Origin of the sequence: Delftia acidovorans NBRC 14950, assembly GCF_001598795.1 — a bacterium.
GTDB lineage: Bacteria > Pseudomonadota > Gammaproteobacteria > Burkholderiales > Burkholderiaceae_C > Comamonas > Comamonas acidovorans.
This window is the reverse complement of the sequence record NZ_BCZP01000002.1, coordinates 282,479-397,117: the sequence shown is the minus strand read 5'-3', so window position 1 is coordinate 397,117 and position 114,639 is coordinate 282,479. Positions and strand designations below refer to the sequence as shown.

Genomic DNA, 114,639 nt, shown 5'->3' with positions numbered 1-114,639 from the left:
TCATTACGTATGCTGAATGTGATTCAGTTTACTGAATGAAAATCTGCGCCAGATACCGGGATTTCCCCGATCAGGCGGGGCCGCGCAGACTCGGACGCGGAGGCGGCCGGGCCGCCGTCAGTCGGATGAGGAAGCGTCGAGGGTGTCGCGTGCGTCGTGCAGCTGCACGAACTTGCGCAGCAGGCGCTTGAACTCGGCCTGCTCTTGGGGTTCGAGCGCGGCCAGCATGCGCTCGTGCAGTTCGTGGACATTGGGCACGAAGCCGGCCAGCATGGTCTCGCCCTCGGCCGTGAGCGTCAGGCGCCGCTGGCGCCGGGGCAGGATCTCGCGCAGCACCCAGCCCTTGGCCTCCAGGCGCGCCGCGATGTCGGCCGTGGTGGAGTTGTCCAGCGCCACCAGCCGCGCCAGCGTCACCTGGTCGATGCCCGGCTTTTCCTGCAGCATGCGCAGGATGGCGTACTGCACGGGCGTCACGTCCGGCCCCAGCACGTCGCGGAACAGCTGCGCCGCGATCTGCTGCGCGCGCCGGATCAGATGGCCCGGCTGGTCGTAGAGGTCGATGGAAAGCGGATCGGAGGCGGAGTGGACCATCGGTGGCGGCAGGCCTTGCGGCCCTGGGGTTGAAGCCCGCCGAGGTTACCCCATCCCCGGCGCCGCCCGCGCCTGCTGGCCTGGCCATGCCGGCAGCCTCAGGCCACGGCGGCGGCAGGCTGGGCCGCTGCTGCGGCCACCGCCGCCGCCTGTTGCTCCTGCGCAATCCATTTGTCGATGACCTTGCGCGACTGCACGCCGCCCGCATCGATGTTGAGCTTGAGCAGCTTGCGGTCGGGGTGGGCACTGAGGTTGCGCTGCTGCAGCTCCAGCATCTGCAGGTCTTCGCTGAAGATCTTGTGCTGGCCCTCGCGGATGCGGTCGGTGACTTCGGCATCGCCCGGATTGAAGCGGCGCGCCATGCCCCAGAAGTACCACATGGACTCCTCGGTCTCGGGCGTGATGAAGTCCACCACCATGCTGTAGACCTTGTGTTCGTCGGGCGCGTCGTAGCCGCCGTGGCCTGCATGGGCCACGCCGACCTCGATCAGCACGTGGCTGGGCGGGGTGAAGCGGCAGACCTGCCAGCGGTCCACAGGCACCTCGTCGGCCAGGCCGTTGCTGCGCAGCGCCATCTTCCAGAACGGGGGGGCGGGGATGTCGTTCATGAAGCGGCTGGTGACGACCTCGACATCGGCGCCCTCGCCGCGCGTCTCGGTCTTGCAGGGCGTCTCGTCGATCTCGGCCTGGCCGATGGAGCTGGCGTGCACATAGGTCTCGTGCGTCAGGTCCATGAGGTTGTCGATCATCAGCCGGTAGTCGGCCTGGATGTGGAACATGCCGCCGCCGTAGGCCCATTCGGGGTTGTCGTGCCAGGGCAGCTTCGGAATCAGGGCGGCATCGGCCAGCGCCTTGTCGCCGGGCCAGACCCAGATGAAGCCGTGGCGTTCCTCGACGGGATAGCTGCGGATCTCCGGGAAGCCGCGCACGCGCTGGCCCGGCATGGCAATGGTCTTGCCGTCGCAGCCCATCTCCAGCCCGTGGTAGCCGCAGACCAGCTTGCCCTCGCAGACAAAGCCCAGCGACAGGGGCGCGCCGCGGTGCGGGCAGAAATCCTCCACGGCGGCAACGCCGTGCTGCGCGCGGTAGAACGCGATGCGCTCGCCGCAGATGCGACGGCCCAGCGGCTTGTCCTGGATCTCGTCGGACGTGGCGGCCACGTACCAGGTGTTCTTGGGGAATGTGCTCATGGGGGTCTCCTTTATGGGTGGGGTCCGCAGTCCTTGGCGCTGCGGTGGCTGGGGCACGGGCGGCCTAGGCCGCCGGCACACATCAAGCGCAGATCAAGCGCGGATCAGACTCGAATCAGGCTCGGATCAACTGCACGCCAGGAACCGCGTGGCTGCCGGGCTCGCTCACGGCCTCGCGCAGGTTGCGGCGCGCAATGCGCGAGTGCTCTTTCATCAGCGCCTCGGCCCGGGCTCCCTCGCGCGCGGCAATGGCGTCCAGCACCTGGCGGTGCTGGTCCTGGGCCACCATCAGGCTGTGGCGCGCGCGCGGCGATTCGGCCCGCGCCAGCACAAAGCCCGAGGGCGAGGCGAAGGGCATGCGCACCACGCGCTCCAGCTCGCGCTGCATGACGCTGCTGCCGGCCATGGAGTGCAGCAGGTCGTGGAATTCGGAGTTCAGCGCCACATAGCGCGAGAAGGCCTCATCGCCCCAGTCGGCCGTCTCCAGCACACGGTCGATGGCATCCAGGCAGCGGCCGGCCTGCGCCAGCAGCGGCTCGGCCACGCCGCGCTCGGCCGCCCAGCGCGCGGCCAGGCCTTCCAGCGTGCCGCGCAGCTCGATGGCATCGGCCACATCGGCCTCGGAGAACAGCCGCACGCGGTAGCCGCGCCCGCCGGCCATGGCTTCGAGCAGGCCTTCCTGCTCCAGCCGCATCAGCGCGGCGCGCACCGGCGTGCGCGAGATGCCCAGGCGCTGCACCACGGTCAGCTCGGCGATGCGCTCGCCTGCGGGCAGTTCGCCCGCAAGAATCATCTCGCGCAGTTGCAGCTGGGCCTTGATGACCTGGGAGTGGCTTTCCGCTTCGGAGGCGGCGGGGGCAAGCTGGGGGCTCATGGGGCTTTGTCTGGATGGAATGGCGTGAATGTATACATCCAAGGCGATTCATGGTGCATTTTTCCGCAAAAACACGGGAAAACACCAATTAAATGTATACAACCAATCCCGGCAAAGACAGTGACCCGCCTGTTTGTATACAGCGCCATGGCATCATGGCCGGCTCCCTTTTTCCCCTGCCGCTGCAACCCAGGAGGTCACCCTTGCCGACGTTTTCACGACACCCCGCCATGGCCGCCCACATCCTCAACCTGGCACGGGATGCCAGCGCCGATGCGCAGGCTCCGCAGGCCTATCCGATCAAGGACTTCTTCCGCAATCCGGAGCGCGGCTTCTTTCGTCTGGCCGATGACGGAAGCATGCTGGGCTTCATGCAGCCCGTCAGCGTGGAGGGCCATCCGGCACGCATGAACATCCATGTGCAGGCACTGGAGGGCAGCACCCCTGTGGGCGAGCCGCGCCGCATCACGGCCGAGACCGAGCGCGACATCAGCAACTTCTTCTGGAAGGGCTCGGATGTGGTGCTCTACCAGAAGGACTTCGGCGGCGACGAGAACTTCCACGTGCTGGCGGTCAACGCGCGCAGCGGCCAGGCCACCGACCTGACGCCCTGGGACGGCGTGCGCGCCAGCATCGAGGACGACCTGGAAGACGACCCCGACCATGTGCTGATCAGCCACAACCAGCGCGATGCCGAGGTCTTCGACGTGTACCGCGTGAACGTGCATACGGGCGCGGCGCAACTGGTGGCGCAGAACCCCGGCAACATCGTCGGCTGGCAGACCGACCATGCGGGCCGCGTGCGGGCCGCCGTGGCCAGCGACGGCCTGAACAGCGCCCTGCTCTACCGCGACGACGAGGCCGGCGAGTTCCAGCCCCTGATCACCACCGACTACCGCACCAGCGTCAGCCCGGCCTTCTTCACCTTCGACGACCAAAAGCTCTACGCCCTGTCCAACCGGGGCCGCGACAAGCTGGCCCTGGTGGTCATCGACCCGGCCCGGCCCGACGAGGAAGAAGAAATCTTCGTGCCCGAGGAAGTCGATCTGGGCGCAGCCGCCTATTCGCGCAAGCGCCGCGTGCTGACCCTGGCCGCCTACCAGACCGACAAGCCGCAGTACCACTTCTTCGATGCCGAGACCGAAGCCCTGTACGGCCGGCTGGCTGCGCAGTTGCCGGGCTACGACTTCGCCATCCAGGGCGCCAACCGCGCCGAGGACAAGTTCATCGTCGCCGCCTTCAACGACCGCACGCCGGGCGCGCGCTACATTTACGACGCGGCCGCCGATGCGCTGACCAAGCTGGCCGACATCAACCCTGCCATCCCCGAGTCCGCCATGTCGCGCGTGCAGCCCGTCAGCTACACCAGCCGCGACGGCCTGACCATCCACGGCTACCTGACCCTGCCGGCCGGCCGCGAGCCCAGGAACCTGGCCTGCATCATCAACCCACACGGCGGCCCCTGGGCCCGCGACGGCTGGGGCTACAACCCCGAGGTGCAGTTCCTGGCCAACCGGGGGTTCTGCGTGCTGCAGGTGAACTTCCGGGGCTCCACAGGCTATGGCCGCGCGTTCTGGGAAGCGGGATTCGGCCAATGGGGCCTGAAGATGCAGGACGACATCACCGATGGCGTGCACTGGCTGATCGACCAGGGCATTGCCGACCCTGCGCGCATCGGCATCTACGGCGGCAGCTATGGCGGCTATGCCACGCTGGCCGGCGTGGCCTTCACGCCCGACCTGTATGCGGCGGCCGTGGACTATGTGGGCGTGTCCAACCTGTTCACCTTCATGAAGACCATTCCACCCTACTGGAAGCCGCTGCTGGACCAGATGCACGCCATGGTGGGCGATCCCGAGCGCGACAGGGAGCGCCTGGCCGCCACCTCGCCGGCCCTGCATGTGGACCGCATCAAGGCGCCGCTGTTCATCGCCCAGGGCGCGCGCGATCCGCGCGTGAACAAGGACGAGAGCGACCAGGTGGTGAAGGCGCTGCGCGAGCGCGGCGTCGAGGTGCAGTACATGGTCAAGGACAACGAGGGCCACGGCTTTCACAACGACGAGAACAAGTTCGAGTTCTACGAGGCCATGGAGCAATTCCTGGTCACGCACCTCAAGCCCTGAAGCCGTCCAGGCGCCCGGCCACCCGGCCACCCGGTCGCCCGGCCGCCCCGCGCTACAGCACGGCGGGCTCCCCGCTTTGCTGCAGCGCCCACATATCCGCATAGCGCCCGCCCGCCGCGACCAGCTGGGCGTGGGTGCCGCGCTCGACGATGCGGCCCGCGTCCATGACCAGGATCTCGTGCGCATCGACCACGGTGGACAGGCGGTGGGCAATCACCAGCGCCGTCTTGTTGCGCGCGGCGCTTTGCAGCTCGGCCTGGATGGCGCGCTCGTTGGCCGAGTCCAGCGCCGAGGTCGCTTCGTCAAAGATCAGGATGGGGGGGTCCTTGAGCAGAGTGCGCGCAATCGCCACCCGCTGCTTTTCGCCGCCCGACAGCTTGAGGCCGCGCTCGCCCACGCGCGTGGCATAGCCCTGGGGCGTGGCCTCGATGAAGTCGTGGATGCGCGCGGCGCGCGCGGCGGCCACCACCTGGTCGCGGCTGGCGCCGGGGCGGCCGTAGGCGATGTTGTATTCCACCGTGTCGTTGAAGAGCACCGTGTCCTGCGGCACGATGCCCACGGCGCCGCGCACGCTGTCCTGGGTCAGCTCGCGCAGGTCGTGCCCGGCGATGCGCACATGGCCGGACTGCACGTCGTAGAAGCGGAAGATCAGCCGCGCCAGCGTGCTCTTGCCCGAGCCCGAAGGGCCGACCACGGCCACGGTCTTGCCGGCCGGAATGGTGAAGCTCACGTCCTTGAGGATGGGCCGCTCGGGGTCATAGGCAAAGTCCACATGCTCGAAGCGCAGCTCGGGCGGCACGCCGTCGGCAGGCAGGGGCCGGGCGCCGGGCGCATCGGCCACCTCGCGCTCCTTGTCCATGAGGGTGAACATGCGCTCCAGGTCGGTCAGGCTCTGCTTGATCTCGCGGTAGATCACGCCCAGAAAGCCCAGCGGGATGTAGAGCTGGATCATGAAGGCATTAACCATGACCAGGTCGCCCAGCGACAGCCGCCCGTCCACCACACCCTGCGTGGCGCGCCAGAGGATGGCGACCAGGGCCGTGGCGATGATCAGCTGCTGCCCGCAGTTGAGCATGCTCAGCGTGGTCTGGCTCTTGAGGCGCACGCGGCGCAGCGCCTCCAGGTTCTCGTCATAGCGCCGCGCCTCGAAGCCCTCGTTGCCGAAGTACTTGACGGTCTCGTAGTTCAGCAGCGAGTCGATGGCCTTGGTGTGCGCCGCCGACTCCTGGGCATTGGCCTCGCGCCGAAAGCGCGTGCGCCACTCGGTCACCGTGACGGTGAACGTGATGTAGAACACCAGCGCCGCCAGCGTGATGACCGCGAACCAGATGTCGAAGCGCAGCGCCAGGATCCCCAGCACCAGCGCCATCTCGATGAAGGTGGGCAGGATGCTGTAGAGCGAATACGAGATCAGCGACTCGGTGCTGCGCACGCCGCGCTCGATGTCGCGCGTCATGCCGCCGGTCTGGCGCTCCAGGTGAAAGCGCAGGCTCAGCGCATGCAGGTGCTCGAAGGTGGACAGCGCAATCGCCCGCGAGGCGCCCTGCGTGGCCTTGGCAAAGACCAGGTCGCGCAGCTCGGTGAACAGCGAACTGGAAAAGCGCAGCAGCCCGTAGGCCAGCAGCAGGGCCACGGGCACGACGAGCACCGCGCGGGCGTCGCCGGCCTTCAGATCCAGCGCATCGACCAGGTGCTTGAGCAGCACCGGCACGCCCACATTGGCGAGCTTGGCCCCGATCATGAAGCCCAGCGCCGCCAGCACGCGCCACTTGTATTGCCACAGGTAGGGCAGCAGGCGCCGCAGCGCGTTCCAGTCCCGCGACGGTGCCGGGGTTGGGACTAAGGGTAAATCCGGATGGGGAGCGCTCTCGCGTCGCATGAAAGACAATTCTCGGTTGTTATATTGACCCGATTGTGCCCATGCCACCCCGCCCAGACCTCCCGCCCCATCCCTTGCCCGCAGACAAGGAGCTGGTTCTCAAGGTCATTCCCATGCCCGCCGATGTCAACGCCAATGGCGACATCTTCGGCGGCTGGGTCATGGCGCAGGTCGACCTGGCAGGTTCCGTGCTGCCCTCGCGCCTGGGCCAGAGCCGCATGGTCACCGTGGCCGTGAACGAGTTCATCTTCAAGCAGCCCGTGCGCGTGGGCGACATCCTGTCGTTCTACTCCAGCGTGCAACGCGTGGGCCGCACCTCGGTCACGGTCGATGTCGAGGTCTATGCCGAGCGCTTTGCGGACCAGGGCCGCTTCGTCAAGGTAACCGAAGCCCTGCTGACCTACGTGGCCATCGACGGCCAGGGCAAGCCCCAGTCACTGCCGGACAACGACCAGGTGCGTTCCTGGCGCGCAGCGGCCGAGCGCAATGCAGAACGCAAGCAGCAGCAGGCCGGCTGAACCCGCCCCGCCTCTGCAGCCATGAAAAAAGCGACCTTCGCAGGTCGCTTTTTCATTTCCGGTGCAGGAAGGGCTCAGGCCAGAGAGGGAGTGACGCGCGGCTGCAGCGAGGCCGCTGCGGTGGCCGCAGCCAGGGCAGCGGAACTGCTGGCGGCACTGTCGCTGGAGGCGGCCGACGAGGAAGAGGACAGGCTGGAGGCGCTGGATGCCACGGCCGAACCCGAGGATGAACGCGGCGAGGAACCGGCCTCGATCTGGCCCGTGAGCTCGCCGCCCTCTTCGATCACCACCTTGCCGTAGCGGATCTTGCCGCTGACCTTGCCCGTGCCGTAGATGACCAGCTTTTCGCGCACGGTCAGCGTGCCGTCGAACACGCCATGGATCTCGGCGATGTCGATCTCGGCCGTGCCATGGAAGGCACCCTGCTCGGCGATCTGGATCACGCGCGAGTCCATGGTGGCCTCCACCGTGCCTTCGACGACCAGCGTGTCGCAGTCGGTGATCTCCACGCCCTTGAGCTTGATGTTGGGGCCCACGGTGAGCTTGCTGCCCGGAGAGTCCTGCGACACAGGCGAGGCCTGGCGCTGGGTGGATGCCGGGCTGCTCACGCTGGAGCTGGGCATGACGGCTCCCGAAGGGCTGCCGCCCGTGCTGGCGGCGCCTGTGCCGCTGCCCAGGGTGTTGCGGGAGGTGAAAGCATCGTTGTCGCGCTTGCCAAAGAACGGGTTCTGAACAGCCATGGGTGGGTCTCCTTCGGAAAAATCCGATGCTACGCACACGAACTGGCAACAAATGCCGGCATCTCGCAAGAACGGTAACGAGATGGTTCTCCCGTTTCATGTGCTTGCAAGCCTTTCTCGATCACACACCGCGCATGCGCAGGTCGCGCAGCGGACATGCGCAAATCAATAGGTGCATCTACACTCATTTCCATTCCAGGCCACCTGCCCCACGCCCCATGACCTCCTCCACCTCAAGCGCCAGTCCGGTCTGCACCTGCTTCATGGTGCGCAGCCTGTCGCGCAAGATCTCGCAGCTCTATGACGACACGCTGGCGCCCAGCGGCCTGCGCGGCACGCAGTTCAGCCTGCTGGTGCAGGCACGCAATGCGCCCGACGGCCCGCCCACGGTCTCGGCCCTGGCCGAGCAGTTGCACACCGACCGCACGACGATGACGCGCAATCTGCGCACGCTGCAGCAGGCCGGCTTCATCGACCTGGTTCCCGGCGCGGATGCGCGCAGCCGCTGCGTGGTGGTCACGCCCGAAGGCCGCGCCCGCATCCGCGAGGCTGCCGCCCTGTGGCGCCAGGCCCAGCAGCGCGTGCGCGAGCTGTGCGGCAGCGAGCAGATCGGCGCGCTCGAAAGCCTGGTGCTGGGCATGCTGCCCGTGCTGGAAACCGCCACGCAGGAGAGCGCGGAATGAGCGCCGCCCTGTCCTCCGCAGCCCCGGGCGCTGCGGCCAGCGGGTCCGCGCATCCGTTGGTCAGCGGCCCCATCGCCTCCACCCTGATGCGCCTGGCCGTGCCCAACATGGTGGCGCTGAGCATGTCGGTGCTGGTCGCCGTGGCCGAGACCTACTACGTAGGGCAGCTGGGAACCGTATCGCTGGCGGCCATGGCCCTGGTATTTCCGCTGGCCATGCTCACGCAGATGATGAGCAACGGCGCCATGGGCAGCGGCGTGTCCTCGGCCATCAGCCGCGCGCTGGGCGCGGGCGACGGCGCGCGTGCCTCGGCACTGGCCCTGCACGCCATCGTGATCGGCGCCATCGCAGGCCTGCTGTACTCGCTCATCTTCGTGCTCTGCGGCGCCACCTTCTACAGCTGGCTGGGCGGGCGCGGCGAGGTGCTGGCAGCGGCCACGGGCTTTGGCGCCGTGCTGTTCAGCGGCGCCATCCTGGTGTGGCTGTGCAATACGCTGGCATCGGTGGTGCGGGGCACGGGCAATATGCGCATGCCGTCGGCCGTGATCTTTGCGGCCTCGCTGGTGCAGATCGTGGTGGGCGGCACGCTGGGGCTGGGCCTGGGCCCCATGCCGCGCTGGGGCATGCCGGGCGTGGCCGTGGGCAACATCGTGGCCATGGTGCTGGCCGTGGCGGCCTTCCTGGCCTACCTGCAGTGGGGCCAGCAGCGCCTGCAGCTGGACTGGCGCACGCCGCGCCTGGCCTGGCCCATGTTCCGCGACATCCTGCGCGTGGGTGCCCTGGCCTGCCTGTCCCCCGTGCAAACGGCGCTGGCCGCGCTGCTGCTGACAGGCATGGTCGCCCGCCTGGGCCCGCTGGCCCTGGCCGGCTACGGCATAGGCCAGCGGCTGGAGTTCCTGCTGATCCCCATGGCCTTCGGCGTGGGCATGGCCGCCGTGCCCATGGTGGGCATGGCCATGGGCGCAGGCCAGGTGGCACGCGCGCGCCGCGTGGCCTGGTCGGGCGGCGCCATGGCCGCGGCCCTGCTGGGCGTGCTGGGGCTGGTGGTCATGGTCTGGCCGCAGCTGTGGTCAGGCATCTTCACCGGCGACCCGGCCGTGCGCGCCTACGCCGACCTCTACCTGCGCACCGTGGGCCCGGCCTTCGGGCTGTTCGGCCTGGGACTGGTGCTGTACTTCGCCTCCCTGGGCGCAGGCCGCGTCTGGGCACCCGTGCTGGCCGGCACGGTGCGCCTGCTGATCGTGGTGGTGGGCGGCGGCTGGCTCATGTCCAGCGGCCTGGGCAGTGCCCAGTCGCTGTTCATCCTGGTCGCCGTGGCCATGGCCGCCTATGGCGCAGGCACGGCCTGGGCCGTGTGGCGCGCGCGCTGGGGGTGAAGAAACGCAAAAAGAAGGCCCGCAGTCAGCGGGCCATGCTTCAAGAAACGATGTACGCCGCCGTCCCCGTGGACAGCAAGCTGCCATCGGCCCCCAGGAATTCCATGCGCGTATTGGCCACGCGCGAGCCCAGCCGCAGCACCTCGGCGCGCAGGATGAATTCGCTGCCTATGCCGGGGCGCAGGTAGTCCACGCGCAGGTCGATGGTGCCCAGGCGCGAGAAGCGGTGCAGGCGCTGCAGGGGCGCATCGTCCATGTGCTTGGCACCGATGGCCGCCATGACGGCCAGGCCGCCCATGGAGTCCAGACCGGCGCTGATCACGCCGCCGTGGATGCGCTGGTAGGCGGCGTGGCCGATGAGCTCGGGCCGCATGGTGATGCGGCCTTCAACCCGCTCGGGCAGCACTTCGGTGATGCGCAGGCCCAGCACCTGGTTGAAGGCGATCTGGCGCTCGAACACTTCGCGCAGCCCGGCGATGAACTCGGGCTCGAACTGCACGGACGCCTCGGAGGCCTCGGAGACCTTCGTGGATTTCAGCACTGGCTGAAGTCCGGCTTGCGCTTCTCCATGAACGCGGTGAACGCCTCCTTGGCAGCAGGCCCGCCCATCAGCTTGCCGAAGCTCGCTCCCTCCTCGGCCATGCGCTCGCGCACCAGGCCGGACTGGCCGGCCTTCATGAGGCGCTTGGTCTCGATCAGGGCCGAAAGCGGCTTGGCCGCCAGCTTCCTGGCCTGGGCCTGGGCCAGCGCATTGCATTCGCTGGGCGGCACGACGCGGTTGACCAGGCCCACTTCCAGGGCGGCTTCGGCCAGGAAGGGCTCGCCCAGCAGCAGGGCCTCGGCCGCGCGGTGGTAGCCGAGCATCTGGGGCAGCAGCAGGCTGGAGGCCGCTTCGGGGCACAGGCCCAGGTTCACGAAGGGCAGCGAGAAGGCCGCGTTGTCGCCTGCATAGACCAGGTCGCAGTGCAGCAGCAAGGTGGTGCCGATGCCCACGGCCGGGCCGCAGACGGCGGCGATCACGGGCTTGGGAAAGGCGGCGATGTTGTGCAGGAAGCGCCAGACGGGGCGCTGCTCGCCTTCCGGCCTGGCGGCGCCGCCGGCCGACTGCTTGAGGAAGTCGGCAATGTCGTTGCCCGCGCTGAAGATGGCCATGTCGCCCTGGAAGACCACGCAGCGCACGGCGGCGTCTTCGCCGGCCTGGGCCAGCGCATCGGCCATGCTGGCGTACATGGCCTCGGTGATGGAGTTCTTCTTGTCTGCGCGGTTGAAGGTGATGGTGCAGACACCGGCTTCGGTGTGCACGCGGATGTCCTGGGTGGTTTCGCTCATGATGGTCTTGCCTTGCTTATTCCTTGAAATACACGATCTGGTGGCTGCTCGCCAGCATCACGCCGGCCTCGCTCCACAGCTGGGCGCTCTGGTCGAAGAAGCCGTTGCGAAATTCCTGGCCGCGCGCCTGGGCCAGCAGGTGGCCCGTGCCTGCGGCGGCCAGTTCCTCGCGCCCCGCATGGAAGTAGACGGTGATGGACACCGTGCCCGCCGGGGTGCGCTGTGCGCGGCGCAGCCACACGCGCGGGAAGAATACGTCAGCCAGGCCGGCCAGCGCGCAAAAATCCAGTGCGCGCGGCGGCTCGTCGCGCACCCACAGGCGCGTGAGGCTGTCGATCTCGCGGCCATCCCAGGTCTGGGGAATGATGCCGTCGAGAAAGCGCATGTCGTAGCGGTTGAGCCACTCCACGCCCCCCAGAGGCGGCACGCGCGGCACGGTGGCGGGCGCAGGCACCTCGGGCATGGCCAGGTCGGTGCCGCCCCAGGTGCTGCGCCGCACGGCCGTGACGGCCGTGGCCGTGGTGACGACCTGGGCATCGCCGTCCTGGTCGGGCTGGGTGATGGTCAGCAGCCAGTGCTGTGTGGAGCGGTTGGTGCGCACGGGGCGGGCTTCGATATCGAAGCGCCCCGCGCCCAGCGCAGCTGCGTAGTTGACGGTGATGGACAGCGGATCGCCCAGGCACAGCGGATGCTGCTGGATGGCCTGCACCAGCGCGGCGGCGGTGATGCCGCCGTACGGGCCCACCATGTTCCAGTAGTCCTGCGTGGTCTGGCCCTGGTAGTGGCCCACGGCGCCGGTGGGCGTGAGCGCCACGGCCTGGTCGAGAGGATGGATGTCTGTGCTCATGGCAAACGAGTGTGATGGCAAGCGGGGCCCGCGTCCGTCAAGCCGGCGACTCTGCGGGTGAGGGAAAGCGCGGGTGGGCCGCGGCGGCCGGCGCCTTGGTCCAGCCCGAGAACACGTCCACGGCCCGGCCCCAGAGCGCGTCGCGCATATCGGCGCGGAAGAAGCCGAAATGTCCTATGCGCCGCAACTGCAGCGCCTTGGGCTCGATGCGCTCGATGCGGCTGGGGGCATTGGCATAGAGCGCGAACAGGTGCTCGGTGCCGCGCCAGGTCATGAGTTCGTCGTCGCTCATGGACAGCGCCATCACCGGAAAGCGCACGGCGGCGTAGCTGCGCGCGGCGGCCTCGCCCTCGGCACCCACGCTGTAGCGCGGATTCAGGCACCAGCGGCGCCACTGCAGCATGACGCCGGCCGGCAGGTCGCCCACCTTGCGCAGGCGCCGGCCCGGAAAGTAGCCGCACAGGCGCGTGGCCACGGGCACCAGCACATGCCAGAAATAGGGAACCATGCGCTTGAGGCGAGGCGCATTGTCACGCCAGTAGCCGCTGCCGGCCGCAATGCTCAAAAGGCCGTCCACCAGCTGCGGGGAGCGCAGCAGGCCCGGCAGCTGGGCGCCCAGGCTGTGGCCGATCAGGAACAGCGGCTGGTCCGGCAGCTGCGCCTTGGCATGGGCGATCACGGTCTCGTAGTCGCGCGCCCAGTCGCACAGGTCGGCACGCACCTCGCGCAAAGACCCTTGCAGGGAATCGCCATGGCCCCGGTAGTCAAAGCTGGTCACCCGATAGCCCTGGCCCGCAAGCCAGGTGGCAAAGGCCTCGTAGAAGGCCTGGCGCACCCCCATGGCCCCGCCGATGACCACGCTGGCACGCGGCGGGCCAGCGGGCGTGTAGACGCGCAGCGCCAGCGTGGCGCCATCGCTGCTGAGTTGGTGTTGTTCCATGGCTGTCTCCTGGTCGGTGCCGTTTCTGTGCCGGCTCGCATGGATGGGAAAGGATGGGATGAGCGAAAAAGACAAAGCCCCGCGAACGGGGCTTTGAGCAACGGTCAAACCCGCTCGAAGATGCCGGCGGCGCCCTGGCCCATTCCGACGCACATCGTCACCATGCCGTAGCGCAATTGCTTGCGGCGCAGCGCATGCACCACGGTGGCCGAGCGGATGGCGCCCGTGGCACCCAGCGGGTGGCCCAGGGCAATCGCGCCGCCCATGGGATTGACCTTGGCGGGGTCCAGACCCAGCGTGTTGACCACGGCCAGCGACTGGGCGGCAAAGGCTTCGTTGAGCTCGAACCAGTCGATGTCGTCCTGCTTGAGGCCCGCATAGCGCAGTGCCGCCGGGATAGCCTCGATGGGGCCGATGCCCATGATGGCCGGCGGCACGCCCTTGCTGGCATAGCTCACGAAGCGCGCCAGCGGCGTGAGGCCGAAGCGCTGCACGGCGGCGCCGCTGGCCAGGATCAGCGCGCCTGCGCCATCGCTGGTCTGCGAGCTGTTGCCAGCCGTCACCGAGCCGCGCGCCGCGAACACGGTGCGCAGCTTGCCCAGGCCTTCCAGGCTGGTGTCGGGGCGTGCGCCCTCGTCCAGCTCCACGGTGCGCGTGCGCACCACGGGCTCGCCCTTGGCCAGGTCCAGGCCCCGGTCGGTGACCTCGATGGGCGTGATCTCGTCCTTGAACTCACCGGCCTGCTGCGCGGCCAGGGCACGGCGGTGCGACTCCAGCGCAAAGGCGTCCTGCGCATCGCGCGAGACCTTCCACTGCTGGGCCACCTTCTCGGCCGTCAGGCCCATGCCGTAGGCAATGCCCACGTCGCCATCACGCTCGAAGATGGACGGCGACAGCGAGGGCGCGTTGCCCATCATGGGCACCATGCTCATGCTCTCGACACCGGCCGCGATCATCACGTCGGCCTCGCCCACGCGGATGCGGTCCGCCGCCATGGCCACGGCCGACAGGCCCGAGGCGCAGAAGCGGTTCACGGTGATGCCGCCCACGCTGGTGGGCAGGCCCGCCAGCACGGCGCTGATGCGCGCCACGTTCAGGCCCTGCTGGGCCTCGGGGATGGCGCAGCCGCAGATGATGTCCTCGATAGCAGCCGGGTCCAGCCCCGGCACCTGGGCCAGCGCGGCCTTCAGCGTGGTCGCCAGCAGGTCGTCGGGACGGTAGTTGCGGAAAAAGCCCTTGTGCGACTTGCCGATGGGCGTGCGCGTGGCGGCGACGATGTAGGCGTCTTGGATTTGTTTCATGTCTTGTCTCTCCTCGATCTGCCTCAATTGCGGACGGGTTTGCCGGTGTTCAGCATTCCGAGAATGCGTTCATGGGTCTTCGGATGGCCGATCAGGTGGCAGAACGCCTTGCGTTCGAGCTTCATCAGATAGGCCTCGTCCACCAGGGTGCCCGCATCCACGTCGCCGCCGCAGACCACGTTGGCGATCAGGCTGGCCACATGCTGGTCGAACTCGCTGATGAAGCCGCCGTCACGCATGTTGACCAGCGAGCCCTTGATGGTGGCCACGCCGCTGCGTCCCGCCACGGGGAAGCTGCGCGGCAGCGGCGCGCGCCAGCCGCCTGCGGCCATGGACTTGGCCTCGTTGATGGCGACGAAGAGCAGCTCGTCCTTGTGCGGCACGATGAGGTCGCTGTCCAGCAGGTAGCCCAGCTTGCGCGACTCGATGGCACTGGTGCCCACCTTGGCCATGGCCGCGGCCGTGAAGCCTTCGGTCAGGAAGGGCAGCAGGTCCTTGCCCGTGCTGGTGGCGGCGTTCTCTGCCGCGCGGCGCGCGATATAGGTCAGGCCGCCCGCGCCGGGCACCAGGCCCACGCCGACTTCCACCAGGCCGATGTAGCTTTCCATATGCGCCACGCGGCGCGCGCTGTAGACGGCCAGCTCGCAGCCGCCGCCCAGCGCCATGCCATGGATGGCCGCAACCACGGGCACCTGGGCGTAGCGGATGCGCAGCATCAGGTTTTGCAGCTCCTGCTCCACGCTTTCGATGGCGTCTGCGCCGCCGATCACGAAGGCCGGCATGGTGGCTTCCAGGTCGGCGCCCACGCTGAACGGCGCATCGCCCGACCAGATGACCATGCCCTGGAAGTCGGTCTCGGCCACGTCCACGGCTTCCATCAGCGCTTCCATGACCTCGGGGCTGATGGCGTGCATCTTGTTCTTGATGCTGGCGATCAGGATCTGGCCGTCCAGCGTCCAGGTGCGCAGCGCCTTGGATTCGGCGATCGTGGTGCCAGCCGTCTTCCAGTCGGGCAGGCTGTCTTCGCCCAGCAGCTTCTCGGGGAATATCTGGCGTTCGTAGACGGGCAGCACGCGGCGGGGCACGAATTGGCCCTTGGCAGGGCTCCACGAGCCCTGCGCCGTGTGCACGCCGCCAGCCTCGGCCACCGGGCCTTCGAAGACCCACTTGGGCAGAGGCGCCTTGCTCAATGCCTTGCCGGCATCGATGTCCTCCTGGACCATCTTCGCCACTTCCAGCCAGCCGGCTTCCTGCCACAGCTCGAACGGGCCCTGCTTCATGCCGAAGCCCCAGCGCATGGCCTGGTCCACGTCGCGTGCGGACTCGGCAATGCTCTCCAGGTGGATGGCCGCGTAGTGGAAGCTGTTGCGCAGGATGGCCCACAGGAAGCGGCCCTGCGCGCCCTCGGCATTGCGCAGCAGCTTCAGGCGCTCGGCAGCGGGCTTCTTGAGCATGCGGCCATAGACCTCGTCGGCCTTGCCGCCGGCGGGCACGTAGTCCTCGCTGTCCAGCTCGAACTGCAGGATGTCGCGGCCGACCTTCTTGTAGAAGCCCTTCTTCGCCTTCTGGCCCAGGTTGCCAAGCTCGATCAGCTTGGCCAGCACGGGCGGCGTGCCGAAGCTGCCGTAGAAGGGATCGGTCTCGGCGCTGAGGTTGTCCTGCAACGTCTTGATCACATGGGCCATGGTGTCCAGGCCCACCACGTCGGCCGTGCGGAAGGTGCCGCTGGATGCGCGGCCCAGCTTCTTGCCGGTGAGGTCATCGACCACGTCGAAAGTCAGGCCGAAGTTCTCGACCTCTTTCATCGTGGCCAGCATGCCGGCGATGCCGATGCGGTTGGCGATGAAGTTGGGCGTGTCCTTGGCGCGCACCACGCCCTTGCCCAGGCCGCTGGTGACGAAGGCTTCGAGCTGGTCCAGCACCACGGGCTGCGTGGTCGGCGTGGCGATCAGCTCCACCAGCGGCATGTAGCGCGGCGGGTTGAAGAAGTGGATGCCGCAAAAGCGCGGCTTGATCGCGTCGGGCAGCGCCTCGGACAGCTTGGTGATGGACAGGCCCGAGGTGTTGGACGCCACGATGGCGTGCTTGGCCACATGGGGCGCGATCTTGGTGTACAGGTCGAGCTTCCAGTCCATTCGCTCGGCAATGGCCTCGATGATCAGGTCGCAGCCCTTGAGCAGCTTGAGGTGCTCCTCGTAGTTGGCGGGCTGGATCAGGTCCGCGTCCTCGGCCACGCCGATGGGCGAAGGCTTGAGCTTCTTGAGGTTGGCGATGGCGCGCTCGGCAATACCGCTTTTCGGGCCTTCCTTGGCGGGCAGGTCGAACAGCACCACGGGCACCTTGACATTGACCAGATGGGCCGCGATCTGCGCTCCCATCACGCCAGCGCCGAGCACGGCGACTTTCTTCACATTGAATCGGGACATGGATGTTCCACAAGTGGGAGGAAGGCGGCCGCTGCGGCCGCCCTCCGGAATGGTTTACTGCACGCGCACCCAGGTCTGGGTGCGGCCGAAGGGGCCGATGGAGCCGCGCACCTCGAGCTTGGCGCCGCCTTCGATGGGCGTCAGGCGCAGCGTGTAGGTCTTGCCGTTTTCGGGGTCGAGGATCTTGCCGCCTTCCCAGACGTCCTTGCCCTCGGCCTTCTTGGCGCCGCGGATGATCTCCAGCCCCTTGAGCGGCTGGCCCTTGCGGTCGTCCGAGCATTCGGTGCAGGTGGCGGCCGGATCGGCGCCCTTTCGCAGGATCTGCTCGATGCGGCCCGTGACCACGCCGTCGTTCTCGGCCACGCGGATCTCGGACTTGGCCTCGCCGCTCTTGTCGTCGACGCTCTTCCACAGGCCCACGGGCGTCATCTGCGCCTGCGCTGCGGCAGCCGTGAGGCCCAGGACCATTGCTGCCAGTGCTTGATATGCCTTCATTTCAAACCCCTTTCGCCTAGAAAGGCGCGCAGGCCACGCTGATGCGCACAGCCCGCGCTCCCATGTTGGAGTGAAGCCGTTCAGGCCAGCGCTGCGTCCGTGTCCATCAGCGACTTGCTGCCTGCGCGGGCCGTGCGCATGAGCGTGGCGGTCTCGGGCAGCAGCTTGGCGAAGTAGAAGCGCGCGGTCTGCAGCTTGGCCTGGTAGAACGGGTCGGTATTGCCCTTGGCGATTTCGCGCAATGCCACCTGGGCCATGCGGGCGAAGAAGTAGCCGAACACCAGGTGGCCCGCCACACGCAGGTAGTCCACGGACGCGGCACCCACCTCGTCGGGGTTTTGCATGCCCTTGAAGCCGATCTCGGTGGTGAACTTGGTCATCTGGTCGCCCAGGTAGGCGATGGGGTTGATGAACTCGGCCATCTTCTCGTTGACGCCCTCTTCCTCCACCAGTTGCGCCACCAGCTTGCCGAACTTCTTGAGCGATGCGCCCTGGTTGCCCAGCACCTTGCGGCCCAGCAGGTCCAGCGCCTGAATGCCGTTCGTGCCTTCATAGATCATGTTGATGCGCGCATCGCGCACGAACTGCTCCATGCCCCATTCGGTGATGAAGCCATGGCCGCCATAGACCTGCTGGCTCATGGTGGTGGCCGTCCAGCCGTTGTCGGTGATGAAGGCCTTGACGATGGGCGTCAGCAGCGCCACCAGCTCGGCACTGTCCTTGCGCACCTTCTCGTCGGGGTGGTTGAACTCCTTGTCGATCAGGAAGGCGCAGTAGGTGACCAGCGCACGGCCGCCTTCGGCATAGGCCTTGGCCGTCAGCAGCATGCGGCGCACGTCGGGGTGGACGATGATGGGATCGGCCGGCTTGTCCTTGGCCTTGGTGCCCGACAGGCTGCGCATCTGCAGGCGGTCCTTGGCATAGGCCAGGGCGTTCTGGTAGGCCACCTCGGTCAGGCCCAGCGACTGGTTGCCCACGCCCAGGCGGGCGGCATTCATCATCACGAACATGGCCTGCAGACCCTTGTTCGGCTGGCCCACCAGGGTGCCGATGGCGCCGTCGATATTGATCTGTGCCGTGGCATTGCCATGGATGCCCATCTTGTGCTCCAGCGCACCGCAGAAGATGGGGTTGCGCTCGCCCAGCGAACCATCTGCCTTGACCACGAACTTGGGCACCACGAACAGGCTGATGCCCTTGGAGCCTACCGGCGCATCGGGCAGTCTGGCCAGCACCAGGTGGACGATGTTGTCGGTGAAATCGTGCTCGCCCGCGCTGATGAAGATCTTGTTGCCGGTGATCTTGTAGGTGCCCTCGGGCGCGCCGGCCACGGGCTCGGCCTTGGTGCGCAGCAGGCCCAGGTCGGTGCCGCAATGGGGCTCGGTCAGGCACATGGTGCCGGTCCACTCGCCGCTGGTCAGCTTGGGCAAGTACAGCTTCTTTTGCTCTTCCGTGCCGTGCACATGCAGGGCTTCATAGGCGCCGTGCGACAGGCCCGGGTACATGGTCCAGGCCTGGTTGGCGCTGTTGAGCATCTCGTACACCGCCGAGTTCACCGCAAAGGGCAGGCCCTGGCCGCCGTAGGCCGTATCGCAGGACAGCGAAGGCCAGCCGCCTTCCACATACTTCTGGTAGGCCTCCTTGAAGCCCTTGGGCGTGGTGACCTCGTGGGTTTCCTTGTTCAGCACGCAGCCCTCTGCATCGCCGCTGATGTTCAGCGGAAACGTCACGTTGGCCGCGAACTTGCCCGCCTCTTCGAGCACGGCATTGATGGTGTCGGCATCGACCTCGGCATGCGCCGTCATCTGCTGGTAGTCGTCCGTGACCTTGAACACCTCGTGCATGAGGAATTGCATGTCGCGCAGGGGCGGGTTGTAGCTGGGCATTTGTCTTCTCCTGTGTTGGCGGGGTTTGCAGTGGATGCGGTGGAAACGGTGAAACTGAAAAATCAGGTCGGGCTGGCGTAGCGCGCCAGAATGCTCTCGAAGCCGTCGATGGCGCGCTGCATCGAGCCTTCATTGCGCAGGAAGCGCGCCTCGTAATGCAGGGCCAGGATCAGGCCGTGGATCTCGAACAGCAGCTGGTTCTCGTCCAGGTCGGCACGCAGGTCGCCGCTTTCGCGGCACTGCACGATGGTGCGGCGCATGGCTGCGTGCCAAGTCTGGACCGAGGCCGTCAGCGCATCGCGCACCGGCCCCGTGCGGTCGTCAAACTCCACGGCGCCGCTGATATAGATGCAGCCCGAGTCCAGCTCGATCGACGTGCGCTTCATCCAGTTGTCGAACAGCGCCCGCAGACGCGCCACGCCGCGCGGCGCCTGAAGCGCGGGAAAGAACACTTCCTGCTCGAAACGGTCGTGGTACTCATGCACCACGGAAATCTGCAGCTCCTCGCGCGAGCCAAAATGCGCGAACACGCCCGACTTGCTCATGCCCGTCAGCTCGGCCAGAGCGCCGATGGACAGGCCCTCAAGCCCGATGTGCGTGGCCAGGTTGAGGGCAGCCTCCACAATGGTGGCCTTGGTCTGCTGCCCCTTGTGCAGCGCGCGGCGCGGCGCGGGCGCAGCGGCTTCGTGCACGGAAGAGCCCGCCTTGGGATCGGCCGTGGCGTCAGCGGTCAAACGGGTGGTGCGGCGTGGGGCGGAAACGCTGGACATGCGAAATTCTTGTTAAAACGAACGTTCGTGCTATTTTGCATGGAAAGCTTGTCGCGGCGAAGACATGCGGGGGAAAACACCTAGCCAGCGGGCAGGCGCAAAAAAGCCGGCAGGAGCCGGCTTGGTTGTATGTCACGCCTCAGGACAAGTCCCACGGCAAATATCTTGAAGCCCTTGAAGCGCAGGAATTGACCATGGTTTCGGTCACTTCCCAGACCCGACTGTCCTCGAAGTGGACAGAGACCTCGGCAATGGAGGCCAGCACCACGCGCTCGCAGCCATCGCACAACCGGAGGGGCAGTCGGAAGCCGCCCTCCTTCGCCAAGACCTGCGCGCCTGCCGGCAGTTCGGCAGTTCGGCAGTTCGGCAGTTCGGCAGTTCGGCAGTTCGGCAGTTCGGCAGTTCGGCAGATAGGACCAGCGTGGCACCCACAGGCACCGTCGAATCGGTGAAGTGGGTGTATTCACAAAGCCTCACGATCTACTGTGAAGCTGGTGATGATGATCTCGGGTTCTTCGGTGCAGTCTCAAAGACCCCGAACCCGATAACATCCAAACGCTATACCGTTCAATCTCATGATATGCCTGACGAATGATTATATGCGGCAGTTCAATGTTTTCAAAGGCCTGCCGCATCAGATATCCAATGCCATTTATTCCAATATGCACGCTTTAATTCATTAGCATACCTTGTTAACCAAACTCGATAACCTCCCACGAGATAGCGGGACCAAACATGCCACCTGGACTCGACCGTATAGCGTATATCTCCAAGGTTGTCGCATTTAGAAGCCGTGCCGAAATTGTTGTTTCCCATCCCTCTGCACCACTGCTGTACTGAGTCAATATATTTACTAATGTCTTTGCTGGATTAACAGCAGAAATAGGCACCTTTATTGTGTAATTTGCATAAGCACCAGACTGCGATTCTGTAACCCCTCGCTGAACACCTTTGACCACACTCCCACCCCCAAAAAGCTGAGAAAAATTCGGCATTTCTTACACCCATCCTTTCGCTGAGCCGGAATACACAAGCGAGCCGGCTGCCCGCAGAACATCGAGAGTCATCACGCCGCTCGCTCCGCGAATGAGGGCGCCGTTGGGATGGATGGCCACGGCCATCGAATCGGACAGATCCGTGATCTGGACCACATCGCTCAGTGCCGGCGCTGCCGGCAAAGTGAGCGTGAGTGCCGCTTCGATCACGTAATGCATGCGTGTCTGCGCCAGCGTATCGGAGCTGATGCGTTGGATGGGGGCCGACATGGGCGCCCCCATCACCCACCAGTTGGCGGCGTCGGAGCTGGGGTCATTGCCACCGCTGCCGGCAAGCTTGCGGCGGTAGTTGAGGCCATTGGCCGGACTCCAGACCACGGCGCCCTCCGCATAGGCTGTACCCGCAGTCCATTTCACGGCACCAGCGGCTGCCGCAGCAGCTATGGCGCTTTGCGCGGCGGCGGCCTCGGACTGCGAGGCACCGCGCGCAGCGCCCTCGGCTGATCCGGCTCGCTCCTCCACATGCAAGGCGTTGGTGTAGGTCGCATCGTTCGTGGCGTTGATTTGCTGGCGATGCGATTCGAGCTGCCCCAGCAGGGCATCGGCATGCGCGTCGAAATCGGGATCTCCGACATAGGGAGCGACGGGAAGTTGTGCAATCAGAGGTGGTTTGACAATAGGCATTACATGGACTCCAAATCAATCTGGCTGTACGAGTCTTTCGCGTTGTTGAGGTCGATGGGAAAACGCCGGTAAGGGCCGAAGATCGACGCGGCTTCGGCATATCCATCGGTGGTGTCGTCATCCAGTGCAGCCCACAGTGCCGGGGCCGCATCCAGTTCCCTGCGCAGGCGCAGTGCGGTATCGACGTTGTCCTTGGGGATGCGGACCTTGACCGAGAGCGTGGGAACGCTACGCACAGGCTGCAACTTGATGCCGCCGTACTTGTCGCGATCGACCACCGAGAAATTCAGCGCGTCATTGCGCGGCGCCCATTCCGCATCGCCAATCCAGCTCTTCATGCCTAGTGCCGCATGCTCCACACGTACCGGGCGGCCACCTGCACGCACCAGCGTGACCACGATTTCCGCTCCGGTGAATGGAGGCAGGTCCGATATCAGAACCGTGGGAATCAGCGGAAATTCGCCAAAGAAATAGCCTGACCAAGTGCGCGTGGCGCGCGCGTTCAGCTTGCGCTCGCGTTGGGCGACGACGACGCCCGCGGACTTGACCTGCATCACCACCTTGTCGGCCTGTACCCCCCGCATGAACAGGGTGTCGAAGCGCTTGCCTGGGCGCAGGGTGAAGCTCAACGTCGCAGGGGCTTCGGTGGCATCGTTCGTGAGATGGCGGAACATGGCCCAGCGATTGCTGGGACGCAGGGGCATCCAGCGCCTGGAGTCCTGCTCGGGAGGCGTCGCATCGACTCCCGCAATGCTGTTCTCATAGCGCATCTGCGTCTCCAGCCGCAGAACCTGCGCGCCACGTTCATAGTGGGTTGTTGGCGACCACACTTTCTCGCCTGCAGAGGCATCCACCTCCGGAACACTGCAGTCGATCAGGCCAGTCGCCGTGATGGGCATGGGGGGGACAACTATCATGGTTTCCTCAAACGATGTTCCACCAGATGTTGGTGCCGTCCTTCCAGACGCACACCAGCCGAAAGCCACCCACGGCCACGTCGCAGACGAGATGGCTGTCGTGGCCATGGATGTAGGTGCCCGACTCCTGCCGGGCAACAGTGAACTGCGCGGACGCAGGCCAGGTGAGGTGAAGATTCGTGAACTCGACGAAATCGCCGAGCGCAACTTCGCTCTTCTTGGGCAGATGCATGGTGATCGCGCCGCCACCCGTCCAGATGGCATAGCGCCCCCCGAGCTGAAGCACGCCACCATTGGCCTCGCGCAGATAGCCGGCTCTTGCCAATTCGCGACCCCACGCCAGGGTTGGAATGGCCACCGGGCCCTGGGGTCCGGGAACGCCGGCATCTCCCTTGGCACCTGCCGTGCCCGGTAGACCTTGGGGTCCTGTTGCTCCCTGCGGCCCCTGCAGTCCCTGAGCACCCACATCCCCCTTGGGCCCGGCAGGTCCCTGAAGTCCTTGCTGCCCCTGCAGGCCTTGCACGCCGGCCTCGCCTTGAGGACCTGTCGCCCCACGCGGACCTGTTGCTCCCGCAGCGCCCGGATCACCCTTCGGTCCCTGCGGGCCGGCGATGGCCGCCGCAGCGATGGCATACGTGCGGCCCGTCCGGCGCAGCAGTGTCAGGTCGCCCGGCATCAACGATGCCGCCTGCTCGAGTTGATCGATCGTTGGCATCAGAGCTCCAATACGGCGCTGCCGCCAGCCGATTGCATGGCCACGCCGCCACGCGTTACACGCAACAGCACCTCGGCCGTATCGCGCACATGCTGTTTGATGTCCTGCAAGGCAGGATCCTGCTGTTCGATAGCGCGAATCAGGCGCTCGATGGCCAAAAGCAAGGGAGTGCCAGCAGCATCCGCACCACCGATCAGCGCCTGTCCCAGTTGGCTCTGGTTCCAAAGGCGCGCGGGTCCGGTGGCTTCGATCTCCCAACCACTTTCACCCACCATGCGCAAGCCACCACCGTGCAGGCCACCTTTCGCGAAGGCCGGAATGCCAGCGCCTTCGAACCACCTGCGCCAATCGGATTCATAAAGACCGGAAAGCTCCGCCAGATCTGCGGCGGTCAGCTTGTTGTCCTTGATCCATTGGTTCAGTCCGCTGGCGTCCCCGGTTCCGTCGAAGGCGTGATAGCCATCGTTGTACTTGTCCAGATGCGCTACACGATCCTTGTCAGTGACTGGCTCATACCAGGTGCCACCCGAACCATCCGTGCGTGCACGGCGGTAACGCGCATCCTGGCCCGCTCCAGGCGAAGGCGCCCCCCCAGGCCCCAGTACGGCCACATCGCCTCCCCCAGGGCCGGACTTTCCGCCGCTCTTCTCCGCCAGCAGCTTTGCCTGGAAATCACGCACCGCTTCATCGACGCTGCGCACGCTGATGTCTATGCCACGAGCAGCGTCCAGTTGCTGCTTGGAGGAAAGGATCAGTTCATCCAACCGCGCCAAGGAAGTCTCTTCGGCCGCCAATTGCTGTTCGGCCACTGACAACTGCTCCTGCCCCTTCTCACCGAGTTGTTCCAGATCTGCGGCCAGCGCTCGCCTTGCCCGCTCCTCATCGATACGACTGGCGTAGGCCGTGCGCGAAAGGCCATCGCGCGCCGCAGTGATGGCTTCGTCAAGTGCTTTTTGCTCTGGCAGGTAGCCGGTATTGCGGACAGCCGAGACTGCATCCTGGATGAACCGTCCGGCCAACGATGCATCCATTGCGGCAACCGTATCGACCTCACCCCAGAGATCACGTGCGGCACCGCGCGCCAGGTCCACCACGCCACGTGCAAGCTCGACCTGCTCGCGGGCGGCATCCAGACGCGCCTGAGCCAGGGTGCGCTCCGCATCGACGGAACGCTGCAGCAGGCTCCACGCCGCATCCGTATCGGCCTCGTTCTTCTTCTTCGCCTCTTGCGCCTGCTCCTCCTGCTTGCGCTTGGCTTCCTCGGCCTGTTTGGCCGAAGCCGCCGCAGCATCCTCGGATGTCTTGGTAACGGCCTTGAACGTGTCGTTGAGCTTGAGCAGCTCGGCAGCGGTCTCGGCCGAAGACTTGCCGGTGCCGCCGATATTGCCGATCAGCTTGTCCATACCGGCAGTGAAGTCGGCCAGCGACGTGCTGGTGTTCGCCAGGTTCTCGAGATCGGCCGCGAGTTTTCCGATATCGCCCGAACCTTCTCCCAGGGTGGTGCTGGCCCAGTCCTTGAAAGCGCCAGTCTTGGCCATGTCCTTGAGGCCTTGCGTGCCCTGGACCTTGGAGATGGCGTCCTTCAATACCTTGGCATTTGCCTCCTCGGAGTTGGCTGCCTTGAGCTTGTCCTCCACCAGCTTGCGGAACCGGGCCTGGGCGTCGTCGGCATCCAGGTCGATGTCCACGCCCAGGTCCTTGAGCTTGCTGCCCACCTCGCGCTTGGCGATGGTCTTACGCTCATCCTCGCTGTAGAAGTTCTGGTAGAAGCTGCCCGCGTTGGCATTCAGCGCCTCGATGCCGCCCGAAGCCTTGATCAGGGACTCGAAGGCCAGGTCGGTCAGGTCGGCAAAGCCCGTGATCTTCTTGCCCAGTTCCTCGAAGGAGCGGCCGATCAGGTCGATGGTCTGGAAGGCGGCCTGCAACGCCTCGACATTGGGTGCTTCGCCCAGCGAGTCCAGCGTGGTGCGCATCCAGCTGGGCAGGTCCGCCTTCTTGAGTTCGGACACCAGCAGGGAACCGGTCTGGCCCAGGAAGGCCTTGTAGGCCTCTTCCGGGTTGTTGCCCAGCGAGCGGTTTTCGAAGCCGGCCAGGATCATGCCGGTCGTCTTGTCGATGATCTTGGCGTAGCCGTAGGCGTCCTCGTCGCTGTACCGGCCGTTGACGGCAAAGCCGCCGACCAGGTCGATGCCGCGCGCGCTACCCGTCGCGTATTTGCTGAGGGACCCATAGACCGAGGCCAGGCCGTCCAGGCTGGTCTTGAGCTGCTTTTCGACGGCATCGCTGTGGCGCTGCGTCAGATCGTCATACCAGTCTCCGGCCGCACGGCCGAACAGCTGTTCGGCGGCCTTGTCGTTGCCGACGCCAGCGGTGCTGTAGGCGGCGCCGCCGTGGTTGGGGCCGCGGGAGCCGAAGGCCTTGTCCAGAGCTCCACCCAGAAAGCTGCCGACCATCGTTCCGATTCCGGGAAGAATCCACGTCCCCACGGCTTGGCCGACAGCTGCGCCATATTGCCCCTGAGACAGGCTATAGAGACTTCCCAAATAGCCTGCGGCAGACCCCAGCCCACCTTTAAATCCAGGGATGTCTTTCAACCAAGAGTCAAACCTACCCACGGTCCGGCTCAGGTCAAGCATCGCTCCACCGGCCTTGTCCCAGCCGTTCACGACGAGTTTGAATGCGGAGTCACTGAGGAACTCTTGAGCTGAGCTACCCCAGGTTGACCAGTCCGTCAGTCCCCCCCCCAAGCCCGCATCTGTCGAGCCACTAGGTCCAGAAGTTCCCGGAGCCCCTGTTTTACCGAAGAGGTTGCCGATGAATCCTTGCAACTGAGCAATCACAGGAACAAGGAATGGCCGTGCGAACGCCTTGTACATCTCGTCGGCGACCGTGGCCTTGAACGTCGCGCTCAGGTTCTTGGTGAACGTGCGCCAGCCTTCCGTACCGTTGGCCAGCATGTCCGTGAAGCCCTTGCGGAACATCTCGTCCATCTGGTCAACGGACTTCTGGGTTTCCTGCATGCGGGTGCGCTCGGCGACATTGGCCTTGGCCTGGTTCGCAGCGGCCGTGGCATCTTCCTTGAGCTTCTGGGCGGCAGCGGCATCCGAGGGATTCTTGGCCGCGATGTCCTGCAGCTTTTTCTGGAGATCTATCTCGATCCTGTACTGCGCCAGGGCAATCTCCCGATCGCGCTGCGACATAGCGGCCAGGGACTGCTCGAACTGGGTCGCCTCGTTGGCCTCCTTCACGCTTTGCGCGTACTCGGCCACCATGCGTGCCGAGTCGTTATAGCCTTTGACCCTGGCGAGTTCGCGCGTGGCATCGGCCTCTTTGCCCACGGCCTCGGCGACGTCCTTCGAGCATCGGACGCTCTCTTGCTTGGCTGCGTTGTCTTGCAGTTCCGCGATGGTCTTTTCGACCTGCTCCTGCCGCAGCTGTCCCAACGCATCGCCAGTCAGACCGATCGCGAGGGTCTCCTGCCGGGCGAGGTCCAGGTTCTTTTCTGCCAGTTCGGCCTTGGTCTGGTGTTCCTTGACGAGCTGCGCCACCTCCTGCTGCCTTTTCTGCAGTTCCTGATCGCGCTTGAGCTCCTCATTGTCCTGCTGCGTTCTGGCTGGCACGGCCGGTGGCGCGTAGCTGACGGTGCGGGGTACCGCAGGCGGCTCTTTCTTCTGCGCAGGCGCGTCGGTTTTCTTGCTTTGCTCCTGCGGCTGTGGCTGTCCCACCAGCGGCGGGTTGATGAACCCGCGGCCGCCGCCTGCATTGCGCTGACCCTGTGCCGCCATCAATTCGCGCTGCACCTGCTGCAATTTTTCGACCAGGCGCTGGGCATCGTCATGGGCCGTGCGCACCCACACATTGCGCGATGTCGCTGCCCCCTTGGCCTGCAGCATCTCCAATTCAGCCCTGGCGCGCGGAAGCTCCTTGGCCAGATAGGCTGCCTTTTCCGCATTCGACTGGAAGGCCGTGCTGACATATTGCAAGCCCACCGCGCGCCCGGCGATGTTTCCCAGCCCGCTGCTGATCTGGCCCAGGAAGCCCGACCCGTTGTCACGCGCGCGCGACATGGACTCCGAAAAGGCGTTCATGTCGTTGGCCGCTGTGTTCATGCCAAAGGAGATCATCTGGCTAATGCCGGAATCTCCCACGGCGGACTTGAGCTTGTCCCAGGCGTTGGCCATGCGTTGGGTGCCGGCATCCAGCCTGTCCGCCGCCTTGTCCGTCCCCTCTCCCAGGGAGCTTTGCAGCGCCTGCGAGAAACGGGGTAGAAAGTCCTGCGTCACGACCTCGCCGGTCTGCAGCATCTGGGAGAACCGCTCCTGTGTCACACCCAGTGCCTGAGCGCCGACCAGCGCCGCATCCGGGATATGTCCCAGTTTGTCGCTGAAGTCCGACGCGCCTATCGTCCCCTTGCCCATCAGGTCGAGTACGGCTGCCAACGAGGCATTGCCCTGCTCCACGGAAAGGCCCATGGCCGCGTTGGCCGAGGCAATCCCCGTGAAGATGGTCTGCACCTGCGCACCTTCCAGCGCCGTACCACGCGCCTTGGTGGCGAAGTCGGCGTAGGCCTGGCCGGTGGCATTGAGCTGCAGGCCCAGCCGATCGGCCAGGGCCGTGACATAGGCCAGTTCCTGCGCGCCCTTGCCGCCGGTGGCAAGGTCCAGCCGCGTACGCAGATTCTCTGTCTGGGCACTGGCCGTGTAGAGGGCCTCTCCCACCTTGGCCGCCGAACCCGCCACCTCCAGCAGGGCATTGGCGCGGCCGGCAATCTTGCCCATGGAAGTAGACAGGCTCTCGATATCGACGCTGGCACGCGCCGACACAAGTGCCGTGTCCGTTGAGGCACCTGCGAACTGCGACATGCCGGCATACGCCTGCTGCAGCTTGCCGTGGAGTTTGTCGAGCTCCTGGGAGAACTGGGCATTCTGCGCACGCAGCTCGCTCAGGCTGGGCGTCTCGGCGATGCCTATGCTTTTGACCGCTGTACTCATGCTGATCTCTGTTCGGTATGCTTGACCGCTTGTGTTTGTCTTGAAAGGCCGGAGCCGAGGCCCCTATGCCTCAGCCCCGGTTGAGCTGGCGCAGCGCCTGCGCCTCCAGTACCTGCAACTGCGCGAAGACCTCGCCGCGCTGCGCGGCGGGCACCGCGTAGCGGCGCATCACGATCTCGGCCCCGGCGTAGTCCAGCCCGTCCCAGTGCCAATGGCCCCAGGGCGTGGCCGTCCTGCGCCACTGGGTGGAGCAGCCGAGGTACACGCTCCAGGCCATCGCATGCTCCGGCCACAGTTCGTAGTCCTCGGGGTGCTGGCGTTGCAGATCGCCGGGCACCATCCGGTCGGGGTCGATCCCCATCTGCGCGCACTGGGCGCGCAGCTCGTCGTCTACGAGATAGCGGTCTGCGCCGTCGAGGCCGAGGTGATGCCGGACAGCGCCACGGAGTTTTTTGTGGCGGCATCCCGCTGGTGCACGTTGAGTCCGTCGAACCAGGCCACGGCCATGGCCTGCTCCAGTCCCGGGTAGGACTCCTCGGCCGCCAGGCGCTCGTCGCGGCTGTAGGGCACAGGTGTTCCTTCGTCGCCCAGCATCCCCTCCCAGCCCACAACCACTTCGTCGAGCAGTTCAGGGATGGTCATGCGCCGTACCTCCTGCGAGCCATCGGGCTGCGTGGCGGGCTTGCCGACGACGATGAGTTCATTGATCTCGTCACGCCGCGCCTTGCCCAGGCGCTTGAACACGACGGCAAAGTGATGGGCTCCGAACCTGCCCTCATCGACGGGCAGGTACAGCGTTGCGGGAACGGAGATGGTGGGCTTGAGCCCGGAAATCTTGACGGCCATGGTGATCCTTGGATGTGTAGTTGTCAGGCAGGGAGGTGAGGCGTCAGATCTCGATGGACCACTCGTCGTTGCCCGCGTCGGAGGGAATGAACGACAGGGGGATGGTGATCATCTGCACGCCATCGCTGTCGCTGTAGGTCGGCTTGCCGATCTGGGCGCGCGCGCTCTTGAAACTGACGGTGTTGGTGGCGCCCGGGCCGTGCTTGAGCGTGACGGGCACGATGGCGCTGGCACGCGCCAGGCCGATCCAGTCCTTGGTGGCCACGCTGGTGTTCTCGAAGGTGACGCTGCCCGTGGACTTGCGGTCCGTGATTTCCACGGTGTCCACGTTCATCAGATCGCGCTTGACCACCTGGTTGCCGCACTTGAAGCTGAAGGCGCTGCAGGCCACCGCCAGGCCGTCGAGGGTCAGTTGGGTGTTGGTCTTGTTGACGCCCAGGGGAGCGACGAAGTCGCTGTAGTCCACAGCCGGCAGGGCCTCATCCACTGCGGGGACAAAGGAGCCCGTGAACTCGAACTTCCACTTGGGAATGGCCTTGGCATCGGTGCTGAACTCCACCTCGCCGCGTGCGCCATGCATCTTGTAGAGGGTGCCGTCCACGTTGCCGTAGATGGTCACGCTCTGGATGCCGTCGGTCACGGGAGCGAAGACCGTCTTCACGCCAGTCTCGGTGCTGGCGCTGGCGGCACACGCACGCAACAGGTCGGTCACGCCGGGACGCTCGCCTGCCGCGGCCACACCCGCGAATTCCACGGAGAACGCCACCTTCTGGTATTCGGTGACCAGGGTGCTGCCGCTGGAGCCGAAGAAGGGACGGATGTTGTTGCGCTCGACCACGTCGCCCTCGATGGGGGTGAGGGTCACGTCGCTGACCAGCATGGCATTGGCCGCCAGCGGTACGACGGCCGTGCCGACAACGGTTTCAACCAGGGCCAGGAGGGCCATCTTGCGCATGATCTTTGCTGCCATTTGGAAAATCCTTTGAAGAGATGAGGAGAGGTTTCGCGGCCTTGGGCGCCGTTCTCCAGCGCCGCGGGCCACAGTGGTTGCGGGAAAGGTGCGAGGTGTCCGGTCTAGGCCCGGTTTGGTGGTGTGCAGGTCACAGGTAGCTCCAGGTTCTGAGTTGCAGGACAACGGAGTGGCAACGCACTCCCGCGAAATCCACAGGCTCGGCTCGCACGACCTGCACGCCATCGGTGCTGTCGTCGCTGCCTGCCAGGGGACCGGGCTGGCACGCGCCGCCCAGGGTCGGATCGGCTCGCACCAGGGCGCGGAACTGCTCGACCAGGTCGTCCAGCAGCAGTTCGCCGGCCTGGGTGTCGGCGATGGCCAGGTAGCCATGCAGCGTCCACTGGTGCACGCTCACCGTGCGGGCCGTGCTGCTGCCGTGCTCGGCCGTGCTGCTTCTGCGCAGCCACCAACCGCGGACATGGGCCGTGCCTGCTGCAGGCGGCGTGTACGTGAACAGGGCGGCCAGCTCTGCATCGCTGGCGGCATGGCGTTCGCGGTCCTGCACAACGCCGATCTGCGGCACCGAGGCCAGGACGGACACGATGGCGTTGCGATGCTGGGCCAGTGCATTCATGAGCGCAGCACCGGAAAGGCCGCCGCCACGCTCGCCGCAGCCTCGGCCACGATGGGCCGCAGATGAGCGGCAAAGAGCAGGAACAGTTGTGCGATGGCGTACATGGGTCACTCCGTGGGGGACGCAGAAAAAGATGCGTCGTTGCGATGGAGTGACTGTGCCGAGGCAGGCAAAAATGAATAAGGCCTGCATATGCAGGCCCGATTTCAGCGTCCACAGGAGCGCGCCTTCTCAGGCGCAGCGGATCTGGATGCCAGGCACATGTGCCTTGGCCCGACACACCCCAACGGCCAGGCAAGCGCAAACGTCCTGCCGCTCGGGCAGGCACGGACGCACGAAAGAGGAGGACGAGAAAGGCTGGGAGAAGACGGAAGCGCGCAAGCTGGCCTCAGGCCTGCGGCAAAGTCTTTGGAGCGATGCTGGGCGGCGCGGCCCGGGGGCTAGAGTTCTCCGCCGTGCCAGAGGACCCGGCCGCAGATGCGCAGCCGGTTGGCCGCTTCGCCTTCCAGAACCTGGGGCGGATAGGCGGGGTTGTAGCTGACGATACGCACACCGCCCGTGCTGAAGTCGCGCTCCAGCAGCTTGACGTAGTTCTCACCCTCCAGCTCGATCACATAGACACCATCCTGGGTCAGCGTATCGACCGAGGTGTTGACCAGCAGGATGTCGCCATCGTTGATGCGGTCCGCCATGGATCTTCCACGGGCACGCACGATCTTGGCGTTGTGCCTGCCCAGTCCTTTGGACTGCAGCCAGGACGAACGGAAGGCGAAGCGACCTATCACCTCGTCGGGGCCGTTGACGGCCCCATGCCCTGCGCTGACGTGCGCATCGAGCATCTCGATCTGCGTGAACTCGTCCTCGGCCGCCCCACCATGCCGGGCCCCAGGCTTCGCTGCACCCGTGCCGTTGAAATACTCCAGCGGCCGGCCCGCTCGCTGCGAGGCCCGCAGCAGTTGCCGTGCTGGCACTTCCCCGCGCTTGCGCCAGGTCCGCACCGTTTCAGGCTGAACCTCCATGCCCGCCATCCAGTCGGGTCCCAAGGCTTCAGCCATGCGCGCCAGTACCTCATCAACGTTGGATGTAAGCGCATCAGTCACAGGTTTTGCAGGCATGGCGAATCTTGACATTGGTTCGTTATGGACCAAGAATATGGTTCAAATTGAACCGTTTCCTTTTGAACCAAGAGCGTACAGCCAAAATGCATTCCGAACACCATCCGGCACCTGTCTTCCAGGGCTTTCGGCCTGCTGCCCTGCCCCCCACCATCGGCATGCACACGCCCGTGGCAGCTGCCTCGGACCCGCATCATGGCACTTGCAGCGATCTGCTTCCGCCCCTGCTGCAGGACTTCGAGCGCCTGATCGGGCTGCAGTCCACGATGGCCCTGGTGCAACGCTGGGGTGGACTGCGCATCTACATTCCCACACCGGACAAGGTCACAGCCGAGCATCCCTATGCGGCCACCATCGGCGTGCCAGCCTTGCTCCAGCTCGCCCGTGAGTATGGCGGCCTGCCCCACTTCCAGCTGCCCAGGGCAGCGCGTGCACTGCAGGCACTGCGCAACCAGCGCATCGCTGCAGACTACGCCACGGACAAAACGGCCCGGCAACTGGCTGCCGAGCATGGGATTACGGAAGGCCAGGTGGGGCGCATCGTTGCGGCGCTGGGCGTGACAGCACCGGCCAGGCGACGGCGCAATCTCGTGGGCTGAGCACAGCCACCGCGACGAAGCAAGGCCCTGGTCGCAAAAAAAGCCACCGGCGCAAGCGGGTGGCTTTGCTGCAAAGCGGACCCTGGGGTCCGCTGGGCCATGTTCAGACCATCAAGGCCAGGCTGGCTTCCAGATGCTCGGTCGGCAGGCGGCGGAAACCCGAGCGCGCGTAGCGCTGCAGGCGGCCCAGCGCGAACGATGTCAGCACGCTGGCGGCCACCTGTGCATCGACCGTCGGGGCGGAAGAGCCCAGCGCACCGGCGGCGGGGCGCAGGCACTGGCGCAGCGTGGATTCGATGCGGTCGAAGAACTGGTTCATACGGGCCTGCAGGCGCTCGTGCTCGAAGACGATAGCATCGCCCACCATGACGCGCACCATGCCGGGGTTGCGCTCGCCGAACTGCAACACCAGGGAGATCACGCGGCTGGCCTGGCGCATTCCATCCACTGCGGGCCGCTCTTCCTCCGGCACGTCCCGCCCGACGATCTGCTGCACGAGCGTGAAGACGGATTGCTCGATGAACTCGATCAGTCCTTCGAACATCTGGGCCTTGCTGGCGAAGTGGCGGTACAGGGCTGCCTCGCTGACGCCCAGATGGGCTGCCAGCGCTGCCGTGGTGATGCGTTCTGCGCCCGGCTTCTCCAGCATGGCCGCAAGCGCCTGCAGGATCTGCTCGCGCCGCTCCCCGGGTTTGGGGCGTTTGCGCGCAGGCGTAGGGGCGGAAGCGGAGGCGGCTTCGTCGGAAACGACATCAGCGCCAGGAGCGGATAAAGGCGACAGGACTTCAGACTCGGACATAAGCAGATCAACTATTTGTAAGTAATTCTCTCACAGCCCTCGGCGGCAACTCCGCACAAAGCTGTCCCCATGAGCGCAACCGTCAGGATCGCTTGCCTGTTGCTTGCGCTGCTATTGTTTCCGAGAGCATGGCCGGCATTTGCAATGGAAGCTCCAAGCGTACCAGCAGGCCCTTGCCTTGCGCTGCGGCGCCAAAGGCCAGAGTGCCCTGGTGCAGCAGGGCGATTTCTTCGGCAATGGCCAATCCCAGCCCGGTGCCGTCACCGGCCGCGCCCTGCGCGCGGTAAAAGCGCTGCGTGATCTGCGAGCGCTCGGCCTCGGGCACGCCGGGGCCGTCGTCCTCGATCTCCAGGAAGGCCCAGCCTTGCGGCTCATCCGCAGACTGTGCCGCGCCATGGTACATGCCGCAGCGCAGCGTGACGCTGCCGCCGGGCGGCGTGTACTTGATGGCGTTGTCCACGAGGTTGGAAACCAGTTCGCGCAGCAGCCAGCTGTGGCCCCAGACACTGGCGGCCGCCACGTCAAGGCCGAAGTCCAGCCCCTTGGCGCTGGCCTGGTCGAAAAACATTTCCAGCATGCTTTCGCACAGGTCCTTGAGGTCCACCTTCTGCAGCGGCTGGACTTCGGCATTGCGGGCGTCGGCACGTGACAGCGCCAGCAACTGGCGGGCCAGCTGCGAGGTGCGCCGCGTGGCGTCGCGCAACTGCTCGATCTGCGTCACGCTGAGCACCACCTGGGCCTCGGTGCCCTTGCGCCTCGCCTCGGCCTGGGCAGCCTGCGCGCTCAGTGCCCAGGCCTCGACCTGGGCCTGCAAGGCCGCCAGCGGCGTGCGCAGTTGATGGGCCGCATCGGCCACAAAGCGCCGCTGGCCTTCGGCCTGGGCGTTGACCAGTGCAAACAATCGGTTGAGCGAGCGCACCAGCGGACGGACTTCGGCCGGCGAGCTGTGCTCCGAGATGGGACTGAGGTCGCGCGGCGAGCGCCGTTCCACCGCCTGGGTCAGGGTCAGAAGCGGCCGGAAAGCCCGGCTGACCGACCAGTAGATGGCGATGCCGGCACCCGCAATCAGCAGCACGCTGGGCAGCAGCACATGCAGCAGCAACTGGCGCACCCATTGCTGGCGCACATCGCCACCGTCGGCCAGCACTAGCACCATTTCACCGGCACCATAGGTCTCGGCGCGCATGACGGCCACGCGGTAGGTCAGGCCGTCATGCTCCTGGCTGTGGAACTCGGCCAGCGGCGTGGAAGGCACGTCGAAGCGGATCCAGGTATCGCCGGCAACGACATGGCCCTGCAGGTCACCTATGGCATATCCGACGTCGTCGCCGCGCTGGCGCAAGACGTCCTCGATGGCGGGCGTCAGCGCCACCAGGGGCGGCGTTCCCTCGGCGATCGACGGCGCCAGCACCGAATCGGCCAGCGCAGGCAGCAGGCGCAGAAGGCGCTGGTCATGCTGGGTGGAGGCCTCGTCTGCCGAGCGATAGCCGAACCAGCCGCCCATCAGTGCCAGCAGCGTCAGCGGCACCACCAGCAGCACCAGCAGGCGAAGGCGCAGATTGGCTGTCATGGGCGGTCAGCGCCTGGGGCCATGCGCCATGTCCGCATCAGGCTGCGGTATGCGAGAGTTCCAGCCGATAGCCGAAGCCTCGGATGGAACGAAGCGCCACGCCATGCGGCTCCAGCTTGCTGCGCAGGCGAGAGACATAGACCTCGACCGCATTGGGCGTGATCTCGCGGTCCCAGCCCGTGAGCGCCTGCAGCAGCTTGTCCTTGCTGGCGGGCTTGGGCGCGTGGATCAGCAGGTATTCCAGCACGGTCCATTCGCGCGGACCCAGGTCGATGGGCAGCAGTTTTCCCTCGCTCTCATCGTCTTGCGCAGGCTGGCGTGCGCCGGCGCGGCGGCCTGCCGTGTCCAGCTCGATGGGGCCAAAGCTCAGGACGGCCGATGTGGCTGCCTGCGAGCGGCGCAGCAGCGCACGCAGCCGGGCGAGCAGCTCAGGAAGCTCGAAGGGCTTGACCATGTAGTCGTCGGCGCCCTGATCCAGGCCCTGCACGCGGTCCTGCAGCGCATCGCGCGCCGTCAGGATCAGCACGGGCATGGCCGAGCTCTCCACCGCGCTGCTGCGCAGGCGGCGCGTGAGCTCCAGCCCATCGATACCGGGCAGGCCGATGTCGATCACGGCCAGGTCGAAGGCTTCCTGGGCCAGCACCTCCAGGGCGCGCTCGGCACTGCCGACCCAGTCCACGGCATAGCCCGCATCGGACAGCCCCAGCTTGATGCCGCTGGCCACCATCACATCGTCTTCCACAAGAAGCAAACGCATATCAAACCTAAAAAACAAAAGCCGCCCAAAGGCGGCTTGCAGCAAACCGGCCCAGGCCGTCAGACCACGCCCGGGCCATGCGCGATGGTAACGCGAACCGCAAAGTCCGCGCCATCGGGCCTCAATGGCTGCGGATCATGGTGCCGTAGGCCTGGTCGGTCAGGATTTCCAGCAGCATGGCATGCGGCACGCGGCCGTCGATGATGTGCACGGCGTTGACTCCCGCCTTGGCGGCATCCAGGGCGCCGCTGATCTTGGGCAGCATGCCGCCCGAGATGGTGCCGTCGGCGAACAGGGCGTCGATCTCGCGTGCCGTGAGGTCGGTCAGCAGGCTGCCGGCCTTGTCCAGCACGCCGGGAGTGTTGGTCAGCAGCACCAGCTTTTCGGCCTGCAGCACGGTGGCCAGCTTGCTGGCGACCACGTCGGCGTTGATGTTGTAGCTCTCGTTTTCCTCGCCAAAGCCGATGGGGCTGATCACGGGGATGAAGGCGTCATCCTGCAGCGCGCGTACCACGCTGGGGTCGATGGAGACGATGTCGCCCACCTGGCCCACGTCGTACTCGATGTTCGGATCCTTGTTGTCGACCATCTTGAGCTTGCGTGCGCGGATCAGGCCACCATCGCGCCCTGTCAGGCCCACGGCCTTGCCACCGGCCTGGTGGATCAGGCCCACGATGTCCTGCTGCACCTCGCCGGCCAGCACCCATTCCACGACTTCCATGGTTTCCGCGTCGGTCACGCGCATGCCCTGGATGAACTCGCCCTTCTTGCCCAGGCGGTTGAGAGCCGTCTCGATTTGCGGCCCGCCGCCATGCACCACCACCGGATTCATGCCCACCAACTTCAGCAGCACCACGTCTTCCGCGAAGTCGGCCTGCAGGGCCGGATCGGTCATGGCGTTGCCGCCATACTTGATGACCATGGTCTTGCCATGGAACTTGCGGATATAGGGCAGGGCCTGGGCGAGGATTTCGGCCTTGTCGCGGGGGGCAATCGAGAGGATATCGTTCATGGTGCTAGCCCTGGGGCGTGGAAGTAGTCAACAACAAGGCGGGCATTGTGCCGCAACTGCGCGGCAGTGTTGCATGCCCGGATGACGGAACGCCCACTGGCGCCCGGCCATCATCCATTGTTCTGCATCCAGCCCGGCAGCTTGAAGCGCACGATGGCCAGATAGGCGATCACATAGCTGACCACGAACAGAAGGCAAAAACCCACCAGAACGGGCGTGTTGCTCCAAAACAGCAATGCCGGCACCACGGTCAGCAGCGTGAAGGCCCACAGGTAGGGTGAAGTCCGGTTATTGCGGCGCAGCATGCGCCGTGCCAGATCGTCGTCGAACACACCGCGCACGATGCGCCGGTAGATCAACTGGTGGAAATGCAGGGCATCCGCCATGCCCGGCGACATGCCGCGCATCAGCTTGCGGTAGATGGAGAACACCGTCTCCCAGACCGGATAGATCAGCAGCAGCATGGGAAACCATGGCGAGACTGCGGAATTGCGCTGCACCAAGGCAATGCTGGCCAGGGCAATCGCCAGCCCCCAGACATAGGCCCCGCCGTCGCCTGCAAACATCATGCCGCGCGGGTAGTTCCAGACCAGGAAGCCGCAGGTGGCGGCGGCCAGCGTCACCAGCATGGCGGCCAGGGTCCGGTCCCCCACCTGCAGTGCCACGTGGGCCAGCGCCAGGCAGATGATGGTGGCCACCATGCCGGCCAGCCCGTTGTAGCCGTCGATGATGTTGAAGGCATGGGGCAGGCCCGTCAGGGCCAGGACGGCCAGGCCCATGCCCAGCCAGGGCATGGCCGGACCCAGTGCCTGCTCCAGCCAGGGCCAGCCGAGCCGGGGCACAGTGAGGCCGCACAGCAAAACCGCCAGCACGGCGCTCAGCAGGGTGAGCACCAGCCGGTAACGCACGCTCAGGCGCTGCGATACATCCTCGATGATCCCCCCGACCACGGCCGGCAGCATGGCGGCCAAGCACACGACAACCCACAACTGCATGCGCAGCGAGGAGGGATCTCCGCGCATGCTCAGCCAGGTGCCCACCCCCCAGGAGACAGCCAGTCCGAGGTACATCGGCACGCCCCCAAGCCGGGGCACCTCGCCGATGTGAAAGCGCTGCGGCTTGTCGTATCCGTAAGAGGACGTCGAGGACCGCCCGGCCCAGCGCACCAGCAGTGCACAGCCGGTGCAAGACACCATGAAGGCCAATACCGCCATCCAGATCACGATGGCTCCCCATGCAGGCTGCGCAGCGAGGGCGCTGCCTGCGGCAAGGCTCGGGCCTTGCGGTAGGCCGGACGGCTCCACAGCCGCAGCAGGCTGGCCACGTGCCATGCGCCATGGCGCAGGCTGCGCCGGCTCGCCCTCTGGCCCGCATGGACGACAGGCAACTCACCGCGCCGAAGCTCTCCGCCCAGCACCCGCAGGCGAAGGCACAGATCCACATCCTCACAATACATATAGAAACCTTCGTCAAACCCACGCAGGCGCATCCAGCTATCCCGGCCCAGCACCAGGCAAGCCGCATTGACCCATTCCACACGCTGCTCCACACGCCCGTGCAGCTTGCGTCGCAGCAAATTCCAGAAAGATGGCAGCTCCCGCTCGGAATCCTGCAGCGTGCCGTCTTCGCCGATCTGCGGGGGATAGGCCAGCGCCAACCCCGGCCGGGCCGCCAGCGCCAGAAGCTCTTGCAGCGGCTCTTCCTGCGCTCCCCAGTACACGTCAGGATTGATCACGCAGACAAACGCCTCCCGGGCATTCGCCAGCGCCCGGTTGTGGTTGCAGCCAAAACCCAGGGGTTGCGCATTGCGCCGTATCTCCAGGACAAAAGGCCAGCCGGTCGCTGGAGCCCGGGGCTCCGGTTCGGGAATATTGAGCGTCAGCACCACGCGGGACATCGGCGCAAGGCGCGCCGAACCCAGGCATTCAAGCAGCCTCTGTATATGAGCGCCATGTCCGTGGCTCACCACCGACACGACCAACGATGAACCCATCAATGCCGCCCTTCAGATCTTCAAATTCCAACCCGCATACCTGCGCCGAAAAAACGGCGGCTCCGAGTATTCAGCGGAAGGCGCCCGGAAGGCGTCAGCGGGTATGCCGTGATGCAAGGAAATGCAACAGCCGCACAAAATGTCATTAACCCGCCATGCCAAGCAATCACTGCGGTGGCCGGGATTATGATGCGCGACAATCTGCCGCCCGGACTTCCGGGATTTTTTGCGCCTGGCGTGGGCGTGCCCTGCTGCTCTCTGCGGACCGGCCACGGTCGACTGGCGCAGATGAATATGACGGGCGATCGATCCCTGCCCGGACCGCGCCTGGCACCTCATTTCCTATGACCACACCCATTCCCGATCCCCACGTCTACCTGCGCACCGTCGATCTGAACGAGCGCACGTCGCTGTCCGTGCTGGCCGGCCATGTCCGCGCCCAGGCGCACATACTGGATCTGGGCTGCGGCAGCGGCGCGCTGGGCGCCTTCCTCGCCGAGCACAAGCAATGCGTCTGCGACGGCGTCACCCTGAGCCAGGAAGAGGCCCGCCATGCCGCGCCCTTCTACCGCCATGTCCATGTGGCCGACCTGGAGGACTGCGACCTGGACCAGCTCTTCGGCGACGCGCGCTATGACTACATCGTCTGCGCCGACGTGCTCGAGCACCTGCGCCAGCCCGAGCGCATTCTGGCCGCCTGCCGCAAGCGGCTGACACCCGAAGGCCGTCTGCTGATCTCCGTGCCCAATGCAGGCTACAGCGGCCTGGTGGCAGAACTGCTGCACGGCGAATTCCGCTACCGCGAAGAAGGCCTGCTGGACCGCACCCACCTGCGCTTTTTCACGCGGCGCTCGCTGTCGCGCTTTCTGGCCGAGCAAGGCTGGCAGGTGGACGACATCGACACTATCGAGCGCGCTCTTCCCGAATCCGAATTCCGCGTCGCCTACGACAGCCTGCCCCCTGCCGTTGCCCGCCACCTTCTGGCCACGCCCGATGCACTGGCCTACCAGTTCATCGCCAGTGCGGCGCCCGCCGCCCAGGCGCTGCCCATCGAGCCGCCACTGAACTACCCCCAAGGGCATGCACTGTTCACGGCCCAGCTCTACATGGCGCGCGCTGGCCGCTATGAGGAAGAGAGCAAGCTCTCCACCACCGGCATCATTGGCCAGGCACGTCAGACATTGCGCTTTGCACTGCCCGACCACAACACTTCGCTGAGCCATCTGCGCCTGGACTTGGCCGACCGGCCGGGCTTCGTACATCTGCACCGGCTGGCCTTGTTCGATGCGCAAGGCGCCGTCGTCTGGCAATGGCTGCCCGAGGATTCGGACGCCGCCTTGCTGGGGCAACGCCCGCATCATCAGCTCGTGTGGAATGGACTTCATCCGGCAGGCGCCTTCTCGCTGATGCTGCTGCTGACCGGCGATGACCCTTGGTTCGAACTGCCCATTCCTGCAGAAACCCTAGCTGCGCTGCGTGGCGCCTCGCTGGAGATCGAGATGGGATGGCCCATGTCGGCCGACTATCTGGCGCTGGCTGGCGCCGTGCAGCCGCTTGAACGACAGATCGCGCAGGAGCGCAGCCGGGCCAATGATCTGCAGGATCAGTGGAACACACAGCGCATGCTGCTTGAGCAGCAGCATGCGCAGGATGTCCAGCAACTGGAAGAGCACAGCGCTGCGATCCATAGGCTGCAGCACCGCAATGCCCTCCTGGAAGACAGCCACCAGTCACAGAGCAAGGAGCGCGCCATCTGGCAACAGGAAGCCACCCGCGTACAGCGGGACTTCGCACGGCTGGAACAACACCTGCGCGACATAGAGAACTCCACCGTCTTCCGGGCCACGCGCCCCCTCGTCCACGCCAAGATGCGCATTGACCGCCTGCTGGGCCGCACGCCCGTGCCTGCCCCTGTCCTCCATACCCCCGTACCGCAGCCGATGCCCCAGCAGCCCGTCGATGTGATCGTGCCCGTGTACCGGGGGCTGGACGACACACGCAACTGCATCGAATCCGTGCTGGCCAGCCCCTGCCGCACGCACTGGCAACTGGTGGTCATCAACGATGCCAGCCCGGAGCCCGAAGTCACGGCCTGGCTGCGCGAGAAGGCGGCACAGGAGCCCCGCATCACCCTGCTGGAGAACGAGGAGAACCTCGGCTTCGTCGGTACCGTCAACCGGGGCATGGCGCTGAACACCGCCCATGACGTGCTGCTGCTCAACAGCGACACCGTGGTCGCCAATGACTGGCTGGACCGCATCCGCCAGGCTGCCTACGGCGATGCACGCATCGCCTCCGTCACTCCGTTCTCCAACAACGCCACCATCTGCAGCTACCCGCGCTTTTGCGAGGGCAACGATCTGCCGCCCGGCATGGACACCGCCGCCATCGACGCACTGTGCGCGCGCACCAACCCCGGCCAGGTGGTGGACGTGCCCACCGGCGTGGGCTTTTGCATGTACATCCGCCGCGACAGCCTGAACGCCGTCGGCCTGTTCGATACCGAGCACTTCGGCAAGGGCTATGGCGAAGAAAACGACTTCTGCCAGCGTGCCGCAGCCGCTGGCTGGCGCAACCTGCATTTGCTGGACACCTTCGTGCTGCACACTGGCGGCGTGAGCTTCGGAGAAAGCAAGAGCCCGCGCGAACGTGCCGCCATGGAAACCCTGCGCCGCCTGCATCCGCGCTACGAAGCCGATGTCATGGCCTTCGTCCAGGCCGACCCTGCGCGCACCGCACGCCTTGCGCTGGACGTGGCACGCCTGCAGGCAGAGGCCGCACACCAGCCTGTGGTGCTGGCCGTGCTCCACGACCGGGCGGGCGGCACGGTGCGCCATGTGCGCGAACTGGCGCAGTTCCTGCAAGGCAAGGCGTTGTTCCTCATGCTGTCCCCGGCCGCCGGTGGCGTCGTGGTCCTGCGCCGTGCCGAGGAGAAGGAAGCATTCGAGCTCGCCTTCCGCATCAACGACCAGATGGAGGAGCTGGTACAGGCCCTGCGCCAGCTGGGCGTGGTGCATGTGCACTACCAGCATCTCCTGGGCCATAGCGAAGCCATCCTGGACCTTCCCGCCCGTCTGGGTGCGGCCCATGACTTCACGGCCCATGATTTCTATACCTACTGCAAGAACATCTCGCTGACCGGCATCGACAACCGCTACGTCGTGCCGCCCCGCGCGGGCGAGTGCGGCTGCTGCGAACCCACGGACACAGCCCCCTATGCCGGCACCGTGGCCCAGTGGCGCCACCGCAATGCGCTGCTGCTGAACAACGCGCGCCATGTGCTGGCCCCCAGCCAGGACACGGCCAGCCGGATCTCCGGTTTCGTGCCCGGTGCCCGCGTCCAGGCGGTTGCCCACACCGACCTGCCGGCACAGTTGCCGGCCCCGGTGGCACACCCGCTGGCCGCCACGGCCCCGCTCAAGATCGTCGTACTGGGAGCCATGAGCGCCATCAAGGGCGCCGACGTACTGGAAGCCGTGGCGATCGAAGCCGCCAAGCGGGGAGCTCCTGTGGAATTCCATCTGCTCGGCTATGGCTACCGCAGCCTGCAGACCCAGCCACGCGCACGCCTGACCGTGCACGGCGGCTACAAGGAAGAAGAACTGCCTGCTCTGCTGCAGTGGTTGCAGCCCGACCTGGCCTGGTTCCCTGCCCAATGGCCGGAGACTTACAGCTACACCCTGAGCGCCTGCCTGGCCGCCGGGCTGCCGATCGTCGCGCCCGACATAGGGGCCTTTCCCGAAAGGCTGGCGGGCCGCGACTGGTCCTGGGTCATGCCCTGGGACGCCAGCGCCGCCCAATGGCTGGACTTCTTCGCGCAAATACGCGAACGCCACTTCATTGAAGGGCAGCCACCGCAGCAACCCACCGCGACAGGGAGTGCGGCCGCCCAGCCGGGAACCACTTTCTATGGCGACGGTTATCTCCAGGGGCTGCAGCCGCGCGATCAGGCCCTGCTTCAGCCGCTGGATGCGGCCTTTCTGGCCACACATCGCCTGCAACGCCAGGACCATGCGGCAAGATCTGGGGCCTTGATCCTGCTGGCCCATCTACGCTCGCTACCCATCCTGCGCGGCGTGGCCAGGCGCATTCCCGCGCACTGGCAACGCCGGGTCAAGAATTGGCTGCAGGCCTAGGCGCCGCCCAGGCAACGCCAGCCATCGCTGCGCCATCCGGATGCAGGGCCGTTCCACGCCATACCATGACATCAAGGCCAGGCCCAATGTCAAGGCAAGCGACAGCAGCATGCAGATGCCCAATGACCAGCCCTCACGCAGGCAAATGGCCGTCATGGCCTGCTGGACGGGGAAGGCGTAGATGTAGACGCCATAAGAAAGATCGGTGCGCCAACGGTGGCTTGCGGCCACATGGCCTGCATGGGCAAGATAAAAACTTGCGCAGGCCACCAATCCCCATACTGCCACCTGGCGCATCCAGGTGCTGGCGGTGAGCAATGCGCATACAGCCAGCACCAGCGCGACTGCAGCCATCCATGTGCGATGGCGTATGCCATAGGCAGCCATCGTGCTTCCCAGAAAGAAGGGAACACCAAATCCACAGAAGTCCCGCCAGCGGAACATATCGACCAGCGGGGTGTGGATGGCATCCAGGCCCTGGTCCCACCCCTTGACTCTGGCCATCTGCCACAAGATCGCCAGTACGCCAGCCATGAGGGGATGGATCCAGCGCTTGCCTCTTGCAAGCCATGCCAAGGTGGCCAGCACAAGGTACATCGCCAGCTCATACCGCAACGTCCACAGGGACCCGTTGACCGTATAGGCAAAGGGATTGGATTCGAATACGCCCGGCAGTATCTGAACCGTGGCCTGCCCTGTCATGTTGTTGATCAGATGACTCCAGGTTTGCGGTGACTGCCAGTACTGCAGCGAATCAAGCGAGGTCATCGCCCAGCCAATGACGAAAACCGAGAAAACCACGGCCATGATCAGGCCCGGAAAAATCCGCATCAGCCGCCTCAGCCAGAAGGCATGCCAGACCGGCTCGCGCATCCAGCTCTGGCATACCAGATACCCGCTCATGAAGAAGAATACATAGACCGCAAGCGACCCCAGGCTGTGGCCGGCAAAGGGTTCGGCAAGACGCAGGCGGTAAAGAAACTCTCCGTGCGCAACAAACACTGCAAGCGCCGCCGTCAAGCGCAGCATGTCAAAGCGGTTCCCCCTCTCTTCAACGCTGCGCATGGCACTCCCTTCTAGGTGCGGTACACCAAGTGTTTGAGCCGCAGCATCGGCGACTCGACCAAGTGCCAGGAGGCATAGCCAGCAGCCAGCGCAAGCAGCCATGCAAGCGCCAGACTGGAGTGGAATGGCAGCTGAGGCCACAGCGCCTGAACTGCCTGCTGGATGGGACAGCCCAGCACGTAGACACCATAAGAAGGATCTCCGAGTCGATGCAACCCGGAAAACACCCTAGAACGCATGGAACCCAAATAGATGAGCAGCGGCGGCAGCAGCAGCAGGCCGGCAGAGTGCTCCAGCTTCAAGCCAAAGAAAAGCACCCCAGCCACAGGCGCCAGGATCAACAGCAAGTTTCGACCATGGGCAGCAAAGGCAGGCTGCAATAGCGCGATCAGCGAGCCATAGGCGAAATAGGCCGGATACTCGAACCAATGAAACATGGTTCCAGCCAAATCGGCATTGCGCTGTGTCAGGAAAAAGACCAGATATCCAGCTGCAGCCAGGCTGGCAAGAAGCCTGGACCGCAGCACTCCCAATATGCCCAGTGCAGCAAGCACCACGTAGCACATCAGCTCGATGGGGATGGTCCACAAAGGGCCATTCATCAACCCTGGCAGCGGATTGGAAGAAAACACGCCCGGCATGAAGGCGTAGTCCTTGATCAGCAGCAGATTGCGCCAGTGATCCAGGGTCTGCGGATGAAGCCAGAACTCCTTCAGTGGCAATGAAGTAAATACCGGGCCGAACAGCAGCACGCCAGCCACAACAGCCACCAGCATGCCCGGCCACAACCGCAACAGACGCTTGGCCATGAAGGCCGCCGCCCGAGGGTCACACAGCCAACTCAGCGTGACAAGAAAGCCGCTGATCGTGAAGAAAGTCATCACTGCCACGCCGCCCACCATGTCCGCATGCAGCCACGATGGCGGTCTGGTGCCCGTGATATGGAAATGATGGCTGTAAATGACTGCAGATGCAGCGGCTATGCGCAGTGCATCAAAGCCATTGGAATATGCAGGCCGCACGGGTGAAGAGATCGTGGGGGCCAGCTCCTGCATGGCTTCGTCAGCTCTTGCCCAGCAACAGCAAAATCTCGTTGTTGCGCAGCCACTCCTCGGGGTAGCGCCCCGCCAGCGCCTCGGGAATGGCCATGTCCACCTGGCGCCGCTCCTCGCGCAACACCTCAAAGCCGGCCTGACGAGCGATATCGACCAGCTCGTCTGCCGTCAACCGGTTCAGCGCCTGGTACTCCTTGAAGACAAAGCGCTTGTAGCCATCGACACCGAAATCAGCAAAGCCGAAGTCCACCTCGGCGGCGTCCAGCGGACCTTCATGCTTTTCGATGATGCTCCACAACTCCTCCTCCGACGCCAGCAAGTGGTGCCAGGGCACATCGTCGTAGCGGCGCAGGTGCGAGCCCCAGGGAGAATGAAACAAGGGCTCGATTTGCAGGAAGAACACGCCTCCCGAGCGCAGGCAGGCATGCAGGTCGGACAGGATCGGCAGCACCTTGTCGCGCTGCACATGCTCGAAGGTGGACCAGCTGAGCAATCCGTCATAGTTCGCATGCCGGCCGGCCAATGGCGAATTCGGCACGATGGTCTCGAAGCTCAGCGCAGCGGGAATGCGCGACATGCCCAACTGCTCGCGTGCAATGCGGGGCAGCTTGGCGTACTCCTGACGGATATCGATGCCATGGATGGAGGTTGCGCCATGGCGCAGTACCAAAGCCAGATCGGTGATGCCATCGCCACATCCGAAATTCAGCAACCTGGCCTTGGACAGGTCCAACGACCGTCCGAGCCAGTCATGGGCCAGATCCGCTGCATAGTTGAAATGCGCACGAAACCACTCATCGGTGATCTTACCGGCGTCCCATGGCGCCAGGCCCAACAGCCGTTCCTGCAAACGCAGCATCCAACTCATGCAATCGTCCTCTCTGTTCTCTCTACAACCCTGTCAACACGCTCACAGCCGCTGAAGCACATAGGCATCCTGGTGGTTCCAGAAATGCACAAGTGATCGATGGCGCAGCGCATCGGTGCCCCAGGTTTCGGCAATGCGGTCCAGGACGAATTGCTCGGAAGTGAACGCCGTTCCATACTCATTGGCATCGATGGCATTCGACTCGCTGGACGGGGCAAAGAAAAATCCCTCGTCATCCAGCTTCACGCTGTCGAAATTTGCGGCCTTCATGCCGTGCGTGCTGAAAACCAGCAACCCGCCAGGAGCCACCGCATCGCGCAGCACCTGCAGCCAGCGCGTCCAGGTCGAGCGCGGCAGATGGCTGAACAGCGAGAGCACGAACACCAGCTCGTACTGCTGCGGCCAGCGTACCTGCTCCGGCACGCTGGCCGAAGCAAAGCCCTTCACGCCGAAGGTCTGCTGCGAAAAATCCACAGCATCGACCACGATGTCCGAGACGGTGACCCGTTCCGCCCCCAGCGCCTTGACCAGGTGCCGCGTAAAGCGGCCGTGACCGCTGGCGAACTCCAGGACGCTGGCCGTGCGCAGCAAAGGCTTGTCCACAGCCTCAAGCAGCAGCATCAGTTCCGACAGCGTGCGCCAACCGTCGGCGAAGTAGTCGCGCAGGGGATTGACGCTGGAAGGGTGACCACGGAAGAAGCCGAAGATATCGTCCTGCGCAGAAATCCGGCAATCGAGTCCCGTCATGTTGGAAAACGAACCCACCAGACCATTGGCCTCGATCAGGGAATGCGCCTCCAACAGGCTGTCGTCCATTTCGCGGGCACGGGCTAGGACCTGTGCTGCACCAGCCCGGTCGCCGCTTGCCAGCAATTGCAGGGCTTCATTCAGCAAACGCTGCCCATCGCTGATGGGAGTAGAAGAATTGTCAGATGTCATGGGGTATGGAATAGGGAGACAGCCGAGCCGCTTGCGCGGGTGTGGCAGAGCCGCTCAGCTCCAGTGGTGGGGCAGGCGCACCAGTCCAGGCAGGGGCTTGGGGAAAATAAAGCGCAGGTGCAGGAACTGGAACCATTCGTCATAGACGGCCAGCCCGGTTTCATCGAACAGGAAGGCGCTGATCACATAGTCTCCGCTGTGCAGAGGCAACTCGGGAAAGGTCAGCACGGTCTGCCAGCTTCCGTCTGGCAATTGCCGCGGGGCTGCACCATCCTCATGCGTTGCCAGCGAAGTAATGCCCACGCCCTTGGACTGCTCGATCATGAAGCCGATGTGCGGCCGCTCGTTGCCACGTCCTCTCGCGGTAATGGTCACAACCAGATCCTGGCTCTGAAGCAACCCTGGCTGATCCCCCACAGGTTCAGCCAGATCCTTCACATCCACGGACAGGATGCAGGCTGTGCCGCTGTCCACGGCAGCGACCGGCGCGGGAGGCACTTCATCCGCAGCAGGCGCTGGCACAGCGGGCTCCACTTCAGCAGGCAGCATCTCGCCGCACAAAGCCCTCTGCTCGCGCTCCTGGCGCTCGCGGGTATGTGCATCGTAGGCGGCCAGCACTGGCTCGGTCGCACCAAACTGCGCCACATGCCCGCCGCGCAGCCACAGGGCTGCATCGCAAAGATGGCGGATGTGATAAGGGCTATGGGAACAAAACAGGATGGTGCAGCCGCTGTTGCGGAAGGCCATGATGCGCTCAATGCACTTCTTCTGGAAATGCTGGTCGCCTACAGCGAGCGCCTCGTCAATGATCAGCACATCGGGCTGCACGGCCGTCACCAGTGCAAACGCCAGGCGCACCGCCATCCCCGAAGAGTAGGTCTTGACCGGCCGCTCCAGTGCTTCGCCCAACTCCGCAAAGGCTGCGATTTCGGGCTCCAGCTCACGCATGCGCTCAGGGGAGATACCAATCAGGCTGCCACCGAAATACAGATTGTCGCGTCCGCTGAAATCAGGGTGAAATCCCGCGCCCAACTCCAGAATGGCCGTGACCCGACCCACACGCTCTATTTGCCCGCAACTGGGCTGCAAGGTGCCAGCAAGCAGCTTGAGCAGCGAGCTCTTGCCTGCACCGTTGTCGCCAATCACACCAATGCACTGGCCTCGGCGCAATTCGAATGACACATCCCGCAATGCCCAATGGCTTCGGTGCGTGGCAACACCGGTCAGCAAGGCCTTGAAGCGCGCTCGCGGCGAGGGATAAAGTTTGTATTCCTTGCCCAGATTGCGCACACGCAGTACCAGGTCATCAGGCAATTCGACATGCTTGGCGTTCATAGCCAGTCCACCAGTTGATCACGGCTGCGTCGCACCAAGCCATTGAGCAGCACAGCCAAAACCAGAATCCAGATGCCCAAAGCCGCCCAGACCGCCATTTGAGGCCACAGCCCCTGCAGCAGCACATTCTGGTAGCCAAGAACCAACGCCGTCATGGGATTGGCCCATAGCACCCAGCGCCAGCGCTCGGGAAACAAGGCCAGCGGAAAAAGAATGGGCGAGAGATAGATACCGACGGACAGAAAGAAGGTCACAAGCTGCCCCACATCGCGCAGTGCCGCCGTCAGAATAGCCAGCGCATAAGCCAGCAGGGCGCACAGCAGCAGCTGGCCCAGCAACAGGGGGATGAGTGCCACGAGCGACCAGGTCAAGCCGTGCTGGGGCAGATAAGCCAAGGCCACCAGCAACAACAAGGGTCCGAAGATCACACTGCTGGCCAGTACCGCACGCATGGGAAACAGCACTGGCGGCAACGGGTTCTTTTGCAGAATGCCACCCGCCTCGACCAGACTGTTCATGCCACGTGCCGTAGCGTCGCAAAACGCCATCCACGGCAAGGCGCCCACAACAAGAAACGCGCCCACGGCATGCGTGGGTGCGTTGTCGCCAAGGCGCATCGAGAACACCACGTCGAACACGAGGTAGTAGGCCGCCACGGTGAGCAGCGGCTGCAGATAGGGCCAGAGCACGCCCGCGGCCGTGCCTGCGTGGCGGGCAGCCACTTCGCGCCGGGTCATCACCCACAGCAGGCTGCGAGCCTGCCACAGCGCGCGGCATTCGCCGAGTAAAGAGTACATGCGTTGTTATGCGACAAGTGCCGCGCGCCAGAGACGGCGGCGGCACTTCAGTTCATGCCAAACCTGGCATTTTCGCGCATCACAGCGTCACGTGCCTACGATGAAGACAAAGCATTTCAAATGCTTGCAACAACAAGGCAACACATGGCTCGATAGCACACGCGCGGCTCAATGCTCAGGGCTTGGGTTCGTTCTTTGAAGCGAAGGCTTCAACCGCAGCATTGTCAACCTTGACATCCGCACGGAGTTGCTCGGCCGTTGCAGAGCGCACGTCCTTGGCAGCGATGGAGCGGATTTCTTTGACCATACCTTCGCGCACTTCCTCGAAAGGCTTGATGCCGGCGGGACGACGTGCTTCCAGTTGGATGATGTGCTGACCAAACTGGGTCTCCACGACAGTGGAGAGATCACCGGGCTTTTGCAGCGCGAAAGCGGCCTTCTCGAACTCCGGAGCCATGCGATCCCTGCCGAAAAAGCCCAGGTCACCACCACGCGCTGCACTGCCCTTGTCAGCCGACACTTCCCTGGCCAACGTTGCAAAGTCTGCACCTGACTTGAGCTGCGCCAACACTTGTTCTGCCTTGGCACGCGCCTCGGCATCCTTGCCTGAAATCAGAATGTGGCGCGCACGCACTTCTTCACCAACCTTGAAGCGATCTGGCTGTGCTTGGTAAATGCTGCGCGCCTGCTTTTCTGCGGCCTCCAGGCTGGGCATGTTCTTTTCATCCAGCGCATCCATCCAGGCGTTGGCAAGCACCCGGTCACGCGCAACCTGCAGGGCAGCAGCCACCCGGGGATCGCGCTCCATTCCCAGCTGCTGCGCCATCTTGGCCATGTTGCGGAAGACATAGAGATCAGACGCCATCTGCCCCACATTCTGTGAGCGCGCCAGAATCAAGGGGCGCACATCTGGGGGGATGCGTTGCGCATCCGCCTGCACGTCCAGATCCGTGATCACTATATTCTGGCCTTGTGCCAGCGTCTGAACAGCAGCGGGCTTGCGGGCATCCGCAGCGTCGGGCAACTTGGCTTCAGCCCAGGCCCACTGGCCTGCCATCATGGCAGTCAACATCAGCGAGGCCATCGTCAGTCGTTGGATGGAAGCAGTCATAAGTCCTTTCCGAAAAAACAAAAAAGGCGGGAGTTTCCTCCCGCCTTCTCTAGATCACGCTTGCGCGTGAAAGTGCCCGATTACTGAGCGGCAGAGCCGTAAGCGTGGGGCCAGGTGATGCCGTACGTACCCACGGTGCCAGGAACGGCTTGGGGGTTGGTCAGCTTCAGGAACGCAGCGCCCAGGACGGGAGCGCGGTCCGTACCGAAGCCGATGGTGCCCCAACCGTTAGTGTAGGGAGCAGCCACGGTCTGACGTGCCACAGCAGCGCCCAGAGCCGAAGCATCGGACGTGAAGGACAGCACGCTGACTTCACCGCACAGCTTGGCCGTCTTGGTCGTGCCGGGCGAGAAGATCGCGCCGCTGGACTGCACGTTTTCTTCACGGTCGTAGAACTCTTGCTTGGAAGCCGTCACGCACAGCTGACCTTGGTCATTGGCGGAAACCTTGGCACCTGTCGAGAAGATGTTGCCGGTCACAGCGCTGTTGATGTACGTGTAAGCGTTCAGTTCAGCAGTCGTAGGCGTGCCAGTGGCAGACACATTCAGCTGACCAGCATAGTTCGTGGCCGTCGATGCATAGTTAGCAGCCACAGTGTAGCGGCGGGTAGGCATCGAGAACACCCAGTCGGTCTTAGCAGAGATGCTGAGATCCGTTGCGTACTGGTTCATGATGGTGTTACGACCCAGAGCATTCGTCAGGTTCGTAGCATTGGTGTCGGCGTCGGTCTGGCTCGTCAGCGATTGGCTGGCGAAGTAAGGCGTCGACAGGTCAGGCACGTCATAGTGCTGAGCCTTGATAGTGCCAGCAACCATCAGCGGGTCAGACGTCTTGAACGTGGTTTCGCCTTCAACTTGGGGCGAGAACACGACGCGTGTAGGAGCATTGCCCACCAGAGCGGGAGCGGCGCCAGAGAACGTCGTGGACTGAGCCACGTTGATCACATACCACGAACCGGTCAGCGTCGCGGTGGGCGCGGACAGTTCGTTCTGCGAAGTCATGGCGGGGTAGCCCAGCAGCGTGTCTTGCAGGACCGAGGAGGTGCAAGGAGCAACGCCGTTCGCGTGCTTCGTGGCCTTGTACAAGGACGAAGCAGCAGGGTTCAGATTCGAGATGTCGGCCATGTTGAGGATTTCAACGTAGCCTTCACGAGTCTGAGCAGCCTTGTCCGCGTCAGTCCAGCCTTGACGAGCCAGACGATCGGTCACGAACGGAACAGGCGTGTTCTTGGCGATAGCGGGCAGCGTGCAGGTGTTGTCTGCAGTCACCAGCTGGGCCTTGCCAGCGGCGTCAGCCGTCACAGCAGCGGTCCACACGTCACCAGGCGACATGAAGACTTGGAAGTCAAGCACGTCGTCGGAGTTCGAAGCACCGCGGAAACGCACCTTCACAGCCTTACCACGGATGGTGTCGGTGTTGGTCAGGTGGAACACGGACATGTTGCCGTTCTGGGCGGTGTAGTAGGGCACCACCAGGATGTGGCCTGTGCCGCTTTCGTTCACTTGGAACGATTGTGCGGACGCAGCGCCAGCGAAGCCCAGGCCACCAACCATGGCAGCAATGCTCAGGGCCAGAACATTTTTCTTCATAAGAACTATCTCCAGTAAAAAGATAAGGTAGTTGCAACCACCACGATTGATCGCCAGGGAATCGTAGCACAGCCGGTCATGCCCCCATACCGCTTTTCGGAGGCGCCCAAGCCTTGTTTTGAAAAAAAACAACACTTCCCTAGCGAGCACCAGATCAGGGACGGCGCATTATGGCAAACATTGCTTCCAGCGCCTACCCTGCCCGACTTTTGGCTTCGTCCATACCGAGCATGAGGCATGCCCGGAGAACGCTACCAACCTTTGGCCTGACGCCAGCCCGCACGGCGCGCCAGATCCATAGCCGCCTTATTCCAGGAACAGCCACCACTGGCCGTCTTCCTGCGTCCACACCTCGCTGATAGAGATAGGAATCTGTGTATTGCCCATGACCGGGCTGCTGGTGGTGAAGTTCTTGCGAACCTCGCAGCGCTTGTCCTCGCACTTGACCCAGGCGATCGAGCCACCACTGAGGGACGGGACGGCGCCGTGGTTCAGCCGGTACTTCTCCAGGCTGTTGACCGCACGATAGCCTGGAGTGGTGAAAGCATAGGCCTGACCGACATCCCCCGCCATGCGAACCTTCCAGAACTCGTTCGATCGCTGCGTTACGGCCTCCTCGGGTTTCTGAGCCTTGCTCTGCTCGCCCCCTGTTGTGGTGGCACAGCCGGCCAGCACCAAGGCGCCAGCCACACCCGCACCCCACAAAATCCGGCGCATGCCTGCCAATGCAGGGATCTTTGTCAACGTGTTCATATGTGTATCTTGGTCCAAAAAGGTATTTGGAACATCTTTGAAGAAGAATGTTCCGGGAACTTGAGCTGCTAGCGCTGCTCAGGCGTCAGGGGCCCCACCTCCACCAGCGGCTTGCCCCTTGCACCGTCGTCAGCAGCAGGAACTGTATTGGGTGACTTCAGCAAGGGCGTCAAAGAACGCATTTGCTCACGCAAATCGTCGCTGACCACCCGCACATCAATGTCCGTGCGAACGACTCTTGGCGTGATGACGACAAGCAGCTCTGTTCGATCCCCCACGTTCGATGTCTGCCCGAAGAGATTTCCAACCACCGGAAGATCATGCAGTATGGGGATGCCACTGCGCGTGTTGGTAGAGCGCTCCTGGATCAGTCCGCCCATGACAATTGACTCTCCAGAGCGCACTGCCACCCTGCTGGAGATCTGCCGCTGCGAGAAGGAGGGATTGCTGGACCCCCCTACAGTTACATTCGAGCCCAGCGCCGAGACAGTCTGATCGACATTCATGGTGACGATATTGCCGGAATTGACCGAAGGAGTGACTTGCAGGATGACCCCGGTATCCTTGTACTGAATGTTGGTAGTAACTCCCGTCGTTGTCGATGTGGTGGAGCCCGCCGAATAGGGCTGCTGTGTGCCCACCATGATGCCCGCCGTATGGTTATCCAGCACCATCACCGTAGGGCTGGCCACCACCTTGACATTGGTCTTGCCCGAAAGAGCAGTGAGCACTGCCTTGATATTGCCCAGCGAGTTCTTGACCGTGTAGTTGAAGCCTGAGCCAAGAGTTGCCGCCAGTCCGCCAGTTTCTGCGAATCCTGTTGAACCGGGAGCATCCCCGGTCAGCACACTGCCCGTACCGCTATAACCCTTGTTGCCGACATCACCACTGAAGGCCCATTGCAAACCGTACCGCAAGGTGTCGTTCAGCGTCACCTCCACGATGCTTGCCTCTATCAGCACTTGCGTGGGAGGCAAATCCAGTTTCTTGAGCGCCGCCTCTATACGCTCGTACTCTGCGGGCGTACCCCAGACCAGCACGGAGTTGTTGAGTTCATCCGCCATGACACGAACGCTGCCCAGACTGGTGGCTGCGGCGCTTGCCCCTGCCACTCCGCCCAACTGGCCGGTGCTTCCGGTCTGCCCGAAGCCACGCCCCGCCCCGCCGAGTCCACCACCACCAAAGCCACCGCTGCCAAAACTGCCGCCACCAAAGCCGCCACTACTCAAACCACCGCCGCCAAAACCACCACTGCCAAAGCTGCTGCTACCCAAGCCGCCGCTTCCGAAGCTGCTCCCCCCCATGCTCGTCGTGGATGTACCCAGTCCTGGCGCCACGCCGCTGTTGGTAGACATACCTCCGGCAGACCCTCCAAAAATACCCGACAGAACACTTGCCAGGTGCCGAGCATTGCCGTTTTGCACTTTGTAGATATTGAGTTGCGGCTGCGCCCCACCCGTGCCAGCCTGGTCGAGCTTGGCAATCCAGCGGCGCGCCTCATCCAGATAGGAGGCGCGAGGCGTGATGACCAAGATACTGTTGAGCCGCTCAATGGGAATGATGCGCAGGGCACCAAATAGCGGATTGCCTTCGCCCAGAGCCGCCATGGAAGCGCCAGGTGCTGCAGTCGCCGCCCCCCCTGGCCTTGCCGTAGTTGCAGCAGGAGCCACACCCGCGCCAGGAGCCCCAGCCCCAGGGGCACCGCCCCCGCTCATCAGTTGCAAAGCGGCACTGACTTCCTGGATAGAGACATATTTGAGAGGAAAAACGCCTACCGACATGCCTTCCAGAACATTTACGTCGAAGGTGCGAACCATCTCAAGCCAACCTTCCGCCTGTGCACGGGATCCGGCCATCACCAGCATGTTGCGCACGTTGTCAACACGAAGAATGGCATCACCCGGCACCATGGGACGCAAGATGGCCGCCATTTCATTGGCACCTATATAGTTCAGCGGCACAACAATGGCTCCGTATCCTGGCGCCAGTGGCTGAGTGGGCGACGCCTGCCGTACTGCAGCCCCCAAGCCCTTGAGCGCATCAAGACGGCCGACATGGTAAGTGCCACGAGCATCACGCGCTATACCCATGCCATTGGCCTGCAAGGCCGCCTCCAGCAGATACAACGCGTTGTCCCCCGAGACATTCTGCTGCGTGCTCAGGGTGACTGTTCCAGTAATCGGCGGGTGCAGCACATAGTCAAGCGCAAGAATATCCCCCAGCACTGTCCGCACGACCTGGGCCAGAGGCGCATCCTCGAAACTGAGCTTGACCTGCGCATCTTTCAAGGCCTTGGACGGCTTGGCATCGGCCAGCAATTTACCAGTCCCCTCAAGGAGGCGTGGCTCGGGCGTCGATGATTTTTCGGAGGCCTTCTTGCCCACGCTTTGATCTTCGTCATTGAACACATAGCCTTCGGATTGCTGACCCGCGCCGAAATGGCTGACATAGTTGTTCTGCTGGGGCTGTGCACAGGCAACCAACAGCTGGCAAACCGCCAGCGACAGCGCCGTATGAAAATGTCTGTTTTGCAATTTCATGGTTTTCTTAAGAAACTGTTTCATTTGCGGCTCGAGGTTCCGCCGAATACGGCACGCGGTGCTGGCCGAGCCGGGGGGGCGCCTGCCTCCCCTTCTGCGCGCTCAGAAGCCGATTCGCCAGAGTTGCTGCCAGGCGAAGGCCCCGCGCCGACGGAAGGCACGCGCATGCTGGCCGGAATGCTAGGGCCTTTGTCGAGGACGGCCTTCGCCAATTGCAACGAACGTATCTGACCGCCGCGCTCCAAAAGGATGCTGCGCTGCTCTATGCCTTGCAGCTTCCAGCCCGCAAAACTCTGGTTGAGCATGAGCCGTCGCTCCTTGCCATCGATATGGACAATGATCCCGGTGACAGGCCCCTCAAAAATGCCTGTGACACGCGCCTGCACCCAGGCATCAGGGATTTCTTCGACTTTTTTCTCAGGCTCTGGCGGTGGGGGAGGCGGTGGGGGCCTGCGGTTCATCACGAACAGCGGCCGTTCGTGCATCTCCAGCAGCTGCATCTCGCCCTGCGGCTTGTTACCAGAAAGTGCCTGCTCGGCAGGCACAAGCGATTGAATATCTGCCTTGATCGGATGCGGAGCCTCCCAGCCAGCGTTTTTGAGCTGCATCTGCGGTGTCAACCACATCCACGCAAGTGCTCCCCCCAACAGCGCCACGGGCACGGACAACCCTGCGGTCCAAAGAATGCGCTGGTTCACGGCTTGCTCCGAAGAATGCTGAAAACAAACTGCGCGCTGATCTTGGGCGGCACTCTGAGGTTGTTGCTTTCCAGATTGCCCAGCAGATTCAGTTGCAGATCATCGAGCCACACGGTGGGCGTAACTTCGGGTAATGACATGATGGCCAATTGGATGGCAGACCATTCGCCCTCTGCCGTCATCGACACGGAAATGCGTTCATAAGGACCCTGATCAGATTCACCTGATTCAGAGGTAGGACGCACTTGGCTGCTGACCACGGAGAGTCCCGCTTTGTCCAAGACGGTCCGCAAGCGTTGCTGAAGTGCATTGCCAGTCTGAGTGCTGTCCTGCTCTGCCGGGTAGATGTGCAGAGCCTTGGTGGACTCGATCCTCTTCAGCGCTTCCTGAATTTCCTCCGTCTGCCCCTGCATGCCGGCAAGCCTCGCGTAGCGCGGCTCCAGTGTGCCCAGTTGTTCCTGGGCCCATTGGTGCTTGGAATAAATCCAGCTTCCCAGGAGTAACAGTGGAACAACCAAGAGGACGGCGATCCCACCAAGAAGGGCCCATTGACGCAAGGTCAGCTTCTGCGCGCCTGCTGTCATTGGACCTCCTTGGCAATCGCCCCGCCTTCCGCTGGCGGCTTGTCCTCTTCTGCCTTGGCGAGCATGCCCAGGACCTGCGGATCGATGTTCGCCTCCAGCGTAAAGCTCTCCTTGCCAGATCCGGGGACACGCGTCACGGCCGTTGGCAGTCGTACTTCCTGAAAGCCAGGAGTCTTAGCCAGCAATGCCACTACGTTAGACGCATTGTTGGTAAGCCCTTGGACCGTAAGTTTGCTGCCTCTGAACACCACGCGCTGAGCTGCTGTGTCATCGGGCAATACCTTTGTCAGCGTCGCCAGCACCTGCAGGTGATTGATTTGCTGCTGCACACGCTCCTGCAGTTTGCCCAGATCTTGCACTCCTTCAACCAGGGCCTGGCGCTGTGCCACAACCTCGGAGGTGGATTTGCTGAGCCGGGAAAATTGTTCTCCCGCATCGACCGCACGCAATCTCAGTTGCGCGGTAGGAGTGACCGCCAGGGCCAGGGCCATGACGAGCACCCCGATCACGCCCAACCCGATCCAGCCGCCCCGCTTTGCTTCGCCACGCCAGCGCGATGTTTCGCCAAAACCCGGCAACACGACAGGGCTGCCACTGGTGGGGGCCCAAACCTCAGGGTGGACACCCTCCGGCATGCTTGAAGCCCGCTGGCGCAGCACCTGTTCAACTTGCGCACGCGAGGCAAGTACCACTTCAACATGCAGCAGCGCACCAGCCCGCGCAGCGGGCCGGACCGCATAGGCCCAAAGCGTGTCCTGTGGAGCAAAGGGCGTCATCGTCTGCACGTCCAGCTCAATGGCGCCCCTCATTGCAGTCGGTCCCATTTGCGGAAGCTTCAGAACCCGCTGCAGAACCTGATCGTCCTCCAACAGAACCGCCGTGTACTGTGCTTGCGCCAAGAGAGTGGTCGATCCATCGAGCCACTCGATGTTGACGCCCTGCGCCCTAGCGACGATAGGCGCCTGGGCACCAACCCAGACTTGCACCATCGATGCCGGAAGCAGCCGGCTGAGCAATGGTAGGCGCTGAAGTGCCTGCCATGCCTCACGAAGCTCCGATGAAAGCCCCCGCAAGTCCAAACCGAACAGTTTGGCATCAGAAGTCATCAATGTCATACGACGCCACAACCATTCAATAGTATTACTTTCACTTTCTTTCCTTCCGGCTAGCAGCGGTCCAGCGCTCTCCTAACTTCTGGCGCCACATCCGATTGAGTACATCACATACGCCCAGCCCACACCTGGGAAGCGGACAGCACCACCCAGGGCAGTGAATTCTGGCGTGCCCTTGAAACGTCCACATCTCGGATGACCAGCACGGCGCCCCCTCCCTCGACGGGTACTCTGGCCGTCAGTCGATAACGCGTACTGGTGATATTTCCGCGAACCGCCCCATCCTCCACACCCTCAAGCAGCCTCAGCAGCAGTTCCGGGGCCGCCTTCAGGTTGACTCCGGATCTTCCGCCTGTATCTGCAACGATCAAGGGCCGCATTTGTGCGTAGATGCCATAGGTCATCCCTGGCACCTGCAGCAAATCCTCGGGGGATTCCCAGGCCACGCCCGCAGATCCTGCCCTGACCACCTGGCGTGTTTCAACCAGCGTCTGCGCCAAAGCTTCGGACTGAGGTACACCCAGTTTTTTCAACACCACCGCCAACAGATTCTGCGGGGCAGCATTGATGTTGATCAGCCCGCTCCAGGGGGCGACTTCGACCTCTATTATCTGCCCCCCCCAGGGGACACCCTCTACTCGGCGTTCCGCAAAGTCTGAGGGTTGGATTGCTATTTTCTGCAGTAACCGGAAAATGGCTGCTTCACCAGCCCCTCGGCCATAGATGGAGTTGCGCACCACGCTGGCCACCGCCGCTTCCCTGCGAACCACGCCACCCAAGCTGTTAGCAAAGATGGCAAGCGCCGCAACGATCCACAGCACAAGAACCAGCGCCATCCCCTTGTTCGAAGCCGCTATCGGCCAGCGTTGCAGACTCTTCATCGCTGACCGCCCCCAAAGACAGCCCCGCCGCTGGTAGAGCGATTCGTCGCCGGTGGTGTATGGAACTCCACGGCAATCAGGGGCCAACTGCCAGAACCGCCTTGAAGCTGTATTTGTACCGCCGAGGGCAGTTCCTTCTCATTTTCCCATTGTGGCGACCACTGCGAGACCCCTACTTTGACATTTTGGTAACTCAGGGCAAAAGCCGTGACGCCCCGGTCGATCACATACGACTGCCCCTGCGCCCAATCAGGTGCAACATCCGCAGCCTTCCACGGCGCGAAATACAGTGTCAAGGCATCACCCTCGACAGCCAGCCTGAAATGCGTACGTCCGCCCATCCCGAACCGGGCCGGCATGATGCCCAGCCATTGCATGCCGCGCGGTCCCCCTTGAAAGAAGAACTCGCTCTCACCTTGTTTGCGCATCCCTGCTTGGCGCCTCACCGCCGATATCTGTCCGAGAGTGGACCGCAAAAAACCAATCGCCACGCGCTGATGATCCATGCGGTCCAGTCGAACATCGACTCTCTCCTGAGTCTGCGATACGGTGGACATCACCGAGGCCAGCCCCAATGTCAGCATGGAAAGCAGCACCATCGCAACCAGCAACTCCACCAGGGTGAAGCCTGACTGGTACGGCCGAGCGGGTCGCAACTGTCTTGTCACCGCGACACCTCACCCTGTTGCAGTGGCCGCTGCGGACGAAGGGTCTCGAACACCCAGCTGCGCCCTTCAGAAACAATCGTGATGCGCAGGGCATGCAGCGGGACGGCCGTTTCTGGGAGATCACCCACAGGAAAAGGCGCTGACGCAACTTGCCACGTATAAAACCCATCTTGCCCCGAGGCCTGGGTTCCACCTGGATCGACCATGGAAAAAGCATCCATCAGCGACTCTGCCAGCATGGCAGCGCCCTGGTTACGCTCCAACTGCGTCACGCCCCGGGCTGATCCACCGACAGCGCGATATATCAGAGCGACGGAGATGGCCATGATGGTCAATGCCACCAGTAACTCCAGCAGGGTCATGCCTCCCGCGAAGCCGCGGGCTGCAGTGTGGCGGCGCATCACAAGCCCTCTTTGGTGACCAGGCCGGACAGCCAGTCCACGCGAAGGCGTACACCGCTGCCCTCGCCGCGAATCAGCGAGATGCTGCCCCCAGTGGCGCCACCTTCCGGCAGGAACACAATGGTCTGGCTGCCATCGGCCAGGGCCGTGCCCGCAGCCGTGGTCAATTGCACTGTCAGGGTGTCTGGCAATTTGGCAGTCGCCTGCCCGGCAATGCCGTACTGGCGGCTATTTGTATTGACGGCAAACGCCACGGGCATGCCCTGCAGCGTCGCCTGCTGCCGAGCCTTGCGCAGCAGGGCCGTGACGTCCTGCACGGTCTGGCGGTAGGCGACGGCATCCCGCAACTTGCCCATGGCGGGCGGCACGATGCCGATGATCGCGGCAAGGATGCCGAAGACCACCAGCAACTCGATCAGCGTGAAACCATGGGCGCGCTTCAAGACATATTCCCGGCACGGAGGCAGCGTTGCACTACGGCGTCAGACCAGCAACTTACTTGGTGTTGCGGATATCAGAGGCCTCGCCCTCGCCACCGGGTGTGCCGTCGGAACCCAGCGAGAGGATCTCGAGGTCGCCATTGGCAGCCGGGTAGGTGTAGCGGTAAGGGTTGTTCCAGGGATCATTGGGCACGCCGCCCTTGAGGTAGGGGCCCGCCCAGCCGGCAACGCCGGCAGGCTGCTTGACCAGCGCGTCCAGGCCCTGCTGCGAGGTGGGATAGCGGCCCACGTCGAGCTTGTACAGCTCCAGCGCCTTTTCGATGTCGGCGATCTGCACGCCGGCCGTCTTGGTCTTTGCTCCACCCAACTGGTTCAGCACCTTGGGGCCAACCAGGCCGGCCAGCAGGGTCAGGATGGCCAGCACGACCAGCAGTTCGATCAGCGTGAAGCCACGCTTGCGGGCGCGGGAGGACAGTTGCTTTTGCATGCGCATCATCTTCTATATACCTTTCAGACAATTCAGATTCATCAGACGGCCAGATCGTTGACGGACAGGATTCCGAGCAGGATCGACACGATGATGGAGGCGATAAGGATACCGAGGACCAGGATCAGCGCCGGCTCCAGCATGGTCAGGAGGCGTTTGATCGCGTTTTCGACCTCGCGGTTCAATATGTTGGACAGCTCCAGCATCATGTCGCCCAGCCGGCCGGTTTCCTCGCCGACCCGCACCAGATTCAGGGCCAGGGGCTCGAATTCTCCGGTTTTCTGGGCGGCATGGGCCATGCGATGGCCTTCCTTGACCATGGGACCCATTTTTTCCAGGCGCTCGCGAATGGCGACGTTGGAGACCGTGTCGCTGGCAATGCGCAGTGCGGTCAGCAGTGTGACGCCGTTGCCCAGCAGCGTGCCCAGCGAGCGGCTGAACAGGGTCAGCTGGTACTTGCGCACCACGCCACCCAGGCCCGGCAGGCCCAGCAGCCACGATTGCCAGGTCTGACGACCCTTGGGACTCTTGGCCCAGCGGGCTAAGACCCAGCCCAGCGCGCCCAGCACGATGAACACCGCCCAGCCGTAGCTGCGAAACGCATGGCCCAGCCCCATCACGAATTGCGTGGGAAGGGGCAGCGCGTCACCCATGTCGTTGAAGAGCTGCTCGAACTGCGGCACGACGAAGCCCAGCATGGCCACCAGGGACAGCACGGCCACGCCCAGCAGGATGGCAGGATAGATGGTGGCCGAGACCACGCTGTCGCGCAGGGCACGCTGGCGCGCCATGTGTTCCACCAGCCGGTTGAGCACGCCCGACATCTGGCCGCTGGCTTCGCCCGAGCGCACCATGTTGATATAGAAGTCGCCGAACAGGTCGTGGTGCTTGCCCAGTGCCTGGCTCAGCGGCATGCCGGCCTTGACGCTGTCGAGCACGGACTGGAGCATGGCCTGCATCTGCACCTTGTGGCTCATCTCCACCAGGACCTTGAGCGCGTTGTCCAGCGACAGGCCGGCACGCATCATGATGGCCAACTCGGTGGTCATGCCCTGGATGTCGTCGGCCTTGATGCGGCCTTTCTTGAGCGCACGCACCGCAAGCGGCACATTGCCCAGGCCCACGGCTTCCTCGACCTTGATGGGCGACAGCCGGCTCTTGCGCAGGTGCACCACCACCTCGGCCACGGCCGCAGCGGAAAAAGTGCCCTTGACCATCTGGCCGCGGCTGTCCACGGCCTCCCAGCTGTAATCAGGCATCGCTCTGGTCCTGGGTCACGCGCAGCACTTCGTCCAGCGTGGTGGCGCCCGAGGCCACCTTGCGCAGGCCGTCGTCGTAGAGGCTCAGCATGCCGCTCTTGGCCGCCATGGCATGCAGGGCGTTGGCGTCCTGGCCTTCGATGATGGCGCGGCGCAGCGGCTCGTCGATGACCATGAGTTCATGGATGCCGGTACGGCCCTTGTAGCCCGTGCCCCGGCAATGCTCGCAGCCGACGGCGCGGTAGATGGGAGAGCCCTCGCGCAAAAAACGCTTGAGCCCGCTGCCCTCGACGGCGGCGGCCGGCAGCGTGTCGGGCTGCTTGCAGTGCGAGCACAGCGTGCGCACCAGGCGCTGGGCCAGCACGCCGTTGACCGAGGACGTGATCAGGTAGCTCTCCACCCCCATGTCTCGCATGCGGGTGACGGCGCCTGCGGCCGTGTTGGTGTGCAGCGTGGACAGCACCAGGTGACCTGTCAGTGCGGACTGCACGGCGATCTGCGCGGTTTCTCCGTCACGCATTTCGCCGATCATGATGATGTCCGGGTCCTGGCGCAGGATGGAGCGCAGGGCGTTGGCAAAGGTGAGGTCGATCTGCGGATGGACCTGGATCTGGTTGATGCCGTCGAGCTGGTACTCGACCGGGTCCTCGACGGTGATGATCTTGTTGGAAACCGCGTCGATCTTGGACAGGGCCGCGTACAGCGTGGTGGTCTTGCCCGAGCCCGTGGGCCCAGTGACCAGCACGATGCCGTGCGGCTTGGCCAGCAAGGTGTTGAAGCGCTCCAGCGTATCGGCCTCGAAGCCCATGCTTTCCAGGCGCAGGCGCACGTTGGCGCGGTCCAGCACCCGCATGACGATGCTCTCGCCATGCACCGTGGGTGCGGTGGAGACACGCAGGTCCAGTTCGCGGCCCTTGGCGCGGGTCTTGATGCGGCCGTCCTGCGGCAGGCGCCGCTCGGCAATGTCCAGATGGGCCAGCAGCTTGACGCGCGAGCCCACGGCTGCGCTCAGCCGTGGCGGCACGAGTTCGGCCGCATGGATCACGCCGTCCATACGGTAGCGCACCTGCAGGCCAGCCTCGAAGGGCTCCAGGTGGATGTCGGAGGCGTGCAGCTCGATGGCGCGGGAAATGATGCCCGTGACCAGGCGGATGACCGGCGCCTCGCTGGCCAGGTCCTTCAGATGCTCGACGAAGTCGCCACCCGTGGCGTCCGACTCCCAGTCCTGGCCTTCTTCGCCTTCGGGTTCCTGGCCGGCTTCGGACAGGGCCTTGCGGATATCGGCTTCCAGCGCCAGCACGGGCTTGATCTGCAACCCGGTGGCAAGGCGCAGCGCCTTGGTGATGAAGGGGTCCTGCGGCACGGACATGGCCACTTCGAGCACGCCGTCCTGCAGCGAAATGGGGCAGACGCACTGCGCATCCAGAAAGCTGGCCAGCAGGCCCGGCACATCGGGCAGCAGATCGGGAAACTCTTCCGCGCGCAGCCAGCGCATGTGCAGCTGCTCGGACAGCGCCTGGGCCACGTCGGCTTCCGCCACCACGCCCAGCTGGACCAGCACCTGGCCCAGGTAGCCGCCCAGCTCCTGCTGCGCCTGCAGGGCGTTTTGCAGATCGCGCTCGTTCAGCTTGCCGGCGGAAAGCAGGCGTTCGCCCAGCCGCCCCTTGATCGGGGCTTCGACACCGGCAATCGGTTCCATGACGTGATTGGTGGAAGACATTGCCGCGGATTATCCACTGTCGCCGCATCCCCCGCGAAAGGCTCCGGATGTGGGGTCCACGGCCGCCCCCGCACCCGGCATCAGCGCTGTCATCAACTGTTACGCAACGGATATAACGGCGCGATGCTGCGCCGCACGATCGAAGTGGCTTCAGGCCGCTTTGACCGCGTCGGCAGGCAGGCCGCTGGCATCGCCCCAGCGGCGCTGCGCCATGACCAGCAGGCCTTCGAAGATGAGGTTGTCCACCAGCTCGAAGGGCCGCGTCATGCTGGGCACCATCTTCCAGCCTGCACCGCCGGCCATGACGCAGGCGGGCTCCATGCTGCAGTGCATGTACAGATGCTGGTACATGCGCTCCACGGCCCCGGCGATGGCGTAGGTGCCGCCACTGGTCAGCGCGTCGCTGGTGTTGGTGGGGAATGGCGTGACCGCACCCGTGGGCACGTGCAGGCCGGCCGTGCCGCTTTCCAGGGCGCGCAGCATGATGCCGTGCCCCGGCAGGATCAGACCGCCCATGAAGTGGCCGTGCTGGTCCAGCGCATCCACGGTGACGGCGGTGCCGATCATGACCACGATCAGGGGCCGCTCTGGCCCGCGCTGCAGGATGTGCTGGCGCGCGCCGATCATGGCCACCCAGCGGTCCGCCCCCAGGCGCGAGGGGAAGTCGTAGCCGTTGGTGACTCCGGCCTCGGCCGCGCCGGGCACGGCCCACTGCGGCTCGAAATCCCAGCCCAGCATCATGTCGATCTGGTCGTGCACGCGCCGGCGCGCCGTGTCGCCGGCCACCACGCAGCCCAGCATGCGCGTAGGCGTGGGCAGGTCGCTCCACGGCCCTTCGGCCAAGTGCTCGATGTGCTCCAGGAACTCCGCGCCGTGCGCCAGCAAAGCGGCGCCAGGCCGATGCGCGTCGTACATCGCCCATTTCAAGCGGGTGTTGCCGATGTCTATGGCCAAAAAAGTCATGGGCGCGATTATCGGAGTTTTCCGGAGGATAGCGTCAGCCATGGACGACAACTGAGTGAGGACGTGAACGCAAGAATGGCGCAAATGTCAAAAATCCGGGAGCGCTCCTGCCCGGCAGCGCGCGCTGCCACTGTTAGGCGTTACATTGGCCTTTCCGTTTTTCCACCCACCAACAGGAGTCACCCATGGGACTTTTCAGTTTCATCAAGGAAGCCGGCGAAAAGCTGTTCGGCGGCAGCGCCGCACAGGCAGCCGAGCCTGCGCAAGACCTGAATGCCAAGGCCGCCAAGGCCATCGAGACCTATATCGGCACGCAGAACCTGGGCGTCAGCGACGTGAAGGTGCAGTTCGATGGCTCGCAGGGCAAGGTCACGGTGCTGGGCACGGCCCCCACCCAGGCGGTCAAGGAAAAGGTGACGCTGTGCTGCGGCAACGTCTCCAGCGTGCAGTCGGTGGACAACCAGATGACGGTGACCAACCCCGAGCCCGAAGCCCAGTACCACGACGTGGTGCGCGGCGACACGCTGTCGGCCATTGCCAAGAAGTTCTATGGCGATGCCAACAAGTACCCGGTGATCTTCGAGGCCAACAAGCCCATGCTGAGCCACCCAGACAAGATCTACCCCGGCCAGAAGCTGCGCATTCCGGCAATCTAAGCCCCCCCTGAGCGGCGTCGCCGCTTCCCCCTGAGGGGGACGACACCCTCGCGGCGGGGCGGCCCTTGCTCGGTGTCTCTGACTTGGCTCATGCCAGTTCTGGATGCCGCGAATTAGACCAGCCCCGCTCCGAGAAAGGCCGCAATAGCGGCCTTTCTCAAGGAAAGATTCAGTATTTACCGCTCAACAGCGCACCGAATCCCGGAACGGCTGTCGGCAAGCCCAGGCGCTTGAGCATCATGAACGTCGTGGCTACCGAGGAAGACAGTACCGGCAGGCCCACGCGGTCCTCGATGGGCTGCACCGAGGCCAGCGAGGGCATCTGCACGCAGGCCGAGGCGATGACCGCGTCGGCGTTGGCCGTGTTCAGGCGCCGCGTGATCTCGATGGGTGCGCGCGCATCCTGGGCGCCCACCTGCAGGTTGTCGGCAATCTCCAGCGAGATGCTGTCCACCACTTCGATGCCTTCGTTCTCTATGTAGTCGATGACCAGCTGCGTCAGCGGCTTCATGTAGGGCGCCAGCAGCGCCACCTTCTTCGCGCCGATGGCGTGCAGGCCATCGACCAGGGCGCCGGCGCTGGTGACCACGGGCGCGGGACCGCCGTTGTCCACGGTGCGCTGGTGCAGGCGCGCTTGCGAGACACGGTGGTAGCCGCGCCCCATGCTCATGATGGCCACCAGGCAGGCATAGCCGAGCACATCGACCCGCGCATCCGACAGTTCCAGCGCGCAGCGGTCGCTGTCGCCGTCCATGGCGGCCAGTTCCTCCTTGGTCACATGCTTCATGCGCATGCGGCTGGAGTGGAAGGTGAAACGCTCGGGCGCCAGGGCCTCGCGGGCGCGCAGGATGGCGGGGATCTCGGTCTCCATCGTGGTGTTGGAGCTGGGCACGATCTGCCCGATGCGGAAATGGGTTTTGCTAGTCATATCAGTTCTTCATAGCGCTGGACATAAAACTGGCGCGCCCCCACTCAGAGACACCGAGGAAGGGCCGCCCCGCCCCGAGGGTGTCGTCCCCCTCCCCCGCGAAGCGAGTAGAGAGGGGGAAGCGGCGTAAGCCGCTCAGGGGGTGCCACCCATCAATCCATCGTGATGTGGTTGGCCTTGATCACCTTGCCCCAGTGATCGGTCTCCCGCTGGACCAGGGCGCCCAGCGCCTGCGGGCCGAGGAATCGCGGCTCCACGCCCTGCAGGGCCGCGCGCTTTTGCACGTCGGGCGACTCCAGGGAGGTCTTGAGCGCGTCCGACAGCCTGGCGATGGCGTCGGGCGGCGTGCCCGCAGGTGCGAACAGGCCAACCCAGGCTTCCAGCTCGAAGCCCGGCAGGCCCGCTTCGGCCGTGGTGGGCACATCGGGCAGCATGGGATGGCGCGTCTTGCTGGTCACGGCCAGGGCCCTGAGCTTGCCCGTCTGCACATGGCCCAGCACCGAAGGCGGCGTGGTGATGAACATCTGCACCTGGCCGCCCAGCACGTCCTGGATGGCAGGGCCGGACCCCTTGTAGGGCACATGCGTGATCTGGGTCTGGGTCACCTGGGCGAACACGGCCGTGCCCACATGGGACAGCGAGCCATTGCCCTGCGACGCGTAATTGACCTTGCCCGGGTTCTTGCGCAGATAGGCAATGAACTCCTGCAGATTGTTCGCCGGAACGGAAGGATGAACGGCGATCACATTGGTGGCGGCCACGATCAGCCCCACGGGCGCCAGCTCGGACTGCGCCCAGGGCAGCTTGGGGAACAGTGCCGGATTGCCCACGTGGTAGGCCGAATACGAGGCCAGCAGCGTGTAGCCGTCCTTGGGCGACCGGGCCACCATCTGGTAGGCGATGTTGCCGCTGGCGCCGCCCCGGTTGTCCACCACCACCGACTGCCCCAGCAGGCGCGACAGCGGGTCGGACGCCAGGCGTGCCGCCGTGTCCACCACGCCGCCGGGCGGGTTGGGGACCACGAGGGTAATGGACTTGGTTGGAAAGGCCTGGGCCTGGACGGTTCCTGCGCCCAACAGGGCGGCCGCTGCCAGGCCGGCGGCCTGCAGCACAATGCGTCGATTCATGCTTGTCTCCATGTTCTCTTTGTACCGGCGCATTCTTGCGGGCCTGCACGCGGCCGAACAGCCGTATCTCGTTGATCCATCCTTCGTCTGTGGTGGAGGATGGGAATGATCAACCTGCACCGATTCGATCTGCTGACGTTGCGCCTGTATGTGGCCGTGGTCGATGCCGGCAGCCTGACGGCGGGCTCGCGCACGCTGGGGCTGTCGTTGGCAGCCGCCAGCAAGCGCGTAGCCGAGCTGGAACAGCACTGCGGCGTGACCCTGCTGGTGCGCAGCAAGCGCGGCGTCACGCCCACGCCCGCCGGCCAGAGCATGTACCACCATGCCGTGGACGTGGTGGCCCGGCTGGAACATCTGGCCCTCGCCATGGACGACTTTCGCAGCGGCGCCACGGGCCAGTTGCGCCTGTGGGCCAACAACTCCGCATTTGCGGGATTTCTGCCCCGGCTGCTGGCCGACTTCATGGCGGCCCACCCGGGTGTGTCGGTGGACCTGGAAGACGCGCTGAGCGAGGAGTCCGTGCGCGCCGTGCTCAGCGGCGTGGCCGAGCTGGCCATCATCGGGGAGAACACGCCCCTGGAAGGGCTGAGCACCCAGATCTGCGATGTGGACGAGCTGGTGCTCGTCATGCCGCGCGGCCATGCGCTGGACACGGACGACGCCTCCCCCGTGCCCCTGGCCACGGTGCTGGACCACGACTTCGTGAGCCTGGCCCGCTCCACCTCGCTGATGCGGCGCATTGCCGCTGAGGCCGAATCCATCAACCGGCCCGTGCGGATCCGCATCCAGGTGCGCAGCTTCGACGCCATGTGCCACATGGTCTCGGTGGGTCTGGGCCTGGCCATCCTGCCGCGCGCCGCCACCGCGCCGCACCTGGCAGCGCGGGCACTGCGGCTGCGCCCGCTGGGGGCGCTCAACACCCGGCGCCGGCTGCTGCTGGCCATGCGCTCGCAGGCCACGCTGTCGGGACCGGCCCAGGCCCTGGTGGACATGGTGGCCGCCCGGGCGGTGGCGCTGGGATTCGCGGAGCCGCCGCTCTGAACGACGCCAGGTCCGCGCCGGCTTACTGGCGCCAGGGCAGGCCGCGCAGGCGCCAGCCGCCGACATGGCCGCGCTGGCCGTTGGCGTCCACATCGCCCTCGAAGCCTTCGAGGATGTTGTAGGCCTCGATGCCCAGTTGCGCCGCGCGCTGGGCTGCGGCCACCGAGCGCACGCCGCTGCGGCACAGCAGGACCACCTTGCCGCCTTCAGGCACGGCGGCGCGCAGCTGGCTGTCGAAATCGGGGTTCATCGCCATGGACGGCCACTGCTTCCAGGCCACGGCCACGGCACCCGGTACGCGGCCCACCCAGTCGCGCTCTGCATCGGTGCGCACATCGACGAGCACGGCTTCGCCGGATTGCAGCCATTGCCAGGCAAGTTCGGGAGGAATGTCGCCTGCATAGCCCGGTGCGGGCTGGACGGTCAGGGGAATGGCTGCGGGAACGGGAGCGCTTGCGGACATGGATTGGCTTTCTTGATAGGACGCGGTTGTGTGCCCGGCAAGAATAACCGTCCAGCCCGACTGGCGCCGGCTCGCCGGTGCCCGGATCGCCTATTCCCAGGGAGGCAGCAGCCTGTCACGCAGCACCTGGCGCTGCGCCTCCCAGCCCGGCATCACGCTGGCCACAGTAGCCCAGAAGCGCGGGCTGTGGTCCATGTACCGCAGGTGGGACAGCTCGTGCACGACCACGTAGTCGATGACCTCGGGCGCGTGCTGCATGAGCCGCCAGTTCAGCCGTATGGCGCCCGCCGAGTTGGCACTGCCCCAGCGCGTGCTTGCGCTGGTCAGTCTCAGGCTGGTCCACTGCACGCCCAGGAGCGGCGCGTGGCGCTGCAGGCTGGCCGTGAACCAGGAGCGCGCCTCGCGCAGCATCCAGGCCTGCACGCAGGCGCGCACCTCGGCGGCCGATGCCCCGGGCGCCAGCGGCAGGTGCAGGGACTGGCTGCCGTCGGCCGCCTGTTCACGGTGTACCTGGCGCGTGCGCAGCGTCTGGGTTTCGCCGCCGGTCAGGCACAGCTGCAAGGGGCGGCCCAGATAACCGATCTCTGCGCCGTGCTCCCAGCGGATGCGTGCCGCCTGCTGGGCTTGCTGGCGCTGGCCGGCCTCATGCAGCTTGCGCAGTATCCAGCCCGATTTCGCCTCCAGCGCCTGCGCGATGGCAGCCATGTTGACCCAGGAAGGTGCGCTGACCACCAGCCCCTGCGCGCCGATGGTGAAGCCTATGGTGCGCCGGCGCGAGCGCTGCAGCCGGTAATGCAGCACCTGCCCCTGGAGGACCGCCTGCTGGTTGGCCTCCGGGTGGACGCGGGGACTGGGCTCGGGGATGGTGGATGAAGATGGGAGAGATGGAGAAGAAGGAGGAAGAGGCGCGGACGAAGGCTGGGCGGGGGGAGTGGCCCTGTCACGGCGCGACTTCAGCCCGCCGTCCTGCGTTTGCACGGCAGGTGGCAGCAGCCAATCCCAACTGCGCTGTGCCGGGTCCGCCATGCCGGTCTCCGGCGCCTCAGGCGCGGTAGGCCTCGGGGTCGAGGCGCTGCATTTCGGCCTCGATCCAGTTTTCGACTTCCACCATCAGCTCCTCGTGCTTGCGGCCCACGGAAGGAATGGGCTTGCCGATGGAGACATCCACCACGCCCGGCGTCTTGATGAAGGCCTTGCGCGGCCAGCACTTGGCCGAGGTGACGGCCACGGGCACGACAGGCACGCCGGCCATGATGGCCAGGCGCGTGGCGCCGGTCTTGTACTCGCCCCTTTGGCCGCGCGGGATGCGCGTGCCTTCGGGAAACATGATCACCCAGGTGCCCTGGCCCAACAGGCGCTTGCCCTGCTCGACCACCTTGTGGAAGGCGCGCGAGCCGTGCTTGCGGTCGATGTGGATCATGTCCATGCTGCCGATGGACCAGCCGAAGAAGGGCACCATGAGCAGCTCCTTCTTGAACACATAGGCCAGCGGGCGCGGCATGATCGCCGGCATGAGGAAGGTCTCGTAGGTGGACTGGTGCTTGACCAGCAGCACCACGCCCTGCTTGGGGTCGGTAGGCAGGTTCTCCATGCCCTGCACGCGGTGGCGCACGCCCATGATGACGCGGGCGCTGTCCACCGACAGCTTGAGCCAGGCGCGCGCCACGGCATAGACTCGGCGCGGCCCGCCACCCAGCCAGCGCGTGAGCAGCACGGCCAGGGTGTAGGGGATCACGGTGATGCCCATCCAGAGCATGTGGAGGGTGGAGCGGATCAGGGACATGGCGGCAGTGTGGTGCAGAAAGCGGCGCAGCGGCCGGGCGGCAGGCCCGGGCATTGCGCCCTCAGGAATCGGAATTCACAAAGATAGCATTGTGCGCAGGACGGCAGGCCGGCGGCGCATGGGCAAAGCGCCGTTCAGGCGTTCAGGGAGCGGGTGCGGCATCTGCCGGAACCAGCGCATCGGCCAGCGCGGCCAGGCTGGCATGGCGCTGGGTGCCGGGCGGCAGTCCGGGCGGCAGCGCCCCGTCCAGAGACACTCCGGCGCTGGCGCCCGTGCAGACCAGGTGCAGGCGCGCGCCCATGGCGGCGCCGGCCTGCAGGTGGGCCACGCAGGAGCCGACCACCCACAGCTGCTGCCCCTCGACGCCGAAGCGCTCGGCAATCTGCTCGAACAGCGCCGTGCCGGGCTTGCGGCAATGGCATTCCTCGTCCGGGGCATGGGGGCAGTAGAAAACCGCATCGACGCGCGCGCCTGCCGCCGCCATTTCGCGGTGCATGCGCGCGTGCACGGCATTGAGCTCGGTCACGTCGAACAGGCCCCGGCCCAGGCCCGGCTGGTTGGTGGCGACCACCACATGCCAGCCCGCCCGGTTCAGGCGCGCCACGGCTTCCAGCGCCCCGCGCTGGGCCTTCCAGGCCTCGGCAGAGCCGATGAAGCCCTCCTCACCGATCTGGTTGAGGGTTCCGTCACGGTCCAGGATCGCAATTTTCATGGTCGGGTCCCAGGGTGGAAGACGCAGGGCCCGGGCGGCAGATGCCGCCACGGGATCAGGAGGCCAGTCGCGAAAGGTCAGCCACGCGGTTCATGGCTTCGTGCAACGTGGCCAGCAGGCCCAGGCGGTTGGCCTTGAGGGCCGGGTCTTCGGCGTTGACCATCACATGCTCGAAGAAGGCATCGACCGGGGCGCGCAGCGCGGCCAGGGTCTGCAGGCTGGCCGTGTAGTCGCCGGCAGCAAACTGCTGCTGCGCCTTGGGCGCCACCGATTGCAGGGCTGCGTACAGGTCCTTCTCTGCCACCTCGGCCAGCACGGCCGCGTCGACCTGGGCCTGCACGGCCTGGTCGGCCTTCTTGAGGATGTTGCCCACGCGCTTGTTGGCGGCGGCCAGGGCCGGTGCCTCGGGCAGCTCGCCGAAGGCGCGCACGGCTTCCAGGCGCTTTTGCACGTCGGACAGGCGCTGCGGGCGCAGGGCCAGCACGGAGTCCACTTCCTGGGCCGAGAAGCCCTGCTCGCGCAGGTTGCCGGCCAGGCGGTCGTAGATGAAGTCGGCCAGCTGGGGCGTGGCGTCCTCGATCTTGTCGCCGAAGGCCGGCAGCACGCTGACCAGCAGGGTTTCCAGATCCAGCGCCAGGTCTTTCTCGACCAGCATGCGGATCACGCCCAGCGCATGGCGGCGCAGCGCGAACGGGTCGCGGTCGCCCGTGGGCAGGTTGCCGATGCCGAACATGCCGACCAGGGTTTCCAGCTTGTCGGCCAGGGCCACGACCACGCCGGCGTTGCCGCGCGGCAGTTCGTCGCCCGCAAAGCGGGGCTTGTAGTGGTCCTCGATGGCATCGGCCACGGCCACGTCCAGGCCGTCGTTGAGCGCGTAGTAACGGCCCATGGTGCCCTGCAGCTCGGGGAACTCGCCCACCATGTCGGTCACGAGGTCGGTCTTGGCCAGTTGCGCGGCCAGGTCGGCCTGCTGGGCCAGGCCCGTGTCGCCCAGCTGGCGGGCAATGCTCTTGGCGATGGAGCGCACGCGCTCCACGCGCTCGCCCTGGGTGCCGAGCTTGTTGTGGTAGACCACCTTGCCCAGCCCTTCCACGCGCGAGGCCAGGGTCTTCTTGCGGTCCTGGTCGAAGAAGAACTTGGCGTCGGCCAGGCGCGGGCGCACCACGCGTTCGTTGCCGCCGATGACGGCGCTGGCATCCTGCGGGCTGATGTTGCTGACCACCAGGAACTGATGGGTCAGCTTGCCGGCGGCGTCCAGCAGCGGGAAGTACTTCTGGTTGGCCTTCATGGTGAGGATCAGGCATTCCTGCGGCACGTCGAGGAATTCCTTCTCGAACTCGCAGACCAGCACATTGGGGCGCTCGACCAGGGCCGTGACTTCGTCCAGCAGGGCCTCGTCCTCGATGGGACGGACACCGCCGCCCAGGCGCTCGGCAGCGGCCTGCAGCTGGCGCGCGATCTCGGCACGGCGCTCGGCGAAGCTGGCGATGACGGCGCCCTCCTCGCGCAGCTGCGCGGCGTAGTCATCGGCGGAGCGGATGACCACGGGATCGACCGCCGCCTCGAAGCGGTGGCCATGCGTGGCCGTGCCGGCCGTCAGGCCCAGGGCCTTGACGCCGATCAGCACCTCGGTGCCGTGCAGCACCACCAGGCCATGGGCCGGGCGCACGAAATGGACACTGCTCCAGCCGTCGGCCAGCTGGTAGCGCATGACCTTGGGGATGGGCAGCTTGGCAATGGCTTCGTCCAGCGCCTTTTGCACGCCATCGGCCAGCATCACGCCGCGCACGGTGGAGGCGTGGAACAGGGCCTCGGCCTTGCCTTCGCCCTGACGGGTCAGGCCGGCAACGGCTTCTTCGCCGGCACCCAGGGCGGCCAGCTTCTTGATCAGGGCGGGCGTGGGCTTGCCGTCGGCGTCCAGGCCCACGGAGACGGGCATGAGCTTTTGCGACACGGCCTTGTCCTCGGCCTGGGGCAGGACTTCGGTGATGTGGGCGGCCAGGCGGCGCGGCGAGGCATAGGCCGTCAGGCGCGCTTCGCTGGAGGCCAGCAGGCCCTGGGCCTTGAGCTGCTCGAACAGCACGCCGGCGAAGGCGTCGCCCAGCTTTTGCAGCGCCTTCGGGGGCAGCTCTTCGACAAACAGTTCAACAAGAAGATTCGATGCGTTCATGGTCTGGTGTTCTCTCGGTGCAGCGGTGTCCGCCTCAGGCGGCCTTCTTGCCCTGTTGTTCGGCGGCCTTGGCCAGCTCGGCCAGCACTTCGTCGGCATGGGCCTTGGGCGCCATGGGGAAGCCCAGGCGCGCACGGCTGTCCATATAGGCCTTGGCCACGGCGCGGGCCAGGTTGCGGATGCGGCCGATGTAGGCGGCACGCTCCGTCACGCTGATGGCGCCGCGCGCATCGAGCAGGTTGAAGGTGTGGGCGGCCTTGAGCACCTGCTCGTAGGCCGGCAGCGCCAGCTGTTCGCCGATCAGGTGGTTGGCCTGCTTTTCGTAGGCGCCGAAGGCGGTGAACAGGAAGTCGGCGTCCGAGTGCTCGAAGTTGTAGGTGGACTGCTCCACCTCGTTCTGGTGGTAGACGTCGCCGTAGCTCAGGCCGTCGGTCCAGGTCAGGTTGTAGACGTTGTCCACGCCCTGCAGGTACATGGCCAGGCGCTCCAGGCCGTAGGTGATCTCGCCCGTGGCGGGCTTGCAGTCGATGCCGCCGACCTGCTGGAAGTAGGTGAACTGCGTCACCTCCATGCCGTTGAGCCAGACTTCCCAGCCCAGGCCCCAGGCGCCCAGCGTGGGGTTCTCCCAGTCGTCCTCGACGAAGCGGATGTCGTTCTTCTTCAGGTCGAACCCCAGGGCTTCGAGCGAGCCCAGGTACAGCTCCAGGATGTTGTCGGGCGCGGGCTTGAGCACCACCTGGAACTGGTAGTAGTGCTGCAGGCGGTTGGGGTTGTCGCCATAGCGGCCGTCCTTGGGGCGGCGGCTGGGCTGCACGTAGGCGGCCTTCCAGGGCTCGGGGCCCAGCGCGCGCAGGAAGGTGGCGGTGTGCGAGGTGCCCGCGCCCACTTCCATGTCATAGGGCTGGAGCAGTGCGCAGCCCTGGTCGGCCCAGTAGGACTGCAGCTTGAGGATGATTTGTTGGAAAGTGAGCATGACTTGTTTCAGGCGTCGCACGCAGGCCGGGGCCGCGCCGGTGAATGAGAGGCGGCTCGCGCCGCGCAAACGACGATTTTAAGGCGCCGCCCGGCCATGCGCCGTGCTGCCGGCCTGCGGCCCCACGGCAGACGCTCCACAGGGCGATCTGCATCAAAAAACGGAGCAGGCGACACATGCCGGCAAAGGCCGTGGCGCGCGAAGACCCGAAGGCCCGCCTTGCACGACGCATCCGGATCATTTTTTGACAATTCACCAGGGCAGCGGCCGGTGACCGTTCGCCACGCCGCCATGCACGCCCCCTAGAATGGCCCATTGACCTTTTTTGTCGTGGACCACCACCGCCCCGGAGCCTGCCATGAACCTGATGAACATCATCACCAAGCAACTGATAGAGATCATCGAGTGGACCGATGACTCGCGCGACACGCTCTCCTACCGCTGGCCCGATGACGACAAGGAAATCAAGAACGGCGCCCAGCTCATCGTGCGCGAGTCGCAGCAGGTGCAGTTCGTCTCGGCCGGCCAGTACGCCGACCTGTTCAGCCCCGGCAAGCACACGCTGACCACGCAGAACATTCCCATCCTGTCCACCATCCAGGGCTGGAAGTACGGCTTCAACTCGCCGTTCAAGTGCGATGTCTACTTCATCAACACGCGCCTGTTCACGGGCAACAAGTGGGGCACCTCCAACCCCGTGATGGTGCGCGACAAGGACTTCGGCGCCGTGCGCCTGCGCGCCTTCGGCACCTATGACTTCCGCATCGTCGAGCCGGCCAAGTTCCTCAAGGAAGTGGCGGGCACGGACCAGAACTTCCGCATCGACGAGTTCGCCGACACCATGCGCTCGCGCATCATCAGCGTGTTCACCGAGTCGCTGGCCAAGGCCCAGGTGCCCGTGCTGGACGTGGCCCAGCGCTATGGCGAGCTGGGCGATGCGCTGCTGCCGCTGATCAATCCGGCCATGACGGACAAGTACGGCCTGGAGATCACCAGCTTCGTGCTGGAGAACGTGTCCGTGCCGCCCGAGGTGGAGCAGGCCATCGACAAGCGCTCCAGCATGACGGCCATCGGCAACCTCAACGACTACGTCAAATACCAGATGGGCCAGGCCATGACCACGGGCGGCGAAGGCGCTGCCGCAGCCACCCTGCCCGCCACCATGGCCATGGGCTTCGGCATGGCGCAGGAGATGATGAAGAGCATGCAAAACGGCGGTGGCGGTGGCGCACCGGCCGGCCAGGGCCAGGCGTCCGATCCGTTCTCGCCCGCTGCCGCACAGGCGGCCCAGGCCCCCGCAGCGCCCGCCGCCGGTGGACTGCAGGTGCTGACCCCGGCGCAGGCGGCCCAGGTGCTGGGTGTGAGCGAGGCCGATGTGCTGGCCGAGATCCAGGCCGGCAACCTCAAGGCGCGCCAGATCGGCAGCCAGTGGCGCATTGCGCAAAGCGCTCTGGACGAGTTCCTCAAGGGCTGAGCGCCCTCGCTTTCTGTTGGCTTGAACCTTCCCGGCGCCAGGCCCTGCCTGGCGCCGTACGCTTTCCAGGACCGATGCCGTGAGCGCGCCCTCCCCCCGTTCTTCTTCCACTCCCGCCTCCGGCTCCGGCTCCTGGGAGGCGGCCGCCGCCGCGCCCGCCATGGTGCGCAAGCACCCCTGCCCCGAATGCGGCGCCAACCTCGAATGGAATGCCCAGGCCCAGGCGCTCAAGTGCCCGTACTGCGGCACCACGGTGCCCTGGAGCGAGGAAACGCGCGAGGAACTGGGCCGCGATGTGGTCGAGCAGGACCTGGCCGAGGCGCTGCGCAACCCCAAGTCCGGCCGGGGCTGGGGTACGGAGGACCGCTACGAGGTCCAGTGCCAGAACTGCCGTGCCATCTCGGTCTTCGTGAACCGCACCGTGGCCCAGCGCTGCGACTTCTGCGGCTCCCCCTCCATCGTCGCCCATGAGGACCAGGGCGATGCCATCACGCCGCAGAGCATCCTGCCCTTCAAGATCAGCGACGGGCAGATCCGCGACCGCATCCGCCAGTGGTACGGCAGCCGCTGGTTCGCGCCCAACCGCCTGAAGTCCGCCGCGCTGACCGACACGCTGCACGGCGTCTACCTGCCCTACTGGACCTTCGACGCCCACGCCAGCGCCGACTGGCAGGCCGAGGCGGGCTTCTACTACTACACCACCGAGTCCTACCGCGACAGCAACGGCAATGTGCAGACGCGCCAGGTGCGCCATGTGCGCTGGGAGCCGGCCGCGGGCAGCCTCGCCCATTTCTTCGACGACGAGCTGGTGCCCGGCACCGTAGGCGTGCACGCCAACCTGCTGCGCCAGGTGGAGCCCTTTCCCACGACCACCGACCTCAAGCCCTACACGCCCGAGTTCGTGCGCGGCTGGACCGTGGAGCGCTACCAGATCGACCTGGGCAAGGCCGCCCAGGTCAACGTGCAGGACATGGACGAGCAGCTGCGCGCCCTGTGCGCGCGCCAGGTGCCCGGCGACACCTACCGCAACCTGCAGATGCAGCGCGAGTACCAGGGCCGCACCTTCAAGCACATCCTCGTGCCGGTCTGGCTGGTAGGCTACACCTACGGCAGCAAGACCTTCCAGATCATCGCCAACGGCTACACGGGCCAGATCGCGGGCGAGCGCCCCTACAGCGCCCTCAAGATCACGCTGGCCGTGCTGGCCACGATCATGGTGCTGGCGCTGCTGTGGGTGATGTTCGGCAAGTAGTAGGCCGGCTACCGCTCACCACGCGCTCCAGACCTCTTCTGCAAGCCCGAAGGCGGTGCTCGCGCCGGAACCTCCGGTGACCGCCACCACACGCGTGGCCTCGTCGGGCGCATGCACCACGCAGGGCGCGTCCTGCGCACTCGGGTAGACGCCCACCCAGCGCTCCACCACCTGCGCATCGCGCAGGTTCAGGGCCTCGTTCATGTGGCGCAGCATCAGCCGGTCCACGGCCTCGCTGGCAAAGGGCTGGGGCGCTGCGCCGTAGTGGTGGGAATCGCCCACCACCAGGCTGCCGTCGGCGCTTTGCACGGCGATCAGGTGGATGCCGTGGGCCAGGCTCTCGCCCTCCTCCCGCTCCAGTTCGGCGCGCAGCGCGGCGGCTTCGGGCAGGGCGCTGTAGCCCTCGTATCTGACCATGCTCAGGTCACCCATGACCGAGCCCTTGAGCCGAAAGCCCGGCTGCGGCCGCACGCGCAGCATCTGCAGCTGGCACAGCTGGATGCGATGCGGCGCCCACAGGCCGGCGAACAGGCCGCCCGGGTCGGCGTTGTTGCAGACCACCACGCGTTCGCCGTGGTAGCTGGCGCGCGTGCTGCGCACCCGGGGCGCGGCCACGTCGAGCACGGCCTCGCCAAAGCGGAAATCCACGCCCATGGCCTGCTCCAGCCACTGCGCCAACCTGGGAATGGCCGTGCGCGACTCCACGCGCAGTTCATGCGGGCTGTAGAGCACGGCGGACAAATCCTCGGTACGCAGTGCAGGATGGCGCTCGGCGGCCTGGGCCGGCGTGAGCAGCTCGCAGCGCTCGCCCATGGCGGTGCTTAGAAAGGCATGGAGCACGGCCTCGGCGCTGGGGCGGCGCGCCGTCAGCCACAGGCCGCGGTGCACGACCTCGATGCCGGCCTGCGGCGCGATCTCGGCCCAGGTGTCGCGCGAGCGCATGGCACGCCGCCAGTGGGCCCCGGCCTGCTGCCCCGTGACGGTCACAAAGCCGAAGTTGCGGATGGAGGCGGAGATGCAGGCCGCGTCGCGCTCGATGACGAGCACGCTGCGGCCACGGCGCGCGGCCGCATAGGCGTGGGCCAGGCCGACAATGCCGGCCCCCACCACGATCAGGTCGTAGTTCTTCATGGGAAAAAACGGAGGGGGGAAGAAAGAAGGGATCAGCGCTGGCGCCAGCGCTGCGTGCGCCGCTGCACCCAGGCATCCAGCGCCGCGATCAGCAGCCGGCCCGTGGCGGCGGTGGCAAAGATCAGCGTGGCCATGGCGGCGGCCGGCGCGGTGTCGCCCGCGTCGTCCATGGCCAGCACGGCCACCGAGGCCAGCGTGGTCTCGGGCGAGTAGAGGAACACCACGGCCGACACCGTGGTCATGGCGTTGACGAAGAAGTAACCGGCCACCTGCATCACTACGGGCATGCACACCGGCAGGTGCACGCGCCACAGCAGCGTCCAGAAGGCCACGCCCAGAGAATCGGCCACGCGCTCGTATTCGGCATCGAGCTGCTGCAGCGCGGCCAGTTGCGTGATGTGCGCCACCGAGAAGAAATGCGCCACCGAGCACAGCACCAGGATGGCCATGCTGCCGTACAGAAAATGCAGCGGATTGCCCTGGGCATTGAAGAACAGGATGTAGCCCAGGCCCAGCGCCAGCCCCGGCACGGCCATGGGCAGCGTGGCCACGGCATGCAGCCACTGGCGCGTGCGTGCCCAGCGCTGGGGCTTGGCCACCAGGTAGGCGGTCACAAAACTCAGCACCGCCCCCACCACCGCCGTGGCCAGCGCCATGGACAGCGAGTTGCCATAGCTGGCCCAGCCGCCGCCGTCCATCATGTCGAAGCGGTAGTTCTTGAACGTCAGCGTGAGGTTGTAGGGCCAGTAGCTGACCAGGGAGGCCAGCACGGCCGTGCCCATGACGGCCAGCAGCGCCAGCGCCACCAGCGCGCAGTACGCAAGCAGCGCGCGGTCCAGCGGCGCATGGGGCTGGGGCACCAGCGGCACGGAGCGCACGCCCATGGTCGCCGCCTGCCGCGCACGCAGATGGCGCTCTGCCGCAAAGGCCAGGCCCGCAGGCACCAGCAGCAGCATGGCCACCACGGCACCCATGGACAGCTTTTGCTGGCCTATGACCTGCTTGTAGATATCGGTGGCCAGCATGGCCGTGTTGCCGCCAATGACCTTGGGCACGCCGAAGTCGGTCACCACGAGCACGAAGACCACGATCCAGGAAATCATCAGCCCGTAGCGGCTGGCTGGCAGCGTGACCTGGCGGAAGCTGCGCCAGCGGCTGGCGCCCAGCGTGGCGGCCGCCTCGTACAGGCGCGCATCGCCCGAGGCCAGCGTGGTGCACAGGATCATCAGCGCATGCGGAAAGGTCCAGAGCACCGAGCCCACGATGATGCCGAAGGGCCCGTAGGCCGAGCCCCCCTGCAGCCAGCCCTTGAGCAGGCCCTGGCTGCCGAACAGGTAGATCAGGCTGATGGCCATGAGCAGCGAAGGCGCCAGCAGCGGCACCAGGGCCAGGCCCCGGAACCAGCGCGCCAGCGGCATGCAGCTGCGCACCACGCCATAGGCGTAGACATAGGCCAGCAGCACGCAGACCGTGCTGCTCACGGCCGACAGCCACAGGCTGTTGAACAGCGATTGCGCCACGCCCGGCATGCGCGCATAGGTGATGAACTGGGCCAGGCCCGTGAAGCGGCCCGCATCGTCCCAGAAACTCCTGCCCAGCAGGCTGGCGACCGGCAGGGCGATGGTGGCCAGCAGCCAGGCCAGTGCGCCCAGCACCAGGGCGCCCAGCCACCAGCGCTCCCAGCCTGCGCTGCGCCCCCGCGGACGCACGGGCCCTGCAGGCGCGCTGCGGCGGGCGGAAACGGAGCGGTCCACCGGCACGGGCACGGGCACGGAAATGGCCGTGTCCATGGGATGCGCGCTCATGCGGCCTTCCTCACGTCGGGCGCCGCCAACGGCTGCAGCGCAGCGGCGGGCAGCTCCATCAGCACCTCGCCCTGCAGCCAGTCGGGCAGGCCCACGTCGTGGCGCAGGGGCCACTGGGCGTCAACCTGGCATTGCAGCGTGGGGCTGAACAGGCGCACCAGGGCCATCGATCCCAGGAACGAGGTCTCCACCACGCGGGCGCGGAACAGGTTGGCCAATGCCGTGGGCTGGGCCGGGTGCAGCACCACGCTCTCGGGCCGCACGCCCACCAGCAGGGCGTCGCCACGCTCGAAGCCGGCCAGCGCGCAGCGCAGGCTGGCCTCGCCGATGCGCACCTCGTCCGCCGATGCGGCCGTGGCCGGCAGCAGGTTCATGCGGCCCACGAAGCCGGCCGCGAACTGGCTCACGGGCCGGGCATAGAGCTGCTCGGGCGAGCCCTGCTGCTCGATGCGGCCCTGGTGCATGAGCACCACGCGGTCGGCCATGGACAAGGCCTCTTCCTGGTCGTGCGTGACCATGATGGAGGCAATGCCCAGCTGGCGCTGCAGCTGGCGGATCTCGCTGCGCAGCTCGGTGCGCACCTGGGCATCGAGCGCGGACAGCGGCTCGTCGAGCAGCAGCAGGCGCGGCCGGGGCGCCAGCGCACGGGCCAACGCCACGCGCTGCTGCTGGCCGCCGGACAGCTGGGCGGGGTAGCGCTGGGCCTGCGCGCCCAGGCCCACCAGGGACAGCATCTCGGCCACACGCTCGCGCGCCTGCGCCGCAGGCTGCCCGTTCAGCCCGAAGGCCACGTTCTGCGCGGCCGTGAGATTGGGAAACAGCGCATAGCTCTGGAACACCACGCCAAAGCCACGGCGTGCGGCTGGCCAGCGCGTGATGTCATCGCCCTGGAACAGCACCCTGCCCTCGTCAGGCATGTCGATGCCGCAGACGATGCGCAGCAGCGTGGTCTTGCCGCAGCCCGAAGGGCCGAGCAGGCTGACGAACTCGCCCGCCTCCACGTTCAGGTCAATGCCGCGCAGCACCTGCTGCTCGCGGTAGCGCTTGGCGATATGGTCTATGCGCAGCATGGCGTGGCTCCGGCTTACTTTTTCTCTGCCTTGGCTTCGTAGCGGCGGCTCCACTCGGCCAGGATGCGGTCGCGGTTATCGGCGGCCCAGTTGAAATCGTTCTTCGCCAACCGCTTTTCCAGATCGGCGGGAATGAACTCCAGCTTCTCCTGCGCCTCGGGCAAGGCCAGCACGGCGAAGTTGGCGGCGTACAGCTTGTTGGCCTCTGGCGTGACGGCCCAGTCGGCCAGTGCCTTGGCGGCTTCCTGCTTCTTGCTGGTCTTGAGGATGGCCGTGGCCTCCACGTCCCAGCCCAGGCCTTCCTGCGGGAAGACGATGTCGATGGGCGCGCCGTCCTTCTTGGTCTTGCTGGCGCGGTACTCGAAGCTCAGGCCCACGGGAAACTCGCCGGCCCCCGCCTGGCGGCAGGGCTTGGAGCCGCTGTGCGTGTACACGCCCATGTTCTGGTGCAGGCCGTCCATGTAGGCCCAGCCCTTTTCCTCGCCCATGATCTGCAGCCAGGCCGCGACCATCAGGTAGCCCGTGCCGCTGGAGGCCGGGTGGGGCATGGTGATCGTGCCCTTGAACTCGGGCCTGACCAGGTCGGCCCAGCTGGCGGGCACCGGCAGCTTGCGCTTGCCGGCCTCCACGGTGTTGAAGCAGATGGCCGAGGACCACAGGTCCATGCCCACCCAGGTCGGCTGCGCGCGCGGATCGCGCATGTTGGCGCGCACCTTGTCCAGGCCCTTGGGCGCGTAGGGCTGCAGCATGCCCTGCTTGTCCAGCAGCATCAGCGAGGTGGCGGCCACGCCCCAGATCACGTCGGCCTGGGGATTGGCCTTCTCGGCCAGCAGGCGGGCCGTGATGATGCCCGTGCTGTCACGCACGAACTTGAGCTCGATCTCGGGATGGGTCTTCTCGAAGCCGCTCTTGTAGGCCTTGATCTGGTCGGCTTCCAGCGCGCTGTAGACCAGCAGTTCGGTCTTGGCCGCGTGGGCAAGGGTGGCGAAGGAGGCGACGGTCAGCGCCGCAGAGGCAATGGCGAGGCGGCGGCCCAGGGAGGCAAGGGTGTGGCGCATGGCGTGGCAGTTCCGTTGTGGGTTCGTGGACAGGTGGCAGGTTCACCACCTCTGACACCCACTTTAGGAAGCGCAGGTGAAACGCCCGTGTCACACAACGGAAATTTGGCGAAGCGGGTATTGGCGGATTTGGGTGCCCCACCCATCGCCCACCCCGTCTCGTCAGCCGCGCGGCTTGCCCCTGCCTGTGCGCGTTGCCTGGGCCGCCTGGGCCGCCTGGGGCTGCAGCGCATCCAGCAGCCGGTCCTGCAGGCGCGCGCGGTGGGCAAGGTTCTCATCCAGCCGCGCGGCCAGCGCGTCGATGTGCTCGCGCATCAGTTGCTCGGCGCGCGCCATGTCGCCGGCCGCCAGCGCATCGACGATGGCCTCGTGGTCGGCATTGGAGTGCTGTGCCTCGGTCTGCGACTGGTACAGCGCAGACACCAGGGTGGTGCGCGCCGACAGGTCGGCCATCATGGCCGTGAGAAAGCGGTTGCCCATCTGCTCGGCCAGGCAGACGTGGAAGTCGGCCAGCAGCACGCTGCGCTGGCCGGCGTTGTCGGCCTCGGCGATGGCGCCGCGCTCCTGCGCCACATGCTCGCGCAGCGTGCGTATGGCCGCCTGCAGCGGCCGGCCCGCGTCGCGCAGCATGCCGGACTCCAGCACGCGGCGCGCGGCATAGGTTTCCTGCGCTTCCTCGAACGAGGGCTCGACCACGTACCAGCCCTGGCGCGAGCGCACCTCGACGAAGCCGCGCGCCTGCAGCTGCATCAGCGCCTCGCGCACCATGGTGCGGCTCACGCCGAAGACCTCGGCCAGTTCCTTTTCGCCCAGGCGTTCGCCAGGGCGCAGCTTGCGCTCGACGATGGAGCGCATGACACGCTCGGCGATCAAGGCCGGCCCGGTGGCCGGCGCATCCTGCGGCTCGGACATGGCGGCCTCCTCAGGCCGCGGCCGGAATGCGGCGCGGGCGCAGCGTGGCCATCACCCAGTACACGCTGCCGCCGATCAGCACGCCGAAGAACCAGCCGTAGGTGCCCCACCAGACCGGCAGCAGGCTGGTGAAGTTGGGCAGGATGGTGGAGAACACGCTGCCGATGCCGGTGGCGATGAGCGCGTTGACGTTCCAGCCGCCCTCATAGCGGTACTCGCCATGCTCGTCATACAGCGCGGCCACGTTGATGTTGCCCTTGGCCACCAGGTAGTAGTCCACCAGGATGATGCCCAGCAGCGGCCCCATGGTGGCGCCGATGGCGTTCACGAAGTGGGCAGCGCCGCCCTCCCATGGTGCAAAGGGGTAGAGAGCCAGGGCGATCAGTGCGGCGATGTATCCGCCGCGCTTGAAGTCGATGCGCTTGGGAAACACGTTGGAAATATCGAAGGCCGCCGAGACGAAGTTGGCCACCACGTTGATGCCCAGCGTGGCCACGGCAAAGGTGACGGCCGCCAGCAGGGCCAGCACCCAGCTGTCGAACTTGGCCGAGATCTGCTCGGGGTGCAGCAGCACCTCGCCATAGACCTTGAAGGCCGAAATCGTGGTGATGCCGGCCACCAGCGAGAACGCGATCAGGTTCACGGGCAGGCCCCAGAGGTTGCCCTTGGCGACCGCCTCCTTGTTCTTCGCATAGCGCGAGAAGTCGCAGAAGTTCAGATACAGCGCCGCAAAGTAGGTGATCCAGGTCGCGCCCACGGCCATCAGCGCCCAGAAGCTGCCCGGCGCGCCGCTCACCCCCGCATCCTTGGTCTTGTCCAGCAGCACATCCATGGGAATGCCGTGGTCGAAGCTGAAGCCGCCGGCCTTCACGCACAGGCCGATGGCCAGCACCAGCATGGCGATCCACACGGCAGGCCCGGCCCAGTCCTGGAATCGCCGCACGGTCTCCATGCCCCTTTGGATGATCAGCAGCTGCAAGGCCCAGATGACCACGTAGCAGATCACCTCCAGCCCCGAATGGCCCAGCCAGTGCGTGGTCTGGTGGAAGGACAGCAGGGCTTCATTGCGCACCAGCAGCGCCACCATGGCGCCCGAGGCGGCCGCCGTCTGCGCGCCATACCAGAAGCAGGCCACGACGGCGCGCACAAGCGCCGCCAGATTCGCGCCCCAGACCCCGAACGAGGCGCGCGCCAGCACCGGATAGGGCACGCCGGTCTTCTCGCCCGCATAGCCCACCAGGTTCATCAGAAAAAAGATGACCAGGGAGCTGATGCCGATGGCGATCAGAAAATTGACGAAGCTGCCGCACAGCAGAAACAGGCTGGCCGCCAGGTAGTAGCCCCAGAGGCTGTGCACGTCCGAAGTCCAGACGTTGAAGATGCTGAAGGCGCCCCAGCGGCGGTCCCTGGTGGGCGCCAGATCTTCGTTGTAGAGACCTGGCGAGGGGTTGCTGATGTCCATTGATGCGCTCCTTGACCACGAGTAATCACTGACACAAGACCAGCCGAAACCCATGATCAGCTGGCACACAAACTGGCACGCAAACTGGTATGCAAGAAGTGTGCCTTCGGGCGCAGGAGTTTTTTCCCGGGACATACCCGGCCACCGCAGGCCTTCAGGCTGCGGCGACATGGTGAAATATGGAGCCGCCCCCTCCCTCCAGCCCCGCCATGTTCGTCACGCAGCTCAAGTCCTTTTTCTGGGTCGCCCGTCTTGGCAGCATTACGCAAGCCGCGCGCCAGCTCGCACTGAGCCAGCCCACCGTGACCACCCAGATCCGCGCGCTGGAAGAGCACTACGGCGTGGAGCTGTTCCATCGCCAGGGCGGACGGCTGTCCATCACCGATGCCGGCTTGCGCCTGCTGCCCCAGGTCGAGCAATTGCTGCTGCAGACCATCCAGCTGGAGTCGGCGCTGCGCCATTCGGGCGATGCCAGCCAGGGCCAGCTGCGCATAGGCGCGACGGCGCCCTACTACGTGCTGGACATCGTCAAGCGCTACCAGCGGCGCTTCGAGCGGGTGGAAGTGGCCATCGTGGGCGGCAACTCGCGCCAGATGGTGCAGGCGCTGGTGGACTACCAGGTGGACCTGGCGACCTCGTCACACCTGGAGAGCGATCCGCGCCTGCTGCGCGTGGAGCTGGGCCAGGACCCGCTGGCCCTGCTGGTGCACCGCAGCCACCGGCTGGCGCAGCGCACCATGGTGCAGGCATCCGATCTGGTGCACGACACGCTGATCCTGCGCGAGCGCGGCTCCATGACGCGCCAGCTCACCGAACAGATGCTGGCCGCCGCCGGCCTGGCACCGCGCCACATCATGGAAATCGCCAGCCGCGAAGCCATCCGCGAGGCCGTGATCCGCGACATGGGCATCAGCGTCTTCGCCCGGCATGAAGCCTCTGCCCACCCCGACATCGTCGTCCTGCCCTTCGCAGGCCCCGTGCCGCGCCTGCCCGAGTACCTGTACTGCCTGCGCGAACGCCGCCAGGCCCGGCTGATCGCCGGCTTTCTGGAGGAAGCCGTGCCGGGCGGGGTGCTGCCGGACCAGATGTGAACCGGCTCAGGCCAGCTCGGCATCCGCCAGCAGCGGCTGCTTGAGATCCTTGTCCGACAGCGACAGCTCCACATCGAGCTGCGGCCACTGCACACCGATGGCCGGGTCGTCCCAGGCAATGCCGCGATCGGCCTGGGGCGCGTAGAAGGCCGTGGCCTTGTAGAGGAAGTCGGCGCTGTCGCTGAGCACCACGAAGCCGTGGGCAAAGCCTGGGGGCACCCACAGCTGGCGGTGGTTGTCTTCCGTCAGTTCGGTTCCCACCCATTGGCCGAAGGTGGGCGAGCCCTTGCGGATGTCCACGGCCACGTCGAACACGGCGCCGCGCACCACGCGCACGAGCTTGCCCTGGGCATGGGGCGGCAGCTGGTAGTGCAGGCCGCGCAGCACGCCTTTCTTGCTGCGGCTGTGGTTGTCCTGCACGAACTGGTGGTCCGTGCCCGTGGCCTGGTTGAAGGCCTGCTGGTTGAAGCTTTCCAGGAAGAAGCCGCGATCGTCGCCAAAGACCTTGGGCTCGATCAGCATCACCTCGGGAATGGCCAGGGGTGTTGCCTTCATGCGTGCGCCTTTTCCTTGAGGATCTGCAGCAGGTACTGGCCGTAGCCATTCTTGGCCAAGGCCTGGCCCAGTGCCTCCAGCTGTGCCTGATCTATCCAGCCCTGGCGAAAGGCGATCTCCTCGGGGCAGGAAACCTTCAGGCCCTGGCGCTGCTGCAAGGTGGCGATGAACTGGCCGGCTTCCAGCAGGCTGTCGTGCGTGCCCGTGTCCAGCCAGGCATAGCCACGGCCCATGAGCTCCACATTGAGCTGGCCCTTGTCCAGGTACAGGCGGTTGAGGTCGGTGATTTCCAGCTCGCCGCGCGCCGAGGGCTTGATGGACTTGGCCAGCTCAACGACCTGGTTGTCGTAGAAATACAGGCCCGTGACCGCGTAGTTGCTCCTGGGCTGCCTGGGTTTTTCCTCCAGGGAAAGAACCCGGCCCTGGGCATCGAACTCGGCCACGCCATAGCGTTCCGGGTCCTGCACATGGTAGGCAAACACCGTGGCGCCTTCGCTGCGCTGGTCGGCACGCTCGAGCAGCTTGGCAAAGTCGTGACCGTAGTAGATGTTGTCGCCCAGCACCAGGGCGCTGGGTGCACCTGCCAGGAAATCCTCGGCAATCAGAAAGGCCTGTGCCAGGCCGTCCGGGCTGGGCTGGACTGCATATTCGAGCTTCAGGCCCCACTGCGAACCATCGCCCAGCAACTGCTCGAAGCGCGGCGTGTCCTGCGGCGTGCTGATCACGAGGATCTCGCGGATGCCCGCGAGCATGAGGGCGCTCAGCGGGTAGTAGATCATCGGCTTGTCGTAGACCGGCAGCAGTTGCTTGCTGATGGCCAGCGTGGCCGGGTGCAGGCGGGTGCCGGAGCCGCCCGCGAGGATGATGCCTTTGCGTGTCTGGTTCATGTCCTGGATCCTGGGGTTCTTACTGGAGCGCGCAGCCGCGCTCAGATGATTTCCTGCAGCATGCGGTCCACGCCGGCTTGCCAGTGCAGCAGGCGCAGGCCGAAGGTCTGCTGCAGCCGGTCGGTGTTCAGCCGGGAATTGTGCGGACGCTGCGCCGGGGTGGGAAAGGCGCTGGTGGGCACGGCAGCTATGCGCTGCACCTTCCAGGGGCGTTCGGGCGCGAGTTCGCGCGCCTTGGCGATCACATGGCTGGCGTAGGCGTGCCAGGTGGTCTCGCCACCGGCCACCAGGTGGTACAGGCCCTGGTCGCCGGGTTGGCGCTGCAGCTGGCGAATGGCATGGGCCGTGACGTCGGCGATGAGGTCCGCGCCCGTCGGTGCGCCCCATTGGTCGTCGATCACGCTCAGCGCCTCGCGCTCCTGGGCCAGGCGCAGCATGGTCTTGGCGAAGTTGCCACCGCGCGCCGCATAGACCCAACTGGTGCGAAAGATCAGGTGGCGGCAGCCCGAAGCCTGGATCAGTTGCTCGCCTTCGAGCTTGCTGCTGCCATAGACGGACAGCGGCGCCGTGGCCTCGGTCTCCGTACGCGCGGCGCTGCCGCTGCCGTCGAAGACGTAGTCCGTGCTGTAGTGCACCAGCAGCGCACCGGTCTGCGCCGCCTCGCGGGCCAGCACCTGGGGTGCCAGCGCGTTGAGCAGCCGCGCCTGGTCAGGCTCGCTTTCGGCCTTGTCCACGGCCGTGTGGGCCGCGGCATTGACGATGACATCGGGGCGCAGAGCGCGCACGGTGCGTGCAAGCTCATCGAGGCGCGAGAGATCGCCGCACAGGCCCTGGCCACCGGCGCCGCCCTGGCGGTCCAGCGCAATCAGTTCGCCCAGTGGAGCCAGGCTGCGCTGCAGCTCCCAGCCCACCTGGCCATTGCGGCCCAGCAGCAGCAGCTTCATGCGCCGGCTCCCTCCGTGTACTGGCGGCTGACCCATTCGCGGTAGGCGCCGGACTGCACATCGGCCACCCATTCGGGGTTGTCCAGGTACCACTGCACGGTCTTGCGGATGCCGGTCTCGAAGGTCTCGGCAGGCTTCCAGCCCAGTTCACGCTCGAGCTTGCGCGCGTCGATGGCATAGCGCCGGTCATGGCCGGGCCGGTCCTTCACATAGGTGATCTGTGCGCTGTAGCTGGTGCCATCGGCCTTGGGGCGCAGCTCGTCGAGCAGCGCGCAGACCGTGTTCACGATCTCGACGTTGGGCTTCTCGTTCCAGCCGCCCACGTTGTAGGTGTCGCCCAGCCTGCCGGCCTCCAGCACGCGGCGGATGGCGCTGCAGTGGTCGCGCACATAGAGCCAGTCGCGCACCTGCATGCCGTCGCCATAGATGGGCAGCGGCTTGCCGGCCAGGGCGTTGACGATCATCAGCGGGATCAGCTTCTCGGGGAAGTGCAGCGGGCCGTAGTTGTTGCTGCAGTTGGTCGTCAGCACGGGCAGGCCGTAGGTGTGGTGCCAGGCGCGCACCAGGTGGTCGCTGGCGGCCTTGCTGGCCGAGTACGGGCTGTTGGGCTCGTAGAGGTGGTCTTCGGTGAAGGCCGGTGCCGCAGGCGCCAGGCTGCCGTAGACCTCGTCAGTGGAGACATGCAGGAAGCGGAAGGCCGCCTTGGCCTCGGCATCCAGCGCGCTCCAGTAGCCGCGCACGGCTTCGAGCAGGCGGAAGGTGCCGACCACGTTGGTCTGAATGAAGTCCTCGGGGCCATGGATGGAGCGGTCCACATGGCTCTCGGCCGCGAAGTTGACCACGGCGCGCGGCCTGTGCTCGGCCAGCAGGCGGGCCAGGGTCTGGCCGTCGCCGATGTCGGCCTGCACGAACACATGGCGCGCATCGCCTTGCAGGCTCTCCAGGCTTTTGAGGTTGCCGGCGTAGGTGAGCTTGTCCACGTTGAGTACCGGCTCATCGCCGGCAGCCAGCCAGTCCAGCACGAAATTGGCACCGATGAAGCCGGCGCCGCCTGTGACAAGAATCATGGTTCAACCTTGCAAAAATTTCATTGTTCTTGGGGCGAGGATTCTGCAGCAGCATGGGGTGCAGCCTCCCGCCCGGCCTGGGCATTGTCGGCGCTCGCCAGTAAAAAAGCCCGCAGGAGGCGGGCTTTTTCCTTCAGGACACGCCTTTTACACACCAGGGCGTGTTCACTGGCCCTGCCAGCGGCGCAGCACCAGCGAGGCGTTCGTGCCGCCAAAGCCGAAGCTGTTGGACAGCACGGTGTTCAGTCGGGCATCGCGCGTGCGGGTGACCAGGGGCATGTCGCCCAGTGCCGGATCGGGCGTGTCCACGTTGACCGAGCCTGCGATGAAGCCCTTGTTCATCATGATCATGCAGTAGATGGCTTCCTGCACGCCGGTCGCGCCCAGCGAGTGGCCGGTCAGCGACTTGGTGGAGGAGAACGGCGGCACCTGGTCGCCGAACAGCGCGCGCATGGCGCGCACTTCCTGCATGTCGCCCACAGGCGTGGAGGTGCCGTGGGTGTTGATGTAGTCCACGCCGCCTTCGATGCCTTCAAGGGCCTGCTGCATGCAGGCGATGGCTCCGTCGCCCGATGGCGCGACCATGTCCTCGCCATCGCTGGTGGCGCCAAAGCCCACGACTTCGGCCAGGATGTTCGCACCCCGGGCCTGGGCGTGCTCCAGGCTTTCCAGAACCACGGCACCGCCGCCGCCTGCGATCACGAAACCGTCGCGGTTGGCGTCATAGGCGCGCGAAGCCTTTTCGGGCTGGTCGTTGTGCTTGCTGGACATGGCACCCATGCCGTCGAACAGCAGGGCCATGCCCCAGGACAGCTCTTCGCCGCCACCGGCAAACATCACGTCCTGCATGCCCCAGGCAATCTGCTGTGCCGCAGCACCGATGCAGTGCGCCGAGGTGGAACAGGCCGAGGTGATGGAGTAGTTGATGCCCTTGACCTTGAAATTGGTCGCCAGGCAGGCGGACACCGTGGAGCTCATGCAGCGCGTGACCTGGTAGGGACCGACGCGGCGAATGCCCTTCTCGCGCAATGTGTCAGCCGCCTCGATCTGGTTGGCCGGCGAGCCGCCGCCCGAGCCCATGATCAGGCCCGTGCGCGGATGGCTGACCTGCTCGGGAGCCAGGCCGGCCTGGGCGATGGCATCTTCCAGCGCGATCTGCGCATAGGCTGCCGCATCGCCCATGAAGCGCAGCTGCTTGCGATCGATCCGTGCCTCGACGTCGATCTCCGGCACACCGGCCACCTGGCTGCGCATGCCCAGTTCGGTGAACTTCGGCATGGCCTTGATGCCCGTGCGGCCCTCGCGCAGCGAGGTCTCCACGGTATCGAGGTCGTTGCCGATGCACGAGACAATGCCCGCGCCGGTGATGACTACGCGACGTTTGGTCATGCTGCCGTTCCCTGGCCTTCACCCTCGCGCAGGAACAGACCCACGCGCAGGTCATTGGCCACGTAGATTTCCTTGCCATCGGCCAGCAGGCGTGCATCGCCGATGGCCATGTTGAGCTTGCGCTTGATCACGCGCTTGATGTTGATTTCGTAGGTCACCAGCTTGACGTCAGGACCCACTTCGCCCGTGAACTTGACCTCACCGGCGCCCAGGGCGCGGCCGCGGCCGGGAAGGCGCAGCCAGGTCAGGTAAAAGCCGATCAACTGCCACATGGCGTCCAGGCCCAGGCAGCCGGGCATGACGGGATCGCCCCGGAAATGGCAATCGAAGAACCAGAGATCAGGCTTGATGTCGAGCTCGGCGACGATCTTGCCCAGGCCGTGGGCGCCACCATCGGTGTCGATGTGCGTGATGCGGTCGAACATCAACATGGGAGGCAGGGGAAGACGTCCGCTGTCTGCGGAAAACAGCTTGCCTTCGCCCGAAGCGATCAGTTGCTCATACGAAAAAGAATCGGCCATTGTCTAACTTGCTCCACGGCGGCACTGACGCCACCTCTATCTCTGAATGGGTGCGGCCCGCAGCGGACCATGCAGCCGCGCATTATCGGGGTTGAACGTTGCCAGACTGCAACAAAACCCCGAGGCCGCATCAAAACTCTGCCACAAAAGCCACGCCGACCCAGGTCGCGGGCCTTGGCTACAGGCCCTGGACCGGCCGCTTGCGGCGCCTGATCCACGCCACCGCCAGCACCGCCAAGGCAGCCAGGCACAGCGGCACCAGACCTGCCGCGTGTACCCAGCGTGCGAATGGCGTCAAGGCCTCGCGCCCCTGCACGCTGGCCTGCAGCACGGCGCGCTCGTAAGGCACCAGCGCCTGCGTGACCACACCCCGGTGGTCGATGGCAACCGTGGCGCCGGTGTTGGTGGCGCGCAGCATGGGGCGCTCGAATTCCAGCGCGCGCATGCGGCTGATGGCCAGATGCTGGTCGATGGCCACGCTGTCGCCAAACCATCCGATGTTGCTGAAATTCACCAGCACCGTCGGCGCCGTCGCCGCGTTGCCAAAATGCGCACCCAGCTCCTCGCCAAACAAATCCTCGTAGCAGATGTTGGGCGACAGACGCTCGCCGGCCCAGGCCATGGAGGGCTGGCCCAGCGCGCCGCGGTTGAAGTCGCCCAGCGGTATGTTCATCATCTGCGTGAACCAGCGGAACAGCGGCGGGATGAACTCCCCGAAGGGCACCAGATGGTGCTTGTCGTATTGGTAGTCCTGGATCTGGCCGGGCTGCCAGCCCACGACCGAGTTCGTGTAGCCGGTCTCTTCCGACCCCAGGGGAATTCCCAGCAGCGCAGCCTGCCGGCCGTCCTTCTTCAGATACGGTTCGCGCAGCAGGTCCAGGTATTCCTCGGGCAGTTGCTGGGGCAGCAGGGGAACGGCCGTCTCAGGCGCCACGACCAGTTGCGCGGTGGCCGCGCGCAGCTCGCGCCCGTACCAGCCCAGCGCCAGCGGAATGCCGCTGCCGGCCTCGAACTTCTCATCCTGCGGGATATTGCCCTGCAGCAAGGCCACGCTCAGCGCCGGCCGTTCGGCCGACGGTGCATTGATGGCGGCATCGCGAAGCCACCACAGCCCGCCCCAGGCCAGGACCAGTGCCGCTGCAGTGGCCACCAGGCGGACGGGCCGGAGACGCTGTCTGTCCAGCAAGGCAGCCAGCCCATACGACAGCCCATATGCCAGCCAGGCCGCCACGGCGCCCGTGCCATAGACGCCAATCCAGCGCGGCAGCACGGACAAGGGGCCTTCCACATGGGCATAACCGCCCGCGCCCCAGGGAAAGCCGGTCCACAGCCAGCCACGCGCCAGCTCGGCCAGCAGCCAGACGGCGGAAAACAGCAGCGCGCCACCCGCCGCACCAGCAGGGCGCAGCCTTTGCCAACCCCAGGCGGCCACCGCGTAGTAGCTGCCCAGAAACGCCGCAAGCGCCAGTACGGCGGCAACGGCCAGCGGCGCAGGCAGGCCGCCATAGACATGCATGGAGATGAACAACCACCAGAAGGTGGCCACCAGCCAGGCCGTGGCGAACAGCATGGCACGCCCTGCCGCCTGGGCCGGACGCTGCGCCGTCTGCAGGGCGCGCGCCAGCACGGCCAGCGACAGAATCTGCAGCCACCACAGCGGGCGGCCATAGCCGCCGATGAGGCTCAGCGGCCCGTCACCTTGCCCGCGCGCCCAGGGCCAGGCCAGTGACAGGGCCTGCGCCGCACCGGCCACAAGCAGCAGCACCCCATGGGCGAACCGGCCCATGCGCCGGCCGTCTTGCGAGAAAGCGGAAGAACTGGACAGGGGCATCGGCCGGTTGTGCGCAAAAAGAGGTAGGTCTCGGGTGAGAGAGGTCCAGCCAAGGGCAGGTTCAGCCGCAGCCTCAGCTGCGCAGCAGGCTGTCGGCGGCGGGATCGCGCACCACCTTGAACCAGCGCACGGCGCCGCCCTTGGTGTGCAGCACGGTGAATTCCAGGCCCGCCAGATGGATCTGCTCGCCGCGCTTGGGCACATGGCCCATTTCGTGGGCGATCAGGCCGCCGATGGTGTCGAACTCATCGTCGGGATCGCGGGCATGCAGGGCGACCTCGAAGGTCTCGTTGACATGCTCGATGGTGGTGTCGCCCGCCACGCGGTAGCTGTTGTCGGCCAGGGCGAAGATGTCGCCCTCGTCCTCGGGGATGTCGAACTCGTCCTCGATCTCGCCGACGATTTCCTCCAGCACGTCCTCGATGGTCACAAGGCCCGCCACGCGGCCGAACTCGTCGATGACCACGGCGAGGTGGTTGCGGTTGCCCCGGAACTCGCGCAGCAGATCGTTCAGGCCCTTGCTCTCCGGCACGAAGGCGGCGGGGCGCAGCAGGGCGCGGATGTTCAGGTCCGGCGAACGCTGCAGCTTGAGCAGGTCCTTGGCCAGCAGGATGCCGATGATGTTCTCGCGCTCGCCCTGGTAGACCGGGAAGCGCGAATGGGCCGTGGTGATGACCTGGTGCAGCAATTCATCGAACGGCGCGTCGATGTTGACCAGGTCCATGCGAGGGGCTGCGACCATGACGTCGCCGGCCGTCATGTCGGCCATGCGGATCACGCGTTCGAGCATGACGCGCGACTCGGGGCCGATGACCTGATTGTCCTCGGCGTCGGCCAGGGTCTCGATCAGCTCGTCGGGAGAGTCGGGGGCCGGGTGAATGAACTCGGCCACCTTTTGCAGGAAGCTTCGCTTGCTTTCCTTCTCGGAAGAGCGCGCAGGATGGGGGTCGGACACTGTCTTGGAGTGCAGGACGTGCGGTAGTGAAACAAGCTGCAAGGATAGCGGATTGCTCCGTCACCCCTGCATGCGCTGCGCCAAATCCCCTTGCGGCGTTTTGCGCTTATTCGCCGGCCTGGTGGCGGCCATCCTGCACGCCACGGCGGATTTCCTGCACGTCGGCCAGGAAATCCCAGAACTGCTTGGCCTGCTTCTTGAACTGGTAGTCCACCTCGCCGATGTGCTCGGTCATCAGAGACGCCATGTGCGTGTCGATGCCGGCGGGCGGCAGTTGCAGGTAGGCCTCGGATTCGGAGCCGTCGCGCTTGATGGTGGCGCCGGCCTTGCGCGCAATCCTGAGCATGGCCGTGTTCTCCGACAGCGCGTGGATGAACATCATGGACACGCCCTTGGTGCGTGCATGGATCACGGCGCGGTTGAACAGGCGCCCGCCATAGCCACGGCCACGTGCCTGCTTGAGCACGGAGACGCCGAATTCGGCGCAGCTCTTGTGCTCGGGATGCGAGGCAAAGGCCAGGTGCGCCATGGCGATCAGTTCGAGACGGCGGTTGTAGATGCCGAAGATGTCATCGCGCTCGAAGTCGAGCTGCATGGCATAGCGGCGGACCTGCTCGTCGCTGGCGGCATAGCCGAAGCGCAGGTAGCGGTCACCTTCATCGAGCTTGAGCAAATGCGCCACCACGCGCTCGCGGTGGGACGGGCCCAGCGAGCGAATGGGCACCATGGACGCGGAGCGCCCATCGGGACGGTGCGGCTGGCCTGCGCTCGCACGCAACATGTCCCGGCCGGCCTGCCAGGACGCCTTCAACCAGTCTTTGGATGCATTCATGGCTCAAATATAGGTAAAAACCCGATGTCGAGCAACGGAGATATTGCAATGCAACAAAACCGTAAGGTTTTGGCATGCAAACCAATTTTCCCTCCCTGCACCTATCGACGGCCAGGCCCCTGTCCGAGCCTTCGTGGCTACAGAGGCACCGCCGTGGTCACCTTCACCCGGTCCATCACGAAGCTGGTCTTGCAGTCCTGCACGCTGGGGTGCTTGAGCAAGGTGTCCATGACGAAGCGCGTGTAGTGCTGCATATCGGCCACGACCACGCGCATCAGGTAGTCCATTTCGCCGGTCAGTGACACGCATTCCACCACCTCGGGCCAAGTCTGCACGCTGGCGCGGAACACGTCCATGGGGTTGCGCTTGCTGGTCTCGGTGTACTTTTCCAGGCGCACGTTGAGATAGGCGGTCAGCCCCAGGCCCACCGTCTCGGGCTGGACCAGGGCCACGTAGCGATCGATCACACCGCCGTCTTCCAGGCGCTTGACCCGGCGCAGCACGGCGCTGGGAGAGAGGCCGACCTGCTCCCCGATGACGTCATAGGTTTCCCGGCCGTTGGCCTGCAGACGGCGCAAAATGGCCCGATCCAGTTTGTCGATGTTGTGCGTGGCGCTCATGGCGGTGGACTCGTAAATAAGTACGGATTTCTTCAGGGTTAACCCGAATTAACCAGTTAAATTGCGATAAACGAAAGAATTCCGCAATTTTCATGCATTTCGCATTTTCCCTCCACGGGCAAACGGCAAAAAGCTGAAGCCCCTCCCGCCTACAGTGACAGCACCGATCGAGAAGACGCAGGCGCCGGCCATGGCGCCCGTCCGACTGTCCTGCATTGAACTGGCCGGAGATCCCCATGAATGCCCCGCTGAACCAGGCTGCCGCCCAGGCCTGCGCGCAAACAGTCAAGCGCCAACGGGACATGCCTCGTCCACGCCTTCCGGCCTGCCCACGCTGCCTATACTGCGGGGATCGCCTCCATTTCGCTTCACGCCATGACGCCCCGCCACGACGCCAACCGCGCCATGTCACGCCATGCCCGAGCGCCTGCGCCAGCCGGCCCGCAGCTGTCGGCCCGGTTGGCGCGGCGCAGCCTGCTGGCAGCACTGGCCGCCCTGCCCTGGCTGCCTGCGGCGGCGCAGGCCCAGCAGCCCTCCGCCGCCCAGGCGCGCGATGCGAAGTCCGACTCCCTGACCCTGATCGTTCCCTATGCGGCCGGCGGCCCGCTGGACCGCACGGCACGGCCGCTGGTGGAGGCCAGCACCGCGAAGCTGGGAGCCATCCAAATCCTCTATGTGCCGGGCGACGGCGGCGCCAAGGGCTCCAACATGGTGGCCCAGGCCACGGCCCAGGACCGCTTGCTGCTGATGGGCGCGGCCGCCACCCATGCCGTGCTGCCCTGGCTGCAGCCCCAGCTGGGCTACGACCCGCTGCGCGACTTCCAGCCGCTGGTGCTGGTGGCGCGCATGCCCAATGTGCTGGTCATGCGCAGCGATCTGGCACGCCAGTGGCGCATACGCACGCCGCTGGACCTGCAGCGCTTTCTTGCCAAGCACCGCCAGCCGCTGCGCTATGCCTCGGGCGGGCCGGGCAGCAGCGGCCACCTGTCGGGCGAGATGTACCAGATGCTCACGCGGCTGCCGCTGCTGCACCTGCCCTTCGGCGGCACGCAGCCGGCACTGTCGGCCCTGCTCGACGGCTCGGCCGACCTGCTGTTCGACAGCCTGGCGTCTTCGCTGCCGCATATCCGCGCAGGGCGACTGCAGGCCCTGGCCGTGACCACGCTGGAGCGCGCGCCCCTGCTGCCCGAGGTGCCCAGCCTCAACGACACGGTGCAGGGCTTCAACATGGCCAACTGGTTCGGCCTGTTTGCGCCGGCCAGCTGGCCCGCGGAACAGGCGCAGCGCCATGCCGCCGCGTTCTCGCAGGCCATGCGCAGCCGCCCGGTGCAGGACACCCTGTCCGCCATGGGCGTGCTGCCCGAAGAACTGCAACTGCAGGAGTTCGCGCGCTTTGTGCGCTCCGAGCACAGCAAATACGGCCTGCTGGTACAGGCCGCCCGAATCCGCCAGCTCTGAGCCGCGCAGGTGCCTTGCCTGCCCCCGGCCCGGGGCGGCAATGACAAGATCCTTGGAGAGCACCATGATGAGCACCGCAGCGACCCCCACCTCGTCCCACGCCCACGCCCCCGGTGTGGCACCCGTGGTCTACGGCCAGGCCGACCGCCCCCCGCGCGGCGACTACAGCCGCGCCAGCGACGACTACACCTGCGCGCAGGACTACGACGCCTACACCGAGGCCGACCACGACACCTACCGGCGCCTGTACGAGCGCCAGTCCGCCCTGCTGCCGGGCCTGGCAAGCCAGCACTTCATCGACGCCCTGCCCTCGCTGGGCGCCAAGGACCGCATTCCGCGCTTCGAGGAAGTCAACGAGCGCCTGCGCCGCGCCACGGGCTGGGAGATCGTCGGCGTGCCCGGGCTGATTCCCGAGGTGCCCTTCTTCTCGCTGCTGGCCAACCGCAAATTCCCGGTCACGGACTGGATCCGCAAGCCCGAGGAGTTCGAGTACATCGTCGAGCCCGATGTCTTCCACGACCTCTTCGGCCATGTGCCGCTGCTGTTCAACCCCGTCATCGCCGACTACATCCAGGCCTACGGCCAGGGCGGGCTCAAGGCGGCCGAGCTGGGTGCCTGCGAGATGCTGTCGCGCCTGTACTGGTACACCATCGAGTTCGGCCTGATCCGCGAGCAGGGCGGCCTGCGCGCCTATGGCGCGGGCATTCTCAGTTCATCGGGCGAACTCAACTACTCGGTGCGCAGCCCCGAGCCGCAGCGCCTGCCGCTGTCGCTGGAGCGCGCCATGCGCACGCTCTACAAGATCGACAGCTACCAGCACACCTACTTCGTGATCGACAACCTGCAGCAGCTGTTCGACCTCACGGCCGCCGATTTCGAGCCGCTGTACCGCCAGCTGCGCGATCAGCCCACCGTCGCGGCAGATGCGCTGCTGCCGGGCGAGGTCGCTCTGTAGGAATCGGCGCTGCAGGAATCTGCAGCCTGAAGCCGCTCGCGCAGCGCCAGGCAAAAGCGCCAGACGCGCTCGTCGAACACCAGCTGCACATGGGCTACATCGTCCAGGCGGTGCGCATCCTGCCCCGGCAGCGTGGCCACGGGCGATGGAAAGACGATGTTGTCGCAGCAGCTCCACCAGCAGCTGAAGGACACGTCCGAGGGCGGCGGCCCCAGGCGCTGCAACCAGGGGCTGTCCGTGCGCATCTGCAGCGCCGGCAGGCCATGGGCGAAGCGCGCCATCCAGGTGCCACGGTGCGGGGTAGCCAGCGTCACCACATGGGCCGCCAGTTGCGGGCGCTCCTGCACCGACAGTTGCCCCAGCCAGGCCCGCACCACCAGGCCGCCCATGCTATGCGCCACGATCAGCGGAGCGCGCCCGGTGGCCTGGGCCATGCGGCGCGCGCAGACATCAAGGTCGGCCACCATGGCGTCGATGGATGCGCCATGCGCCGGCTCCAGCGTCATGGCCGCGCAGGCAATGCCGCCGTCCTTGAGCCGCCGCAGCCAGGGCGCCCAGACCGCGCGGTTGCAAAAGAATCCGTGGACCAGCACCACGCCCACCTGGCCCATCGCACCCACTTGGCCGGTGGTGCCGCCCTCAGGCCAGCCATTGGCCTCGGCACGGGCGCGAAACGGCAGCTGCCAGCCAAACACCTGCACGGCCAACCGCCACTCGGCCAGCCAGGCTGCCGCCACCGTGCGCCATGACGGAACGGGCGCGCCCGCCTTGCGCACCACGCGGCGCATCAGCAGCATCTGCAGGCCCAGGTGCAGGCCCGGCCAGCACAGGCCCAGCAGCGCCCCCGCCAGCGCCAGCCCGGGTGAACGCGGCCACCACCATGCCAGCCAGGCCGCGGCGCCCGCCAGCGTGCCCAGCGCCACCATTTGCAGAATGCGTGCGTTCACGGCAGCCCGTCCCCAATGAAAAAAGAAGCCAACGTAGCACAGGCCCTAGGACAACCCCGTGTAGACCGCAAAGCACCCGCCTGACCAGAATCGGCCGCAGCGGTGGCCGGCCGACCGGCGCCTGCAACTTCGCTGTCCCCCTGTCTTCCCAGCAACCCAAGGTACCCTGCATGGACGCTGCGCCCTGGCTCAAGAACTATCCCGCCGATGTGCCTCACGAGGTGCATCCCGAGCAATACCGCTCGCTCACACACCTGCTGGAGGAGGCCTTCACCCAGCATGCGGACCTGCCCTTCTCGGTCTGCATGGACCGCTGGATGAGCTACCGCGAGCTGGACCAGCTGTCCACCCGCCTGGGCGCCTGGCTGCAGGGACTGGGCCTGGAGCCCGATGCGCGCGTGGCCATCATGCTGCCCAATGTGCCGCAGTTCGCCGTCAGCATGGCGGCCGTGCTGCGCGCCGGCTACACCTGCGTCAACGTCAATCCGCTGTACACCCCGCGCGAGCTGGAGCACCAGCTCAAGGACTCGGGCGCCACGGCCATCATCATCCTGGAGAACTTCGCCCACACCCTGGCCGACGTGATCGAGCGCAGCGCCATACGCCATGTCTGCGTCACGGCCATGGGCGATCTGCTGGGCGGCATGTACGGCAGCTGGATCACCTTCGCCGTGCGCCACCTGGCCAAGATGGTGCCGGCCTACAGCCTGCCGCTGGACGGCGCGGGCGGCACAGTGCGCGAGGTCACGACCTTCTCCCAGGCGCTGGCGCGCGGCGCCCAGAAAGAGCTGCGGCCCAGCCAGGCGGGGCTGGATTCGGTGGCCTTTCTCCAGTACACGGGCGGCACCACGGGCCTGTCCAAGGGCGCCGTGCTCACCCACCGCTGCATCGTGGCCGCCACGCTGCAGGCCCATGCCTGGTTCACGCCCGCGCTGCATGGCCGCGTGAAGGCCCAGGACACGCACATCATCGCGGCGCTGCCGCTGTATCACATCTTCGCGCTCACGGTGAGCCTGTTTGCCATGCGCATGGGCGCCAGCCTGAGCCTGATCCCCAATCCGCGCGACATCCCCAAGTTCGTCAAGGTGCTGCAAAAACGGCCCTTCCACATCCTGCCGGCCGTCAACACCCTGTTCAACGCCCTGCTCAACAACGCCCAGTTCCGCGAGCTGGACTTCTCGCAACTGCGCGTGTCGCAGGCCGGGGGCATGGCCGCCAGCGAGGGCACGGCGCGCCAGTGGCAACAGGTCACGGGCAGCGTGATGATCGAAGGCTGGGGCATGAGCGAGACCTGCGCCATCGGCACCAACAACCCCGTCATCACCACCTCCTTCAGCGGCACCATCGGCCTGCCGCTGCCGGGCATCTCCATCGCCATCAAGGACGACGAAGGCCGCGACCTGCCCATGGGAGAGGCCGGCGAGCTGTGCATCAAGGGCCCCAACGTCATGCGCGGCTACTACAACCAGCCCGATGAAACCGCCAAGGCCTTCACGGCCGACGGCTACATGCGCACCGGCGACATCGGCGTGATGGACCAGGAGGGCTTCACCCGCATCATCGACCGCAAGAAGGACATGATGGTGGTCAGCGGCTTCAACGTCTATCCGAACGAGCTGGAGAACGTGATCTCCATGTGCCCCGGCGTGCTCGAATGCGCAGCCGTGGGCGTGGCCGACGAGCGCCAGGGCGAGGCCATCAAGGTCTACGTGGTGCGCAGCGACCCGGCACTGACCGAGGACCAGGTGATGCGCTTTTGCCATGACCAGCTCACCGGCTACAAGCGCCCGCGCACGGTGGAGTTCCGCGACGAACTGCCCAAGACCAACGTAGGCAAGATCCTCAGGCGCGCCCTACGCGATCCCGCCTGAAACCCGCACGGCCGCAGCTGTAGCCCACGCGTCAGCCGTGGCTGCCTGCGGCTGTTAGCCTCGGGCAAAAGCCGCCCACCTCCTCATGACAACTTCCGCCCCAACCAGCGACAGCGCCGCGCTGCCCCCCGGCATGACCGTGCTGGAGCGCGGCTGGCTGTCGGCCAACAACATCGTATTCGCCGCCGATGCCGATGTCCCTGTAGACGACCCGCAGGACGACGGCGCTGCCGTGGTCGATACCGGCTACGTCAGCCATGCCGGGCAGACCGTGCTGCTGGTCGAGCAGACGCTGGCCGGCCAACCGCTGGCACGCATCCTCAACACCCATCTGCACAGCGATCACTGCGGCGGCAATGCTGCCTTGCAGGCGCACTGGCCGCAGGCCAGAACCTACGCCGCACCGGGCCAGGCCGCCTTCGTGCGCGACTGGAACCCGGCTGCACTGAGCTACACGCCCACCGGCCAGGAATGCCCGCAATTTGCGCTGACCGGCGTGCTGCAGCCCGGCACCAGCGTGCGGCTGTCGGGACGCGACTGGCAGATCCATGCCGCGCCCGGGCACGATCCGCACTCCATCATCCTGTTCGAGCCCGCCAGCCGCACCCTGATCTCGGCCGACGCGCTCTGGGAAAACGGCTTCGGCGTGGTCTTCCCCGAGATCGAGGGCCTGAGCGCCTTCGACGAGGTGGCCGCCACGCTCGACGTGATCGAAGGCCTGGCACCGCTCACCATCGTCCCCGGCCACGGCGGCGTTTTCACCGGCGTGGCCGCCGCGCTGGACACGGCGCGCCGCCGCCTGGACGGCTTTGTGCGCGCCCCCGAGCGCCACGCGCTCTACGCGGCCAAGGTGCTGCTCAAGTACCGGCTGCTGGACTGGCAGCGCATACGCACCACCGATCTGCTGGCCTGGCTGGCCGCCACGCCCTACTTCGGCATGCTGCATGCGCGGTATTTCGCAGCCGGCTCCGCCCACGACTGGGGCCGCACGCTGGTGGACGCACTCGTGCATTCCGGCGCGGCGCGGCGTGAGGAGGAATGGATCCTCAATGCCTGAATGTCGCCAAACCGCCCAATAGACAAAAAGAAAATTAAGACCTTTCCTATAGTTTTTGCAAATCACAATGACTAGCATTTGTGTATCAGCAAAGGCATCCGGCCATCCACGGCCACCCCTGCAGGCTTCTCGCCCACGCTGATCAGGAGCAAGCTCCAGGTCTGCCAAGCGACGCTCCGCGTCCAGCCGCCCCCCGCCAGCCAGCATTCAATCTTGCACAGCGAGGGAGGCGGGCATGGCTCACCACACCAATCACATCACCGGCCGCAAGCACTGCGCGGCTGCGACACGGCCGCATGCCGTGGGCATCGCCGCCACGCTGATGGCACTGAGCCTGCCGATGCAGATCCAGGCGCAGCCCACCACGCCAGCTCCGCTGGACCTGACACTCAGGGAAGTCCAGGTCCGCGACCGCCATGACGGCGGCTACAAGGCGCAAAAGGCAGCATCCCCAAAGTTCACCCGCCCACTGGTGGACACGCCCCAGACCCTGTCGGTGATACGCCGTGAAGTCATGGAGGAACAGGAAGCGACCACCTTGCAGGAAGCCTTGCGCAACACGCCCGGCGTGACCCTGTTGCTGGGAGAAGGCGGCAACTCCAACAGCAAGGACAACATCTTCATGCGCGGCTTCGACACCACGGGCAGCATCTTCATCGACGGCGTGCGCAACCTGGGCAGTTCGGTGCGCGACACCTTCAACATCGAGGACATCGAGATCGTCAAGGGCGCCTCGGGTTCCGAGTACGGGCGCGGCGCGCCTTCCGGCAGCATCAACATGCGCACCAAGCTGCCGATGCTGGGCGATCTGTCGCAGATACGCCTTGGCACCGGCACCGCCGACACCAACCGCACCACCGCAGACCTGAACCGGCAGCTCGGCGACACCGCCGCCCTGCGTCTGAACGCCATGGTCCAGAGCAGTGGTGTCGCAGGCCGCGACTTCGTGCGCAACCAGGGCATGGGCATGGCGCCATCGCTGGCCCTGGGTCTGGGCACGCCCACACGCTTGCTTGCCGACATGCAACTGCTGCAATACGACAACCGGCCCGATGGCGGCGTGCCCACCGTGGGACTGCCGGGCTTCTACAACGGCGCACTGTCCGCACTGGGCCTCGGGGACGTCCGCCCCGTGGACCCGTCCAACTTCTACGGCAGCCTGGGCGACTTCAGCAAGACCGAGCTGAACCAGGCAACCGTGCGCTTCGAGCACGATCTGTCGGCCGGCACCACGGTGCGCAACATCACGCGCGTGGGGCGCAGCAAGATCGACCAGCTGCTCACGGGCACCTCGGGCATCGTCAGCGACGGAAGCGGCGCGAGCGCCGTGGGTCGCCCGGACCCCGCCACCTGGACCGCCTCACGCTCGCGCCAGTTGCGCTGGCAATCCAACCAGTTGTTCACCAACCAGACCAGCCTTTCATCGAACTTCAGGAGCGGCGGGCTGCAGCATGCGCTGAGCGCGGGCCTGGAGCTGATCTACGAGAAGCAGACCTCCCGGGGGCGCACGGGCGCAGGCGCCATGGCGCCCGCCAATCTCTACGATCCCAGCGTCAGCGATGCGATCACGGGCCAGGACATCCGCTATACCGGCCAGCTCAACGAAGGCGATACCAAGACCCTTGCGCTGTACGCCTTCGACAGCATCGAGTTCAGCCCGCAGTGGCAGCTCAACGGTGGCCTGCGCTGGGACCGCTACCGCAGCGCCAATGACAACACCACGGCGCCCAATGCCAGCACGGGTGCGCAGACCACCACCCAGTTGGGCAGCAGCGGCAGCCTGCTCAGTGCCAAGCTGGGACTGGTCTTCAAGCCCGTGGAGTACGGCAGCATCTACGCCGGCATTTCGACGTCGCAGCAGCCGCCGGGCGGCAGCAACTTCGCGCTCAGCGCCACCGAGGGCAACATCAACCACTCCGCCATGGACCCCTCCAAGGCCACCAACCTGGAAATGGGCACCAAGTGGGACATCCTGGACAGGCGACTGCTGCTGACGGCCGCGCTGTTCCAGACCACGGTGCGCAATGACCTGGGCACCCGGGACAGCGTCACCGGCGTGGTCACCCAGTACGGCAAGAAGCAGGTCAAGGGCATTGAGCTGGGCGCCGTCGGCCAGATGACACCGGCCTGGAACATCACGGCCGGCCTGGCGCGCATGAACACCAACATAGCGCAGGGCACGTCCTCCCAGACCGGCGCGCACCTGAACTGGTCGCCCAGACTGAGCTTCACCAGCTGGAGCACCTACCGCTTCGGCAACGGACTGACCCTGGGCGGAGGAGCCCGCTACATGGACAGGATGGCACGCCTGGTCAGCAACTCCGCCGTGCAGGCCACCACCAATATGCCCAGCGCCCAGGCCTACTGGGTGTATGACGCCTTCATGGCCTACGAGGTCAGCAAGAACCTGCGCCTTCAGCTCAATATCTACAACCTGGCCGACAAGAAATACGTGGCCAGCCTCAACAACGGCGGCGCGCGCTACATCCCGGGTACGGCACGCTCGGCCAGACTGGTCGCGACGCTGAAGTTCTGAATGCAAGGGCCGGGCACCCGGCCATCGCCCCCGTCAGCCCCTCTCCCCGCCGAGGCTTCCCGATGCAAGGACATACACCATGATGCTGCACATTCCCCATGTGCTCACGCGCGAGCAGGTTGCCGCCATCCGCTCGGCCATCGATGCCGCCGACTGGGTGGATGGCCGTGCCACGGCAGGCAGCCAGGGCGCCCGGGTCAAGCGCAACCGCCAGTTGCCCGAAGACTTGCCCGTGGCACTGGAGCAGGGCCGCATCATCGAGCAGGCGCTGGCGGCCAATGCGCTGTACTTCAGTGCCGCCCTGCCCGCGCGCACCATGTCGCCGCTGTTCAACCGCTATGCGGACAGTGAAACCTATGGCCTGCACGTGGACGGTGCGGCGCGGCGCCTGCCAGGCGCGCAGCAGTGGATGCGCACCGATGTGTCCTGCACCCTCTTCCTCTGCGATCCCGAGGACTACGACGGCGGCGAGCTGGTCGTGGTGGACACCTACGGCACGCACGAGGTCAAGCTGCCGGCCGGCGACCTGATCCTCTATCCCTCCACCAGCCTGCACCGCGTGGAGCCCGTCACCCGGGGCGAGCGCGTATGCGCCTTCTTCTGGGCGCAAAGCATGGTGCGTGACGACACACGCCGGGCCATGCTGTTCGAGATGGACCAGACCATCCAGCGCCTGCGCGAAAAACTGGGCGAGACCGATGAAACCCTCAGCCTCGCGGGCCACTATCACAACCTGCTGCGCATGTGGGCGCAGACCTGAGGGATCGGATCGCTTCAGGGTTTGTGCTTCTCGGCACAGCCGATCAGGTGGTTGTAGCTGCTGGACATGCACTGGTACATGGCCTTGGAGCGGCCCGTGGCGGCCTGGCAGTCGGCCACCGTGGCATGGGTGCGCGCCTCGCGGAACTTGCCCGCAGTTGCATCGAACTGCGCCTGGGTGATGTAGCCGCCCTTGACGTTCTTCTGCCCGTTCTCGACCATGGTGTCCACTTGGCTGCGGATGTTGTCCACGGCGGCGGCGCAGTTCAGCGGCACCTCCTTGGAGTCGACCTTGCTCAGGCCCTTGGCCACGCCGTCCGCCATCTCGCGCACCTGCTTGGGCAGCTTCTTCGTGCCGTCGGGATTGCGCTCTTCGCCAAACCGGCCCGAGCCTGCGCCCGAGCTGCCATTGGGCGACACCTTGATCTGGCCGGCATCGGCTTGGTCGGTGGGCAGTTGCGATCCGTAATGCGTGCGCCCTTCCGCGTCCACCCATTTGTAGACCGGCTGCGCTGCCGCCGTGCACGCCCATGCAAGACCCAGCGCGGCCCAGGCCGCGCGGCTCCATGTTGTTGTCATTGTTGAAACCCCTGCGGTATCCGGGGCCGCGGCATGCGGCCCGCCTGTCGGTAACCAAGTGTAGCAACGCCAGGCGACGCTGCACCCCGCAGGAATGTCAAGTGCGGCTCAGGGCAGGTCCTTGCTGGGGTCGGGCGTGGCTGCATCGCGGGGGCCGATGGTGCCCAGGCGGCTCTTGAGCGACTGGGGCTGGCCCGTGATGAGCGCCGCGTAGTTGGTGGTGTTGGACAGCACCTTCTTCACGTAGTCGCGCGTCTCGGTGAAGGGAACGTTCTCGGCCCAGATGGCGGCGTCGAGCACCGGGCCGTTGCGCCAGTTGCGCGGGCGGCCGGGACCGGCGTTGTAGCCGGCCGCAGCCAGCGCCATGGAACCGTCGAAATCGTCCAGCGCCAGCTTCAGATAAGCGGTGCCGATGGTGATGTTCACCTCGCGGTCATTGATCATGGACGGGGAAAAGTCCGTCATGCCGATCTTGCGCGCCGTCCAGCGGGCCGTGGCCGGCATGACCTGCATCAGGCCCGAGGCGCCCACGCCCGAGCGGGCGTCCATGATGAAGCGGCTTTCCTGGCGGATCAGGCCATAGACGTAGGCCGGGTCCAGGCCGATGGAGCGCGAGCGCGCCAGCACCGTGTCGTGGAAAGGCATGGGAAAGCGCTGGTTCCAGTCGGCAAAGCTGCGGGTGCGCTCGCTGGTGTTGATGCAGCGGTCCCAGACCTGCTGCTGGCAGGCCAGATCGGCGGCGGCCAGCAGTTCGCGGTCGCTCATGCCGCCGGCCTGGTGCAGGTTGGTGGCGTAGTTCCATTCGCGCACGCCTTCGCTGCGCAGGCCGTTCTGGATGGCGTAGAGGCCGCGCACCAGGCTGGGGTTGGCGCGGGCGGCTGCCTTCTCCTGTGCCGTGGGCGGCGCAGGCGGAGGTGGCGCCGCCACGCGCTGGCCGATATCCTCCAGCGCCAGCTGCTCGTAGAAACTGCCGGGGCCGGCCATGTCCTCCAGCAGTTGGCGCGCCTCGGAGCGCTCCTGCTCGCTGGGGCGGCCTGACAGCAGGGCACGCGCCTTCCAGTAGGTCCAGGTGGGATCGGTACGCTCGGCACCCATGGCGTCAATGGCGCGGCGCACCGTGCGCCAGTCGCCGGCGCGCAGCGCGGCACGCACCTTCCAGCCCAGCAGTTCATCGCTGAGGTCGCCGTCCTTGCGCACCTTGCCGAAATAGGTCGCCGCCTCGGGCTGCAGCTTGAGTGCTGCCTGCTTGCCGATCACGCCCCAGGCCCAGTTGTTCTCCTCGGCCGTCAGCCGGGCACCCCAGCCGCCTTCCAGCTGGGTGGCCGCCGCCGCCGGGTCGCTGGAGGCCATGCGGATCAACGCCAGCAGCGCCAGCTCCTTGGGCACGGCACCGCGCACGCGCGTCTGCCCGGCCAGGTACTTGGCGGGCGAGGCAAAGACCTGCGCCACCTGGGGCAAGGCCTCGGGAGCGACGATGGCCACCGCATCGCGCGTGGCCTTTTGGCGATTGGCCTCGGCCGCCTGGCGCGCCTTGCGCCAGACTTCGGGTTCGCTGATCTGCTTGGCCGCGTACAGCTCGCCGGCGGCGTAGGTGCAGCCGTCGTCGGCGTCGCGCTGGGCCCACCACAGGTCGCGCACCTGCTGGCCCAGGTTGGCAGCAGGCTGGCCCTTGATGCTGTCGATCAGCAGGGCGTAGCAGCTGACGGAGCGGTCATCGCGCATGCGAAACGCACCATGCACCTGGTCGAACATGCCCCAGTCGCGGCGCTGCCCCAGCAGCAGCAGCCAGTCGTTGCGCAGCCGATCTTCCTGGTAGGTGCCGGGCCAGCGCTTGAAAAACCCCAGAACCTCATCGGCACTGGCTTCATCCAGCCGGGCCTTGAGTTCCCAGTACGCGGCCCAAGGTTCGAGCACATGGCCACGCGCAGAAGGCAGCAGCTGCGTGAGCTTGGCCTTGTCGCCTTTGCGGAAGGCCTGCTGCATTTCCAGCAAGACATCGTCGCCACGGTTTTGCGCCAGCGCAGGCGTGGCTGCGGTGGTCCAGAGGGAAGCCGCCAAAAGCGGTGTCAAAATCTTCAGCCAGTGCATGGAGGAAATTATCTGATGGACAAAGCAGCCCTGCGCCGCAGCTTGATAGACCAGCGCCTCAATCTTCCTGACCGACTGCAGCGCGCCGACGCGCTGCAACAGGTCATGCGCTTTTGGCTGATACAGCGGCCCGACACCGTGATCGGCGCCTATTGGCCGATCAAGGGAGAGTTCGATCCGCTGCCCGCGCTTCACCGCTGGAAGGAAGATGGCGAGCTACAGGGTACCCCACAAAGGCGCCGAATCGGACTGCCGGTGATTGACAAGCAGCGTAAGACACTCAGCTTTCACGCCTGGTACCCGGGCTGTCCCATGGAAGAGGATGCCTATGGCATCCCTAAGCCCAAGGACACCGAAACCCTCACCCCCACCCTGCTGTTCGTGCCCTGCGTGGGCTACGCGGCTGGTGGCTACCGCCTGGGCTATGGCGGCGGTTTCTACGACCGCACCCTGGCCGAACTGCAGCCCAAGCCCTTCACCGTGGGCCTGGGCTACGGCTGCGGCTATGTGGACGAGTTCGAGCCCGAGCCGCATGACCTGCCGCTGGACGCCATCCTGAATGACCATGGGGTCGTCTGGCCGGTGTAGAACAAGCACCCCCTGAGGCGCTGCGCGCCTTCCCCCTCTCTGCCCGCTTCGCGGGGGAGGGGGACGACACCCTCACTGCGGGGCGGCCCTTGCTCGGTGTCCCTCGCTTTTGGCCGCGCCGGTTTTTAGCGCTGTGCTTCTTTAGTTTGCTGTCTCGCGCTGCGCCTGCCATTGATGCCAGCCGCGGGCTCGCAGGTCGCAGGCGGGGCAGGTTCCGCAGCCGTAGCCCCAGTCGTGCAGCGTCTCGCGCGTGCCCTGGTAGCAGGTGTGGGTGTCGCGCTGGATGAGGTCCACCAGGGTGTCGCCACCCAGGTCGTGGGCCATTTTCCAGGTTTGGGCCTTGTCTATCCACATCAGGGGCGTTTCGATGCGCAGGCGCCGCTCCAGGCCCAGGTTCAGGGCGAGCTGCATGGCCTTCATGGTGTCGTCTCGGCAGTCGGGGTAGCCGGAGTAGTCGGTCTCGCAGACGCCGGTGACGATCACCGACAGGCCGCGCCGGTAGGCCAGCGCGCCGGCCAGGGTCAGGAACAGCAGGTTGCGGCCGGGCACGAAGGTGTTGGGCAGGCCGTCGGCCTGCATGGCGAAGGCCACGTCCTCGGTCAGGGAGGAGCCGCCGATCTGTTGCAGCACGTCCAGCGAGAGGACATGGTCATCGCCCAGGCGCGGAGCCCATTGGGGAAAGTCCCTGGCCAGCCGCTCGCGCACCTGCTGGCGCACCTGCATTTCCACGCTGTGGCGCTGGCCGTAGTCAAAACCCAGGGTCTCGACGCGCTCGTACAGCGACAGTGCCTGCGCCAGGCAGGTGGTCGAATCCTGGCCGCCGGAAAACAGGACCAGCGCAGCCGTGTGGCGCGCCGCTGGCGCCTGGGGAGAAGAGCTATCGTTTTGCATGGCACGCATTAGAGCGCGCTCAGGCAGCGCCCGGCTCCTACATGGGTTTTCCTGCCATGCTTGCTAAGCTGTAGGGCCTATCGCGGAGGTTGCGGCCATGCTCACGCTCTATATCGGCAACAAGAATTATTCGTCCTGGTCCATGCGCCCCTGGGTGCTGATGCGCCAGGCCGGCATTGCTTTCGAAGAGGTCATGCTGCGCTTTGACAGCTTCGAGGAGCAGTCCGCCTTCAAGCAGCGCGCCCGCGCGCTCTCGCCCTCGGGCCGCGTGCCCGTGCTCATGGATGAAGGCATGGCCATCTGGGACAGCCTGGCCATCTGCGAGTACCTGGCCGAGAAATTCCCTGAAAAGCACCTGTGGCCCACGCTGGCGCTGAACCGCGCTCGCGCGCGCAGCCTCTGCGCCGAGATGCACAGCGGCTTCGGCGCCCTGCGCTCGCTGTGCCCGATGAACATCGAGGCCCAGCTGCCCGAGGTCGGCGCACGGCTATGGGCAGAGAACGTCGCACTGCGCGACGATGTGCAGCACCTGTCCAAGCTGTGGCAACCGCTGCTGTCCACGGCCAGCGGCCCCATGCTGTACGACCAGTTCAGCATCGTCGATGCCTTCTTCGCCCCCGTGTGCATGCGCCTGGCGACCTATGAGCTGCCCGTGGCACCGGCCATCGACGCCTATGTGCGCCGCGTGCGCGCCCTGCCGGGCGTGCAGGACTGGGTGCAGGGCGCACTGGCGGAGCATGATTTCCGGCCGTTCGAGGAACCGTACCGCACGGCTGCAGCGGGCTGAGTGCCTCCTGTCTGCTGCCAGTCCGGCGCCTGTCAGAACGGCTCGGCCAGCAGATGCACCAGGCTGTGCACGCCATCGAAGTAGTTGCCCAGGCGCATGTTCTCGTCAAAGCTGTGCTGGTTGTTGTCGGCATTGACCAGGGGCACGATGACGAAGGGAATCTTCAGCGCCTGCACGGCCGCGCCCGTGGGCACGGTGCCGCCCATCATGCGGATCTGCACCGGGTCGCTGCCCCAGGCCTTGTTCATGCCCTTGCGCAGCCACTGGCCGACAGGGGCGTCCAACGGTGTGCGAACGGCAGAGCCGGAGGCTGATACACCGCCCAGCCTGAGGGTGGCCAGCTTGGGGTGGCTGGCACGCTGCTCGGCCGTGGGCGGGCCATCGACCAGATGGAAGCCCTGCGCCTCGATATGGGTGCGCAACAGCTTCTCCAGCCGCTCGGGAGGCGTCTCGGGCACGGTGCGCATGTCGATCTCGGCCACGGCCACGGAGGGCACGACGGTACGGGCCTTGCTGCCCACCTCGGCGCTTTGCAGGCCGCGCACATTCAGCGAGGGGTACTGCATGGACTCCTGGTAGTTGCGACCCACGGTCTCGGCCTTCGCAATGCCCAGGCGCTTGCGCAGGGCCGCCTCGTCGTCGGGCACGGCCTGCATCACCTCGCGTGCCTGCGCATCGAACTCGATGCCGTCGTAGTAGCCCTGGATCAGCACCTTGCCGTCATCGCCCTTCATGCTGGCCAGCAGGCGCGCCAGGGTCTGGGCCGGATTGGCCGCGTAGTTGCCGTAGTGGCCGCTGTGCAGTTCCTGGCTGGCGCCATAGACAGTGAGCGTGGCCTGGGCAATGCCCCGGTTGCCGAACACCAGGGTGGGCCGGTTGCTGGCGTGCATGGGACCGTCGAGCACCACCATGGCGTCGGACTTCAGCGCGCCCAGGTTCTCGCCGATCACGCGGCCCAGCGTGGGAGAGCCCTTTTCCTCTTCGGAATCCAGCAGCACCTTGATGTCCACGCCCGGCTGCTTGCCCTGGGCCTTGAGCGCATCCAGCGCCGCCAGCAGCATGACGATGGGCGCCTTGTCGTCCGATGACGAGCGCGCAAACACGCGCCACTGCGGATCGGGCTGCTCGCCGTACAGCTGCTCCAGCGGCAGCGCGGCCCAGCGGCCGTCCGGCTGGCGCTGCTTGAGCGTGGCCTGCCAGGGGCTGGCCTGCTGCCACTCCTCGGGCTTGACGGCCTGGCCGTCAAGGTGGGCATAGAACAGCACGGTCTTGCGCCCGGGCCCAGCCGACGGCAGCGTGGCCATCAGCATGGGCTTGTCGCCATTGGCCAGTTGCCGCACCTCGAAGCCCCGCCGCTCGAAGGCCTTGGCAAACCAGGCCACGTTCTTCTGGATGTCGGCCGGCACATTGGCGTCGTTGGGCAGGGCCAGCACCTCGACCCATTCATGCAGGCTGGCACGGGCCGCCTGCCGGGTGGTGTCGGCCAGCGGTGCGGCGCTGGCTGCGGACAGCAGGCCGGCAGCCGCCAAGCCCAGGATCAGGGCGGGAACACGCGGTCTAAAGGACCAAGCCATGGTTTTGTCTCCAAATGGAAAATGGGCATGCGGCGCCCCTCGGCGCCCGGTGCAGCCCGCCATCATGTCACCGCCCAGGCCGTACCATTGCGGGATGAGCGAATTTCAGGTGTACATGGTGGGCGGCGCGGTGCGCGACCGCCTTCTGGGGCGGGCCGTGCATGACCGCGACTGGGTCGTGGTCGGCGCCACGCCCGAGCAGATGGCCGAGCGCGGCTTCATGCCCGTGGGACGGGACTTCCCCGTCTTCCTGCACCCCGAAACCCACGAGGAGTACGCACTGGCGCGCACCGAGCGCAAGAGCGGGCCGGGCTATCGCGGCTTCGTCGTCCAGGCGGCGCCCGACGTCACGCTGGAGCAGGACCTGGCCCGGCGCGACCTGACCATCAACGCCATGGCCGCCCCGCCGGATTGGGATGGCAAAGGCGCCATCGACGATCCCTACGGCGGCCAGGCCGACCTGCAGGCCCGGGTGCTGCGCCATGTGACCGATGCCTTTCGCGAAGACCCGGTGCGCATCCTGCGCGTGGCGCGCTTTGCGGCACGGTTCCACGAATTCACGGTGGCACCGGAAACCATGGCCCTGATGCAAGAGATGGTGGCCGCCGGCGAGGTGGATGCCCTGGTGCCCGAACGCGTCTGGCAGGAGATCAGCCGGGGCCTGATGGAGCGCCGGCCCTCGCGCATGTTCGAGTTGCTGCGCGAATGCGGTGCGCTGGCCGTGCTGCTGCCCGAGCTGGAGCGCCTGTGGGGCGTTCCCCAGCGCGCCGAATACCACCCCGAGGTCGATACCGGCGTGCACGCCATGATGGTGCTGGACATGGCCGCGCAGCTGGATACCCCGCTGCCCGTGCGCTACGCCTGCCTGGTGCACGACCTGGGCAAGGGCACGACCCCGGCCGATGTGCTGCCGCGCCACATAGGCCATGAGCACCGCAGCGCCCGCCTGGCCGAAAAGGTGGGCGAGCGGCTGCGCGTGCCCACCGACTGCCGCGAACTGGGCGACGTGGTGGCGCGCGAGCACGGCAACATCCACCGCAGCGGCGAGCTCAACGGCGCCGCCATCGTGCGCCTGCTGGAGCGCTGCGACGCCATCCGCAAGCCCGCGCGCTTCGAGCAGGCCCTTGCGGCCTGTGAATGCGACGCGCGGGGGCGCCTGGGTTTCGAGGACCGGCCCTATCCCCAGAGCGCCCGCCTGCGCGATGCGCTGGCTGCCGCGCTGTCCATCTCCACCTCGGACATCGCGGCCCAGGCCGCCGCGCGCGGCAAACAGGGCAAGGCCATAGGTGAGGCCGTGCAGGCAGCCCGCGCCCAGGCCGTGGCCGATTGGTTGGCCAGGGCCTGAGGAGCCGGCATCAGGCGCGGCGACGCAGCTTGCGCACACCAGCCATGGCCAGCAGCGAGGCCATCAACATCATGGCCCACTCGGAAAGCGTGGGCACCGGCTGGGGCACGGGCACAGGTGCAGCCGTGACCGTCAGCAAGGCCGTTTGTGTGCCTGCGTCAAAGCCGGCCTGGGCAGCCTGCGACGCTGTGATGGTCGTGGTTCCGGCGGAAAGCAGCGTCAACGCGCCCGTCGCGGGATCTATGGCCGCCACGGCCGGATTGCTGCTGGCATAGCTGATGGGGGCGGGGCTGTCACTGGTTGCCACCATGGTCTTGCCGGTCGCGCCCACCGCGGCGCTTGCCGGGGCCAGGGTGATGTTGGCTGGCAGGCGCGTCACCGTCAGCAAGGCAGTTTTCGTCGCTGCGGCAAAGCCGGCCTGTGCGGCCTGCGAGGCCGTGATGGTCGTGGTGCCGGCGGAAAGCAGCGTCAAAGCGCCCGTGGCAGGATCAATGGTCGCCACGGCAGGATTGCTGCTGGCATAGCTGATGGGCGCGGGACTGTCGCTGGTCGCCACCATGGACTTGCCGGTCGCGCCCACGGGGGCGCTCTGCGGGGCCAGGGCCATGTTGTTCGGCAGCAGTGTCACCGTCAGCATGGCCGTTTTCTTCCCTGCGGCAAAGGGCAGTGGGTCGGCCTGGGCGGACTGCGATGCCGTAATCAGCGTGGACCCTCCGGCAAGCAAGGTCACGGCACCCGTGGCGGGATCAATGGTGGCCACGGACGGGTTGCTGCTGACATAGCTGATGGGCATGGGGCTGTCGCTGGTCGCCACCATGGACTGGCCTGTTGCAACGATGGACACGCTCAACGGTGCCAGGGTGATATTGGGCACCACGCCTGCGGAGAAAGTCACGCTGCCAGTAAAGGCTTGCGCAGGGAACGTGGTCGCGACCATGACATAGGTGGTCGTTGCATCCAGATTGGCAACAAATTGAGGCAGCCTTCCACCAGCGCTGTCGTCATCGCAGCCCACCAAGTTCGCTGTGGGGTTGGCAGGATTGAAGCTGTTTTTGTACAAGGCCAGAAACGAGTCGCTGGTTCCCACCTGAGCCGTGCCCGTGAAGGAATAGGTTGCAGCATTTCCGGTGGTAAAACTTGCCGACCCATAGTTGTGCGAGCCGACAATAATGTTGCAGTTGGCCAGCCCGCCCAATGGGTTGGACGCCACGTTGAAGCTCAATGCTCCGTTGACGTTCGCGGTGGTGGTCGTGGCAGCAATCGCCGAGGCGGGCAAGCAATGCGCTGCGGCAAGCGCTAGCAGTGCCGCCAGATTCCGTGGGGTATTTTTCATGCCTGATTCAATTGGAAACTATTGGAAACAATTGCCATTGAATTTAGCAAGCATCGCCCAGACGAATCTGAGCGAATCTGAGCATCGATCCTTACTCGCCGAATGCCTGCGCAGGCAATGCCATCCGCAGGCACACGGGCACCTCCCCGCCGCAGGACACCAGCGTCACGCTGCCTCCCAGCCGTTCGGCGATGCGCCGTACCAGATACAGACCGAGGCCTGCGCCCGGCCGCTGCCTGGCGTTTTTCCCCCGGTAGTAGCGTTCGAACAGTTGGCCCTGGTCCTCTTGCGCGATCCGCTCTGCGGGATTCGAGACCTGGATCTCCAGACCCTCACCCTGCTTGGTCACGTCCAGGCGGACCGATTCGCCCTCGGGCGTGTGGCGGTCTGCATTGGCCAGCAGATTGCGCAGCGCGATGCGCAGCAGGCCGGCATCTGTGATCAATTGCTGCGTGCCCCCGCCCAGGTGGCAGACGATGCGGCCGGGCGCAAAGTCCAGGCACAAGCCATCCACCAGCGCATGCAGGTCGCAGGGCTGCAGGCGTGGCTCGGCATGGGGCTGGGGGTCGGCCATGCGGTCGTCGGCCAGGCAGTCGTCCACCAGCGCCAGCAGGCGCTGGGCGGCTTCGCGGATGTTGCGGCTGCGTGCCAGCGTCTTGTCGGGCGGTGCCGCCAGATTGCGCGCCAGTTGCTGCGCACTGGTCAGGATGATGGCCAGCGGTGTGCGCAGTTCGTGCGAGACCATGGCGACAAAGTCGCGCTGCTCCTGGCGGACCCTGCGCTCCAGCACCAGCGCCTCGCTGAGTTCACTTTCGCGCAACTGGCGCTGCACAAGCTCGGCCTCCAGCAGCACCTGCTCCCGCTCTCGAACGCGGCGCCTGTGCTCGTATCCGCCGATGATCCAGCCGCTGAGCAGCAGCATGTGCGCCATGGTGCCCAGCGCGGACGCATGCGTGGACACCAGCGCGGTCAGCGCGTTCATGGGCAGCCAGCCCAGGTTGCGCAGAAAAGAGATCAGCACGCCGGCATAGAAGATGCCGAACGCCAGCATGAAGAACCGTGCCGGGGCATGGCCGCGCCGCCACAGCCAAAGGGCGAACGCGAGAAAGCCCAGGGCCAGCGGCAGGGTCATGGCCTGCACCGGGATCATGCCCGCCGAGTAGTGCCCCGACACCACCAGCAGCATGCAGCACAGGCTGAACAGCCACAGCAGC

General features: G+C 65.7%; 101 protein-coding genes (1 of these 101 running past the window's edge). 20 read left to right on the top strand and 81 right to left on the bottom strand.

The genetic code is table 11. The annotated features are described in order from the left end of the window. Nucleotides 1-117: 117 nt before the first annotated feature. The 3 genes from DA1_RS04455 to DA1_RS04445 form a co-directional block, all read right to left on the bottom strand. Nucleotides 118-591, bottom strand: a complete 474-nt coding sequence (locus DA1_RS04455; RefSeq protein ID WP_012203283.1) for a MarR family winged helix-turn-helix transcriptional regulator — start codon at nt 589-591, stop codon at nt 118-120. A 98-nt stretch (nt 592-689) separates the two neighbouring features. Next, nucleotides 690-1,781 carry a Rieske 2Fe-2S domain-containing protein gene (locus tag DA1_RS04450; RefSeq protein ID WP_013804187.1) on the bottom strand — a complete coding sequence of 364 codons (1,092 nt, stop codon included), beginning with the start codon at nt 1,779-1,781 and terminating at the stop codon, nt 690-692. A gap of 115 nt (nt 1,782-1,896) precedes the next feature. Beyond that, complete coding sequence (locus DA1_RS04445) at nt 1,897-2,655, bottom strand: GntR family transcriptional regulator (protein ID WP_012203281.1); 759 nt, start codon at nt 2,653-2,655, stop codon at nt 1,897-1,899. Between the two features lie 230 nt (nt 2,656-2,885). On the opposite strand from DA1_RS04445, the gene DA1_RS04440 reads away from it, so the two are divergent. After that, nucleotides 2,886-4,778 (top strand): S9 family peptidase, encoded by a 1,893-nt coding sequence (locus tag DA1_RS04440; RefSeq protein ID WP_155294170.1) that lies wholly within the window; start codon nt 2,886-2,888, stop codon nt 4,776-4,778. Nucleotides 4,779-4,830: 52 nt separating this feature from the next. Here the strand turns inward: DA1_RS04440 and DA1_RS04435 are convergent, their stop codons facing one another. Continuing rightward, complete coding sequence (locus DA1_RS04435) at nt 4,831-6,657, bottom strand: ABCB family ABC transporter ATP-binding protein/permease (RefSeq protein ID WP_034390331.1); 1,827 nt, start codon at nt 6,655-6,657, stop codon at nt 4,831-4,833. 41 nt (nt 6,658-6,698) lie between these two features. Between DA1_RS04435 and DA1_RS04430 the strand changes: the two genes are divergently transcribed. Further along, complete coding sequence (locus DA1_RS04430) at nt 6,699-7,175, top strand: acyl-CoA thioesterase (RefSeq protein ID WP_012203278.1); 477 nt, start codon at nt 6,699-6,701, stop codon at nt 7,173-7,175. Nucleotides 7,176-7,249: 74 nt separating this feature from the next. Here the strand turns inward: DA1_RS04430 and DA1_RS04425 are convergent, their stop codons facing one another. After that, nucleotides 7,250-7,915, bottom strand: coding sequence for a bactofilin family protein (locus DA1_RS04425; protein WP_034390328.1), 666 nt, complete (start codon nt 7,913-7,915; stop codon nt 7,250-7,252). A 218-nt stretch (nt 7,916-8,133) separates the two neighbouring features. Here DA1_RS04425 and DA1_RS04420 point away from each other — a divergent pair, with 218 nt between their 5' ends. Together DA1_RS04420 and DA1_RS04415 are read left to right on the top strand one after the other, a co-directional pair. Then, nucleotides 8,134-8,598, top strand: coding sequence for a MarR family winged helix-turn-helix transcriptional regulator (locus DA1_RS04420; RefSeq protein WP_034390325.1), 465 nt, complete (start codon nt 8,134-8,136; stop codon nt 8,596-8,598). Further along, the gene (locus tag DA1_RS04415; protein WP_034390323.1) at nt 8,595-9,974 is read left to right on the top strand and encodes an MATE family efflux transporter; all 1,380 of its coding nucleotides are present in this window, start codon (nt 8,595-8,597) and stop codon (nt 9,972-9,974) included. Before DA1_RS04420 ends, DA1_RS04415 begins: the two co-directional genes overlap by 4 nt. 40 nt (nt 9,975-10,014) lie before the next feature. On the opposite strand, the gene DA1_RS04410 is transcribed toward DA1_RS04415, so the two are convergent. From DA1_RS04410 to DA1_RS04325, 18 genes are all read right to left on the bottom strand, one after another. Next, nucleotides 10,015-10,515, bottom strand: coding sequence for a thioesterase family protein (locus DA1_RS04410; protein WP_034390322.1), 501 nt, complete (start codon nt 10,513-10,515; stop codon nt 10,015-10,017). Continuing rightward, nucleotides 10,509-11,303, bottom strand: a complete 795-nt coding sequence (locus DA1_RS04405; protein ID WP_034390320.1) for an enoyl-CoA hydratase — start codon at nt 11,301-11,303, stop codon at nt 10,509-10,511. Before DA1_RS04405 ends, DA1_RS04410 begins: the two co-directional genes overlap by 7 nt. A gap of 16 nt (nt 11,304-11,319) precedes the next feature. Then, nucleotides 11,320-12,150 carry an acyl-CoA thioesterase gene (locus DA1_RS04400; protein ID WP_034390318.1) on the bottom strand — a complete coding sequence of 277 codons (831 nt, stop codon included), beginning with the start codon at nt 12,148-12,150 and terminating at the stop codon, nt 11,320-11,322. 37 nt (nt 12,151-12,187) lie between these two features. Beyond that, nucleotides 12,188-13,090, bottom strand: coding sequence for an alpha/beta hydrolase family protein (locus DA1_RS04395; protein ID WP_034398151.1), 903 nt, complete (start codon nt 13,088-13,090; stop codon nt 12,188-12,190). Between the two features lie 104 nt (nt 13,091-13,194). Beyond that, complete coding sequence (locus tag DA1_RS04390) at nt 13,195-14,391, bottom strand: acetyl-CoA C-acyltransferase (protein ID WP_016446429.1); 1,197 nt, start codon at nt 14,389-14,391, stop codon at nt 13,195-13,197. A 23-nt stretch (nt 14,392-14,414) separates the two neighbouring features. After that, on the bottom strand, nt 14,415-16,817 hold the full coding sequence (locus tag DA1_RS04385) for a 3-hydroxyacyl-CoA dehydrogenase/enoyl-CoA hydratase family protein (RefSeq protein WP_012203269.1): 2,403 nt from the start codon (nt 16,815-16,817) through the stop codon (nt 14,415-14,417). A gap of 54 nt (nt 16,818-16,871) precedes the next feature. After that, nucleotides 16,872-17,312, bottom strand: coding sequence for a DUF2147 domain-containing protein (locus DA1_RS04380; protein ID WP_012203268.1), 441 nt, complete (start codon nt 17,310-17,312; stop codon nt 16,872-16,874). 80 nt (nt 17,313-17,392) lie between these two features. After that, nucleotides 17,393-19,198, bottom strand: coding sequence for an acyl-CoA dehydrogenase C-terminal domain-containing protein (locus DA1_RS04375; RefSeq protein WP_012203267.1), 1,806 nt, complete (start codon nt 19,196-19,198; stop codon nt 17,393-17,395). Between the two features lie 62 nt (nt 19,199-19,260). Then, nucleotides 19,261-19,968, bottom strand: a complete 708-nt coding sequence (locus DA1_RS04370) for a TetR/AcrR family transcriptional regulator (RefSeq protein WP_034390315.1) — start codon at nt 19,966-19,968, stop codon at nt 19,261-19,263. A 998-nt stretch (nt 19,969-20,966) separates the two neighbouring features. Further along, nucleotides 20,967-21,647, bottom strand: coding sequence for a hypothetical protein (locus DA1_RS04365; protein WP_034390312.1), 681 nt, complete (start codon nt 21,645-21,647; stop codon nt 20,967-20,969). Then, complete coding sequence (locus DA1_RS04360; protein ID WP_051940528.1) at nt 21,647-22,546, bottom strand: hypothetical protein; 900 nt, start codon at nt 22,544-22,546, stop codon at nt 21,647-21,649. Before DA1_RS04360 ends, DA1_RS04365 begins: the two co-directional genes overlap by 1 nt. A 25-nt stretch (nt 22,547-22,571) precedes the next feature. After that, nucleotides 22,572-23,279: a collagen-like protein gene (locus tag DA1_RS31470; RefSeq protein ID WP_080736793.1), complete on the bottom strand. Its 708-nt coding sequence runs from the start codon at nt 23,277-23,279 to the stop codon at nt 22,572-22,574. Then, nucleotides 23,279-28,270, bottom strand: a complete 4,992-nt coding sequence (locus tag DA1_RS04350; RefSeq protein ID WP_034390307.1) for a tape measure protein — start codon at nt 28,268-28,270, stop codon at nt 23,279-23,281. The genes DA1_RS31470 and DA1_RS04350 overlap by 1 nt, the downstream gene beginning before the upstream one ends. A gap of 70 nt (nt 28,271-28,340) precedes the next feature. Next, nucleotides 28,341-28,631: a DUF1799 domain-containing protein gene (locus tag DA1_RS04345; protein WP_034390306.1), complete on the bottom strand. Its 291-nt coding sequence runs from the start codon at nt 28,629-28,631 to the stop codon at nt 28,341-28,343. A gap of 29 nt (nt 28,632-28,660) precedes the next feature. Beyond that, nucleotides 28,661-29,116, bottom strand: coding sequence for a hypothetical protein (locus tag DA1_RS04340; protein WP_034390304.1), 456 nt, complete (start codon nt 29,114-29,116; stop codon nt 28,661-28,663). A 43-nt stretch (nt 29,117-29,159) separates the two neighbouring features. Beyond that, entirely contained in the window at nt 29,160-30,086 is a 927-nt protein-coding gene (locus tag DA1_RS04335; protein ID WP_034390302.1) for a phage tail tube protein, read from the bottom strand. A gap of 130 nt (nt 30,087-30,216) precedes the next feature. Then, nucleotides 30,217-30,702, bottom strand: coding sequence for a hypothetical protein (locus DA1_RS04330; RefSeq protein WP_034390301.1), 486 nt, complete (start codon nt 30,700-30,702; stop codon nt 30,217-30,219). A 440-nt stretch (nt 30,703-31,142) separates the two neighbouring features. Continuing rightward, nucleotides 31,143-31,757 carry a S24 family peptidase gene (locus DA1_RS04325; RefSeq protein ID WP_013804208.1) on the bottom strand — a complete coding sequence of 205 codons (615 nt, stop codon included), beginning with the start codon at nt 31,755-31,757 and terminating at the stop codon, nt 31,143-31,145. A gap of 146 nt (nt 31,758-31,903) precedes the next feature. Between DA1_RS04325 and DA1_RS04320 the strand changes: the two genes are divergently transcribed. After that, a complete protein-coding gene (locus DA1_RS04320; protein ID WP_062794101.1) occupies nt 31,904-32,416 on the top strand; it encodes a Mor transcription activator family protein in 513 nt (170 codons plus the stop codon). A 103-nt stretch (nt 32,417-32,519) separates the two neighbouring features. Here DA1_RS04320 and slmA read toward each other — a convergent pair whose 3' ends face one another. From slmA to DA1_RS04290, 6 genes are all read right to left on the bottom strand, one after another. After that, on the bottom strand, nt 32,520-33,215 hold the full coding sequence (slmA, locus tag DA1_RS04315; protein ID WP_012203254.1) for a nucleoid occlusion factor SlmA: 696 nt from the start codon (nt 33,213-33,215) through the stop codon (nt 32,520-32,522). 82 nt (nt 33,216-33,297) lie between these two features. Beyond that, nucleotides 33,298-34,785 carry a sensor histidine kinase gene (locus DA1_RS04310; protein ID WP_034390299.1) on the bottom strand — a complete coding sequence of 496 codons (1,488 nt, stop codon included), beginning with the start codon at nt 34,783-34,785 and terminating at the stop codon, nt 33,298-33,300. Between the two features lie 37 nt (nt 34,786-34,822). Further along, the gene (locus DA1_RS04305; RefSeq protein ID WP_012203252.1) at nt 34,823-35,542 is read right to left on the bottom strand and encodes a response regulator transcription factor; all 720 of its coding nucleotides are present in this window, start codon (nt 35,540-35,542) and stop codon (nt 34,823-34,825) included. Between the two features lie 121 nt (nt 35,543-35,663). Then, a complete protein-coding gene (gene argB, locus DA1_RS04300; protein ID WP_012203251.1) occupies nt 35,664-36,554 on the bottom strand; it encodes an acetylglutamate kinase in 891 nt (296 codons plus the stop codon). A 110-nt stretch (nt 36,555-36,664) separates the two neighbouring features. Then, complete coding sequence (locus DA1_RS04295) at nt 36,665-37,768, bottom strand: glycosyltransferase family 4 protein (RefSeq protein WP_013804211.1); 1,104 nt, start codon at nt 37,766-37,768, stop codon at nt 36,665-36,667. 5 nt (nt 37,769-37,773) lie between these two features. Then, the gene (locus DA1_RS04290) at nt 37,774-38,547 is read right to left on the bottom strand and encodes a glycosyltransferase family 2 protein (protein ID WP_034390296.1); all 774 of its coding nucleotides are present in this window, start codon (nt 38,545-38,547) and stop codon (nt 37,774-37,776) included. Nucleotides 38,548-38,891: 344 nt separating this feature from the next. Between DA1_RS04290 and DA1_RS04285 the strand changes: the two genes are divergently transcribed. Beyond that, complete coding sequence (locus DA1_RS04285) at nt 38,892-42,683, top strand: methyltransferase domain-containing protein (RefSeq protein WP_034390293.1); 3,792 nt, start codon at nt 38,892-38,894, stop codon at nt 42,681-42,683. On the opposite strand, the gene DA1_RS04280 is transcribed toward DA1_RS04285, so the two are convergent. From DA1_RS04280 to DA1_RS04180, 21 genes are all read right to left on the bottom strand, one after another. Continuing rightward, nucleotides 42,606-43,748, bottom strand: a complete 1,143-nt coding sequence (locus tag DA1_RS04280; protein ID WP_034390292.1) for an acyltransferase family protein — start codon at nt 43,746-43,748, stop codon at nt 42,606-42,608. The two genes, DA1_RS04285 and DA1_RS04280, sit on opposite strands and share 78 nt — an antisense overlap. Nucleotides 43,749-43,759: 11 nt before the next feature. Continuing rightward, entirely contained in the window at nt 43,760-44,803 is a 1,044-nt protein-coding gene (locus tag DA1_RS04275; RefSeq protein WP_174549364.1) for an acyltransferase family protein, read from the bottom strand. Nucleotides 44,804-44,810: 7 nt separating this feature from the next. After that, nucleotides 44,811-45,671, bottom strand: a complete 861-nt coding sequence (locus tag DA1_RS04270) for a class I SAM-dependent methyltransferase (protein ID WP_034390291.1) — start codon at nt 45,669-45,671, stop codon at nt 44,811-44,813. A gap of 42 nt (nt 45,672-45,713) precedes the next feature. Then, complete coding sequence (locus DA1_RS04265; protein ID WP_034390288.1) at nt 45,714-46,610, bottom strand: class I SAM-dependent methyltransferase; 897 nt, start codon at nt 46,608-46,610, stop codon at nt 45,714-45,716. Nucleotides 46,611-46,664: 54 nt separating this feature from the next. Beyond that, nucleotides 46,665-47,945, bottom strand: a complete 1,281-nt coding sequence (locus tag DA1_RS04260) for an ABC transporter ATP-binding protein (protein ID WP_034390286.1) — start codon at nt 47,943-47,945, stop codon at nt 46,665-46,667. Further along, complete coding sequence (locus tag DA1_RS04255) at nt 47,942-48,742, bottom strand: ABC transporter permease (protein ID WP_034390284.1); 801 nt, start codon at nt 48,740-48,742, stop codon at nt 47,942-47,944. The genes DA1_RS04260 and DA1_RS04255 overlap by 4 nt, the downstream gene beginning before the upstream one ends. A 175-nt stretch (nt 48,743-48,917) precedes the next feature. Continuing rightward, on the bottom strand, nt 48,918-49,853 hold the full coding sequence (locus tag DA1_RS04250) for a peptidylprolyl isomerase (protein ID WP_230590707.1): 936 nt from the start codon (nt 49,851-49,853) through the stop codon (nt 48,918-48,920). 80 nt (nt 49,854-49,933) lie between these two features. Next, on the bottom strand, nt 49,934-51,442 hold the full coding sequence (locus tag DA1_RS04245; RefSeq protein WP_034390282.1) for a hypothetical protein: 1,509 nt from the start codon (nt 51,440-51,442) through the stop codon (nt 49,934-49,936). A gap of 306 nt (nt 51,443-51,748) precedes the next feature. Continuing rightward, the gene (locus tag DA1_RS04240; protein ID WP_034390281.1) at nt 51,749-52,195 is read right to left on the bottom strand and encodes a hypothetical protein; all 447 of its coding nucleotides are present in this window, start codon (nt 52,193-52,195) and stop codon (nt 51,749-51,751) included. A gap of 68 nt (nt 52,196-52,263) precedes the next feature. Beyond that, nucleotides 52,264-54,759, bottom strand: a complete 2,496-nt coding sequence (gspD, locus tag DA1_RS04235) for a type II secretion system secretin GspD (protein WP_230590706.1) — start codon at nt 54,757-54,759, stop codon at nt 52,264-52,266. Continuing rightward, the gene (locus DA1_RS04230; protein WP_051940520.1) at nt 54,756-55,433 is read right to left on the bottom strand and encodes a hypothetical protein; all 678 of its coding nucleotides are present in this window, start codon (nt 55,431-55,433) and stop codon (nt 54,756-54,758) included. Before DA1_RS04230 ends, gspD begins: the two co-directional genes overlap by 4 nt. Further along, nucleotides 55,430-56,017 carry a type II secretion system protein GspM gene (gene gspM, locus DA1_RS04225; protein ID WP_034390279.1) on the bottom strand — a complete coding sequence of 196 codons (588 nt, stop codon included), beginning with the start codon at nt 56,015-56,017 and terminating at the stop codon, nt 55,430-55,432. Before gspM ends, DA1_RS04230 begins: the two co-directional genes overlap by 4 nt. After that, nucleotides 56,014-57,123: a PilN domain-containing protein gene (locus DA1_RS04220; protein WP_162269873.1), complete on the bottom strand. Its 1,110-nt coding sequence runs from the start codon at nt 57,121-57,123 to the stop codon at nt 56,014-56,016. The genes gspM and DA1_RS04220 overlap by 4 nt, the downstream gene beginning before the upstream one ends. A gap of 113 nt (nt 57,124-57,236) precedes the next feature. Continuing rightward, entirely contained in the window at nt 57,237-58,010 is a 774-nt protein-coding gene (locus DA1_RS04215) for a general secretion pathway protein GspK (protein ID WP_034390275.1), read from the bottom strand. Then, nucleotides 58,007-58,678, bottom strand: a complete 672-nt coding sequence (locus DA1_RS04210) for a type II secretion system protein GspJ (RefSeq protein ID WP_034390274.1) — start codon at nt 58,676-58,678, stop codon at nt 58,007-58,009. Before DA1_RS04210 ends, DA1_RS04215 begins: the two co-directional genes overlap by 4 nt. Beyond that, nucleotides 58,675-59,079 (bottom strand): type II secretion system protein, encoded by a 405-nt coding sequence (locus DA1_RS04205; RefSeq protein ID WP_051940517.1) that lies wholly within the window; start codon nt 59,077-59,079, stop codon nt 58,675-58,677. The genes DA1_RS04210 and DA1_RS04205 overlap by 4 nt, the downstream gene beginning before the upstream one ends. After that, nucleotides 59,079-59,522 carry a GspH/FimT family pseudopilin gene (locus DA1_RS04200; protein WP_034390271.1) on the bottom strand — a complete coding sequence of 148 codons (444 nt, stop codon included), beginning with the start codon at nt 59,520-59,522 and terminating at the stop codon, nt 59,079-59,081. Before DA1_RS04200 ends, DA1_RS04205 begins: the two co-directional genes overlap by 1 nt. Before the next feature lie 52 nt (nt 59,523-59,574). Beyond that, entirely contained in the window at nt 59,575-60,015 is a 441-nt protein-coding gene (gspG, locus tag DA1_RS04195) for a type II secretion system major pseudopilin GspG (RefSeq protein WP_017405949.1), read from the bottom strand. A 32-nt stretch (nt 60,016-60,047) separates the two neighbouring features. After that, nucleotides 60,048-61,265, bottom strand: a complete 1,218-nt coding sequence (locus DA1_RS04190; RefSeq protein ID WP_034390269.1) for a type II secretion system F family protein — start codon at nt 61,263-61,265, stop codon at nt 60,048-60,050. Further along, entirely contained in the window at nt 61,258-62,964 is a 1,707-nt protein-coding gene (gene gspE, locus DA1_RS04185; protein ID WP_034390268.1) for a type II secretion system ATPase GspE, read from the bottom strand. Before gspE ends, DA1_RS04190 begins: the two co-directional genes overlap by 8 nt. Nucleotides 62,965-63,135: 171 nt before the next feature. Next, complete coding sequence (locus DA1_RS04180; RefSeq protein WP_034390266.1) at nt 63,136-63,948, bottom strand: type III pantothenate kinase; 813 nt, start codon at nt 63,946-63,948, stop codon at nt 63,136-63,138. A gap of 185 nt (nt 63,949-64,133) precedes the next feature. Here DA1_RS04180 and lysM point away from each other — a divergent pair, with 185 nt between their 5' ends. Further along, on the top strand, nt 64,134-64,604 hold the full coding sequence (gene lysM / locus DA1_RS04175) for a peptidoglycan-binding protein LysM (protein WP_012203227.1): 471 nt from the start codon (nt 64,134-64,136) through the stop codon (nt 64,602-64,604). A gap of 169 nt (nt 64,605-64,773) precedes the next feature. Here lysM and DA1_RS04170 read toward each other — a convergent pair whose 3' ends face one another. Continuing rightward, nucleotides 64,774-65,532 (bottom strand): maleate cis-trans isomerase family protein, encoded by a 759-nt coding sequence (locus DA1_RS04170; protein WP_034390263.1) that lies wholly within the window; start codon nt 65,530-65,532, stop codon nt 64,774-64,776. Between the two features lie 152 nt (nt 65,533-65,684). Beyond that, nucleotides 65,685-66,659: a Bug family tripartite tricarboxylate transporter substrate binding protein gene (locus DA1_RS04165; protein ID WP_034398138.1), complete on the bottom strand. Its 975-nt coding sequence runs from the start codon at nt 66,657-66,659 to the stop codon at nt 65,685-65,687. Between the two features lie 105 nt (nt 66,660-66,764). Here DA1_RS04165 and DA1_RS04160 point away from each other — a divergent pair, with 105 nt between their 5' ends. Further along, entirely contained in the window at nt 66,765-67,700 is a 936-nt protein-coding gene (locus DA1_RS04160; protein ID WP_034390261.1) for a LysR family transcriptional regulator, read from the top strand. A gap of 22 nt (nt 67,701-67,722) precedes the next feature. On the opposite strand, the gene DA1_RS04155 is transcribed toward DA1_RS04160, so the two are convergent. The 6 genes from DA1_RS04155 to glyQ form a co-directional block, all read right to left on the bottom strand. Further along, nucleotides 67,723-68,163, bottom strand: coding sequence for a rhodanese-like domain-containing protein (locus tag DA1_RS04155; protein WP_034390259.1), 441 nt, complete (start codon nt 68,161-68,163; stop codon nt 67,723-67,725). A 90-nt stretch (nt 68,164-68,253) separates the two neighbouring features. Then, entirely contained in the window at nt 68,254-69,189 is a 936-nt protein-coding gene (locus DA1_RS04150) for a M48 family metallopeptidase (protein WP_034390256.1), read from the bottom strand. Nucleotides 69,190-69,205: 16 nt separating this feature from the next. After that, nucleotides 69,206-69,946: a lysophospholipid acyltransferase family protein gene (locus DA1_RS04145; protein ID WP_034398136.1), complete on the bottom strand. Its 741-nt coding sequence runs from the start codon at nt 69,944-69,946 to the stop codon at nt 69,206-69,208. Nucleotides 69,947-70,088: 142 nt separating this feature from the next. Next, nucleotides 70,089-70,658 (bottom strand): D-glycero-alpha-D-manno-heptose-1,7-bisphosphate 7-phosphatase, encoded by a 570-nt coding sequence (locus DA1_RS04140; RefSeq protein WP_034390254.1) that lies wholly within the window; start codon nt 70,656-70,658, stop codon nt 70,089-70,091. A 55-nt stretch (nt 70,659-70,713) separates the two neighbouring features. Then, a complete protein-coding gene (gene glyS, locus DA1_RS04135) occupies nt 70,714-72,828 on the bottom strand; it encodes a glycine--tRNA ligase subunit beta (RefSeq protein ID WP_034390253.1) in 2,115 nt (704 codons plus the stop codon). 34 nt (nt 72,829-72,862) lie between these two features. Further along, nucleotides 72,863-73,801 (bottom strand): glycine--tRNA ligase subunit alpha, encoded by a 939-nt coding sequence (gene glyQ / locus DA1_RS04130; RefSeq protein WP_012203218.1) that lies wholly within the window; start codon nt 73,799-73,801, stop codon nt 72,863-72,865. Nucleotides 73,802-74,159: 358 nt separating this feature from the next. On the opposite strand from glyQ, the gene DA1_RS04125 reads away from it, so the two are divergent. Continuing rightward, nucleotides 74,160-75,275 carry an SPFH and helix-turn-helix domain-containing protein gene (locus DA1_RS04125; protein ID WP_012203217.1) on the top strand — a complete coding sequence of 372 codons (1,116 nt, stop codon included), beginning with the start codon at nt 74,160-74,162 and terminating at the stop codon, nt 75,273-75,275. Between the two features lie 79 nt (nt 75,276-75,354). Beyond that, the gene (locus DA1_RS04120) at nt 75,355-76,527 is read left to right on the top strand and encodes a TFIIB-type zinc ribbon-containing protein (RefSeq protein ID WP_012203216.1); all 1,173 of its coding nucleotides are present in this window, start codon (nt 75,355-75,357) and stop codon (nt 76,525-76,527) included. 15 nt (nt 76,528-76,542) lie between these two features. Here the strand turns inward: DA1_RS04120 and DA1_RS04115 are convergent, their stop codons facing one another. The 6 genes from DA1_RS04115 to DA1_RS04090 form a co-directional block, all read right to left on the bottom strand. Then, nucleotides 76,543-77,658 carry a TIGR03364 family FAD-dependent oxidoreductase gene (locus DA1_RS04115; RefSeq protein ID WP_034390251.1) on the bottom strand — a complete coding sequence of 372 codons (1,116 nt, stop codon included), beginning with the start codon at nt 77,656-77,658 and terminating at the stop codon, nt 76,543-76,545. Nucleotides 77,659-77,690: 32 nt separating this feature from the next. Further along, a complete protein-coding gene (locus DA1_RS04110; protein WP_034390250.1) occupies nt 77,691-79,463 on the bottom strand; it encodes a putative 2-aminoethylphosphonate ABC transporter permease subunit in 1,773 nt (590 codons plus the stop codon). Beyond that, the gene (locus DA1_RS04105; protein ID WP_034390247.1) at nt 79,460-80,533 is read right to left on the bottom strand and encodes an ABC transporter ATP-binding protein; all 1,074 of its coding nucleotides are present in this window, start codon (nt 80,531-80,533) and stop codon (nt 79,460-79,462) included. Before DA1_RS04105 ends, DA1_RS04110 begins: the two co-directional genes overlap by 4 nt. Before the next feature lie 14 nt (nt 80,534-80,547). Then, nucleotides 80,548-81,591, bottom strand: a complete 1,044-nt coding sequence (locus DA1_RS04100; protein WP_034390245.1) for a putative 2-aminoethylphosphonate ABC transporter substrate-binding protein — start codon at nt 81,589-81,591, stop codon at nt 80,548-80,550. A 162-nt stretch (nt 81,592-81,753) separates the two neighbouring features. Further along, on the bottom strand, nt 81,754-82,503 hold the full coding sequence (locus tag DA1_RS04095) for a GntR family transcriptional regulator (protein ID WP_012203211.1): 750 nt from the start codon (nt 82,501-82,503) through the stop codon (nt 81,754-81,756). A gap of 10 nt (nt 82,504-82,513) precedes the next feature. Continuing rightward, nucleotides 82,514-83,965: an NCS1 family nucleobase:cation symporter-1 gene (locus DA1_RS04090; RefSeq protein ID WP_034390243.1), complete on the bottom strand. Its 1,452-nt coding sequence runs from the start codon at nt 83,963-83,965 to the stop codon at nt 82,514-82,516. Nucleotides 83,966-84,174: 209 nt separating this feature from the next. Between DA1_RS04090 and DA1_RS04085 the strand changes: the two genes are divergently transcribed. Next, a complete protein-coding gene (locus tag DA1_RS04085) occupies nt 84,175-85,056 on the top strand; it encodes a LysR substrate-binding domain-containing protein (protein WP_034398134.1) in 882 nt (293 codons plus the stop codon). 6 nt (nt 85,057-85,062) lie between these two features. Here DA1_RS04085 and rfbC read toward each other — a convergent pair whose 3' ends face one another. The 10 genes from rfbC to DA1_RS04035 form a co-directional block, all read right to left on the bottom strand. After that, the gene (gene rfbC, locus DA1_RS04080; protein ID WP_034390240.1) at nt 85,063-85,611 is read right to left on the bottom strand and encodes a dTDP-4-dehydrorhamnose 3,5-epimerase; all 549 of its coding nucleotides are present in this window, start codon (nt 85,609-85,611) and stop codon (nt 85,063-85,065) included. After that, nucleotides 85,608-86,498, bottom strand: coding sequence for a glucose-1-phosphate thymidylyltransferase RfbA (gene rfbA, locus DA1_RS04075; RefSeq protein WP_034390238.1), 891 nt, complete (start codon nt 86,496-86,498; stop codon nt 85,608-85,610). Before rfbA ends, rfbC begins: the two co-directional genes overlap by 4 nt. 41 nt (nt 86,499-86,539) lie before the next feature. Then, nucleotides 86,540-87,442 (bottom strand): dTDP-4-dehydrorhamnose reductase, encoded by a 903-nt coding sequence (rfbD, locus tag DA1_RS04070; protein WP_034390236.1) that lies wholly within the window; start codon nt 87,440-87,442, stop codon nt 86,540-86,542. Then, on the bottom strand, nt 87,439-88,509 hold the full coding sequence (rfbB, locus tag DA1_RS04065) for a dTDP-glucose 4,6-dehydratase (RefSeq protein ID WP_034390233.1): 1,071 nt from the start codon (nt 88,507-88,509) through the stop codon (nt 87,439-87,441). Before rfbB ends, rfbD begins: the two co-directional genes overlap by 4 nt. Before the next feature lie 165 nt (nt 88,510-88,674). Continuing rightward, complete coding sequence (fabB, locus tag DA1_RS04060; protein ID WP_034390230.1) at nt 88,675-89,898, bottom strand: beta-ketoacyl-ACP synthase I; 1,224 nt, start codon at nt 89,896-89,898, stop codon at nt 88,675-88,677. Continuing rightward, a complete protein-coding gene (fabA, locus tag DA1_RS04055) occupies nt 89,895-90,419 on the bottom strand; it encodes a bifunctional 3-hydroxydecanoyl-ACP dehydratase/trans-2-decenoyl-ACP isomerase (protein ID WP_012203203.1) in 525 nt (174 codons plus the stop codon). Before fabA ends, fabB begins: the two co-directional genes overlap by 4 nt. Before the next feature lie 178 nt (nt 90,420-90,597). Further along, entirely contained in the window at nt 90,598-92,250 is a 1,653-nt protein-coding gene (gene lnt / locus DA1_RS04050) for an apolipoprotein N-acyltransferase (protein WP_034390229.1), read from the bottom strand. A gap of 73 nt (nt 92,251-92,323) precedes the next feature. Beyond that, the gene (locus DA1_RS04045; RefSeq protein ID WP_013804259.1) at nt 92,324-93,205 is read right to left on the bottom strand and encodes a CorC family transporter; all 882 of its coding nucleotides are present in this window, start codon (nt 93,203-93,205) and stop codon (nt 92,324-92,326) included. 106 nt (nt 93,206-93,311) lie between these two features. Then, the gene (locus DA1_RS04040) at nt 93,312-94,037 is read right to left on the bottom strand and encodes a GNAT family N-acetyltransferase (RefSeq protein ID WP_013804260.1); all 726 of its coding nucleotides are present in this window, start codon (nt 94,035-94,037) and stop codon (nt 93,312-93,314) included. Between the two features lie 137 nt (nt 94,038-94,174). Continuing rightward, a complete protein-coding gene (locus DA1_RS04035; protein ID WP_012203199.1) occupies nt 94,175-94,657 on the bottom strand; it encodes an Lrp/AsnC family transcriptional regulator in 483 nt (160 codons plus the stop codon). Nucleotides 94,658-95,032: 375 nt separating this feature from the next. Between DA1_RS04035 and DA1_RS04030 the strand changes: the two genes are divergently transcribed. Beyond that, nucleotides 95,033-96,115 (top strand): Bug family tripartite tricarboxylate transporter substrate binding protein, encoded by a 1,083-nt coding sequence (locus tag DA1_RS04030; RefSeq protein ID WP_080736792.1) that lies wholly within the window; start codon nt 95,033-95,035, stop codon nt 96,113-96,115. A gap of 64 nt (nt 96,116-96,179) precedes the next feature. Beyond that, complete coding sequence (gene phhA, locus DA1_RS04025; RefSeq protein ID WP_034390226.1) at nt 96,180-97,070, top strand: phenylalanine 4-monooxygenase; 891 nt, start codon at nt 96,180-96,182, stop codon at nt 97,068-97,070. On the opposite strand, the gene DA1_RS04020 is transcribed toward phhA, so the two are convergent. Next, nucleotides 97,019-98,017, bottom strand: coding sequence for an esterase/lipase family protein (locus DA1_RS04020; RefSeq protein WP_034390224.1), 999 nt, complete (start codon nt 98,015-98,017; stop codon nt 97,019-97,021). The genes phhA and DA1_RS04020 overlap by 52 nt on opposite strands. A 170-nt stretch (nt 98,018-98,187) precedes the next feature. Here DA1_RS04020 and DA1_RS04015 point away from each other — a divergent pair, with 170 nt between their 5' ends. The 4 genes from DA1_RS04015 (at nt 98,188) to DA1_RS04000 (ending at nt 104,241) form a co-directional block, all read left to right on the top strand. Continuing rightward, nucleotides 98,188-99,888, top strand: coding sequence for an AMP-binding protein (locus DA1_RS04015; protein ID WP_034390222.1), 1,701 nt, complete (start codon nt 98,188-98,190; stop codon nt 99,886-99,888). 85 nt (nt 99,889-99,973) lie between these two features. After that, entirely contained in the window at nt 99,974-100,945 is a 972-nt protein-coding gene (locus DA1_RS04010) for an MBL fold metallo-hydrolase (RefSeq protein WP_034390219.1), read from the top strand. Between the two features lie 235 nt (nt 100,946-101,180). Then, entirely contained in the window at nt 101,181-103,481 is a 2,301-nt protein-coding gene (locus DA1_RS04005; RefSeq protein WP_034390217.1) for a catecholate siderophore receptor Fiu, read from the top strand. Between the two features lie 79 nt (nt 103,482-103,560). Further along, a complete protein-coding gene (locus DA1_RS04000) occupies nt 103,561-104,241 on the top strand; it encodes a Fe2+-dependent dioxygenase (RefSeq protein WP_034390215.1) in 681 nt (226 codons plus the stop codon). A 14-nt stretch (nt 104,242-104,255) separates the two neighbouring features. Here DA1_RS04000 and DA1_RS03995 read toward each other — a convergent pair whose 3' ends face one another. Then, nucleotides 104,256-104,819 (bottom strand): DUF4124 domain-containing protein, encoded by a 564-nt coding sequence (locus DA1_RS03995; RefSeq protein WP_012203193.1) that lies wholly within the window; start codon nt 104,817-104,819, stop codon nt 104,256-104,258. Between the two features lie 108 nt (nt 104,820-104,927). Further along, the gene (locus DA1_RS03990) at nt 104,928-106,907 is read right to left on the bottom strand and encodes a lytic transglycosylase domain-containing protein (protein WP_034390212.1); all 1,980 of its coding nucleotides are present in this window, start codon (nt 106,905-106,907) and stop codon (nt 104,928-104,930) included. A 15-nt stretch (nt 106,908-106,922) separates the two neighbouring features. Between DA1_RS03990 and DA1_RS03985 the strand changes: the two genes are divergently transcribed. Further along, complete coding sequence (locus tag DA1_RS03985) at nt 106,923-107,495, top strand: 5-formyltetrahydrofolate cyclo-ligase (RefSeq protein ID WP_012203191.1); 573 nt, start codon at nt 106,923-106,925, stop codon at nt 107,493-107,495. Between the two features lie 141 nt (nt 107,496-107,636). Here DA1_RS03985 and queC read toward each other — a convergent pair whose 3' ends face one another. Next, nucleotides 107,637-108,386: a 7-cyano-7-deazaguanine synthase QueC gene (queC, locus tag DA1_RS03980; protein ID WP_174549363.1), complete on the bottom strand. Its 750-nt coding sequence runs from the start codon at nt 108,384-108,386 to the stop codon at nt 107,637-107,639. A 97-nt stretch (nt 108,387-108,483) separates the two neighbouring features. On the opposite strand from queC, the gene DA1_RS03975 reads away from it, so the two are divergent. Further along, nucleotides 108,484-109,173, top strand: coding sequence for a glutathione S-transferase family protein (locus DA1_RS03975; protein ID WP_034390209.1), 690 nt, complete (start codon nt 108,484-108,486; stop codon nt 109,171-109,173). 32 nt (nt 109,174-109,205) lie between these two features. On the opposite strand, the gene DA1_RS03970 is transcribed toward DA1_RS03975, so the two are convergent. Continuing rightward, the gene (locus DA1_RS03970; RefSeq protein ID WP_034390206.1) at nt 109,206-110,747 is read right to left on the bottom strand and encodes a M20/M25/M40 family metallo-hydrolase; all 1,542 of its coding nucleotides are present in this window, start codon (nt 110,745-110,747) and stop codon (nt 109,206-109,208) included. A gap of 94 nt (nt 110,748-110,841) precedes the next feature. Between DA1_RS03970 and DA1_RS03965 the strand changes: the two genes are divergently transcribed. Continuing rightward, on the top strand, nt 110,842-112,092 hold the full coding sequence (locus DA1_RS03965; protein ID WP_034390204.1) for a multifunctional CCA addition/repair protein: 1,251 nt from the start codon (nt 110,842-110,844) through the stop codon (nt 112,090-112,092). Nucleotides 112,093-112,102: 10 nt separating this feature from the next. Here the strand turns inward: DA1_RS03965 and DA1_RS03960 are convergent, their stop codons facing one another. Then, nucleotides 112,103-112,987, bottom strand: coding sequence for an IPTL-CTERM sorting domain-containing protein (locus tag DA1_RS03960; RefSeq protein WP_162269872.1), 885 nt, complete (start codon nt 112,985-112,987; stop codon nt 112,103-112,105). A gap of 529 nt (nt 112,988-113,516) precedes the next feature. Continuing rightward, nucleotides 113,517-114,639 carry the 3' portion of a sensor histidine kinase gene (locus DA1_RS03955; RefSeq protein ID WP_034390200.1) on the bottom strand. The gene runs 836 nt beyond the window's last position, so 1,123 of the gene's 1,959 nt are visible here — the last part of the coding sequence; its start codon lies off the right edge, out of view; its stop codon occupies nt 113,517-113,519.

Excerpts from the sequence above, each read along its gene's own strand:
- fabA (WP_012203203.1), bottom strand. The coding sequence starts at position 90,419 with ATGGCCGATTCTTTTTCGTATGAGCAACTGATCGCTTCGGGCGAAGGC.
- DA1_RS31470 (WP_080736793.1), bottom strand. The coding sequence starts at position 23,279 with ATGCCAACGATCGATCAACTCGAGCAGGCGGCATCGTTGATGCCGGGC.
- DA1_RS04390 (WP_016446429.1), bottom strand. The coding sequence starts at position 14,391 with ATGAAACAAATCCAAGACGCCTACATCGTCGCCGCCACGCGCACGCCC.
- DA1_RS04140 (WP_034390254.1), bottom strand. The coding sequence starts at position 70,658 with ATGAAAATTGCGATCCTGGACCGTGACGGAACCCTCAACCAGATCGGT.
- DA1_RS04445 (WP_012203281.1), bottom strand. The coding sequence starts at position 2,655 with ATGAGCCCCCAGCTTGCCCCCGCCGCCTCCGAAGCGGAAAGCCACTCC.
- fabB (WP_034390230.1), bottom strand. The coding sequence starts at position 89,898 with ATGACCAAACGTCGCGTAGTCATCACCGGCGCGGGCATTGTCTCGTGC.
- DA1_RS04400 (WP_034390318.1), bottom strand. The coding sequence starts at position 12,150 with ATGAGCACAGACATCCATCCTCTCGACCAGGCCGTGGCGCTCACGCCC.
- DA1_RS04440 (WP_155294170.1), top strand. The coding sequence starts at position 2,886 with ATGGCCGCCCACATCCTCAACCTGGCACGGGATGCCAGCGCCGATGCG.
- DA1_RS04005 (WP_034390217.1), top strand. The coding sequence starts at position 101,181 with ATGGCTCACCACACCAATCACATCACCGGCCGCAAGCACTGCGCGGCT.
- DA1_RS04295 (WP_013804211.1), bottom strand. The coding sequence starts at position 37,768 with ATGGCGGTATTGGCCTTCATGGTGTCTTGCACCGGCTGTGCACTGCTG.
- DA1_RS04115 (WP_034390251.1), bottom strand. The coding sequence starts at position 77,658 with ATGAAGAACTACGACCTGATCGTGGTGGGGGCCGGCATTGTCGGCCTG.
- DA1_RS04260 (WP_034390286.1), bottom strand. The coding sequence starts at position 47,945 with ATGAACGCCAAGCATGTCGAATTGCCTGATGACCTGGTACTGCGTGTG.
- DA1_RS04385 (WP_012203269.1), bottom strand. The coding sequence starts at position 16,817 with ATGTCCCGATTCAATGTGAAGAAAGTCGCCGTGCTCGGCGCTGGCGTG.
- DA1_RS04305 (WP_012203252.1), bottom strand. The coding sequence starts at position 35,542 with ATGCGTTTGCTTCTTGTGGAAGACGATGTGATGGTGGCCAGCGGCATC.
- DA1_RS04280 (WP_034390292.1), bottom strand. The coding sequence starts at position 43,748 with ATGCGCAGCGTTGAAGAGAGGGGGAACCGCTTTGACATGCTGCGCTTG.
- DA1_RS04250 (WP_230590707.1), bottom strand. The coding sequence starts at position 49,853 with ATGACTGCTTCCATCCAACGACTGACGATGGCCTCGCTGATGTTGACT.
- DA1_RS04330 (WP_034390301.1), bottom strand. The coding sequence starts at position 30,702 with ATGAATGCACTGGCCCAGCATCGCAACGCCATCGTGTCCGTCCTGGCC.
- DA1_RS04170 (WP_034390263.1), bottom strand. The coding sequence starts at position 65,532 with ATGACTAGCAAAACCCATTTCCGCATCGGGCAGATCGTGCCCAGCTCC.
- DA1_RS04420 (WP_034390325.1), top strand. The coding sequence starts at position 8,134 with ATGACCTCCTCCACCTCAAGCGCCAGTCCGGTCTGCACCTGCTTCATG.
- DA1_RS04285 (WP_034390293.1), top strand. The coding sequence starts at position 38,892 with ATGACCACACCCATTCCCGATCCCCACGTCTACCTGCGCACCGTCGAT.
- gspG (WP_017405949.1), bottom strand. The coding sequence starts at position 60,015 with ATGATGCGCATGCAAAAGCAACTGTCCTCCCGCGCCCGCAAGCGTGGC.
- DA1_RS04015 (WP_034390222.1), top strand. The coding sequence starts at position 98,188 with ATGGACGCTGCGCCCTGGCTCAAGAACTATCCCGCCGATGTGCCTCAC.
- DA1_RS04110 (WP_034390250.1), bottom strand. The coding sequence starts at position 79,463 with ATGAGCGCGCATCCCATGGACACGGCCATTTCCGTGCCCGTGCCCGTG.
- phhA (WP_034390226.1), top strand. The coding sequence starts at position 96,180 with ATGATGAGCACCGCAGCGACCCCCACCTCGTCCCACGCCCACGCCCCC.
- rfbC (WP_034390240.1), bottom strand. The coding sequence starts at position 85,611 with ATGAAGGCAACACCCCTGGCCATTCCCGAGGTGATGCTGATCGAGCCC.
- DA1_RS04105 (WP_034390247.1), bottom strand. The coding sequence starts at position 80,533 with ATGCTGCGCATAGACCATATCGCCAAGCGCTACCGCGAGCAGCAGGTG.
- DA1_RS04085 (WP_034398134.1), top strand. The coding sequence starts at position 84,175 with ATGTTCGTCACGCAGCTCAAGTCCTTTTTCTGGGTCGCCCGTCTTGGC.
- DA1_RS03975 (WP_034390209.1), top strand. The coding sequence starts at position 108,484 with ATGCTCACGCTCTATATCGGCAACAAGAATTATTCGTCCTGGTCCATG.
- rfbA (WP_034390238.1), bottom strand. The coding sequence starts at position 86,498 with ATGAACCAGACACGCAAAGGCATCATCCTCGCGGGCGGCTCCGGCACC.
- DA1_RS04310 (WP_034390299.1), bottom strand. The coding sequence starts at position 34,785 with ATGACAGCCAATCTGCGCCTTCGCCTGCTGGTGCTGCTGGTGGTGCCG.
- DA1_RS04395 (WP_034398151.1), bottom strand. The coding sequence starts at position 13,090 with ATGGAACAACACCAACTCAGCAGCGATGGCGCCACGCTGGCGCTGCGC.
- DA1_RS04450 (WP_013804187.1), bottom strand. The coding sequence starts at position 1,781 with ATGAGCACATTCCCCAAGAACACCTGGTACGTGGCCGCCACGTCCGAC.
- argB (WP_012203251.1), bottom strand. The coding sequence starts at position 36,554 with ATGAACGATATCCTCTCGATTGCCCCCCGCGACAAGGCCGAAATCCTC.
- gspE (WP_034390268.1), bottom strand. The coding sequence starts at position 62,964 with ATGGAACCGATTGCCGGTGTCGAAGCCCCGATCAAGGGGCGGCTGGGC.
- rfbB (WP_034390233.1), bottom strand. The coding sequence starts at position 88,509 with ATGATTCTTGTCACAGGCGGCGCCGGCTTCATCGGTGCCAATTTCGTG.
- DA1_RS04040 (WP_013804260.1), bottom strand. The coding sequence starts at position 94,037 with ATGAATGCATCCAAAGACTGGTTGAAGGCGTCCTGGCAGGCCGGCCGG.
- DA1_RS04265 (WP_034390288.1), bottom strand. The coding sequence starts at position 46,610 with ATGACATCTGACAATTCTTCTACTCCCATCAGCGATGGGCAGCGTTTG.
- DA1_RS04275 (WP_174549364.1), bottom strand. The coding sequence starts at position 44,803 with ATGCAGGAGCTGGCCCCCACGATCTCTTCACCCGTGCGGCCTGCATAT.
- DA1_RS04245 (WP_034390282.1), bottom strand. The coding sequence starts at position 51,442 with ATGAAGAAAAATGTTCTGGCCCTGAGCATTGCTGCCATGGTTGGTGGC.
- DA1_RS03995 (WP_012203193.1), bottom strand. The coding sequence starts at position 104,819 with ATGACAACAACATGGAGCCGCGCGGCCTGGGCCGCGCTGGGTCTTGCA.
- glyS (WP_034390253.1), bottom strand. The coding sequence starts at position 72,828 with ATGAACGCATCGAATCTTCTTGTTGAACTGTTTGTCGAAGAGCTGCCC.
- DA1_RS04380 (WP_012203268.1), bottom strand. The coding sequence starts at position 17,312 with ATGAAGGCATATCAAGCACTGGCAGCAATGGTCCTGGGCCTCACGGCT.
- DA1_RS04340 (WP_034390304.1), bottom strand. The coding sequence starts at position 29,116 with ATGGCCGTCAAGATTTCCGGGCTCAAGCCCACCATCTCCGTTCCCGCA.
- DA1_RS04215 (WP_034390275.1), bottom strand. The coding sequence starts at position 58,010 with ATGAAGAGTCTGCAACGCTGGCCGATAGCGGCTTCGAACAAGGGGATG.
- DA1_RS03985 (WP_012203191.1), top strand. The coding sequence starts at position 106,923 with ATGGACAAAGCAGCCCTGCGCCGCAGCTTGATAGACCAGCGCCTCAAT.
- DA1_RS04125 (WP_012203217.1), top strand. The coding sequence starts at position 74,160 with ATGAACCTGATGAACATCATCACCAAGCAACTGATAGAGATCATCGAG.
- DA1_RS04325 (WP_013804208.1), bottom strand. The coding sequence starts at position 31,757 with ATGGCTGAAGCCTTGGGACCCGACTGGATGGCGGGCATGGAGGTTCAG.
- DA1_RS04320 (WP_062794101.1), top strand. The coding sequence starts at position 31,904 with ATGCATTCCGAACACCATCCGGCACCTGTCTTCCAGGGCTTTCGGCCT.
- rfbD (WP_034390236.1), bottom strand. The coding sequence starts at position 87,442 with ATGAAGCTGCTGCTGCTGGGCCGCAATGGCCAGGTGGGCTGGGAGCTG.
- DA1_RS04270 (WP_034390291.1), bottom strand. The coding sequence starts at position 45,671 with ATGAGTTGGATGCTGCGTTTGCAGGAACGGCTGTTGGGCCTGGCGCCA.
- DA1_RS04415 (WP_034390323.1), top strand. The coding sequence starts at position 8,595 with ATGAGCGCCGCCCTGTCCTCCGCAGCCCCGGGCGCTGCGGCCAGCGGG.
- gspM (WP_034390279.1), bottom strand. The coding sequence starts at position 56,017 with ATGACAGCAGGCGCGCAGAAGCTGACCTTGCGTCAATGGGCCCTTCTT.
- DA1_RS04435 (WP_034390331.1), bottom strand. The coding sequence starts at position 6,657 with ATGCGACGCGAGAGCGCTCCCCATCCGGATTTACCCTTAGTCCCAACC.
- DA1_RS04425 (WP_034390328.1), bottom strand. The coding sequence starts at position 7,915 with ATGGCTGTTCAGAACCCGTTCTTTGGCAAGCGCGACAACGATGCTTTC.
- DA1_RS04095 (WP_012203211.1), bottom strand. The coding sequence starts at position 82,503 with ATGTCCGAGCCGCAGGATGCGCCGGCCACCGGGCCGGCCTTGATCGCC.
- DA1_RS04165 (WP_034398138.1), bottom strand. The coding sequence starts at position 66,659 with ATGAATCGACGCATTGTGCTGCAGGCCGCCGGCCTGGCAGCGGCCGCC.
- DA1_RS04150 (WP_034390256.1), bottom strand. The coding sequence starts at position 69,189 with ATGGCGGACCCGGCACAGCGCAGTTGGGATTGGCTGCTGCCACCTGCC.
- DA1_RS04035 (WP_012203199.1), bottom strand. The coding sequence starts at position 94,657 with ATGAGCGCCACGCACAACATCGACAAACTGGATCGGGCCATTTTGCGC.
- DA1_RS04155 (WP_034390259.1), bottom strand. The coding sequence starts at position 68,163 with ATGTCCGCAAGCGCTCCCGTTCCCGCAGCCATTCCCCTGACCGTCCAG.
- DA1_RS04190 (WP_034390269.1), bottom strand. The coding sequence starts at position 61,265 with ATGCCTGATTACAGCTGGGAGGCCGTGGACAGCCGCGGCCAGATGGTC.
- DA1_RS04360 (WP_051940528.1), bottom strand. The coding sequence starts at position 22,546 with ATGCCCATCACGGCGACTGGCCTGATCGACTGCAGTGTTCCGGAGGTG.
- DA1_RS03990 (WP_034390212.1), bottom strand. The coding sequence starts at position 106,907 with ATGCACTGGCTGAAGATTTTGACACCGCTTTTGGCGGCTTCCCTCTGG.
- DA1_RS04010 (WP_034390219.1), top strand. The coding sequence starts at position 99,974 with ATGACAACTTCCGCCCCAACCAGCGACAGCGCCGCGCTGCCCCCCGGC.
- DA1_RS04180 (WP_034390266.1), bottom strand. The coding sequence starts at position 63,948 with ATGACTTTTTTGGCCATAGACATCGGCAACACCCGCTTGAAATGGGCG.
- lysM (WP_012203227.1), top strand. The coding sequence starts at position 64,134 with ATGGGACTTTTCAGTTTCATCAAGGAAGCCGGCGAAAAGCTGTTCGGC.
- DA1_RS04365 (WP_034390312.1), bottom strand. The coding sequence starts at position 21,647 with ATGCCTATTGTCAAACCACCTCTGATTGCACAACTTCCCGTCGCTCCC.
- DA1_RS04430 (WP_012203278.1), top strand. The coding sequence starts at position 6,699 with ATGCCACCCCGCCCAGACCTCCCGCCCCATCCCTTGCCCGCAGACAAG.
- DA1_RS04145 (WP_034398136.1), bottom strand. The coding sequence starts at position 69,946 with ATGTCCCTGATCCGCTCCACCCTCCACATGCTCTGGATGGGCATCACC.
- glyQ (WP_012203218.1), bottom strand. The coding sequence starts at position 73,801 with ATGCTCACTTTCCAACAAATCATCCTCAAGCTGCAGTCCTACTGGGCC.
- DA1_RS04090 (WP_034390243.1), bottom strand. The coding sequence starts at position 83,965 with ATGGACATCAGCAACCCCTCGCCAGGTCTCTACAACGAAGATCTGGCG.
- DA1_RS04370 (WP_034390315.1), bottom strand. The coding sequence starts at position 19,968 with ATGTCCAGCGTTTCCGCCCCACGCCGCACCACCCGTTTGACCGCTGAC.
- DA1_RS04240 (WP_034390281.1), bottom strand. The coding sequence starts at position 52,195 with ATGAACACGTTGACAAAGATCCCTGCATTGGCAGGCATGCGCCGGATT.
- gspD (WP_230590706.1), bottom strand. The coding sequence starts at position 54,759 with ATGAAACAGTTTCTTAAGAAAACCATGAAATTGCAAAACAGACATTTT.
- DA1_RS04000 (WP_034390215.1), top strand. The coding sequence starts at position 103,561 with ATGATGCTGCACATTCCCCATGTGCTCACGCGCGAGCAGGTTGCCGCC.
- DA1_RS04345 (WP_034390306.1), bottom strand. The coding sequence starts at position 28,631 with ATGGGGATCGACCCCGACCGGATGGTGCCCGGCGATCTGCAACGCCAG.
- DA1_RS04455 (WP_012203283.1), bottom strand. The coding sequence starts at position 591 with ATGGTCCACTCCGCCTCCGATCCGCTTTCCATCGACCTCTACGACCAG.
- DA1_RS04405 (WP_034390320.1), bottom strand. The coding sequence starts at position 11,303 with ATGAGCGAAACCACCCAGGACATCCGCGTGCACACCGAAGCCGGTGTC.
- queC (WP_174549363.1), bottom strand. The coding sequence starts at position 108,386 with ATGCAAAACGATAGCTCTTCTCCCCAGGCGCCAGCGGCGCGCCACACG.
- DA1_RS04335 (WP_034390302.1), bottom strand. The coding sequence starts at position 30,086 with ATGGCAGCAAAGATCATGCGCAAGATGGCCCTCCTGGCCCTGGTTGAA.
- DA1_RS04030 (WP_080736792.1), top strand. The coding sequence starts at position 95,033 with ATGACGCCCCGCCACGACGCCAACCGCGCCATGTCACGCCATGCCCGA.
- DA1_RS04375 (WP_012203267.1), bottom strand. The coding sequence starts at position 19,198 with ATGCCCAGCTACAACCCGCCCCTGCGCGACATGCAATTCCTCATGCAC.
- DA1_RS03970 (WP_034390206.1), bottom strand. The coding sequence starts at position 110,747 with ATGGCTTGGTCCTTTAGACCGCGTGTTCCCGCCCTGATCCTGGGCTTG.
- lnt (WP_034390229.1), bottom strand. The coding sequence starts at position 92,250 with ATGCCCCTGTCCAGTTCTTCCGCTTTCTCGCAAGACGGCCGGCGCATG.
- DA1_RS04290 (WP_034390296.1), bottom strand. The coding sequence starts at position 38,547 with ATGGGTTCATCGTTGGTCGTGTCGGTGGTGAGCCACGGACATGGCGCT.
- DA1_RS04255 (WP_034390284.1), bottom strand. The coding sequence starts at position 48,742 with ATGTACTCTTTACTCGGCGAATGCCGCGCGCTGTGGCAGGCTCGCAGC.
- DA1_RS04160 (WP_034390261.1), top strand. The coding sequence starts at position 66,765 with ATGATCAACCTGCACCGATTCGATCTGCTGACGTTGCGCCTGTATGTG.
- DA1_RS04100 (WP_034390245.1), bottom strand. The coding sequence starts at position 81,591 with ATGCGCCACACCCTTGCCTCCCTGGGCCGCCGCCTCGCCATTGCCTCT.
- DA1_RS03965 (WP_034390204.1), top strand. The coding sequence starts at position 110,842 with ATGAGCGAATTTCAGGTGTACATGGTGGGCGGCGCGGTGCGCGACCGC.
- DA1_RS04220 (WP_162269873.1), bottom strand. The coding sequence starts at position 57,123 with ATGACTTCTGATGCCAAACTGTTCGGTTTGGACTTGCGGGGGCTTTCA.
- slmA (WP_012203254.1), bottom strand. The coding sequence starts at position 33,215 with ATGTCCGAGTCTGAAGTCCTGTCGCCTTTATCCGCTCCTGGCGCTGAT.
- DA1_RS04350 (WP_034390307.1), bottom strand. The coding sequence starts at position 28,270 with ATGAGTACAGCGGTCAAAAGCATAGGCATCGCCGAGACGCCCAGCCTG.
- DA1_RS04205 (WP_051940517.1), bottom strand. The coding sequence starts at position 59,079 with ATGCGCCGCCACACTGCAGCCCGCGGCTTCGCGGGAGGCATGACCCTG.